This window comes from Nitrosovibrio sp. Nv17 (assembly GCF_900119085.1).
Lineage (GTDB): Bacteria > Pseudomonadota > Gammaproteobacteria > Burkholderiales > Nitrosomonadaceae > Nitrosospira.
Genome location: NZ_FPIQ01000008.1, coordinates 1 through 109,898, shown reverse-complemented (window position 1 = coordinate 109,898; position 109,898 = coordinate 1). Strand labels below are relative to the sequence as shown.

94 protein-coding genes and 3 pseudogenes are annotated in these 109,898 nt (G+C 62.9%); 54 read left to right on the top strand and 43 right to left on the bottom strand.

Annotated features, from left to right (window positions below):
• Positions 1 to 231: pseudogene (locus BT108_RS06695) on the bottom strand (hypothetical protein); the annotation flags it as partial.
• Between the two features lie 138 nt (positions 232 to 369).
• Between BT108_RS06695 and BT108_RS06690 the strand changes: the two are divergent.
• Both BT108_RS06690 and BT108_RS06685 read left to right on the top strand, forming a co-directional pair.
• On the top strand, positions 370 to 1,071 hold the full coding sequence (locus BT108_RS06690; protein WP_072293761.1) for a ComF family protein: 702 nt from the start codon (positions 370 to 372) through the stop codon (positions 1,069 to 1,071).
• A 5-nt stretch (positions 1,072 to 1,076) separates the two neighbouring features.
• Positions 1,077 to 1,541: pseudogene (locus BT108_RS06685) on the top strand (tRNA (cytidine(34)-2'-O)-methyltransferase).
• A gap of 6 nt (positions 1,542 to 1,547) precedes the next feature.
• Here BT108_RS06685 and BT108_RS06680 read toward each other — a convergent pair.
• From BT108_RS06680 to BT108_RS06660, 5 genes are all read right to left on the bottom strand, one after another.
• Positions 1,548 to 2,546 carry an NAD(P)H-dependent glycerol-3-phosphate dehydrogenase gene (locus tag BT108_RS06680; protein ID WP_072293760.1) on the bottom strand — a complete coding sequence of 333 codons (999 nt, stop codon included), beginning with the start codon at positions 2,544 to 2,546 and terminating at the stop codon, positions 1,548 to 1,550.
• Positions 2,543 to 2,974: an SH3 domain-containing protein gene (locus BT108_RS06675; protein ID WP_072293771.1), complete on the bottom strand. Its 432-nt coding sequence runs from the start codon at positions 2,972 to 2,974 to the stop codon at positions 2,543 to 2,545. Before BT108_RS06675 ends, BT108_RS06680 begins: the two co-directional genes overlap by 4 nt.
• Before the next feature lie 61 nt (positions 2,975 to 3,035).
• Positions 3,036 to 3,521, bottom strand: coding sequence for a protein-export chaperone SecB (secB, locus tag BT108_RS06670; protein WP_072293759.1), 486 nt, complete (start codon positions 3,519 to 3,521; stop codon positions 3,036 to 3,038).
• A gap of 178 nt (positions 3,522 to 3,699) precedes the next feature.
• Complete coding sequence (grxC, locus tag BT108_RS06665) at positions 3,700 to 3,978, bottom strand: glutaredoxin 3 (RefSeq protein WP_143142420.1); 279 nt, start codon at positions 3,976 to 3,978, stop codon at positions 3,700 to 3,702.
• Positions 3,975 to 4,337 carry a rhodanese-like domain-containing protein gene (locus tag BT108_RS06660; RefSeq protein WP_072293770.1) on the bottom strand — a complete coding sequence of 121 codons (363 nt, stop codon included), beginning with the start codon at positions 4,335 to 4,337 and terminating at the stop codon, positions 3,975 to 3,977. The genes grxC and BT108_RS06660 overlap by 4 nt, the downstream gene beginning before the upstream one ends.
• A gap of 299 nt (positions 4,338 to 4,636) precedes the next feature.
• On the opposite strand from BT108_RS06660, the gene BT108_RS06655 reads away from it, so the two are divergent.
• Complete coding sequence (locus tag BT108_RS06655; RefSeq protein WP_072293758.1) at positions 4,637 to 5,323, top strand: SDR family oxidoreductase; 687 nt, start codon at positions 4,637 to 4,639, stop codon at positions 5,321 to 5,323.
• Between the two features lie 15 nt (positions 5,324 to 5,338).
• Here the strand turns inward: BT108_RS06655 and BT108_RS06650 are convergent, their stop codons facing one another.
• Positions 5,339 to 5,620: a hypothetical protein gene (locus BT108_RS06650; protein ID WP_072293757.1), complete on the bottom strand. Its 282-nt coding sequence runs from the start codon at positions 5,618 to 5,620 to the stop codon at positions 5,339 to 5,341.
• A gap of 92 nt (positions 5,621 to 5,712) precedes the next feature.
• Here BT108_RS06650 and BT108_RS06645 point away from each other — a divergent pair, with 92 nt between their 5' ends.
• From BT108_RS06645 to BT108_RS06620, 6 genes are all read left to right on the top strand, one after another.
• Positions 5,713 to 6,726 (top strand): extracellular solute-binding protein, encoded by a 1,014-nt coding sequence (locus tag BT108_RS06645; RefSeq protein WP_072293756.1) that lies wholly within the window; start codon positions 5,713 to 5,715, stop codon positions 6,724 to 6,726.
• 154 nt (positions 6,727 to 6,880) lie between these two features.
• Positions 6,881 to 8,452 (top strand): ABC transporter permease, encoded by a 1,572-nt coding sequence (locus BT108_RS06640; RefSeq protein WP_072293755.1) that lies wholly within the window; start codon positions 6,881 to 6,883, stop codon positions 8,450 to 8,452.
• Between the two features lie 6 nt (positions 8,453 to 8,458).
• Positions 8,459 to 9,529 carry an ABC transporter ATP-binding protein gene (locus BT108_RS06635; RefSeq protein ID WP_072293754.1) on the top strand — a complete coding sequence of 357 codons (1,071 nt, stop codon included), beginning with the start codon at positions 8,459 to 8,461 and terminating at the stop codon, positions 9,527 to 9,529.
• Positions 9,530 to 9,738: 209 nt separating this feature from the next.
• Complete coding sequence (locus BT108_RS06630; protein WP_072293753.1) at positions 9,739 to 10,449, top strand: Npun_F0296 family exosortase-dependent surface protein; 711 nt, start codon at positions 9,739 to 9,741, stop codon at positions 10,447 to 10,449.
• A gap of 287 nt (positions 10,450 to 10,736) precedes the next feature.
• Positions 10,737 to 12,935 (top strand): TonB-dependent receptor, encoded by a 2,199-nt coding sequence (locus tag BT108_RS06625; protein WP_072293752.1) that lies wholly within the window; start codon positions 10,737 to 10,739, stop codon positions 12,933 to 12,935.
• A gap of 139 nt (positions 12,936 to 13,074) precedes the next feature.
• Positions 13,075 to 13,758 carry a Fe2+-dependent dioxygenase gene (locus BT108_RS06620; protein ID WP_072293751.1) on the top strand — a complete coding sequence of 228 codons (684 nt, stop codon included), beginning with the start codon at positions 13,075 to 13,077 and terminating at the stop codon, positions 13,756 to 13,758.
• 17 nt (positions 13,759 to 13,775) lie between these two features.
• Here BT108_RS06620 and mltB read toward each other — a convergent pair whose 3' ends face one another.
• The 6 genes from mltB to glgC form a co-directional block, all read right to left on the bottom strand.
• A complete protein-coding gene (gene mltB / locus BT108_RS06615; protein WP_143142419.1) occupies positions 13,776 to 14,813 on the bottom strand; it encodes a lytic murein transglycosylase B in 1,038 nt (345 codons plus the stop codon).
• A 9-nt stretch (positions 14,814 to 14,822) separates the two neighbouring features.
• Entirely contained in the window at positions 14,823 to 18,305 is a 3,483-nt protein-coding gene (locus tag BT108_RS06610) for a UvrD-helicase domain-containing protein (protein WP_255369646.1), read from the bottom strand.
• An 8-nt stretch (positions 18,306 to 18,313) separates the two neighbouring features.
• A complete protein-coding gene (locus tag BT108_RS06605) occupies positions 18,314 to 21,076 on the bottom strand; it encodes a PD-(D/E)XK nuclease family protein (protein WP_072293748.1) in 2,763 nt (920 codons plus the stop codon).
• Positions 21,077 to 21,099: 23 nt separating this feature from the next.
• A complete protein-coding gene (gene fdxA, locus BT108_RS06600; protein ID WP_072293747.1) occupies positions 21,100 to 21,423 on the bottom strand; it encodes a ferredoxin FdxA in 324 nt (107 codons plus the stop codon).
• Positions 21,424 to 21,849: 426 nt separating this feature from the next.
• A complete protein-coding gene (locus tag BT108_RS06595; RefSeq protein ID WP_083566270.1) occupies positions 21,850 to 23,550 on the bottom strand; it encodes a glycoside hydrolase family 57 protein in 1,701 nt (566 codons plus the stop codon).
• Positions 23,551 to 23,590: 40 nt separating this feature from the next.
• The gene (glgC, locus tag BT108_RS06590; protein WP_072293745.1) at positions 23,591 to 24,868 is read right to left on the bottom strand and encodes a glucose-1-phosphate adenylyltransferase; all 1,278 of its coding nucleotides are present in this window, start codon (positions 24,866 to 24,868) and stop codon (positions 23,591 to 23,593) included.
• 273 nt (positions 24,869 to 25,141) lie between these two features.
• Between glgC and glgB the strand changes: the two genes are divergently transcribed.
• Together glgB and glgA are read left to right on the top strand one after the other, a co-directional pair.
• Complete coding sequence (glgB, locus tag BT108_RS06585; protein ID WP_369816955.1) at positions 25,142 to 27,373, top strand: 1,4-alpha-glucan branching protein GlgB; 2,232 nt, start codon at positions 25,142 to 25,144, stop codon at positions 27,371 to 27,373.
• 21 nt (positions 27,374 to 27,394) lie between these two features.
• Entirely contained in the window at positions 27,395 to 28,894 is a 1,500-nt protein-coding gene (glgA, locus tag BT108_RS06580) for a glycogen synthase GlgA (RefSeq protein WP_072293743.1), read from the top strand.
• Between the two features lie 44 nt (positions 28,895 to 28,938).
• Here the strand turns inward: glgA and glgP are convergent, their stop codons facing one another.
• Both glgP and orn read right to left on the bottom strand, forming a co-directional pair.
• Positions 28,939 to 31,503, bottom strand: a complete 2,565-nt coding sequence (gene glgP, locus BT108_RS06575; RefSeq protein ID WP_072293742.1) for an alpha-glucan family phosphorylase — start codon at positions 31,501 to 31,503, stop codon at positions 28,939 to 28,941.
• A gap of 68 nt (positions 31,504 to 31,571) precedes the next feature.
• On the bottom strand, positions 31,572 to 32,117 hold the full coding sequence (orn, locus tag BT108_RS06570; RefSeq protein WP_072293741.1) for an oligoribonuclease: 546 nt from the start codon (positions 32,115 to 32,117) through the stop codon (positions 31,572 to 31,574).
• A gap of 116 nt (positions 32,118 to 32,233) precedes the next feature.
• Between orn and BT108_RS06565 the strand changes: the two genes are divergently transcribed.
• Genes BT108_RS06565 through rsgA form a run of 3 tightly spaced genes read left to right on the top strand, consistent with a single transcriptional unit; the run spans position 32,234 to position 34,842 of the window.
• The gene (locus BT108_RS06565) at positions 32,234 to 33,490 is read left to right on the top strand and encodes a M48 family metallopeptidase (protein ID WP_072293740.1); all 1,257 of its coding nucleotides are present in this window, start codon (positions 32,234 to 32,236) and stop codon (positions 33,488 to 33,490) included.
• A gap of 33 nt (positions 33,491 to 33,523) precedes the next feature.
• Positions 33,524 to 33,865 (top strand): 4a-hydroxytetrahydrobiopterin dehydratase, encoded by a 342-nt coding sequence (locus tag BT108_RS06560; protein WP_072293739.1) that lies wholly within the window; start codon positions 33,524 to 33,526, stop codon positions 33,863 to 33,865.
• Complete coding sequence (gene rsgA, locus BT108_RS06555; protein WP_255369645.1) at positions 33,862 to 34,842, top strand: ribosome small subunit-dependent GTPase A; 981 nt, start codon at positions 33,862 to 33,864, stop codon at positions 34,840 to 34,842. The genes BT108_RS06560 and rsgA overlap by 4 nt, the downstream gene beginning before the upstream one ends.
• A 76-nt stretch (positions 34,843 to 34,918) precedes the next feature.
• Here the strand turns inward: rsgA and BT108_RS06550 are convergent, their stop codons facing one another.
• From BT108_RS06550 to BT108_RS06540, 3 genes are all read right to left on the bottom strand, one after another.
• Complete coding sequence (locus tag BT108_RS06550) at positions 34,919 to 36,550, bottom strand: SulP family inorganic anion transporter (RefSeq protein WP_072293738.1); 1,632 nt, start codon at positions 36,548 to 36,550, stop codon at positions 34,919 to 34,921.
• A 563-nt stretch (positions 36,551 to 37,113) separates the two neighbouring features.
• A complete protein-coding gene (locus tag BT108_RS06545; protein WP_072293737.1) occupies positions 37,114 to 38,997 on the bottom strand; it encodes a proton-conducting transporter transmembrane domain-containing protein in 1,884 nt (627 codons plus the stop codon).
• Positions 38,994 to 41,708, bottom strand: coding sequence for a YbcC family protein (locus tag BT108_RS06540; RefSeq protein WP_072293736.1), 2,715 nt, complete (start codon positions 41,706 to 41,708; stop codon positions 38,994 to 38,996). The genes BT108_RS06545 and BT108_RS06540 overlap by 4 nt, the downstream gene beginning before the upstream one ends.
• Before the next feature lie 297 nt (positions 41,709 to 42,005).
• Here BT108_RS06540 and BT108_RS14150 point away from each other — a divergent pair, with 297 nt between their 5' ends.
• Positions 42,006 to 42,131 (top strand): hypothetical protein, encoded by a 126-nt coding sequence (locus tag BT108_RS14150; RefSeq protein ID WP_255369644.1) that lies wholly within the window; start codon positions 42,006 to 42,008, stop codon positions 42,129 to 42,131.
• Positions 42,132 to 42,442: 311 nt separating this feature from the next.
• Here the strand turns inward: BT108_RS14150 and BT108_RS06530 are convergent, their stop codons facing one another.
• From BT108_RS06530 to hemJ, 6 genes are all read right to left on the bottom strand, one after another.
• Positions 42,443 to 43,771, bottom strand: coding sequence for a sensor histidine kinase (locus BT108_RS06530; protein ID WP_255369643.1), 1,329 nt, complete (start codon positions 43,769 to 43,771; stop codon positions 42,443 to 42,445).
• Positions 43,719 to 44,402, bottom strand: a complete 684-nt coding sequence (locus BT108_RS06525; RefSeq protein WP_072293733.1) for a response regulator transcription factor — start codon at positions 44,400 to 44,402, stop codon at positions 43,719 to 43,721. The genes BT108_RS06530 and BT108_RS06525 overlap by 53 nt, the downstream gene beginning before the upstream one ends.
• Positions 44,403 to 44,602: 200 nt before the next feature.
• The gene (gene hemE / locus BT108_RS06520) at positions 44,603 to 45,670 is read right to left on the bottom strand and encodes a uroporphyrinogen decarboxylase (protein ID WP_072293768.1); all 1,068 of its coding nucleotides are present in this window, start codon (positions 45,668 to 45,670) and stop codon (positions 44,603 to 44,605) included.
• 140 nt (positions 45,671 to 45,810) lie between these two features.
• Positions 45,811 to 46,932, bottom strand: a complete 1,122-nt coding sequence (locus tag BT108_RS06515) for a deoxyguanosinetriphosphate triphosphohydrolase (protein ID WP_072293732.1) — start codon at positions 46,930 to 46,932, stop codon at positions 45,811 to 45,813.
• Positions 46,925 to 48,025 carry a 3-dehydroquinate synthase gene (gene aroB, locus BT108_RS06510; RefSeq protein WP_072293731.1) on the bottom strand — a complete coding sequence of 367 codons (1,101 nt, stop codon included), beginning with the start codon at positions 48,023 to 48,025 and terminating at the stop codon, positions 46,925 to 46,927. Before aroB ends, BT108_RS06515 begins: the two co-directional genes overlap by 8 nt.
• 95 nt (positions 48,026 to 48,120) lie before the next feature.
• Positions 48,121 to 48,534, bottom strand: a complete 414-nt coding sequence (hemJ, locus tag BT108_RS06505; RefSeq protein WP_072293730.1) for a protoporphyrinogen oxidase HemJ — start codon at positions 48,532 to 48,534, stop codon at positions 48,121 to 48,123.
• Between the two features lie 146 nt (positions 48,535 to 48,680).
• Between hemJ and BT108_RS06500 the strand changes: the two genes are divergently transcribed.
• Positions 48,681 to 49,088, top strand: a complete 408-nt coding sequence (locus tag BT108_RS06500; RefSeq protein ID WP_255369642.1) for a DUF488 domain-containing protein — start codon at positions 48,681 to 48,683, stop codon at positions 49,086 to 49,088.
• 26 nt (positions 49,089 to 49,114) lie between these two features.
• Here the strand turns inward: BT108_RS06500 and BT108_RS06495 are convergent, their stop codons facing one another.
• From BT108_RS06495 to BT108_RS06455, 9 genes are all read right to left on the bottom strand, one after another.
• The gene (locus BT108_RS06495) at positions 49,115 to 49,675 is read right to left on the bottom strand and encodes a NifU family protein (protein WP_072293728.1); all 561 of its coding nucleotides are present in this window, start codon (positions 49,673 to 49,675) and stop codon (positions 49,115 to 49,117) included.
• A 27-nt stretch (positions 49,676 to 49,702) separates the two neighbouring features.
• On the bottom strand, positions 49,703 to 50,185 hold the full coding sequence (gene sufU, locus BT108_RS06490; protein ID WP_072293727.1) for a Fe-S cluster assembly sulfur transfer protein SufU: 483 nt from the start codon (positions 50,183 to 50,185) through the stop codon (positions 49,703 to 49,705).
• On the bottom strand, positions 50,182 to 51,444 hold the full coding sequence (locus tag BT108_RS06485) for a cysteine desulfurase (protein ID WP_072293726.1): 1,263 nt from the start codon (positions 51,442 to 51,444) through the stop codon (positions 50,182 to 50,184). Before BT108_RS06485 ends, sufU begins: the two co-directional genes overlap by 4 nt.
• Positions 51,445 to 51,447: 3 nt before the next feature.
• Entirely contained in the window at positions 51,448 to 52,758 is a 1,311-nt protein-coding gene (gene sufD / locus BT108_RS06480; RefSeq protein ID WP_072293725.1) for a Fe-S cluster assembly protein SufD, read from the bottom strand.
• Positions 52,759 to 52,760: 2 nt separating this feature from the next.
• Positions 52,761 to 53,549 carry a Fe-S cluster assembly ATPase SufC gene (gene sufC / locus BT108_RS06475; protein ID WP_072293724.1) on the bottom strand — a complete coding sequence of 263 codons (789 nt, stop codon included), beginning with the start codon at positions 53,547 to 53,549 and terminating at the stop codon, positions 52,761 to 52,763.
• The gene (sufB, locus tag BT108_RS06470) at positions 53,546 to 54,982 is read right to left on the bottom strand and encodes a Fe-S cluster assembly protein SufB (RefSeq protein ID WP_072293723.1); all 1,437 of its coding nucleotides are present in this window, start codon (positions 54,980 to 54,982) and stop codon (positions 53,546 to 53,548) included. Before sufB ends, sufC begins: the two co-directional genes overlap by 4 nt.
• 88 nt (positions 54,983 to 55,070) lie before the next feature.
• A complete protein-coding gene (locus BT108_RS06465) occupies positions 55,071 to 55,412 on the bottom strand; it encodes a HesB/IscA family protein (protein ID WP_072293722.1) in 342 nt (113 codons plus the stop codon).
• Positions 55,413 to 55,481: 69 nt separating this feature from the next.
• Entirely contained in the window at positions 55,482 to 55,994 is a 513-nt protein-coding gene (locus BT108_RS06460; protein WP_072293721.1) for an Rrf2 family transcriptional regulator, read from the bottom strand.
• A gap of 235 nt (positions 55,995 to 56,229) precedes the next feature.
• Complete coding sequence (locus BT108_RS06455) at positions 56,230 to 56,850, bottom strand: TetR family transcriptional regulator (RefSeq protein ID WP_072293720.1); 621 nt, start codon at positions 56,848 to 56,850, stop codon at positions 56,230 to 56,232.
• A 223-nt stretch (positions 56,851 to 57,073) separates the two neighbouring features.
• On the opposite strand from BT108_RS06455, the gene BT108_RS06450 reads away from it, so the two are divergent.
• From BT108_RS06450 to BT108_RS06430, 5 genes are all read left to right on the top strand, one after another.
• The gene (locus BT108_RS06450; RefSeq protein WP_369816957.1) at positions 57,074 to 58,198 is read left to right on the top strand and encodes an efflux RND transporter periplasmic adaptor subunit; all 1,125 of its coding nucleotides are present in this window, start codon (positions 57,074 to 57,076) and stop codon (positions 58,196 to 58,198) included.
• Positions 58,199 to 58,208: 10 nt separating this feature from the next.
• A complete protein-coding gene (locus tag BT108_RS06445; RefSeq protein ID WP_072293718.1) occupies positions 58,209 to 61,325 on the top strand; it encodes an efflux RND transporter permease subunit in 3,117 nt (1,038 codons plus the stop codon).
• Entirely contained in the window at positions 61,322 to 62,785 is a 1,464-nt protein-coding gene (locus BT108_RS06440) for an efflux transporter outer membrane subunit (RefSeq protein WP_083566263.1), read from the top strand. The genes BT108_RS06445 and BT108_RS06440 overlap by 4 nt, the downstream gene beginning before the upstream one ends.
• Before the next feature lie 213 nt (positions 62,786 to 62,998).
• A complete protein-coding gene (locus BT108_RS06435) occupies positions 62,999 to 64,183 on the top strand; it encodes an efflux RND transporter periplasmic adaptor subunit (protein WP_072293717.1) in 1,185 nt (394 codons plus the stop codon).
• 20 nt (positions 64,184 to 64,203) lie between these two features.
• Complete coding sequence (locus BT108_RS06430) at positions 64,204 to 67,353, top strand: multidrug efflux RND transporter permease subunit (protein WP_072293716.1); 3,150 nt, start codon at positions 64,204 to 64,206, stop codon at positions 67,351 to 67,353.
• Positions 67,354 to 67,574: 221 nt separating this feature from the next.
• On the opposite strand, the gene BT108_RS06425 is transcribed toward BT108_RS06430, so the two are convergent.
• On the bottom strand, positions 67,575 to 68,516 hold the full coding sequence (locus tag BT108_RS06425; protein ID WP_072293715.1) for a LysR family transcriptional regulator: 942 nt from the start codon (positions 68,514 to 68,516) through the stop codon (positions 67,575 to 67,577).
• Between the two features lie 230 nt (positions 68,517 to 68,746).
• Between BT108_RS06425 and BT108_RS06420 the strand changes: the two genes are divergently transcribed.
• The 5 genes from BT108_RS06420 (at position 68,747) to BT108_RS06400 (ending at position 74,199) form a co-directional block, all read left to right on the top strand.
• Positions 68,747 to 70,168 carry a form I ribulose bisphosphate carboxylase large subunit gene (locus BT108_RS06420; protein ID WP_072293714.1) on the top strand — a complete coding sequence of 474 codons (1,422 nt, stop codon included), beginning with the start codon at positions 68,747 to 68,749 and terminating at the stop codon, positions 70,166 to 70,168.
• A gap of 70 nt (positions 70,169 to 70,238) precedes the next feature.
• On the top strand, positions 70,239 to 70,595 hold the full coding sequence (locus tag BT108_RS06415; RefSeq protein ID WP_072293713.1) for a ribulose bisphosphate carboxylase small subunit: 357 nt from the start codon (positions 70,239 to 70,241) through the stop codon (positions 70,593 to 70,595).
• A gap of 134 nt (positions 70,596 to 70,729) precedes the next feature.
• Positions 70,730 to 71,533 (top strand): CbbQ/NirQ/NorQ/GpvN family protein, encoded by an 804-nt coding sequence (locus BT108_RS06410; protein WP_072293712.1) that lies wholly within the window; start codon positions 70,730 to 70,732, stop codon positions 71,531 to 71,533.
• Positions 71,534 to 71,572: 39 nt separating this feature from the next.
• Complete coding sequence (locus BT108_RS06405; protein WP_072293711.1) at positions 71,573 to 73,900, top strand: nitric oxide reductase activation protein NorD; 2,328 nt, start codon at positions 71,573 to 71,575, stop codon at positions 73,898 to 73,900.
• Positions 73,897 to 74,199, top strand: coding sequence for a hypothetical protein (locus BT108_RS06400; protein ID WP_072293710.1), 303 nt, complete (start codon positions 73,897 to 73,899; stop codon positions 74,197 to 74,199). Before BT108_RS06405 ends, BT108_RS06400 begins: the two co-directional genes overlap by 4 nt.
• A gap of 13 nt (positions 74,200 to 74,212) precedes the next feature.
• On the opposite strand, the gene BT108_RS06395 is transcribed toward BT108_RS06400, so the two are convergent.
• Positions 74,213 to 74,626 (bottom strand): hypothetical protein, encoded by a 414-nt coding sequence (locus tag BT108_RS06395; RefSeq protein ID WP_072293709.1) that lies wholly within the window; start codon positions 74,624 to 74,626, stop codon positions 74,213 to 74,215.
• Positions 74,627 to 74,982: 356 nt separating this feature from the next.
• Between BT108_RS06395 and BT108_RS06390 the strand changes: the two genes are divergently transcribed.
• The gene (locus BT108_RS06390) at positions 74,983 to 76,845 is read left to right on the top strand and encodes an ABCB family ABC transporter ATP-binding protein/permease (protein ID WP_072293767.1); all 1,863 of its coding nucleotides are present in this window, start codon (positions 74,983 to 74,985) and stop codon (positions 76,843 to 76,845) included.
• Between the two features lie 53 nt (positions 76,846 to 76,898).
• Entirely contained in the window at positions 76,899 to 77,780 is an 882-nt protein-coding gene (gene asd, locus BT108_RS06385; protein WP_072293708.1) for an archaetidylserine decarboxylase, read from the top strand.
• A gap of 151 nt (positions 77,781 to 77,931) precedes the next feature.
• Here the strand turns inward: asd and BT108_RS14145 are convergent, their stop codons facing one another.
• The 5 genes from BT108_RS14145 to BT108_RS06360 all read right to left on the bottom strand — a co-directional run bounded on the left by BT108_RS14145 (position 77,932) and on the right by BT108_RS06360 (position 81,829).
• Positions 77,932 to 78,432 (bottom strand): KGG domain-containing protein, encoded by a 501-nt coding sequence (locus BT108_RS14145; RefSeq protein WP_255369640.1) that lies wholly within the window; start codon positions 78,430 to 78,432, stop codon positions 77,932 to 77,934.
• A gap of 92 nt (positions 78,433 to 78,524) precedes the next feature.
• The gene (locus tag BT108_RS06375; RefSeq protein ID WP_072293766.1) at positions 78,525 to 78,914 is read right to left on the bottom strand and encodes a DUF4870 family protein; all 390 of its coding nucleotides are present in this window, start codon (positions 78,912 to 78,914) and stop codon (positions 78,525 to 78,527) included.
• A gap of 253 nt (positions 78,915 to 79,167) precedes the next feature.
• Complete coding sequence (locus BT108_RS06370; protein ID WP_143142418.1) at positions 79,168 to 80,334, bottom strand: cysteine desulfurase family protein; 1,167 nt, start codon at positions 80,332 to 80,334, stop codon at positions 79,168 to 79,170.
• Between the two features lie 62 nt (positions 80,335 to 80,396).
• Entirely contained in the window at positions 80,397 to 80,867 is a 471-nt protein-coding gene (locus BT108_RS06365) for a Fe-S cluster assembly transcription factor (protein ID WP_072293705.1), read from the bottom strand.
• Between the two features lie 200 nt (positions 80,868 to 81,067).
• Entirely contained in the window at positions 81,068 to 81,829 is a 762-nt protein-coding gene (locus tag BT108_RS06360; RefSeq protein ID WP_072293704.1) for an RNA methyltransferase, read from the bottom strand.
• Between the two features lie 89 nt (positions 81,830 to 81,918).
• Here BT108_RS06360 and BT108_RS06355 point away from each other — a divergent pair, with 89 nt between their 5' ends.
• The 3 genes from BT108_RS06355 to BT108_RS06350 are packed head-to-tail and all read left to right on the top strand — an operon-like array spanning position 81,919 to position 85,573.
• Positions 81,919 to 82,734 carry an inositol monophosphatase family protein gene (locus tag BT108_RS06355; protein ID WP_072293703.1) on the top strand — a complete coding sequence of 272 codons (816 nt, stop codon included), beginning with the start codon at positions 81,919 to 81,921 and terminating at the stop codon, positions 82,732 to 82,734.
• 5 nt (positions 82,735 to 82,739) lie between these two features.
• On the top strand, positions 82,740 to 82,865 hold the full coding sequence (locus BT108_RS14140; protein WP_255369639.1) for a hypothetical protein: 126 nt from the start codon (positions 82,740 to 82,742) through the stop codon (positions 82,863 to 82,865).
• Positions 82,850 to 85,573 carry an MGH1-like glycoside hydrolase domain-containing protein gene (locus BT108_RS06350; protein ID WP_072293702.1) on the top strand — a complete coding sequence of 908 codons (2,724 nt, stop codon included), beginning with the start codon at positions 82,850 to 82,852 and terminating at the stop codon, positions 85,571 to 85,573. Before BT108_RS14140 ends, BT108_RS06350 begins: the two co-directional genes overlap by 16 nt.
• 46 nt (positions 85,574 to 85,619) lie before the next feature.
• On the opposite strand, the gene BT108_RS06345 is transcribed toward BT108_RS06350, so the two are convergent.
• Positions 85,620 to 86,603: a malate dehydrogenase gene (locus BT108_RS06345; RefSeq protein ID WP_072293701.1), complete on the bottom strand. Its 984-nt coding sequence runs from the start codon at positions 86,601 to 86,603 to the stop codon at positions 85,620 to 85,622.
• Positions 86,604 to 86,842: 239 nt separating this feature from the next.
• On the opposite strand from BT108_RS06345, the gene sdhC reads away from it, so the two are divergent.
• The 9 genes from sdhC to odhB all read left to right on the top strand — a co-directional run bounded on the left by sdhC (position 86,843) and on the right by odhB (position 97,379).
• Positions 86,843 to 87,232: a succinate dehydrogenase, cytochrome b556 subunit gene (gene sdhC / locus BT108_RS06340; protein ID WP_072293765.1), complete on the top strand. Its 390-nt coding sequence runs from the start codon at positions 86,843 to 86,845 to the stop codon at positions 87,230 to 87,232.
• Positions 87,229 to 87,582, top strand: a complete 354-nt coding sequence (sdhD, locus tag BT108_RS06335; protein WP_072293700.1) for a succinate dehydrogenase, hydrophobic membrane anchor protein — start codon at positions 87,229 to 87,231, stop codon at positions 87,580 to 87,582. The genes sdhC and sdhD overlap by 4 nt, the downstream gene beginning before the upstream one ends.
• Positions 87,579 to 89,342, top strand: coding sequence for a succinate dehydrogenase flavoprotein subunit (gene sdhA, locus BT108_RS06330; protein ID WP_072293764.1), 1,764 nt, complete (start codon positions 87,579 to 87,581; stop codon positions 89,340 to 89,342). Before sdhD ends, sdhA begins: the two co-directional genes overlap by 4 nt.
• An 82-nt stretch (positions 89,343 to 89,424) precedes the next feature.
• Positions 89,425 to 90,930 carry a glucose-6-phosphate dehydrogenase gene (zwf, locus tag BT108_RS06325; protein ID WP_177257263.1) on the top strand — a complete coding sequence of 502 codons (1,506 nt, stop codon included), beginning with the start codon at positions 89,425 to 89,427 and terminating at the stop codon, positions 90,928 to 90,930.
• Positions 90,931 to 90,946: 16 nt separating this feature from the next.
• Positions 90,947 to 91,642, top strand: a complete 696-nt coding sequence (locus BT108_RS06320) for a succinate dehydrogenase iron-sulfur subunit (protein WP_072293699.1) — start codon at positions 90,947 to 90,949, stop codon at positions 91,640 to 91,642.
• Positions 91,639 to 91,926, top strand: coding sequence for an FAD assembly factor SdhE (locus tag BT108_RS06315; protein ID WP_369816952.1), 288 nt, complete (start codon positions 91,639 to 91,641; stop codon positions 91,924 to 91,926). The genes BT108_RS06320 and BT108_RS06315 overlap by 4 nt, the downstream gene beginning before the upstream one ends.
• 34 nt (positions 91,927 to 91,960) lie before the next feature.
• Entirely contained in the window at positions 91,961 to 93,262 is a 1,302-nt protein-coding gene (gltA, locus tag BT108_RS06310; protein WP_072293698.1) for a citrate synthase, read from the top strand.
• Positions 93,263 to 93,303: 41 nt separating this feature from the next.
• On the top strand, positions 93,304 to 96,123 hold the full coding sequence (locus BT108_RS06305; RefSeq protein WP_072293697.1) for a 2-oxoglutarate dehydrogenase E1 component: 2,820 nt from the start codon (positions 93,304 to 93,306) through the stop codon (positions 96,121 to 96,123).
• Positions 96,117 to 97,379 (top strand): 2-oxoglutarate dehydrogenase complex dihydrolipoyllysine-residue succinyltransferase, encoded by a 1,263-nt coding sequence (gene odhB, locus BT108_RS06300; protein WP_072293696.1) that lies wholly within the window; start codon positions 96,117 to 96,119, stop codon positions 97,377 to 97,379. The genes BT108_RS06305 and odhB overlap by 7 nt, the downstream gene beginning before the upstream one ends.
• 130 nt (positions 97,380 to 97,509) lie before the next feature.
• Here the strand turns inward: odhB and BT108_RS06295 are convergent, their stop codons facing one another.
• On the bottom strand, positions 97,510 to 98,658 hold the full coding sequence (locus BT108_RS06295; RefSeq protein ID WP_072293695.1) for a hypothetical protein: 1,149 nt from the start codon (positions 98,656 to 98,658) through the stop codon (positions 97,510 to 97,512).
• Positions 98,659 to 98,953: 295 nt separating this feature from the next.
• Between BT108_RS06295 and hisG the strand changes: the two genes are divergently transcribed.
• The 13 genes and pseudogenes from hisG to tatC all read left to right on the top strand — a co-directional run bounded on the left by hisG (position 98,954) and on the right by tatC (position 107,624).
• A complete protein-coding gene (hisG, locus tag BT108_RS06290; protein WP_072293694.1) occupies positions 98,954 to 99,640 on the top strand; it encodes an ATP phosphoribosyltransferase in 687 nt (228 codons plus the stop codon).
• A complete protein-coding gene (gene hisD / locus BT108_RS06285; RefSeq protein ID WP_072293693.1) occupies positions 99,637 to 100,962 on the top strand; it encodes a histidinol dehydrogenase in 1,326 nt (441 codons plus the stop codon). Before hisG ends, hisD begins: the two co-directional genes overlap by 4 nt.
• 4 nt (positions 100,963 to 100,966) lie before the next feature.
• Positions 100,967 to 102,043, top strand: a complete 1,077-nt coding sequence (gene hisC / locus BT108_RS06280; RefSeq protein ID WP_072293692.1) for a histidinol-phosphate transaminase — start codon at positions 100,967 to 100,969, stop codon at positions 102,041 to 102,043.
• Positions 102,044 to 102,072: 29 nt separating this feature from the next.
• Complete coding sequence (gene hisB / locus BT108_RS06275) at positions 102,073 to 102,660, top strand: imidazoleglycerol-phosphate dehydratase HisB (protein WP_072293691.1); 588 nt, start codon at positions 102,073 to 102,075, stop codon at positions 102,658 to 102,660.
• Between the two features lie 28 nt (positions 102,661 to 102,688).
• Positions 102,689 to 103,324: pseudogene (gene hisH, locus BT108_RS06270) on the top strand (imidazole glycerol phosphate synthase subunit HisH); the annotation flags it as partial.
• A gap of 83 nt (positions 103,325 to 103,407) precedes the next feature.
• Complete coding sequence (gene hisA / locus BT108_RS06265) at positions 103,408 to 104,175, top strand: 1-(5-phosphoribosyl)-5-[(5-phosphoribosylamino)methylideneamino]imidazole-4-carboxamide isomerase (RefSeq protein ID WP_072293690.1); 768 nt, start codon at positions 103,408 to 103,410, stop codon at positions 104,173 to 104,175.
• Between the two features lie 77 nt (positions 104,176 to 104,252).
• Complete coding sequence (hisF, locus tag BT108_RS06260) at positions 104,253 to 105,029, top strand: imidazole glycerol phosphate synthase subunit HisF (protein WP_072293689.1); 777 nt, start codon at positions 104,253 to 104,255, stop codon at positions 105,027 to 105,029.
• A gap of 65 nt (positions 105,030 to 105,094) precedes the next feature.
• Positions 105,095 to 105,484 carry a phosphoribosyl-AMP cyclohydrolase gene (hisI, locus tag BT108_RS06255; protein ID WP_072293688.1) on the top strand — a complete coding sequence of 130 codons (390 nt, stop codon included), beginning with the start codon at positions 105,095 to 105,097 and terminating at the stop codon, positions 105,482 to 105,484.
• On the top strand, positions 105,481 to 105,807 hold the full coding sequence (locus BT108_RS06250; protein WP_072293687.1) for a phosphoribosyl-ATP diphosphatase: 327 nt from the start codon (positions 105,481 to 105,483) through the stop codon (positions 105,805 to 105,807). Before hisI ends, BT108_RS06250 begins: the two co-directional genes overlap by 4 nt.
• Positions 105,808 to 105,809: 2 nt before the next feature.
• Positions 105,810 to 106,160 (top strand): histidine triad nucleotide-binding protein, encoded by a 351-nt coding sequence (locus BT108_RS06245; protein WP_072293686.1) that lies wholly within the window; start codon positions 105,810 to 105,812, stop codon positions 106,158 to 106,160.
• 12 nt (positions 106,161 to 106,172) lie between these two features.
• Positions 106,173 to 106,400 carry a Sec-independent protein translocase subunit TatA gene (gene tatA, locus BT108_RS06240; protein WP_072293685.1) on the top strand — a complete coding sequence of 76 codons (228 nt, stop codon included), beginning with the start codon at positions 106,173 to 106,175 and terminating at the stop codon, positions 106,398 to 106,400.
• An 87-nt stretch (positions 106,401 to 106,487) separates the two neighbouring features.
• A complete protein-coding gene (gene tatB, locus BT108_RS06235; protein ID WP_072293684.1) occupies positions 106,488 to 106,850 on the top strand; it encodes a Sec-independent protein translocase protein TatB in 363 nt (120 codons plus the stop codon).
• A 9-nt stretch (positions 106,851 to 106,859) separates the two neighbouring features.
• The gene (gene tatC, locus BT108_RS06230; protein WP_072293683.1) at positions 106,860 to 107,624 is read left to right on the top strand and encodes a twin-arginine translocase subunit TatC; all 765 of its coding nucleotides are present in this window, start codon (positions 106,860 to 106,862) and stop codon (positions 107,622 to 107,624) included.
• A gap of 16 nt (positions 107,625 to 107,640) precedes the next feature.
• Here tatC and BT108_RS06225 read toward each other — a convergent pair whose 3' ends face one another.
• A complete protein-coding gene (locus BT108_RS06225; protein WP_072293682.1) occupies positions 107,641 to 108,846 on the bottom strand; it encodes a Do family serine endopeptidase in 1,206 nt (401 codons plus the stop codon).
• Between the two features lie 52 nt (positions 108,847 to 108,898).
• Here BT108_RS06225 and BT108_RS06220 point away from each other — a divergent pair, with 52 nt between their 5' ends.
• Positions 108,899 to 109,648, top strand: coding sequence for a Nif3-like dinuclear metal center hexameric protein (locus tag BT108_RS06220; RefSeq protein ID WP_072293681.1), 750 nt, complete (start codon positions 108,899 to 108,901; stop codon positions 109,646 to 109,648).
• The last annotated feature ends 250 nt before the right edge of the window (positions 109,649 to 109,898 follow it).

The following is a 109,898-nucleotide window of genomic DNA, read 5'->3' as shown; positions in this document are numbered from 1 at the left end:
AATCAGCGTCGACAGTTGCACCGCATTGGCCTCATGGTATTGACGGTGCGTCTCCTGCGCACGGTACATCAAATCCCCGAACGGAAGATCCAGCAACCGCTCTATGTCCTCCACACGCCAGCGGACGGATCCGCCCGGCGCATCCGCCCGGCGCCTCGCCGTACACCCCGCCGCCGGGGATAGCGCATCCCGGTCGATATCGATGGCCGCATCCGAAACAAACTGACTCATGGTCGCCCTCCAGTTGCTATGATCCCGTATGGGCAGCCATCATTCGTGGCAGCCTCCTCACACGAGCATGAATCATCAGAGATTTCCTCGTCATTGTCAATTTCATGAATCTGAAAATTGAACGACAGATTAAATTTAATGCAATCACTCCTTGGGCAGCGCTGTCTGCTGTGCGGTGCTCGCAGCCGCCACGGCCTGTGCGCCGCCTGTGGCGACAGCCTGCCTTACCTGCCGCCCCACCGCTGCGAAGCATGCGCGCTCCCGATCGCCGGAGCCCGCCTTTGCGGTGCTTGTCTGGCGCAACCGCCCGCCTTCGACCGCACCTTCGCGGTACTGCGCTATGCATTTCCCGCAGACGCGCTGGTGCACGCGCTCAAGTACCAAGCCCATCTTCACGTGGCGCCCATTCTGGCCGAGTTGCTGCTGACACGCCTCGATGCCTGCCCGCCCCCCGATCTCATCCTGCCCATGCCGCTGCACCCGGAAAAGCTGCGGGAACGCGGATTCAACCACGCCCAGGAAATAGCTCGCTGGATCGCCGGGCGACGCGGCGTTCCACTGCAGCCCGGCCTCTGCAGACGCATCCGCGACACACCGCCGCAGGCAGGTCTCCCGTGGAAGGCGCGTACGCGCAACGTGCGCGGAGCATTCGCCTGCGAAGGCGATCTGGCGGGACGGCACATCGCGATCGTGGATGACGTCATGACCACCGGTGCAACGCTGAACGAACTGGCGAAAATCCTGCGGCGGCAGGGGGCCGCGCGTGTCGATGGCTGGATCGTCGTCAGGACGCTGCCGCAGGCAGGCGACAGGCATACCCCCGTGAGCGGTTCCCGATAGACGCCGTGCACGACGTCATCCTGCTTCAACCCCGGATCCCGTCCAATACCGGCAACATCATACGTCTGTGCGCCAATACCGGCGCCCGGCTCCATCTCGTCGAGCCGCTCGGCTTCACGCTGGAGGACAGACTGCTGCGACGTGCCGGACTGGACTACCACGAATACGCCAGCGTGACCCTGCACGCCAGCTAGGCGCAGTGCGCCCGGCAGTTCTCAGGAAACCGACTGCTGGCCGTATCGACCCGGGGCACGCGACGCTACGACTCCATCACGTACGCCAGGGGAGACGTATTTCTCTTCGGCTCCGAAACCTGCGGCCTGCCCCCGGAGGTGCTGGCGGAAATCCCCGAGCAGCACCGGCTCCGCCTGCCCATGATGCCCGGCAACCGCAGCCTCAACCTTTCCAACTCGGTAGCCGTGGTGATCTATGAAGCGTGGCGCCGGACGGGCTTCGCAGGCGGCGAGTGAGCCGATTCAACACGCCTCTCGCTTCGGTTCCCGGCTGAGCAGCGCCTCGACCGCCAATCGTGCCGGCACGCCGTCATGGAGCACGCCGCTTACCGCACGCGTGATCGGCATGTCGACGTCGAGCTCGCGGCTCAGGCGCGCCACCGCACGTGCCGTGTAGACGCCTTCGGCGATGTGGCCCAGCTCCCGCAGAATATCCGGCAGCGGCCGGCCGGCCGCCAGGGCGAGGCCTACCTGCCGGTTGCGCGACAGGTCGCCGGTGCAGGTCAGTATCAGATCCCCTGCGCCGGCCAACCCCAGGAAAGTCTCCATGCTGCCGCCAAGGCGGAGCCCCAGGCGGGTGATCTCCGCCAATCCCCGTGTGATGAGCGCCGCACGCGCATTGTGACCGAAGCCCATGCCGTCGGAGATGCCCGCCGCGATCGAGATCACGTTCTTCACCGCACCGCCGGTTTCCACGCCCACCACGTCCCTGCTGGAGTACACGCGCAGTCTGGCGCCATGCAGCTGAGCTGCGATATTCTGCGAGAACCCCTCGTCGAATGATGCTAATGTCATAGCTGTGGGCAGCCCTGACGCCACTTCCTGGGCGAAGCTGGGACCGGACAATACGCCGCACGCGGGCGTCGCCGGATACGCCTCCCGCACCACCTGATGCGGCAGTCTGGCCGACTCCATCTCGAAGCCCTTGCATGCCCATATCAGGGGCGGCTTGCGCCCGCCGGCTGCAACGGCATGCAGCGTGCCGCGCAATCCGGCAACCGGCACCGCAATGACGACGAGATCGGCATGCTCGACGGCAGCATCGAGCGCCGAAGTCAGTCGCAGTGAATCGGGGAAGGGATGATCCGGCAGATAGCGCCGGTTGGTGCGCTCGGCGGCGAGTTCGTCGAGATGCGCCGCGTCACGTCCCCACAGGACCACCCGGCACGGAGCATGGCGCGTGCACAGGCGAATGGCCAGCGCCGTGCCCCACGCACCCGCGCCGAGGACGGCGATTCTCATGAGCCCCAGACTTGCTGGGTCCTGACGTACCCCGTTTGCCCGTCGCGGTGACGCACCCTGACCCAGCCCTGTCCAGCAGGCTCCAACTGCTCCAGCACGACCTGTCGCTGCGCCTGGAACACCACGCGTGAACCCGGATCCGCCGCCTGATGCACCTCGGCCAGCGGTACTATGATAATGACATGTCGCTGGCTGCTGAGGGCCTTCTCCTCCACCCAGGCGAGGCTCCCCTCGCTGTCACGCACCTTGATCCAGCCTTCAACCCTCACGACCGCCTCGACAGGAAGATGACGGCTCGCCACATATACCTTGTCCGCCTTGAGGGATGGCGCGTCGTACATTACGACAGCATTCTCGGCGATGGAAAAGAACTCGAATGCGGCGCCGCCTCGGCCCGGAAGCAACAGCAGGCCGGCCGTCGCCATCATCCACAGGCCGCGGCAACAGCGGCAGGATCGCGGCTTCAGCGCACGCCGGCCATGCGTCATTTCAGTGGGTGATCTTCTTTTCCTGGTCCGGCGCGCCATTCGCCGCCACCGCCGCATTCTTCTCGGCCTGCTGCTTTCCCTGGTGGTAGAGCGCCTCGAAATTCACCGGATTCAGAATGACCGCGGGAAACCCGCCGCGGGTGACGACATCGGATACGACTTCGCGCAGGTAGGGAAACAGGATATTGGGACAGGCGATCCCCAGCACGGGATCCATGTCCGTCTCAGGGATATTGCGGATCTGAAAAATGCCCGCTTCGCGCACTTCTACCAGAAACAGGGTTTTTTCCTTGACCTTGGCCGTCACCGTTACCGTCAGCAGGACCTCGTACATGCCCTCCTCAATGCGCTCCCCCTTGGTGTGCAGTTGCACATTGACCTCCGGCGCTTCGCGCTCGAGAAAAATCCGGGGTGCGTTCGGAAGCTCCAGGGACAAATCCTTGACATAGATCTTTTCGATGTTGAAAACCGGTTGGGGGTCGCTCATGTTGGATTCCATAGGGAAGATAGTCGAAAGTGGTGGGGTATTGTACAGAATCAGGGCTACCGGAAGCATGGGTATTTTCGGACCTACCCCGCCCCATCCGTCGGCATGCGGCACATGCAGTCCGGACCGACACGGCTTCCGCCCATATGCGCCGGACCCGGGGCACCGGCCTGGCCGGTCAGACCTCGGCTGCCGCCAGGAGCCGCGCCAGTCGGCCGCCGCGATCGAGCTGCGCCAGATCGTCGTAGCCGCCGACGTGGACGTCGCCGATGTAGATCTGGGGAACCGTGCGGCGCCCGGTGCGTTCCAGCATCTCGGCGCGGCGAGCCGGATCCAGGTCGACGCGTATCTTCTCGATGTCCTCCGCTCCGCGGGCGCGCAGCAAATCCTCGGCCCGCAGGCAGTAGGGACAGAAACCGGTGGCGTACATCACCACTCTCGCCACGGCACCCGTCATTTCTTCACGATGGGCAGGTTTGCCTGGCGCCATGCGTCGATGCCGCCCTGCAGGTCATGCACGTGCGCGAATGCCTGCTTGCGCAGGATCGCACCCGCCTTGCCGGTGGTGTTCACACCGCTGCGGTGTATCAGGATGATGGGCTTGTCCTTGAATTTTTCCAGCTCGTGCAGGCGTTCCTCCAGCTTGTCCGCCGGAATGTGCCGGGAATTGGGTACATGGCCGGCGGCATATTCGCTCCCCTCGCGCACGTCGAGCACCACGGCATCCTTGTAGTTGATCATCTGGACCGCCACCAGGGTATCGACTTCGCCGCCGGACCGGCGCAGCAGCGGCCACAGCAGCATGCCGCCACTCATCAGGGCAGCGACCACCAGGGCGATATTGTCCTGCAGGAAAGCTGGCACGTCCCGTCTCCCGGAACTTTCGATGCGCGAATTCTACCAGAGATGGAAACCCGATGGCAGCCCATGTCCGATGCCCGCGAACCATCCGGCGGGCGCGCGGCGCCGCCGGGATAATGACAAAAACATATTATCTGACCGTCCGCCCTGCGGAGATCCGCCGGAACTCCCCCGCGCCGGATGACCTGATCCTGTGATACGATCGGAGCATCGGCCAGGTACGCACATCCCTCTTCGGAAGAACACGAGCTCACATGAAGACCGTACTGGTCACGGGTGCCAACCGTGGCATAGGACTGGAGTTCTGCAGGCAGTACGCCGCCGACGGCTGGCGCGTACTGGCGTGCGCCCGCCAGCCCGGCACATCCGGGGCGCTGCACGCCCTGGCGGCCGGACACCCGGGGCAGGTGACGGTGCATGGCCTCGACGTCGGAGTCTCCGACCACATCGATGCGCTGGCACGTTCGCTGGACTCACATCCAATCGACCTGCTTCTGAACAATGCCGGCGTCTATCCTCCTGACGACCCTGCCCTCGACGAGGCGGTCTGGGCCGGGGCATTCCTCATCAACGCCATCGCACCGCTGCACATGGCCCGCGCCTTCGCCCCCCACCTCGCCCGCGGCACCGGCAAGATCATCGCCACGCTCAGCAGCAAGATGGGGAGCATTTCGGACAACAGCAGCGGCGGCAGCTACCTGTACCGGTCGAGCAAGGCGGCGGCAAACATGCTGATGAAAACCCTGGCAGTCGATCTCGCACCGGCCGGCATCCTCACCGTGGCGCTGCACCCGGGTTGGGTCAGAACCGACATGGGCGGGCCGAATGCCCTGATCTCGGCGGAGCAGAGCGTATCGGGCATGCGCGCTGTCATTGCGCGGCTCACACCGGCGGACAGCGGAACCTTCATCGCCTATGACGGCAGGCCCGTCCCGTGGTAGAAGTGACAGGCACCGCTAGTACGAGCCGTTGCGCGACTCGCCTCCTTTCGCCGCACGCTTGCGGAGCTTCCTCACCGGCCGCTTGCCCGGCACGCCACTGCGAGTCCTGGACGGATCGGATGGGGCGGTCACCACGCGCCGGCTGCCCGGCTCCGGCGATCCGGCACGATTCACGGGCGTCAAGGTGATCTCGAGTTCGTTGAGTTCATCCCACTGCGCTTCCGTCCGCTGCCGCTCCGGGATGGCGAGAAGCTCCTGCAGGCGGTGGGACGAAGGGTTTGACCGCGGTTTATCCATGGTATATTAATGTGAAGTTACGGGTTGTTGCGACTGGCAAGAAATGACCACGGGTCGACTCGACCTGCCTACCATTCATTCGGGATACAAAAATGACGACGTTCCGCCTTACTCGCGTTCTCATCGCAATACTCTGCTGCACCTCCCTGCTTGCCGCCACCTCCGCCCGCGCGGAACAGGTCGTCGTCTACTCCGCCCGAATCGAGCAGCTCATCAAGCCGATGTTCGATGCCTTCACCCGGGAAACCGGAATCGAGGTGAAATTCGTCACCGACAAGGAAGGCGCCCTGCTGGCGCGCCTCAAGGCGGAGGGAAGGAATACGCCCGCCGACATGCTGATCACCTCGGACGCGGGCAATCTGTGGGAAGCGGCACGGGAAGGATTATTGAGGCCCGTGGAGTCGGAGGTACTGGAGTCCAATATCCCCGCCCATCTGCGAGATCCCGGCAAGCAGTGGTTCGGCCTGTCGGTGCGTGCCCGCACCCTCGTCTACAATACGCAAAAAGTCAAGCCGGACGAGCTCTCCACTTACGAGGCGCTGGCCGATCCGCGCTGGAAAGGGCGGCTATGCCTGCGCACGTCCAAGAAAGTATACAACCAATCGCTGGTGGCGGTCATGATAGACGAACTCGGCGAGGCGAAAACCGAGCAGATCGTGAAAGGCTGGGTTGCCAACCTGGCCACCGACCCCCTGTCCGACGACACCCGCGCGCTGGAGTTCGTTGCCGCCGGGAAGTGTGACGTCACCGTGGTCAACACATACTACTACGGACGGCTGATGGAGAAAACCCCCTCGTTGCCGCTGGCGATCTTCTGGCCGAACCAGGCCGGCAGCGGGGTCCACGTCAACATCTCGGGCGCGGGGATCACCCGCCATGCCCATGCCGCGCCCGCGGCAATCAGGCTGCTGGAATTCCTGTCGTCGGAACAGGCGCAGAACCTGTTCGCCGACGTCAACATGGAATACCCAGCCAACCCCAGGGTGGCGTCCGCGCCCGCCGTCGCGGCCTGGGGCGGGTTCAAGCAGAATCCGATCAACCTGGTCCGGGCGGGCGAACTCCAGACGGAAGCGGTGAAGCTGATGGACCGGGCGGGCTACCGCTAGCCTTCCACCGCCGCCGGATTCGGAACAGCGGGTGAGACATGCGGCGCCTCGTCCAGCGGCTGACACGGTTGCCCCGCGTCCGGGACGCGGTCTTCACGGACGCTCCGGCAACGCCCCCGACATCCCTTCCGGCTGGCGCCTGATTCCCCTGCTGATGGCGCTGCTGGTGCTGATCCCCGTCGGCACCGTGGCCTCGTCGTTCCTCGTGCCGGCGGACGACGTCTGGCGGCATCTGGCCGAGACCACCCTCCCCGGCCTGCTGGCGAACACATTCTGGCTTGCCCTGGGCGTGGCCGGGGGAACCGTGTCGCTGGGCGTCGGTCTGGCCTGGCTGACCGCGGTATGCGAATTCCCGGGCCGGAGATTCTTCTCCTGGGCGCTGCTGCTGCCGCTGGCGATTCCCGCCTACGTCACCGCATTCGTCGCGCTGGGCCTGCTCGATTACACCGGACCGGTGCAGACCGCCCTGCGCGCCTGGCTGGGCACGGATCCGGGCTGGTTTCCCGACGTGCGCAGCCGGGGAGGCGTCATCACCGTCATGGTGCTCGCCTTCTATCCCTACGTCTACCTGCTGGCGCGCAATGCGTTCCTCACGCAGGGCCGGCGCTCGCTGGAAGCCGCCCAGTCGCTCGGCCTCACACCCCGCCAGGGATTCCTGCGGGTGGCCCTGCCCATGGCGCGTCCCTGGATCGCGGGGGGAACGATGCTGGCGCTGATGGAAACCCTGTCGGACTTCGGCACGGTCGCGGTATTCAATTACGACACTTTCACGACCGCCATCTACAAGGCCTGGTTCGGGATGTTCTCGCTGACTGCAGCCTCGCAGCTGGCCACCCTGCTGGTGGTGATCGTGCTGGCGACGATGCTCGTGGAGCAGCGCTTCCGTTCGCGCATGCGCTATGCGGAAGCGCGCCAGGGCCAGCACATGCGCCGCATCGCGCTGAGCGGCGGGCATGCGTGGCTGGCTGCGGCGCTGGCCTCGGCCACGCTGTTCCTCTCCTTCCTGCTGCCGGTCACGCAGCTCGCCATATGGGCCGGCGGTGTCTTCAGCCAGGATTTCGATCGGCGCTACCTGGAATTCTTCGGACACTCGCTCCTGCTGTCCCTGCTGGCCACCCTGCTGGTCTGCGGGTTCGCGCTGCTCGTCACCTATGCGGCACGCCGCCACGGCGACGCCCTCACTCGGGTCGCCGTACGCGTCGCCACGATCGGCTATGCCTTGCCCGGGGCCGTGCTGGCGGTGGGCGTCTTCATCCCGGTCGCATGGCTGGACAACAGGCTCGCAGACCTGGCCGCGGCGTTCCTGGACAGCGGAAGCGGATTGTTGCTCCAGGGCACGCTCCTGGCCGTACTGGCCGCGTATACGACGCGCTTTCTTGCCGTGGGCCATAGCCCGATAGACAGTGCCATGCAGCGCATCACCGGCAGCATCGACGAGGCCGCGCGCGGGCTCGGGCTGAGTGGATGGGCGATGCTGCGCCGTGTGCACTTGCCGATGCTGAGAGGCGGGATCTTCACCGCCGCAGCGCTGGTGTTCGTGGACGTGATGAAGGAAATGCCCATCACCCTGATGACCCGGCCCTTCGGCTGGGACACGCTGGCGGTGCGCATCTTCGAGATGACGTCCGAAGGTGCGTGGGAACAGGCGGCGCTGCCGGCGGTCGCACTGGTGCTGGCGGGACTGCTGCCCATCATGCTGCTCGTGCGCCAGACGGAACGGCACTGAAGCGCCATGCCGCCGCTCCTCGAGATCCGGGGCATCCATCACCGCTACGGTGAACAGAAGGCTGTCAGGCAGCTGTCGCTCACGCTGGACATGGGCCAGATCGGCTGTCTGCTGGGACCGAGCGGATGCGGCAAGACGACGGTACTGCGCTGCATCGCCGGGTTCGAGCCGGTTTCGGATGGCACGATCCTGCTCAACGGGACGGAGGTCAGCACAAAGGATTTTTGCGTGCCGCCGGAGCGTCGGCACGTCGGCATGGTCTTCCAGGACTATGCGCTGTTCCCGCACCTGACGGTCGCTGCCAACATCGGCTTCGGCCTGCACCGCATGGAGAAGTCGGCCCGTGCGGCGCGGGTCGCCGAACTCCTGCAGACCGTCGGACTCACCGACACCGCGACCCGTTACCCGCACGAACTCTCCGGCGGCCAGCAGCAACGCGTGGCGCTGGCGCGCGCGCTGGCCCCGAGGCCGGACCTGCTGCTGCTCGACGAACCCTTCTCCAACCTCGACGTCACCCTGCGTGAGCGCCTGAGCCTCGAGGTACGCGACATCCTGAGACAGCAGAACGCGACGGCGATGCTGGTCACACACGACCAGGATGAAGCGTTCGCCATGGCCGACCGCATCGGCGTCATGCAGGCGGGGGAAATCCGCCAGTGGGACACGGCCTACAATCTCTACCACCGGCCCGCGAATCGCTTCGTCGCCGAGTTCATCGGCCAGGGGGTGTTCCTGGCGGGCCGCATCCTCGATGCGGACCACGTGGAAATCGACCTGGGCACCCTCAAGGGGCGGGTGCAGCACGCATGTGCCCCAGACTGCACGCCGTGCACGGATCACCCGGTCGACGTCCTGATACGTCCGGACGACATCGTGCACGACGACGCCAGTCCCCTGCAGGCGGAAGTGCTGCACAAGGCCTTCCGTGGAGCCGACATCCTCTACACGCTGCGCCTGCCCGGCGGCGCAGTGGCGCTGTCGCTGATCCCCAGCCACCACGACCACGCCATCGGCGGGACGATCGGCATCCGGCTCGAGGTGGACCACGTGGTGGCGTTCAACCGCACCGCGCCATAGCGTATCCGCTTCCGGCGCTCTTTTTCCCTTCCTGTGGGTGTCGGGAAATTTTGCAGCCTCTCCCCCGTTCGCCCGTCTTCCCTCGTAATTACTTGATGAATCTAACTTATCAAACATGGCACGCTATTTGCTTTATACCGGGTAAGGTACTCGGAACCGCGAAATCGGGACGATACCGCACTCATACCAACAAGAAACAGGAGATCGACATGTCACAAAAAACAAAAACGGCACACGGCATCATGGGCGCGCTCGCCCTGGGGCTGGGGCTGGCCTCGACCGGTTCCATGGCCGCCCTGCTCAACGCCTCGGTCGGGGGCGTGCCCGTGGGGGCGAACATCTACGAGAGCTTCGATACGCTCTCGAGCCTCGGCGGCGCCACCGGCAATGGCATCACCGTGCTGTTCAGCGGCGATGGCGCCGGGGTGGCGACGCTGCCCAACGTCGAGGGCCAGTACGCCGCGCCCTATCTCTCCAATGGCAACGGCACCCTGTTCGGCAACCCGCAGCCCGACGGCCAGGACGCCACCCAGTACCTGACGGCCGGCATCGGCGACGTCACGCTGCTGCTGGACGAGCACCACCAGTACTTCGGCCTGCTGTGGGGCTCGGTCGACGATTACAACACGCTGTCCTTCTACGACGGCAACACGTTCCTCTTCAGCTATACCGGCTCCGACGTCGATACGCTCGCGAACGGCCGGCAGGGCGCGGACGGTACCTACTATGTGAACATCAACTCCGACACACCCTTCAACAAGGTGGTCGCGTCGAGTTCGTCGTACGCATTCGAGTTCGACAACGTGGCGCTGGCCTACACCCCGGTCGAACTGCCCCAGACCAGCGTGCCCGAGCCGGGCACGCTGGCGCTGCTGGGCATCGGCCTGCTGGCGAGCGCCATCCGTCGTCGCACGCGATGACGTAGCCATGCCGCGATCGATCCCGATCGCGGCATGCGGATCACCGAGCAGACGGAAGGCTGCCTCTTCATCAGAGGCGGCCTTTTTAATTTCCGCTCCTTCTGCTCTCCCCCCGCCCAGACATACCGACCTCCGGCCTTCCCCCTCCCGTCTTGAGCGGAGGGCGTGGCAGGAAAGGACGCAATCAAGAATTATTCACATTTGTGTTATTATTGTGAACAAAATCTAAGGAAGCGACGTAGATCGACAACCAAAACCAATTCCAATCAATTCACAAGGAGGAGAGAATGGCGAAAACAACACGGCCGTGGGAGGTCTTCCCCATCAAACCCGTCGTATCCGCGATAGCGCTGGTCTGTAGCGGCGTGGCGGGCGCGGAGGAAAAGGTGCCGTCACTGCCCGAGGTCAAGGTCGAGGCGCAGAAGGAAACCGAATACAAGGTTGAGCGCTCCGCCAACCAGAAATTCACCGCCCCCCTGCTCGACACCCCCAAGTCGATCACCGTCATCACCCAGCAATTGATGAAGGACAGCGGCTCCCAGACCCTGCAGGAGGCCCTGCGCATGACGCCGGGCATCACCTTCGGCGGCGGCGAAGGCGGCATCGCCATCGGCGACCGGCCCTTCATCCGCGGCTTCGACACCTTCAGCTCGTTCTACGTCGATGGCCTGCGCGACCTCGGCACCCAGGCGCGCGAAGTCTTCGCCATCGAGCAGATGGAGGTGGTGAAGGGTCCGAGCGGCGCCATCGACGGACGCGGCTCGGCCGGCGGCAGCATCAACATCGTCACCAAGCAGGCCCGGGCCGGCAACTTCGTCGCCGGCACCGCGGGGCTGGGCACCAACGATTACAAGCGCGGCACCCTCGACGTCAACCGCATGATCCACGACAACATCGCGGTGCGCCTGGTGGGCATGGCGCACAAGTCGGACACGCCGGGGCGCGACTTCGTCGGCGTGCAGCGCTGGGGCCTGATGCCCTCCATCACCCTCGGCCTGAACACGGCCACCACCGCGGCCTTCAGCTACTATCACCACGAGACCGACGACATTTCCGACTGGGGCAACCCCTTCCTCCAGAACGCCGCGAACGGCAGCGTGCCCGAAGGCAAGCCGATCGGCTCGCGCAGCGCCTGGTACGGCGTGCGCGGCCGCGACTTCCACCGCACCTCGGCGGACATCGGCACCGCCAAGCTGCAACACGTGGTCAACGACAACTTCGTGGTGCGCAACACCACCCGCTACGGCGTCACCACCAACGAGTTCTTCGTGACGCGCCCGGGCATCAACGACGCCCAGCTGCTGGCGGGCACCATCAACCGGACCAACTCGAGGAATCGCGGCACCACGACCGACACCATCGCTAACCTGACGGATATCTCGCTGAGCTTCGACACCTGGTTCGTGAAACACAACGTCAACGCCGGCTTCGAGTTCAGCTGGGAGGAAACGCAGAACCGCGCCTTCACGGGTGGCGGCCTCGGCACGGGCGACCAGAACGTACCCATCGGCGTATCCGATCCCTTCGTGGCCTTCAACCCCGTCACCCGCAACACACACCCCAGCTACGTCGCCAAGGCGTTCAACAAGTCGGCCTACGTCTTCGACAGCATGTACCTGACGGAGCAGCTGATCTTCAACGGCGGCATCCGCTTCGACAACTACACCGCCGAGATACAAAACCGCAATACGACGACGGGCGCAAACACCACCCACTTCAAGAACGACAAGAGCTTCGTCAACTACCAGGCGGGCCTGGTCTACAAGGTGCAGCCCAACACCAGCGTCTACGCCACCTACGCCACCTCGTCCTCGCCCGTGGGGCTTTCCATGGGTGACTTCAACTATGCGGGTGGCGGCCTGGACGCGCAGACGCAGCACCTCAAGCCGGAAAGCACCCGCACCTTCGAGGGCGGCATCAAGTGGAACACGCTGCAGGACCTGTCGGTGACCCTGGCGGGCTTCCACACCGTGAAGACCAACGCGCGCGTCAACGTCGGCCCCGCGATCGAGAACGCGGGCGAGGCCGAGGTCAACGGCTTCGAGCTCGGGCTGGCGGGCAAGATCACCGAGAAATGGAACGTGTTCGGCGGCTACACCTTCCTCGACGCCAGGCAGACCAAGGCAGGTACCAACCCCGATCCCAACCAGGTCGGTGCGGCCGACACCAAGGGCAAGCAGCTGCACGGCATCGCCGCCCACAGCGCCAGCCTGTGGTCGACCTACCGCGTGTTCCCGCGTCTCACGGTGGGCGGCGGCACCTTCTACATGAGCCGGGTATACTCCGACCCCAGCAACAACGGCCACGTGCCGGGCTGGGTGCGCTTCGACATCATGGCGAAGTACAACATCAACCAGCGCCTGGACCTGCAGCTGAACGTGCAGAACCTGACGGACCGGCGCTACTACAACACCACGTACTTCCGCCACTACGCCGTGCCGGCGGCGGGGCGCTTCGCGTTCATGACCCTGAACTTCAAGTTCTAGGCCGCCGTCCGGTCGAGACCGAAGCCCGCGCGGTTGGATTATCGCGGCTTCAGCCAATATAATAGGCCTGCGTGGACCCTTCCACGCAGGCCTGTTTTTTGGCCTTACCCGACCTGCGCCCGGCCGCGCAAGGACAGCCATGCTCCTGACCATTCCGGATCTCCTCACCAAAACTCAGGTCGCTGAGTGCCGCGCGCTGCTGGATCAGGCGGAGTGGGTGGACGGCAACGTCACCTCCGGGCACCAGTCGGCGCTCGCCAAGAACAACATGCAGATCCCGGAAGACTCGCCCATCGCCCGCAAGGTCGGCGACTTCATCCAGGATGCACTGGGGCAGAGCCCGCTGTTCATCTCGGCAGCCCTGCCGTTCAAGGTATTCCCGCCCTTGTTCAACCGCTACGCCGGCGGCCAGGCCTTCGGCACGCACGTGGACAACGCCATCCGCCAGCTGCGCGGCACTAACTTTCGCATCCGCAGCGACCTGTCGGCCACGCTGTTCCTTTCCGAACCGGAGGACTACGACGGCGGCGTGCTGACCATAGAGGATACCTTCGGCACGCAGGCGGTGAAGCTGCCCGCCGGCTCCATGGTGCTGTACCCGTCGAGCAGCCTGCACCACGTCACGCCGGTGATGCGCGGTGCGCGTGTCTCCTCGTTCTTCTGGATGCAGAGCATGGTGCGCGACGACGCGCACCGCACCCTGCTGTTCCAGCTGGACCGGGCCGTACAGGCCCTCACCACGGATCGTGGCGGACGGGACGCCGAGGTGATCAGCCTCACCGGGGTCTACCACAACCTGCTACGGATGTGGGCCGACAGCTGAGGCAGCGGTGAGGGGCGCTATGGAGGGGAAGCGCCGGCCGCGCGCGCGGCACGGATCGCCTCTGCCAGGCGCCATACCGCCATGGCGTAGTGCACGCTGCGGTTGTAGCGCGTGATGACGTAGAAATTGTTCAGGCCCAGCCAGTATTCGAAGCCAGCGCCCGTGTCCAGCTCCACCACGGTGGCGGCACGATCACGCGGCAGCGCGGCCCTGGCCACCACCCCGTAGCGCCGCATCTCGTCCAGCGTGTGCGAGGGCTTCCTGCCCGCATACAGGACGTCGCGATAGCGCTCGCCGTTCACCAGGGCGGGCACCGCCACCGCTTCCCCCGCCTCCCAGCCGTGCTGGAACAGATAGTGCGCAACGCTGCCGATGGCATCCGCCACGTTGCCGATCAGGTCCACCCTGCCGTCGCCGTCGAAGTCCACCGCGTGGCGCCGGTAGCTGCCCGGCATGAACTGCGGAATGCCCATGGCGCCCGCGTACGAACCTCGCGCGTCCAGGAGGATGCCGCCTTGCTCCCGATCCAGCAGCAGGTACTGTTCCAGCTCCTCCCGGAAAAATGCGGCGCGGCGCGGATAGCCGAAGGCCAGCGTGGCCAGTGCGTCCAGCACACGATGGCGCCCGGCGCGTGCGCCATAGTCGGTTTCCACGCCGATGATGGCGACCACGATCTCCTCCGGTACGCCGAACTCGCGGTGCGCGCGCGCCAGCGTGGCGGCGTGCCGGCTCCAGAACTCGACGCCGCCCGCGATGCGCCGGGGATTGAGGAAGGCCGGATGGAACTGGTGCCAGGGCCGGGCGGTCGCCGGCCGGCTCATCGCCTCGATGATGTCGGGCTGGAACTGCGCGGCATCGAAGACACGTTCGAGCGTCTCTCGTGCGAATCCATGCCGTCCCGCCATCTCATCGACGAAGACGGCGACCTCCGATGCCGGCAGCGGCGCCGCGATCGATCCGCCCGTCCACAGCGCGACGGCCAGCCATCCGCCCATCCACGGCCCCGGCCTCAGCATCGGCCGCCACGCAAGCCTGTTTTTCCGGACGCCCTTCATGCGCCCATCTTACCCTTCATCACCCCATTCGCGCCACCCGGCCAGCAGCGGAAAATACAGGCCGCATCGCACCGGCCCGCCACGCAGCGCCCGTATCAACCCGGCATAGCGGTCGAGCTGGGGCTGATAGCGTACCTGTTCCCGGTCGAGAAATTCCGCCACCTCTGCGCCCTCGTGGCCGCCGGTCTTGTAGTCCACCACCCAGCGCCGGCCCTGGGCATCGCGAAAGGCGCGGTCGATGATGAACTCCCGGTAGCCCCCCTCCACGAACGCGGTGATGCGCCACTCGTTGCGGGCGTCTTCCTGCGGCCCGAGCAGCCACCGGCCACGCTCATCCGTCAGCGTCCGTGCGAGCGCCGCCGTCACGCGCCCCGCATCGCGGCCGTCCAGGCCGCACCCGCGCAACTGACGCTCGAACACGCCTTCCAGCGAGCGGATGCGCGCGGTGCTCCAGGTCGCCACGCCGTCCGCCGCGATGCGCCGCAGCCAGCGGTGCACGATGATCCCGACATGGCGCGCCGCCTCGCCCGCCCAAGCGTATTCCACTGCGCCTCCATTCCCGTCCCGCTGCGCCGCGGCCGCCCGCTCCACCCCGGCCGGAGCAGCCGGCAGTACCCAGCCCGAGACGAGACGGCACACCGAGGAATCGATGACGGGAATCGCCACCTCATCCGGCAGGACGGCAGAATCGGGATCGGGCACTGCCCGCGCCGCGGCGGCAAACTCCGCCTGCAGCACGGGCCAGATTCTCGCCAGCAGGGTACCCTCCGCCGGCGGCCTGGGCACGCTCCCCCCTGTTGCATCTTGGGCAAGACCGGTGGCGCCCAGCAGATACAGGCGGCGGCGGGCGCGGGTGGCCGCGACGTAGAGCAGGCGTTCGTCCTCATGACGCGCCTTTCTGCGGTCGAACGCCTCCAGCCAAGCGTAAATGGGATCGGCCTGCGCGCCGGTTTCCTGGATGGGCGCCAGCAACAGGTCGCTGTCCCCTCCCGCGCGCGCCCTGGCGGGTTCGGCCCGCGGGGATTCCAGCCACAGAAACAGCTTTCTGCCGTTCTTCCCCGACGCCCGGCCGAGGCCCGGGACGATCACGTGATCGAACTCCAGTCCCTTGGCCTTGTGGATGGTCATGACCTGCAAGGCATTGCCGGCCTCCAGGTCGGGGGACGCGTAGAGCCTTGCCAGCCCCTCCTCGAACCCCGCAAGCGAGGCAAGGCCGCCTGCCTGCTCGTGGGCCGAGAGGTGGTCGAGATAGGCGGCGGCGTCATCCAGATCCGCCACCCGTCCGATACAGCCGGGCCCGCCCAGGGCCTGCCACGCTGCCTCCACGGTGGTGCGCAGCGACTGACGGCAGCGGTGCTGCAGGCAGCCCCCGAGCACCTCGCGCACCCGCGCCAGTCTGGCGCGACCGTCCGGAGAAACGGTCTCCATCCGCGCAGGATCGTCGAGCAATTCCCAGACCGTTTGCTCCATTGCCGGAATCGCCGCCTTCACCGCGTCTGTACCGTCATCGCCATGCGCCCCGCGCGGTGCCGCAGTCAGCGCATGCAGGTCGCACAGCAGGAGACCGCACCAGGGCGCGCGCAGCACGGCAAGCCAGGCAAGCCGATCCGCCGGGTGCAGCAGGGCGCGTGTCAGCGCCAGCAGATCCTGCACCACGGGGCGGCGTCCCAGTCCCTCGATTTCTATCGCCTGGAAGCGAAGGCCCGCCTCGCGCAGGCGGGGAATGATGCGGTCGAGATGACGACGGTTGCGCACCAGGATGGCAACGTCGGCCGCAGGATCGTCGCGCCGTACCCTGGCCACGATCTCCGCCACCCGTGCGGCTTCGCCTGCATGGTCATCCTCGAGCAACGGATGCACGTCGACCGCCGGCCCGGGCAGAGGATCGCGCACCGCGTCCGACCGTGTATAGGCGATCGCGCCGAGCGCGACGTCCTCCTGCGGCGGCATCACGCGCGCGAACGTCGCGTTGACCCAGTCGACGATGCCACGCTGCGAGCGGAAATTGCTGGAGAGTGCCAGCGGGGTCAGCGCCACGCCGCCTACTCCATCCACCCGGGCACGCAGGAACAGGCCCACCTCCGCCTCGCGAAAGCGATAGATGGACTGCATCGGATCCCCCACCAGGAACAGGGTGCGCCCCTCGTCCGCTCCCCAGCCGGCGGTGAGGCGGGTGATGAACTCATACTGGCTGATCGACGTATCCTGGAATTCGTCGATCAGCAGGTGGCGGATACGGTAGTCGAGCGCCAGGGCCAGATCGGTGGGAGCATCGGCCTCGCCCAGGGCGCGCAGCGCTCCTTGCGCAATTTCCGTGAAATCGACTCTGCGATGCGCCTGGAAAACCAGCTTGAGCTGTGCGGCAGCGTAGGGCAGCAGGCGGGTGATGGCTCCGAGCACAGCCCACTGCCGGTCGGTGTAGCGGGAGGGCGGCAGGTTGCGCAGTGCGTGCAGCGCGCCGCGCAACGCCTCGCCATCCGGCCGCCCTGCGAGCGTCTCCGTCGATGTCCGGGCGCGCTCCTTCCACGCACTGGCGACAGCCTTCCCGGCCTTGCCGGCGCCCGCAGGAAAACCCTCACGGGCGGTATGCTGCCTGCGCCAGCCGCCATCGCGCGTAAGCAGCAGGTGGGCGATGGCGAGCCAGCCGGCAACGTCGTCCTCCCCCTCGCCCGGCAGCGCATCCCCCCCGGCGGATGCTACCGACTGGCCGTCCCGCTCGTCCAGATGGGCGGCCGCGTAACGCGCCAGTGCGGCAACCTCGCGCTGCAGCGCGGCACCGTGGCGCCCGAACAGCCCGCATACCCGTTGCAGTGCTTCCCGTCGCACCCGTCCCAGCGCCGCCTCCAACGCATCCCGATCCCTGCCGTGATGGACATGGCGCAGCCAGTGGTCGCGCTGCCTCAGCATATCGGCGAGCAGGGACTCGATACGCGCCATGTCGTTGTCGAGGTGCTCCAGCAGGAACCCGATATCCTGTGCCACGGCATCATCGCCCGCCACCCGTTCCAGCGTCGCGCGCACCGCCTCAAGGTACAGCGCGGATGCGTCCTCGGCCGTTTCCGGCTGCGCACCGAATTCCGACAATGTGGGCATCTGGCGCACCAGCGAGGCGCACAGCGCGTCCAGCGTCTGGATACGCAGCCGCGATGGATTGTCGGCAAGGTCCCATCCCGCCTGGCGATCGCGCTGCAGCGCCTCTTGCGCCAGTCGACAGGTCAGCGTCGCGTGGGCGGAGGGCTTCGGATCCACGGGATTGAAGTCGTCCCTGCAGGTTCCCAGGGCTGCCAGCACCCGCTCGCGCATCTCCGCGGCGGCCTTGCGGGTAAAGGTGATGGCGACGATCTCCTCGGGTTCGTCGGCGTGCGCGAGCAGGGCCAGGTAGCGCTGGATCAGCAGCCCGGTCTTTCCCGATCCGGCCGGCGCCTGCACGATGAACGAGCTCGAGGGATCGAGCGCGCGGCGGCGCGCGGCGGCATCCGGAACCTCTGCCATCCCGGGATTCATGTCTCCCCGTATTGCGGATGGAGCACCCGCTGCAGCCGCTCGTCGATACGGCACAGGGGCTGCAGGTCGCAGGTGCGGCAGGTATGGGAAGGCACCTTCGGATCGACCCGGGCATCGCCGTCGCGAAAGCCGGCAGCGATCCTGGCCAGGTCGCTGCGCCACGCATCCACCAGTGTCTCCCATGAACCATGGCGCTCATCCAGGCGCGGTCCGGACCATACTCCGGTACCCGGCAGCAGATCGGCATCGCGTGCCAGGGCGATCCATCGCATGTCGCCCGGCCGTACCTGCGCAAAGGCGAGCGCGACCGCGGCTGCCTCGCCGGCAACGAGGTACAGCGGCAATTGCGGCTCATCCGGACGCTCGCCGAGCATGACCTGCACCGACGACATGCGGGTCTTGTAGTCGATCACGATGCGCCGCCCGTCATCGAGCTCATCCACCCGATCGAGCCGCGCCGAAAGCCGCAGGCCACCGATCTCGATATCACGGCTGTCCTCGACGGCCACTACCGTGAAGGCGGCGCGCGCACGCTCCACGTCCAGCCATGCGCGCACCAGCCGCACCAGGCGGCGATGCTCGATCTCGCCGGCGCGCCCCGACAATGCAGCCGGACGATCCCGCCGCAGATGCGCAATGGCCGCCCCCGCCACGCGTGCCAGGAGAAAATCGAGAGCGGCACCGGCGATGCCGTCCAGGGCGTGCCGGGCGCCGAGATCTTGCCACACTCCGGCCAGCGCATGATGCATCAGTATGCCCCGCTCCCTCGCGTCCAGTCCGGCATGGGGGATCTCCAGGCTTCTGGCACCGAACCGGTGCCGCGCCAGCGCCCGGAATGGGCAGGCGGCCTGCTCCCGTATCACTGCCGCCCCGCCGCCGACGGCGATGCATCCGCCGTGGGCGGTACTCGTCAGCGGCGGTGCCGTATCATCGCCGATGCGCTCCAAGCGCCCGGCGGCCTGAATTCGTGCCAGGTGGCTCGCATACAGCGGCAGTGCTGCCTCCTCCGGCGCGAGATGCGCGATCAAGGGGCTGGGAGCCAGTTCGCCGACGTCGCCCTCGCCGGTGCGGCGTGGATGACTGAAAACGACCTCGGGCGCAGCCGACAGCCAGGTGTTCGTCAGACGCCGCGCGCGCGCCAGCGAAGCAGCCGCGGAACCCAGCGGTAACTGGGCCATGCGCTGCATTGCGGCCGGCAGGAAGGGATTGGGAGTGGAATGAGGCGGCCATGCATCCGCGGACAGCCCCATGACCCAGAGCGCGTCGAATTCCATGCCGGTTGCCTCGAGCGCACCGAGTATCTGGATCGGGGCATCGGGCGTACGCGGCTGGAATACCGTTGCTGCGGCCATGCGGCGCAGGCGCGCCACTGCGTCGCTAGGGTACATGTGCGGAACGACGTACCCGAGCGCCGCGAATTCGGCCAGCAGTTCGTGCCATTTCTGCAACACCTGATATTCCCGGGAATCGGGCGTACGCTCGCCCGGGAATCCGGCGAGCCGCAGGAACTCGGAAAAGCGCCGGGCCAGTCCCGCCGGAGACCGTGATCGTGAAAGCCGCGAATGCGACCTGGCAAGCGCCGACAACCCGCGCACCAGTGCCGGGCAATGGGCGCGGCCACCACTGCGCAGAGTCAGGGCGAGCAGTCGATCGAGCGTCACGGCAGGCTCGGCCCATCGGCGCAATCGCGCGTCGAGCCGGGCGCGCGCCGCCATCTCCGTGTCGGCACCGCCGATGAAGGGCGAGCGCAGCAACAGGCTGGCACGCTCGAAGTCGATGTTCCCTGCGCACAACTCGAGTATCGACAGAGCCGTATCCACGAGGGGATAGGCCTCCAGCGCGTCGCCCAGGGAGATGTTGAAGGCGCGTACCGCGCGGGCAGTGCCCGGCAGCCGCTGCCGGACGTCCGGCGCCATCATGGTGTCGAAGGCGCGCACCAGTCCATCGCGATACGCCGGCAGATCCGGCACCACCACGGCAATGCGCGCCTTCGGATTCGCTTCGTGACGCGCCCGCGCCCAGGCCGCTGCGCACCCGCTTTCATCCCGGCCGTCGCGGCAGGGGATACGCCGCACGCCGACGCTGCGAGGGCGTGGCGGCATGCATGCCTGCACCACCTCGCAACCGGCCTGCCGCAGCCGGGCGAGCAGCGCCGCCTGCTGCGGAGTCACGATATCGAAGCCGTGGAGAATGAGACGCCCGGGCCTGCCTGACGCGGCGCGCCCGCACAGGTCGCCTGCCAAATCACACAGGCGGGCGCTATCGGTCTGATGTGCCCGCCGGGTCGCTTGCTCGTAATGTCGCGCCCAGTCGCGAAAGGCCGCGCCATCCTCGTCAAGGGGAAAATCGTCGAGCAGTGGACGCAGGCGCCATGCGTGGAGGAGTTGCCACGCTTCGCGTGCGAGGTGGGCGGCAGCCTCGATCGACATCAGGGCGGAACCCCGGCCGGAACGAGCGACGATCGCTTCCCACAGCGCCTGCTCCTGGAAGTCGGTCAGGGGCACCGGCAGTTCCGGCTCCGTCCCGGCGTACAGCGCGTCTTCGTAGAAACGTTCGATCAGCGCGGAGAACGGCAGGATGTCGGCCGATTGCCAGGCGACCCTGCCCATGTCGGCCTGCCGCCGGTCAAGCATGTGCTTGAGCGTCGCCGACAGGCGCAGATTGGGGGTGACGATCGTGACACCCGCCGGGAGATCGGGGCCGGAGCCGGAGAGGATGTCGTCGAGAGCAGTGTGCGGAATATGCGGAACGCCAACCATGCGGCAGGGCTACCGCGTCTGGCTCAGCGTTCCAGCTGATCCAGCTTGCCGGTCACGTTGGCCCATTCATCGGCATCCGGCAGCGCGTCCTTCTTCTCGATGATGGGCTCCCAGAGCTTGGACAGCTCGGAATTGAGGGCGATGAAATGCTGCTGATCCGCCGGCACGTCGTCTTCTGCGACGATCGCTTCCACAGGGCACTCTGCAACACACAGGGTGCAGTCGATGCATTCGTCGGGATCGATCACCAGGAAATTGGGGCCTTCCCGGAAACAATCCACCGGGCAGACATCCACGCAATCGGTGTACTTGCACTTGATGCAATTCTCTGTGACCACATAGCTCATGACGAATCCTTGCTCCGCTTCTTCGGTAATCCATAATTTTACCAGAAATCGTACGGGCCACGCCAAGCCCGCTTACCTGGCAAACGCCGCATAGCCACGCCCAGACTAGGGATTAAGCGCGGCAGCCGCACGCATTCGGCATCCTGCGTACGGTTGCTGGAATGCGGGCCCGGAAGGAAACGGTGCGGCGGCATGCATTGTAAAACATACCTTTCACTTTACCGATAAAATGCCGCAGTACAAACGACCACTTATTTGTAAGTCCAAAACTTCCGGTTATATGGATGCGGGACGGGCGACCCGGCCCCGTGGCCGCTTGGGCATCGTCCCGCCTCGCCGGGAGGAACGGAGCAACCGAAAGGGCGCGCGCATGCGCAGCCGGAGAATCCGCGCCGAGAGGCTGGAGAGGCTGGCGAAGTCATCCCCTCAGGAAGCGCGCCGCATCGTGCCACCCGATTCGGGCGCACCGCCTCCACGACCGATGGGCTCGAAGACATTTTCCGGTACCGGCAACCGCAACAACCCATAGAGATTGATCAGGTTGTCGCGGAACAGCTGGTCGAAACTCGACACCACGTGAGGGGGATTGTAGTCCCCCAGCCACCAGAACCAGTCGGAACTCTCGCAGGAGACGAGCTGCCGCTCCGCCTCAAGGATCTCCTCGGCGCTCAGCCGTCCACTGCGTACCGCTTCATCGTAGCCGCGCTTGGCAGCGCACAGCAGATCCCAGGCCCGATTCTTGTCGTGGTCACCGATCCAGGTGGAGAACGTGCCGTACACCCAACTGCCCGCCGTCAGTACCGGCAGGATCGCCGTTTCCGCGGGGGCCGCGGAGTCGAGATAATCCCGGTAGGTGGTGGTGCGTATCGAGGGGTGATGCTCGAGCATTTCATACAGGTCGTTGAGGAAGTAGTAGCCATTGTACGGATAGTATTCCCAGGCATTCTCGCCATCCAGGATCACGCTCACCACCGGCTGCTCGCCGGGCAGGGCATTGCGCCCGATCTCCTCGAGTGAGCGCACCAGGTGTTCGGCAGCGTCGCGTCCGAACCATTTTGCATACTCGAAACCGATCATGTCCGACAGCCGCTCGTCACGGAAGAAGCAGGTGACGCCGCCCGCTGCACCCTCCAGCCGATAGGGCCGATAAAGGTAGCGGTCCCGCTCCGGCAGCGGCTGCCCCGCATGGGCGTGGCGCAGACTGTTGGCCAGCACGGTCTCGCCGCTCGCACTCCAGCGGCATCCCTGCTCCGCCAGAATTTCCAGAAAGGGAGCAGAGATGGCACCTTCCGCCGGCCACACGCCCTCGGGGCGGCCGCCGAAACGTCGCGCATGGCTTTCGATGGCCGACGCCAGATGCAGCGCGACGCGCTCCCTGCCACCGGGATAGGCCGGCTCCGATGGCAGGCTCTCGTGCGGCAGGCTGTCGCGGGCGGAAGAAAAATCGATCAGCAGCGGAGCAAGCGGATGCGAATGCGGCGTGGTCGACAGCTCGATCTGGCCCGATTCGGCGAGTGCGCGGTAGCGCGGGATCAGCCCCCGTACCAGGATGCCGATGAGATCGAACAGCTCCCTGCGGTCGGTGGAACTGAAATTACCACCCTGCTGCATCAGCCGCACCACACCCTCGTGGCTGCGGCGCACGCTCTCCCCGGTCCATGCCAGGTGGTACCATACCAGCAGATCCGCCAGATACTGGGCAGACAGGTAGTCCAGGTCGCTTTCGCCGTACCCCCGCAGCGTCTCGTGGATATCGTAGAGCCGCTTGTAGGCCGGATAGGGCTGCATCATCGTCACGTGATTGCTACGGAAACAGCTGTCGAACACGCGCAGCCGGTCCTGGGCGGACACCTGATCCAGGTCGGGCGTTGCCAGCAGGCGCAGCAGTGGATCGCGTATCTCCCCCGTGGCGAACTGCACGGCGTAGTCCTCGATCTGATCCAGCAGCACAGGCACGAAATTCACCACGCCCCGCATCGCGGGATGCGACTCGAAGTGGGCAGCCATGTCGGTGTAGTCCTTGATGGCGTGCAGATACACCCAGGGCAGGGTGAACTCGCCCGTATCGTAGTTGCGGTAGTCAGGCTGGTGCATGTGCCACAGCAGAACGAAGCGTATCGGTTGCATGTCCATTGGAATCAATCCGGCGGTGGGCGCATCGCAGGCCCTATCTGACAAAATGCGTCTTCTGATCCAGCATTTCGGGAGTGATCAGGGTGATGCCATTCTCGGTCACATGAAAGCGCCTCGCATCCTCCACCGGATCGAACCCCGCCGTCAAGTCCGACGGCAGGATGCAATCCTTGTCCACCACCACCCGCCTCAGCCGCACGTTCCGGCCGATGCTGACGTTGGGCAGGATCACCGAGTCCTCTATGCTGCTGTAGTTGCGCACCTGCACGTTGGAGAACAACAGCGAGCGGCGTACCGTGGAACCGCTGATGATGCACCCGCCGGACACCATGGAATCGAGTGCCTGGCCCCTGCGGTCGTCGTCGTCGAACACGAATTTGGCCGGGGGAAGCTGTTCCTGGTGGGTCCAGATCGGCCAATCCTCGTCGTACAGGTTGAGACTCGGTGTCACGTGGGTCAGATCCAGGTTGGCCTCCCAGTAGGCGTCTATCGTACCCACATCGCGCCAGTAGGGCACACCGGATGCCATGTTGACGCAACTGTCCCGGAAGCGGTGCGCGTACACCCGGCGGCGCGGCACCAGATGGGGGATCAGGTCCTTGCCGAAGTCGTGGGAGGAGTTGCGGTCATCATGGTCGAGGATCAGCTGTTCGAAAAGAAAATGGGCGTTGAAAACGTAAATTCCCATGCTCGCCAGCGCCTGCCCCGGCTGTCCCGGAATGGGCGCGGGATTCTTGGGTTTTTCCATGAAGCGGGTAATGCGGCCGTCATGGTCGATGCTCATGATGCCGAATGCGCCGGCCTCGGCCAGCGGGACGCCGATGCACGCCACGGTCATGTCTGCGGACCTCCTCACGTGATCCGCAAGCAGCTTGCTGTAATCCATCTTGTAGACGTGGTCGCCGCCCAGGATCAGCACGTACTGGGGATCATGGCGGCGGAGGATGTCGATGTTCTGATAGACGGCATCGGCCGTTCCCTGGTACCAGGTTTCCTCGATACGCTGTTGGGCCGGCAGCAGCTCGACGAATTCCTTGAAGCGTCCATCGAGGAATCCCCAGCCATGCTGGATATGGCTGATGAGACTCTGCGCCTTGTACTGAGTGGCGACGCCAATGCGCCGGATACCCGAATTGACGCAATTCGACAGAGGGAAATCGATGATGCGGAACTTGCCCCCAAAGGGGACCGCGGGCTTGGCACGCCAATCGGTCAGCTGTCGCAGCCGGCTGCCACGGCCACCCGCCAGGATCAGCGCGATCGAGTTGCGCGTGATCTGGGCATGAAAATGCAGGTCTGCTTCCTGTGTCATCGTAGCGTCCTTTGCCGGTCTGCGTGTTATACCACTTCTTGCGCACGCGGCGCACGCATGATCCCGTTCAGGTCATCGATCGCGCCAGGCAACCTTTGCCATGGGGTGGGAATCCCGCTTCATGGGATCGCGCAAACCGCTATAATCCCGACTCCAGCGATCCTGCCCGCTGGGCCACGGCGGCGTACCCTCCCTCCCTGGGGCCAGGAACGGACGATCCGCGCCAGGCCGCAGTGGGGCGGGCAGGCATGGCGTCTTCGAACACAGGACGGGATGAGTCATTCTATTCAACTCATGGATGAACGGTCAATCTCCGGGTGCAGATCCGATCCGCTGCTGGCGGCGCTGCTGGCGGCACGACTGCACGACCCGTTCAGCTACCTGGGCGCCCGCACGGAACAGGGCCACGGCCTCGTGCGCGTGTTCCGTCCACGGGCAACGTGCGTATGGATAGACGTTTCAGGCGTGTTCACGCCCATGGTACGCATCCACCCCGGCGGCGTCTTCGAATGGCGCGGCGGCATCCTCCCCCGCCGACCCTACAGGCTGCGCATCCAGGAAGACACGGCCGGCGCCGATATTTACGAGGCCTACGACGCCTACGCATTCCCGCCCTCGCTCTCGGCGCACGACCTGTACCTGTTCAACCAGGGGCGCCTGCGTCAGGCCTACCGCATGCTGGGCTCCCATGTCATCGAGATCGGGGGAATCAGCGGCGTACTGTTCGCCGTCTGGGCACCCAACGCGGAACGCGTCAGCGTGGTAGGGGACTTCAACCACTGGGACGGGCGCGTGCATCCGATGGCGGTGCAGGGTTCGAGCGGGGTCTGGGCGCTGTTCGTACCGGAACTGCCGACCGGATCGCTCTACAAGTACGAGATACGCAATCGCAATGGTGGCGAGGTCCTCCTCAAGACGGATCCCTACGCCCAGGCCTGCGAACTGCGGCCTCATACCGCCGCATGCACACCGCAGCCCCGTACGATCGCCTGGCAGGATGCCGACTGGCTGGCCCGGCGGGCAACATGGGACTGGCTGCATGCCCCCCTGAACATCTACGAGGTCCACGCCGGATCGTGGAAGCGGCATCCGGACGGGCGCTTCTATTCCTATCGGGAACTCGCCCTGCATCTCATTCCCTACGTGAGTGAAATGGGGTATACCCACGTGGAGCTGCTGCCCATTTCCGAACATCCGCTGGATGAATCGTGGGGATATCAGACGACCGGGTACTTTGCTCCGACCAGCCGCCATGGATCGCCGGATGATCTGAGATTCCTGGTCGATGCCTGCCATCGTGCCGGCATCGGCGTCCTGCTCGACTGGGTACCGGCGCATTTTCCGCAGGATGCCTTCGCCCTAGCGCGGTTCGACGGCACCGCCCTCTACGAGCACGAGGATCCGCGCGTAGGTCTGCACCAGGACTGGGGCACCTGCATCTTCAATTTCGGGCGCAACGAGGTGCGATCGTTCCTCCTGTCCAGCGCCCACTACTGGCTGTCGGAATTCCATTTCGACGGATTGCGCGTGGATGCCGTGGCCTCCATGCTCTACCTGGACTATTCCCGCCGGCCCGGCGAGTGGCTGCCCAACCGTCACGGCGGCAGGGAAAATCTGGAAGCCATCGATTTCCTGCGCGAACTGAATATCATGGTGCACGAAGAATTCCCGGGTGCGCTGACGCTGGCCGAAGAATCCACCGCCTGGCCGGCCGTCTCGCACCCCACCTACGTGGGCGGCCTGGGATTCTCGATGAAATGGAACATGGGCTGGATGAACGATACGCTGTCCTACATGCGAAAGGATCCGGTGCACCGGCATTTCCACCATGATCAGCTGACGTTCGCCCAGATCTATGCCTATACCGAAAACTTCGTTCTGCCGCTCTCGCATGACGAAGTGGTGCATGGAAAGGGCTCGCTGCTGGGCAAGATGCCGGGAGACGCCTGGCAGCAGTTTGCCAACCTGCGCCTGCTGTTCATCTATCAGATGACCTATCCGGGCAAGAAGCTCGGCTTCATGGGCAACGAGTTCGCGCAGGGGCGCGAATGGAATTCGGCCTGGGAGCTCGACTGGTTCCAGCTGGCACACACCCGGCACGCCGGCGTGCAAGCGACATTGCGCGACCTGAACCGCCTGTATCGCAACACGCCCGCACTGCACCAACTCGATTTCGCGCAGGAGGGATTTTCCTGGATCGACTGCCACGATGCCGGCAATTCCGTCATCAGCTACGTGCGGCGCGGAACCGACGGCTCGTTCGTGCTGGTCATCCTCAATTTCACGCCGGTGCCGCGCACCGGCTACCGCATCGGCATTCCCGCCCCCTGTGCCTTTCGCGAAGCATTCAACAGCGACTCCGCCCACTACGGCGGCGCGAACATGGGCAACCTCGGAACGATCCTCCCCACGGGCCAGCCGTGGATGGGGCTGCCGGACTCGGCTGTCGTCACGCTGCCGCCGCTTGCGGGGATCGTCTTCGCGCCCGTCGATACCGATGGATGAGGCAAGCCAGCCGTCGCATCCATGAACCAGGCTCCGCCCCACCCCCGTCCACGCGCGCCGCGCGTCCTGTTCATCACCCCGGAGGTTCATCCGCTGGCCAAGACCGGCGGCCTGGGCGACGTCAGTGCCGCCCTGCCGGCCGCCCTGCGGGAAATGGGGGTTGATGTCCGGCTGCTGATCCCGGGATATCCTTCGGTACTGGACGGCATCGGCCATACCCGCCGCGTCGCCGCCTTCGACACCCTGCCGCCATTCCCTCCCTCCATCCTGCGATCAGCGAGGCTGTCCACGGGACGGCGGCCGATGGAAACTCCAGCATACGTCATCGACTGCCCCGTCCTCTACCAGCGGGCAGGCGATCCCTATGTCGATGCGGAGGGACGCGACTGGCCGGACAATGCCCTCCGTTTCGGACTGCTTTCGCGGATCGGGGCAATATTGTCGAGTGATGCCAGTCCGCTCGCCTGGCGCCCGCGCGTGACGCACTGCAACGACTGGCAAAGCGGCCTCGCGCCGGCATATCTCGACTTTCATGCGGGCAGGAAAGCGGCAACACTGATGGTGATCCACAATCTGGCCTTCCAGGGCATCTTTCCAGCGGACACGGTCGCCGCGACCGGGCTGCCCCCCGCCAGCTTCCGCATGGACGGCGTCGAGTACCACGGCGGCATGTCCTTTCTCAAGGCCGGACTCTACTACGCCGATCACATCGCCACCGTGAGCCCGACGTACGCCAGGGAAATCCAGACGCCGGCGCTGGGCTTCGGCTTGCATGGCCTGCTGGCGGCACGCCGCGACCGTATCATCGGCATCGTCAATGGGATCGACACCAATGAATGGAATCCCGCCACCGATCCCGCCCTCCCGCAGCGCTATACTGCCGCTACGCCGGAGGGCAAGGCCGCCAGCAAGCAGGCGCTGCAGCGGACGATGGGACTGCACGCGGACCCCGGTATCCCGCTGTTCGGCGCTGTCAGCCGCATCACGCCCCAGAAGGGCTACGATCTGATCCTCGAAATCGCCCCACAATTGATCGACTTGCCCGCGCAACTGGTCATTCTGGGCAGCGGCGCGACGCCGCTGGAGCAGGCACTGACGCAACTGGCCCGGAATCATCCGGGGCGCATCGCGGTACGGATAGGCTTCGACGAACGGCTCTCGCACCTGATCGAGGCCGGTGCCGACAGCTTTCTCATGCCCTCCCGCTTTGAGCCCTGCGGCCTGAATCAGATGTACAGCCAGCGCTACGGCACGCCGCCCATCGTGCGCGCGACCGGCGGCCTGGTGGATACGGTAACCGACTACTCGACGCCCGCCGCGCTGTTCGCGAACGGCGCCAGCGGCTTCATGTTCACCGAGATGACGGCTGCAAGTCTGCTTGACGCCATCCGGCGTGCGGTCGCCGCCTACCACGACCGTCCGGTCTGGCGCCGTCTGATGGCGAATGGCATGAGCCGGGATTTCGGCTGGCACGGCAGCGCCCGCGCCTACAGGGAACTCTACCTGTCGCTGCAGTCCTGAAAGGCCCGCAAACCGTCACTCCCGGGACACCGCCCCGCCGCACCTCATACCCAGGCCATCATGCCCATTTCGAAAGGATGTGTGAGCAGCACATGGAATGGGTAGATCCGTATGTGATATTCCAGCTTTCCGCATACGTCCGGGGTCAGCCTGAGGGTGAAACGATGCTCGCCGGACGACTCCACCAGCCCGGCCGGCTCGAACCTGAAGTGCTTGAAGTCGCACAACGTGGTTTTTTTCAGCTGGCGGCAGATCAGCAGCTCGACCACGACGTCCTCCGGCCGCAGGCCGTTGAGCCTCACCGCGACCTCGAATGAGAGATTTTCGCCGAAGCTGATGTTCCTTTCCGGCACATCCAGCCGACGAATGGAAACATCCCACCATGCCTGCCGCACGTATGCCTTCCAGGCGGCGATCTTCTTCGCACCGCTGAAGTCCTGGTAGGCGTACACGCTGCCCTGCCTGCTGGCGGGCACGTAGAAATTCTTGATGTATTCGCCCACCATGCGCATGGCGTTGTATCGCGGCAGCAGCGAGATCATCGAATTCTTGGCCATTCGCACCCACTCCGGCGAGTAGCCGAACTTGTCCCGGTTATAGTAGAGCGGTATCACCTGGTCCTGCAGCGTCTCATAGAAGTCCCTGCTTTCCTCCTGGTCACGCCGCTGCGGCGGCATGTTCTCCGGAGCAGGCTTGATGGCCCAGCCGTTCCTGCCGTTGTAGCCCTCTCCCCACCAGCCGTCCAGGACGCTCAGATTGACGGTGCCGTTGATGCCCGCCTTCATGCCCGAGGTGCCGCTGGCTTCCAGCGGATACACCGGACTGTTGAGCCAGACGTCCACGCCCGACACCAGTCGGCGCGCCAACCGCAGGTCGTAGCCTTCGACCAGCAGGATCTGCCCCTCGAACTCGGGTCGCCTGGCGATTTCGCTGACACGCCGGATCAGGTCCTGCCCCGGCACATCGGCGGGGTGCGCCTTGCCCGCAAAAATCATCAGCACCGGCCGCTCCTGATTGACCACGATACGCCTCAGCCAGTCCAGATCCTCGAACAGCAGGGTGGCTCGCTTGTAGGTGGCGAAACGGCGTGCAAAACCCAGCGTCAGGATATTGGGATTGATGGGATCGATGAATCTGAGCAGCCGGTCCAGATGGGCCTCGGAACCGTGGTTGCGCGAGTTCTGCAGGGCAAGACGGGCGCGTACGCCGTAGAGCATCTGCGATTTCAGCGTCTGCCGCACACTCCAGAAGAGATGGTCCGGGATCGCCTCGATACGCGACCAGTATTCGGGGTCGGTGAGATTGGAGCGCCACTCGTATCCCAGATAGCGATCGAACAGATCGCTCCACTCCTGAGCCAAGAAGGTGGAGACGTGGACCCCGTTGGTGATGTACGCCATCGGATTCTCTTCGGGCTCGATCTGGGGCCACAGATCCTTGCAGATGCGCGCCGATACATTGCCGTGTATCTTGCTTACGCCATTGTGAAAGCGTGACGCATGGATGGCCAGGGCGGTCATGTTGAAATCGTTGTTGCCCGGCACATGGCCCAACGCGAGAAGCTTTTCGTGGGTGATGCCGAGTTGCCGGCAGAATCCCTCGAAATAGGTCGATACGGTGTCGGCCCCGAAATAGTCGTGGCCTGCCGGTACCGCGGTGTGGGTGGTGAACACCGTGTTCGCCGCCACCGCCTCCAGCGCGCTGGCAAAATCCAGGCCACGCTGCGTGACCAGCTGGCGCATGCGCTCCAGCATCATGAATGCCGCGTGCCCTTCGTTGATATGCCACACCGTCGGTACCACGCCCATCTCGTGCAACGCACGCGCGCCTCCCACGCCCAATATGATTTCCTGCTCGATACGCATGGTGCGGTCGCCTCCGTAGAGCTGGTGGGTGATGTCGCGATCGTCCACCGAATTCTCGGGCAGATCCGTATCCAGCAGATACAGCACGACATGGCCGATCTTGGCCTGCCACACCTTGACCGTCACCTTGCGATGCGGCAGCTCCACCCCGACGCGCACCTCGGAGCCATCCTCGTGCAGGACGGATTCCACCGGCAAATCCTCGAAATCCGAATCCGCGTGGGTCACTTCCTGGTTTCCCTGATTGTCGATGGTCTGAAAAAAATATCCCTGCCGGTAGAGCAGCCCGACCCCCACCAGAGGAAGGCGCAGGTCGCTCGCCACCTTGCAATGGTCGCCCGCCAGAATGCCAAGTCCGCCGGAATAGATGGGGAAGCTCTCGTGGAAGCCGAATTCGAAGCAGAAGTACGCCACCAGATCGTCCGGCTGCAAGTCCTTGCCGTTGCGGCAATACATGGGGCCGGACTGATAGGAGTCGTAAGCGGAGATGATGCTGTTGTACTGGGCCATGAACACCGGATCCTCGGCCGCCTTCAGGAGTATCGACTCGTCCACACGTTTCAGGAATGCCTTGGGATTGTGTCCCACCGCGCCCCAGAGCCCGGGATGCAGGCGGGAGAACAGCGACCGGGTGGAACGGTCCCAGCTGTACCAGAGATCGTTGGCAAGCTCTTCGAGACGAGCCAGGCTGGTGGGGATCTTGGGATTCACGGCAATGGTGAAAACAGTACCAGAGGGCGGCATGCGTATTTTCCTCGAAGGTGGTTGAAAGAAGGCGGCCAATCCGCTTTGCCGGGCCGATCCGCCAACGGCTACAGCCTGATTAAGTGCTCGCGGTAGTATCTCATTTCGGAGATGGAGTCATAGATGTCCGCCAGCGCCTCATGCCGACCCTGTTTGACGAGGCCGGAAAGGATCCCCGGTTTCCAGCGTTTCGCCAGTTCCTTCAGGGTGCTGACGTCCAGGTTGCGGTAATGGAAGTAGGCTTCCAGCCGAGGCATCCAGCGAGCCAGGAAGCGACGATCCTGGCAGATCGAATTGCCGCACATGGGCGAGCTCCCGGCCGGGACATGCGCCTGCAGGAACGCGAGCATGCGCGCTTCCACCTCGGCCTCGTCCAGCCTGGAATCCCTGACCCTGTCGATCAGGCCCGACTTGGAGTGGGTGGACTTATTCCAGTCATCCATGCCGTCGATCACCGCCTGCGGTTGCGACACCACCAGCACCGGCGCTTCGGCCAGCACCTCCAGCCGGGGGTCGGTGATGACCAGCGCAACCTCAATGATGCGGTCGTTCTCCGGACTCAACCCGCTCATCTCCATGTCGATCCAGATCAGATTGCCGCTGTCTTGTGCCATAGTCGAAGAGACCTTGTTCATTCTGTTTATGGAATCCCAGGCTCCCAATTGTGTCATACCAAGGGGTGACACGTCACCCTTGAGATGGATCGGTTTCTCTGGCACAGTCATCTTCCATGCAAACCTTCACTCTTACGTTCATGGCCGCGCTGCTGCTCACTTTCGGCACACGCACCTGGCTGGCTGCGCGGCATATCCGGCATGTGCGCGCGCATCGCAACCGGGTGCCGGCAGACTTCGCGTCGCACATCGATCTCGACGCACACCGGAAAGCGGCAGACTATACCTGCGCGAAAACCCGCCTGGGCTGCGTCGGCATCCTGCTCGAGGCGATGCTCCTGCTGGCGCTCACCCTCGGCGGAGGTTTGAATGCCTTGAACGGTTTCTGGACGGGACGGTTCGACGCTCCGTTGCTGCAGGGCATGGCACTCATCGTCAGCACCCTGCTGCTGATGAGCCTGGCACAGCTTCCGATCGCCTACTACCGGACGTTCGTGATCGAGCAACGATTCGGTTTCAACAAGATGACGCCGGCGATGTTTCTGAGGGATCTCGCCCGCCGCGTCCTGCTGGCCGCGCTGCTTGGCGTGCCGCTGCTATGGGCGGTGCTGTGGCTGATGGAGCGGATGGACGATGCCTGGTGGATTTACGTCTGGTTGACCTGGGCAGGGTTCAACCTGCTCATTCTGTCCGTGTATCCCACCTGGATCGCTCCGCTGTTCAACAGCTTCACGCCCCTGGGGGACGCCTCGCTGCGGCAGCGCATCGAGCGACTGCTGCAGAAGTGCGGCTTCCAGTCCAGCGGACTGTTCGTGATGGACGGATCGCGCCGCAGCAGCCACGGCAATGCCTACTTCACCGGCTTCGGCAGAACCAAGCGTATCGTGTTCTTCGATACCCTGCTCACCCGGTTGAGCGAAGCCGAGGTCGAGGCGGTGTTGGCGCACGAACTGGGACACTTCTCCCACAGCCACGTCATCAAGCGCATCGCCTGGTCGTTCCTCATGAGCCTGATCTTCCTGTGGCTGCTGGGATATCTGATGCAGCAGGGCTGGTTCTATGAAGGCCTGGGCATCCACGTGGCCGCCGTCCCCTCGACCGCGATGGCGCTGTTGCTGTTCTTTCTGACCATACCCGTCTTCACCTTTCCATTTCAGCCGCTCGCCAGCCTGTACTCGCGCCGCCATGAATTCGAGGCGGACCAATACGCGGCCCGCCATGCCTCCGCGGGCGATCTCGTCAGGGCGCTGGTCAAGCTCTACCAGGACAATGCCGCCACCCTGACGCCCGATCCGCTGCATTCGGCATTCTATGATTCCCACCCGCCCGCGACGATACGCATCGCACGACTGCAGAACCTGGCGCATAATTGACTTGCGCCGCGACCATTCATTTCGGAGAAACCCATGAATACAATCGTCAACGACCTTGCCTCCAAACAATGCCGGCCCTGTGAGGGCGGCGTGCCTCCCCTTTCCCCGGCGCAGGCCGCTGCCCTGGCGGAACGGCTCGACGGATGGGAGCTTGCCGACAGGCAGATTGCCAAGACCTTCCGTTTTTCCAATTACTATCAGACGATGGCGTTCGTCAATGCGATCGCGTGGATATCGCATCGGGAGGATCACCATCCGGATCTCTCCGTCGGCTACAGTGCCTGCAGGGTCGAGTACACGACCCATGCCATCGGAGGGCTGTCGGAGAACGACTTCATCTGTGCCGCGAAGATCGACGCACTGTCCAGGATTTGAAGCTGCAGCACCCCCTTCCGGCCGCATCGCTCGTCTCCGGCGAGGTTGTGGCGGCGTTCGGCAGACGGGTGCTCGCAAACACGGACACGCATCCCGCCGTGGCGTGCGTGTTGCGCGGGCGCAAGGGCGGAGCGGTGTGCGGCGACCAGGTGGAAATTCAACTCACGGGCACGCAGGAGGGCGTCATCGAGACCATCCTGCCCCGTCGTACGCTGCTGTACCGCAGCGATGCCTGGCGAGAAAAACTCATCGCGGCAAATGTCACCCAGGCGATCATCGTCGTGGCCGCGATTCCCAGCTTCAGCGAAGAATGGATCAATCGATGCATCGTGGCAGCCGAAAGCCAGGGTATCAGGGTGCTGATCGTACTCAACAAGGCGGATCTCGCCGAATCGACCCGGACGGCATTCGAGACGCTTTCTCTCTACCGCAGGCTGGGCTACGCCCTGATCCCGCTCAGCGCCAGAAACAGTGCCGCACCGCTCCTGCCCTATCTGCATGGGCACCTCAGCGTGCTGGTAGGCCAATCCGGCATGGGCAAATCCACACTCATCAACGCCCTGGTACCCGATGCCGAACGCGCGACCGCGGACATCTCGGTGTCGCTCGATGCCGGGCGCCATACCACGACTCATGCGCGACTCTATTTCCTGGATGACTGCAGCCGTGTCATCGATTCTCCCGGCATGCAACAATTCGGCCTGCAGCACCTGGACCATGAGAATCTGGTGCGGGGATTCATGGAATTCCATCCCTATCTCGGCCGATGCAGATTCAACGATTGCCGACACGTGGAAGAACCGGGCTGCATGCTGGTCGAGGCGATGCGCGAAAAAAAAATCGAGGCGAAACGCCTCGATATCTATCGCAAGCTGGCCGCCTCGCTGAGCGCTGGCAGGTCCGCACGACGAACGGCTCCGCCGGTTCGATCGCCGATCCGCTGCAAGCGTCAGCAGGCGGAAGATGAGCAGCACTGAAAGGTGCCGAGGGGTTCGAACTGCCGCATCTCCCCTCGGCGCTTGTGCCAGAACAACGCACCCTTGACCGCGGCCTTTACCCTGTGAGGGTATTGGTCGTTCCAACCTTCTGATTGCGGACTTTTCTTCCCGCCAGAGGATGATCGGAAAAAGGCTCGAAGCGATCGAAGCCCGTGATCGTCACCTCTCCTCCTTTCTCGACGTACTGCTCCTCGAAGTGCTCCAGGAATTCCATGAAGGTATGATCCACCAGCGTGGCCTGATGGAAGTCGAGTGTGATCTTCTTTCCCGGCTGGAAAGTCGCCAGCGCCTTCTTGAAACCGATCAGATTGGAGAATATCGCCGCGTCCTGCACATCCATGAAGTATTGGCCGCCGCTCTCCCGCAGTTGATAGCGTGCCTTGAAGAGATTGGCCGGAGAGGCGCCATTTATCATGTGAAAGACGAACTTCACCAGGATGCCGGCTCCGATGCCCATGAGCAGATCACTCGCAACCGTCACGCCTATGGTGACCAGGAATATCGTCAGTTGATCGCTTCCTATCTTGTACGTCTTGAAAAACTCGTGCGGCGACGCCAGCCGGTACCCCACATAGATGAGCATGGCGGCCAGTGCGGCGTTCGGAATCAGCTCGATCGCCGGTATCAGAAACAGCATCGATATGAAAAGACAGGCGCCATGGAAAAAATTCGCCCAACGGGTACGTGCACCGAAGTTGATGTTGGCCGAACTGCGGGCGACTTCCGAAATCATGGGAGATCCTCCCACCACCGCGGCAAGGGTGTTGCCCGCCCCCACGGCAATCAGATCCTTGTTGAAATTGGACTGGCGCCTCCATGGATCCAGGCTGTCCATCGCCTTGACGGTCAGGCATGACTCAAGGCTGCCCACCAGAAGAAACATGATCACGTATTTCCAGAAAGCCCCCGTCCCTATCGCCGAGAAGTCGGCATTGAAGCCCATTTCCGACCAGAATTCCCCTATATGCACGAGAATATGGGCCGGCTGGGTCGACTTGAAATCCAGGAATATGGCGCCCGGAATCGAAATCAGCAGAACGACCATCGGGGCCGGGATCTTTTTCAGCAGGGGGAACTTGAGCATCGGCATGCCGAACAGGACGATCAGACCCAATATTCCGATGATCGCAACCGGCCCGTTCGGATTCATGAGCGAATGCGGCAAGTGCGCATACAACGCCACCGGACCCATTCCTGCCAGACTCGCAGGATCGATTCCCAGGAGGATATGCGCCTGCTTGGAGATGATGATCAGCCCGATGGCGGCCAGCATCCCGTGGACGGCGGACAGCGGGAAAAAGTCGCTGAGCGAGCCTGCCTTCATGAGCCCTATGGTGACCTGCAGCACACCCGCCACCACCATGACCCCCAGCGCGAGCTTCCATCCCTCCGGCCCTCCCCCGACTTCCGCCACGCATCCAGCGACGATGGTGATCAGACCCGCCGCGGGACCTTTGATGGTCAGCTGGGAGCCAGCGAAAAACGTCACCAGGAGACCGCCTATCATGGCGGTCAGGACGCCCATCGCCGGCGGAAAGTCGCCTGCCTTGGCGATGCCCAGACTGAGCGGCAGCGCCAGCAGAAAAACGAAGAACCCGGCCATGAAATCATAGCGGAGATTTTCCAGCATGCCGGACAGGCCGTCTTTGGGCACCGCCAGCTTGGTACTATTGATCGTAGCGCTCATCGGAGAAAGCTTCCCTTGAATTGAATTTGAAATCCCCTGGTTGTGGGTCCCGGACACCTGGATTCATGGAACTCATGCTCATTATCCGCACATGATGACCGGATTCATCCGGAAGGAATGTAGCATGCGGCACGGGGCGGATATTCCCACATGAAACAGGCTGGCAGGCGTGTACCCGTCCACATGCGGCATGGGGCTTCATGCGCCACGATACTGATATGTGTGATAGCATTCATTTTCTGCAGGATCCCCTCGATAACGTATAGCCTTCCATGTTTTGCGTTCGCGGCGCCGTCTCTCTGCATCGGTCGTTTCCCGGCGCTCTGCCGTCGGGCCGAATCTCTTCGTCTTTCGGTAGACCCGGGGCCGCTGGCCGCGTTTCCTGAAATTCGGCGCGAACTGCCCCCTTTGTGCCATCCCTCCATTGGAGGGAAAGCACATGCTCTTCATCCTCTACAGGATCGGCCTCGTTCTCCGGATCGGATCATCGGGGCCACGAAGCGGCGTTACTGTCCGCGCATCACTATGTCATCCTTGCTCCTCCATTCTTGCTCCTCCATTCGTCAGGAATTCTTCAGCGGAATCGCATGATAGGTCTTGACATGGGGACCAAGATAGACGCGCGAATAGATCCTCACCAGCGAAAGCCCGACGATGATCAGGCTCAGGGTAAGAATGAACGCGAAGACGATCTGGTCCGTATGGATATGGGTGAAGATCAGGTCTATCCCCAGGAACGATGGCGTAATGGGAAAACCCATCAGCCCGAGGCAGGCGATCAGAAAGATGAAGGCCTGCCCGGGATATTCGTGGATATGGCCCTGGCATTCCTTCAGATCGACGTTGTGCTCGGCCGATCTCAGCTGGTTGAGACATATATAGCCGACGATTCCGGAAACGATCACGCCGCTCACATAGATGATGATTTCATGGATCGCCACCTGATCGGAGAATCCGATCGCGAGAGCCATCCACAGGTGGTTCTGGATCACATACAGCCAGGCAATCTGCGGATTCATCCTCTCCGAAAAGGATTTGAGCACGACTATCAGGCCGATGATCGCGAACAGGGAAGGCAGGATCGACAGCAATGTCTGCGGCAATGATTGCTTGTAGGCCAGGCAGGCGAATCCGATGAAAAGGGCCGATGTGACGATGGCAAGCCCTGTGCTGCCCGACAGCACGAAGTTGAGCTTCCGGCCGATCCATTTGACCGGATCCCAGAAGAAGACGTACATGAATGAATCAAGGTTGAATTCCTTCACTCCCAGCATGTAGACGGAGTACTCGATCTGCTTGGAGGTCGAATCCTTGTCGATATACTGGCGCGGAACGAAGTTGTAGAACTGGTCGCGTATCAGATACGTCACCACCGATGGCGACACCAGCAGTTGATAGGTTCTCAGGAATGCGTTTCCGACGGTATGGATCAGGGCCAGATCATAGAAGCCCAGCGCCACCTCGACGAAGATGATGCCAATCTGCGCCACGGAGGAATAGGCGATCTGCGTCTTGATGGAAGACTGGACACGCGAGATCAGGGTGGCGATGATGCTGGTCAGTATCCCCATGACGACCACCAGCGCCACGACAGCGGTCTGATTCTCCCAGAACGGATAGCTCCTCAGCAGCAGGAATATTCCGAGATGCACCGAAAGCGAGCCATAAAAGATGGCGCTGGAGGGGGTGGGGCCTTCCATCGCCCTGGGAACCCAGGACGAAAATGGAAGCTGGCCTGATTTCACTGCGGCGGCCAGTCCCAGCATCAGGGCGATGAGAATGCTGAGCTCTGGATGGCCCAGCGTGACCTGGTCGATCAGATCTGGATGCATCAGTTTGGAAAATGTGATGTTCTCGCCCCAGAGATGATGACTCATCCAGATCACCAGTATCAGCCCCAGGTCGGCGACGCGGAAGACCGTGAAAACCTTCAGAGCATTCTTCACCGGCAGATAGCGTATCCGATAGAAACCGATCAGCAGGAACGAGGTGATGCCCAATATCTCCCAACCGATGAACAGGGTCTCGAAGTTACCCGAGAAAATGATGATGTTGTATCCGATGTAGAAGAACAGTATGGTGTTGAAGAACCGCTTGTAGCCACTCTCCCGATGCAAATACCATCTGGAATAGACTGTCACCAGGAAGGTCAGGAAGGTACCGACGAACAGGTAGGTCGCGGTGATCTTGTCGAAATAGAACGAAATGAAGAAGGTGTACCGTTCCGTATGATAGAGGATGAGATCGACCGTCTGGAACGTTGGATGGCCCTCTATCAGCCACAGGACGAGGAACACCCAGGCAAGCACCATGTGGGCGCCCGTCGTGAGATAGGCAGTCCATGAAATCGCTTCCTCATACCTCTTCGGAATGAGCAGGCTGACGATGAACCCGATGATCGGAATGAAGATGAACAGCTGTAACAGGGAAGTGAGCAGGACATTCATTCTTTTGCCTTGTCAAGAAAATAGACGGGTAGATTCTCTTGTGTGGCTTCCACGATATCCATGAATTCCGCCTTCTTGGCGGACTCCATCAACTTCGAGATGTCCGAGATGGTCTCGAGTTCCTGCAGCAGGGGCTTGTACTTGGTGGAGAAATTTCCATCCTTGAACAGGTGCAGTTCCCCCGTGTCCGGATGGACCACCACGGTATGCACCCAGCTGTTCTCGTAAAAGGAGTAGTTCGCCGCAGCCGCCTTGATCACCTTCAACGCCACTTCGGGATAGTGCTCGATAATGACCAGCAGGCGCACCGGGTCGTGCACCTCTATCATCTGACTCGGCAGGCCGGTCCTGAGGTCGCCATCGCTGCCGTTCGCCACGCCGAACAACCCCATGACATTGTGCGGCAGCTTCGTTCCGGCGCCCATCTTGTGATTGTCCGTCCGCGAGAAGAAGTACTCGAGGTCGATACCGCCCATGACCGGCGCGATGGGACCCATGGAAATCGTGAGGAACTTGCCTTCGGGGTCGGTCCGATAATCGTAGGAACTCGAGGAGGCTCGCCGATCGAGAAACAGGTTCTCGGACAGGCTGCGCCTGCCGACGATGCAGACCGCATTGGTCGCATGGTTGAGTTCCGGCCGGGGCTCGAACAGCGAGACGGATCTCCTGCGGATTTCCTCATGGATTTCCTTGGCGCTCATCTTGGTGTCGATGGACACCATCCTTCTCGATCTTTCCTTTGCGTGCAGATCCAGCGCCTCGTTGAAAACGAGGTGATTCCTCGTGTGCCGCGCCAGATTCTCGGGTGATAGCGTATCCTCGTCGAAGAAAGCGACCTCATCCCGGGTGGTGTCATGCAGGCCGGGCAGGAACTGCGTGTCAGCCGGAATCCGGATGCCCCTTTCGGCCAATCCTTCCCTGACCTTGGGGTGGTTCGCCATGTAGCAGAAGCTCCTGGCGTTGACCGAGCCCGGCCTGCCGCCACAGGCTCCGCAATCGTAGGCTGCGTAGTGCGGATTGTTCACGCTGGATGCGCCATGGCCGACGATGTAGACGATGGGAGCAAAGGTCTTGGCAACGCCGTTGAGGCCGGTGCTGTTGAGCACACCCTCGACCCGCTGAATCATTTCCGGAATGGTGAACCCGATCTGCAATCCATTCTCTGTATCGCTTGGGTCCTTGTTCTCGATGGTAAGGCTCGACACCTTGTCCATGTGGGAGAACGACGAGGCCATGGCCGGCATCGCGGAGGGCTTGAAGACGTTGAGTGCCAACCGGAGGGCGGACACGAACCCCACCGTCTGAGAAATGAGCCATCCCTGGAACAGGGAATGAGAAACCTTGGAAAAGTGCACCTCCTTCTTGCGCTTCTGCCTGTTGCCGGTTTCCTTCACCAGATACTTCGGGAATACGGGTGCAGGGCAGCATTTCGTATAGAATCTTCCATCTTCCGGCTGGTAGTACAACTCGACATTGAAGAATCCGGCGGTGGTGAAGGTCTCGCAATCCGGATCGAGTTGCTCGAGATAGCGACGGAACGAGGTGAGGCGGTCATCGATGCAGAAGAATGTCTGAAAGCTCCTGTTCTCGATTTTTCTCTCCCACTTCTTGTCCTGCAACGCGATGCCGGTAAGCACCTGGTCGTAATACGACCACTCGAAGGCTTCGTGCCAAAGTGAAATGACCTCGTCGACCTCCGTTTCCGGCACATCCGCGAAGAGCGCGACCGGCCGTTCTTCCAGAATGCTGCCAAGCGGAAGCCAGTCCTCCCCGAAATAGGAATCGAGCGCATCGATCTCCAGCAGCAGTTCGAAAATCACCAGATCGCGGACCGACACGATCTTCTGATTCAACAGCGAGTCCGGCTGATCCTCCACGGCCGACACCATGCCCGACCAGCCTGGATGGGAGAACTGCTGATCGTACAGGTATTGCTCGTACAGTGATTCGTCCCCTACCAGCAGTCCCAACAGGTCCCTCATTTCGCAATTGCCGGTAACGAGAAGTTTCTTGGCACGCTTGGTTTTGAAGAAACTCGTAAAGCTTTTCTCCTCCATCTCCTTGATGGCGGCCAGAAATCCCTTGTGTCCGATGGGGAAACCCCATATCGAGATACCCTGATCCAGATAACTGCACAGTATGCGAAAGAGCAGCGGATGCACCATCAGGTCCAGATCGATGGGATACCGATTCTTCCATTGCTGCCTGAGCTTTCCTATACGTGGCGAGATGGAGTCGTCATATTTCTGCTCCAGCACCTTCTTCATCCACGCGTCGCGATGATCCACTCCCTTGCGCTCGACGATGACTCTTTCCAGAATGTCCTTGCGGATGCGGTTGGATTCGTAGAGCGCTCTGTACTCGCCCAGTTCGAGCGTTGCGAAGTAACCGAATATCTTTCGTGCGTGGCGGATGCCGTCGTGGAAGCTGAGGTTCTGGAATGCATGCAGCGTATTGTGATGGATGAAGTTCTTCAGCGGAGCCTGGCAGGGCAGATAGTGCTTCAGGTCGTGGACGACCTTATGCTCGTCGAAGAGCGGGGCCGCCCCTTCCCTCGTCGAGTGGGCGACTTCCTGCGATACCCGGTCTTTCTCGGGGATAGCCACCTCCTCCGCGACGGCGCCCGCAAGCTTCCTCGAGGCATCCTTGATCAATTCGATCCTCGCCCCCTCTTTCTGTAGACTTCCGCCCTTCCCGATCACCGCTGGCATAATCTGCTCCTCTTCATGAGTCTTCTGGATCGATGTCATCAAAAGACCAGAATCCCCGGCGTGAAACATTCCACCCAGCAGGCCCGATCGTCCTCATTGCTTGCATCTCTGCTGGACCGACAAACCGTGAAGCGCACCTGTGGACGGAATCAGGATACACTGCGGCATCCAGGATCGACTGCCTTGCTCCATCCAGTTTCTTCACCATGTAGCTATGAACTTAACATAGCCTCTGTGAAGAATTCGTGAAGGGAATCCTATTACAAACATAGGGTTTTTGTAAGGGTGGAGCCGGTCTTGCGCGCACCGGCCGCTGGCAGCACCGACCCGAAAAAGGGGAAGAAGAAGGAAGGGACGGACGGTGTGGAAGAGATGGGAAGCGTTGAGGTCGGCTCGAGCATTGTCTCGGGAAAGATGATGTGAAAGGTTGCACCGCAACCGGGCGTACTTTCCACCTCGATGCGCCAATCGTAGTAGTCGCAGATGCGCTTGACGATCGCAAGCCCTAACCCCGGTCCTTCCCCCTTGTCCGATCCGCGGAAAAAACGCCCATACGTGTAGCTATGAATCTAACATAGCCTCTGTGAAGAATTAATGAGGGAATCCTATTACAAACATAGGGTTTTTGTAGGGATGGAGCCGGTCCTGCACGCTTCGGCCGCGAGCAGTGCCGACCTCGAAAAAGGGGAAGAAGAGAAGGAAGGGACGGACGGTGTGGACGAGACGGGCAGCGTTCAGGTCGGCTCGAGCATTGTCTCGGGAAAGATGATGTGGAAGGTTGCACCGCAACCGGGCGTACTTTCCACTTCGATGCGCCAATCGTAGTAGTCGCAAATGCGCTTGACGATCGCAAGCCCTATCCCCAGTCCTTCACCCTTGTCCGATCCGCGGAAAAAACGCTCATACAGGAGAGGAATGTAAAAAGGTTCGATGCCGATGCCGGAGTCAATGATCGAAAGGCGGTTCCGGTTGAAGTTCACTCGGATAAAGCCGTGCTCGGTGTATTGCACAGCGTTGCGCAAGAGATTCACCAGCGCAGTGTGAAGCGCTTGCCGGTTCAACGTGAGCACCGTCTTCGGTGCCACGTCCACCTCGAATGTCAGGCGCTTGCGGTAGATCTCCGTGCATACAGGTTCCACCGCATCATAGACGCAGTCGATGATGATGACCGACTCCATGATGCCCAGAGCCTGTTCGCGCGCCAGGAACAGCAACGCCTGCAACTGCTCGCCCATGCGCGTGGCCGCGGCCTCGATCATGCCCACGCGTGCCCGCGCCCGCTCGGAAAGATTGGGTTCCGTGGCCAGCAGCTCGCAGCTCGTCAGAATCGTGGTGATCGGCGTGCGCAGTTCGTGGCTCACGTTCGCCGTGAATTCCTGCTCGCGCTGCAGCATGCGGTTGATGCGGTTCTGATAGTCGTCCAGCGCCTGGGCGAGCTGGGCCACCTCTTCGTCCTGTCCCGACTGCACGAGCGTCGCGCTCTGTATGTCCCCCGGCGCCAGGTGCCTGACCTGCTCGGCAAGATCGGTCACCTGTTTGACCAGCAGCCCGGCAAGCAGGTATCCCACCACGAGCGCGACGCCGACCACTGAAAGCAGACTGAGCGCAATCAACAGCCGCAGTTCCCGCTGCCGCTGGTCATGAAGACGGATCCCATAGGCCACCACGAACTTCACTCCATCGAGATGGCGCACGGAGACGCGCATCTCCTCCGGCCCGCGGAAAACCCGGTGATGCCTGTAGTTGAGCCCCTGCAGATAGGATGGCAGCCTGGCTTCCTCGGCGGGGCTGCGAACGATGTATTTTTCGAGGCTGGAACCGACCTGCGGCACGAAGTCGCTGCGCTCGTGATAGCGCTGGAGCAGATAGATCATCTCGGTCTCGACGATCTGCTCGATGTGCGCCTCCTCAATGTCGTCTGAGGCGATATACAGGCTGATTCCGAGCGTTCCGACCACCACAATACAGAAAACCGCAAACGCCAGCGCGACGCGCAGGCGCAAACCACGCTTAAGTCCGAGCACGCGTAGCCAGGCGATATCCAAGGCCGTGGACGGTTTCAATGGGATCGTATCCCCCGGCCCGGGTCAGCGCGCGACGCAACTCGTGCACATGGCTGCGCAACGTATCACTGGTTTCCTGGACGTCCCCCCAGACTTCAGATTCCAGTTCCTTGCGGCTGAAGACGCGGCCGGGCTCACCCATCATCACCGCCAGCAGACCGATGCACTTGGGCGGCAGCTTGACGCCTATGCCGGCAAAACGTATCGATAGCGTCTTCGGATCGAAGACGAGATCATCGGTCTCCAGCACCCGGCTGGTCACCTTTCCTTTCCTGCGCTTGTGCATGGCAACCAACCGCGCCTCGACTTCCTTCAGCGCAAACGGTTTGACCAGGTAGTCGTCGGCCCCGCAATCGAAGCCCTTCAGCTTGTCCGCCAGGGTATCGCGTGCCGTCAGCATCAGCACGGGCGTATCGAGATCCGCCTCCTGACGAAGCTTCCGGCACAACGTGATGCCGTCGATGCCGGGGAGGCGAATATCGAGCAGGATGCCATCGAACTGCTGCGTGACCGCAAGATGGAGACCGGTGATGCCATCCGCCGCAGCATCGACACTGTGTCCGCGTGCCTCCAGAAAATCGTAGAGATTGGTGGCAATTGCGGGGTCATCTTCAATAATCAGTATATGCACAACGAATCCTAGTCAGAAAATGGAAGCCTAGGCCGAAATGACCTGACGGGCCGCGTTCGCGGACGGAAGCATGCCAGCGCATGCTCCTCTGAAGCGCAGAAATGGCGACCCGTTTCAACACCTGCATCACAGCAATCTGTCGAACTATCGTTTTCCCGAAACTCGCTGTAGCTAGTGTATACTTATTGCACCGGGAAAGACTAGTGCTCCTGCCGTTTACGGCTAAGATCGTGAACGGATTCCACCAGTATCCGCGCATGTTCCGGCGGGGTGAACTGCGAGATGCCGTGCCCGAGGTTGAACACATGCCCGCTGCCGTCGCCATAGGCGGCAAGTATCCTTTTCACCTCGGCGACGATGACCTCCGGCGTGGAGAACAGTACCGCGGGATCGAGATTGCCCTGCAGCGCCACCTTGCCGCCGGCGCGCCGGCGCGCCTCGCCGATATCCACGGTCCAGTCCAGCCCCACCGCATCGCAGCCGCTGTCAGCGATGTGCTCCAGCCATAGCCCGCCACCCTTGGTGAATACCACGCTGGGAATACGTTCCTTCCCCCGCTCGCGCTCGAGCCCGGCAAGAATCTGGCTGATGTAGTGCAGGGAAAATTCGCGGTAGGCGGCATGCGACAGCACCCCCCCCCATGTGTCGAATATCATGACCACCTGGGCGCCGGATGCGATCTGGGCATTCAGATAGGCGGTCACAGCCCGGGCGTTGACATCGAGGATGCGATGCAACAGATCCGGTCGACGGTACAGCAGGGTCTTGATCTGGCGAAAATCGGTGCCGCCGCATCCCTCCACCATGTAGCAGGCCAGCGTGAACGGGCTGCCGGAGAACCCGATCAGCGGAACGCGGTTGTCCAGCGCCTGCCGGATCTGCGTCACGGCATCCATCACGTATCGCAGATGCACCGCCGGATCCGGTACCGCGAGAGCCAGAATGTCACGCTCCTCGCGTAATGGCCGTTCGAATTTCGGTCCCTCCCCATCGGAGAAATACAGCCCCAGTCCCATCGCATCAGGTATGGTCAGGATGTCGGAAAACAGGATCGCCGCATCCAGTGGGAACCGCTCCAGGGGCTGGAGCGTCACCTCGGTTGCAAAGGCGGGGTTCTTGCACAATGCCAGAAAATTCCCGGCGCGCGCCCGGGTCTGATTGTATTCTGGCAGGTAGCGACCCGCCTGACGCATGAGCCATACGGGAGTATACTCGACGGGCTGCCGCAGCAGGGCTCGCAACAAGGTATCATTCTTCGGTCGTGTCATGGGCGATGGTGTGACAGTGCAGCCGTGCTCCACGGAAATCTCCCGCAGCGGCTGCAACCGCGTTATTTTTCATGGAAGCGCGATCTTACCAGCGATCGCCGGCGGGGTACATCGGAGGAACGGAATCAGGGGAGCGGACGTCAGACTTCATCTATGGAGAACAGTCTCCGATATTCCCGGATGGCATACCTATCGGTCATGCCCGCCACATAGTCGGCGATGACCTGCGGGCCGTCTTGTGAATGCTTTTCCTGGTACACGGGAGGCAGCAAGCGGATATCGTCGTGAAAGGCATCGAACAGTCTGGCGACGACATGGCGCGCCTTGGCACTCATGCGGGCGACACGGTAGTGCCGGTAGAGATTGTTGCGCAGAAATGTCTTCAACTCCTGCTGCTCGCGTCGCACCGCCTCGCTGAAATCGATCAGAGGCTTTGCCTTCCTCACCTCCGACACATCGTGCGGACGCGCCGCCTCAATGTTGGCCGTGCTCTGCCGGATCAGGTCGGTCACCAGCGTATCGATCATGCGCCGTACCGTTTCATGTATCAGGCGCCGGCCCGCGATACCGGGATACTCCTTTCTGGCCATGGCCAGATGTCGCGAGAACAGGCCGATCTGCTCCAGTTGCGCCTGCGTGATCAGCCCTTCGCGCAGGCCGTCGTCGACGTCGTGATTGTTATAGGCGATCTCGTCGGCGAGGTTGGCGAGCTGCGCTTCCAGGGAAGGCTGACGATTCGCCAGGAAGCGCTCGCCGACATCACCCAGCCTGCGGGCGTGCTTCCGGGCACAGTGCTTGAGGATGCCTTCACGCGTCTCGAAGCACAGGTTCAAGCCATCGAACGCTCCGTAGCGTTCTTCCAGCACGTCCACAACCCGCAGCGACTGAAGGTTGTGCTCGAAGCCACCATGCGCCTTCATGCGGCTGTTCAGCGCATCCTGCCCCGCATGGCCGAACGGGGTATGCCCCAGGTCGTGCGCCAGGGCGATGGCCTCGACCAGATCCTCGTTCAGACGCAGGTTCCGGGCGATGGAACGACCGATCTGCGCAACTTCCAGGCTATGCGTGAGGCGGGTGCGGAACAGATCCCCCTCGTGGTTGACGAAGACCTGGGTCTTGTACTCGAGCCGGCGGAAGGCGGTGGAGTGAATGATGCGATCGCGGTCACGCTGGAACTCGGTACGGCTGGCGGGCGGCCGCTCGGGAATGCGGCGCCCGCGCGAATTTTCCGGAGAGATCGCATAGGGCGCAAGTTCATGCATGCGACGTGCACTCCCGCAGCATCCCGGAAAGCACGTCGGCAGGCACGTCGGCATGCACCCTCGCCTCGCCGATCCGGCGCAGCAGCACGAAACGCACCCTTCCGTCCGCCACTTTCTTGTCCAGTCCCATCAGGTCCAGATATTTCTCGACTCCCACATCCGGCGCAGCTACCGGCAGGCCGGCGCGCGCATAGAGAGCGCGAATACGGGCCACGCCGGCCTGATCGAGCATGCCCAGGCGCCGCGACAGCTCTGCTGCCAGCACCGTGCCCGCCGCCACTGCTTCGCCGTGCAGCCACGTCCCATAGCCCAGCGCGTGCTCGATGGCGTGGCCGAAGGTGTGCCCCAGATTCAGCAAGGCGCGCACGCCGCTCTCGCGTTCGTCCGCCGCCACCACTGCCGCCTTGTTCTCGCAACTGCGACGTATCGCCTCGGTCAGCGCATCGGGATCGCGTGCCAGCAGCCCGTCCACGTTGCGCTCGATCCAGTCGAGGAAGCCGGGATCCCGGATCAGGCCATATTTGATGACCTCCGCCAGTCCCGCGCGCAGTTCCCGGTCGGGCAGTGTATCCAGCGTCGCACTGTCGGCGACGACCACTCTAGGCTGGTAGAAGGCGCCGATCATGTTTTTGCCGAGTGCATGGTTGATGCCGGTCTTGCCGCCTACCGAGGAGTCGACCTGCGCCAGCAGCGTGGTCGGAAGCTGAATGAAGGGAACGCCCCTCAGGAACGAGGCTGCAGCAAATCCGGCCAGATCGCCGACCACCCCGCCACCGAGTGCGATGACCGAAGTATGGCGTTCGCAGCGATTATGCAGCAGCGCATCGAAGATGAGGTTGAGCGTTTCCCAGCTCTTGTAGACTTCGCCGTCTGGCAGGATGATGGGCACGGTCGTCACACCATGGTGCGACAGTGCCTGACGCAGCGCATCCAGATAGAGCGGCGCTACCGTGGTGTTGGTCACGATCGCCGCCCGCATCTGCGGCAAGTGCTGCAGCACCAGTTCCGCCCGCGCCAGGATGCCGCTGCCGATGTGAATCGGATAGCCGCGCGCGTCGGTGGAGCAGGCCAAGTCGACCCTGAGGGTTTGCATGTCTCTCATGCGGATTTCACCGGACAATGGAAATCGTCATGGGTGCCGGTACCGGGCGGAAAGATGGATGAGATGCATACTGCGCCCACGCATCGTCAGAAAGGCTTGACCACGACCAGGATCACAATCGCGATCAGGATGGCCACGGGAATCTCGTTGAACCAGCGATAGTACACGTGAGTGTGGCGATTGCGGTCATGCCTGAAATCCGCCAGCAGCCTGCCGCAGTGAACGTGATACGCGATCAGCACGACAACCAGCGCAAGCTTGGCATGCAGCCATCCTCCGGAAATGCCATGACCGAGCCACAGCCACAGGCCGAACACTATCGTCAGCACTGCACCCGGCGTCATGATGCCATAATACAGCTTGCGCTCCATCACCTTGAAGCGCTCGAGGCTGGGCGCATCCTCGCTCATCGCGTGGTAGACGAACAGCCTTGGCAGGTAGAACAGACCGGCGAACCAGGTCACCATGAAAATGATGTGCAGCGACTTTACCCAGAGCATGGAGCCATCCTGAATTGGACCGGAGAGGGCAGGTTGCCATGATACTACAGCGATACGTGCGTATCTCACCGGACAGCGGCGGCTCCAGTCGCTGCTTCCGGGAACGGGTGCACGCGGCGATGGTCTGACTCTGCAGGGATGGATGAATGCACCCGCATCCTGATGAAACCGGACGGCGTCCAGTGATGAAGCTCGAACTCAAACGCGCCTACGATTCGCCTGCCGCATCCGACGGGATGCGCGTACTTGTCGATCGCCTGTGGCCCCGCGGCCTGTCGAAGGCCACCGGCCGGATCGATGTCTGGGCCAAGGATATTGCGCCTTCCGCCGATCTGCGTCGCTGGTACGGGCACGAACCGGAAAAATGGCCTGAATTCCGGCGCCGCTACCAGGAGGAACTCAAGGCCAATGCGAGCGCGCTAACGGAGCTCGCCGCCCGGGTGGCGGATTCCGGAGCCGATACCATCACTCTGCTCTTCGGCGCAAAGGATGCCACCCGCAACAATGCCGTGGTACTGAAGGAGTATCTGCACACGCAGTTGCGGAGCCGGTAGCAGGCAAGGGCTGACGCATCTCTCTGTCAGACGGCAACGACCTCCAGATCGGGCTCTATGGAGCGCAACATGTTCTGGATACCTCGCAGCGTACCGGAAATGGAACTTGGACAGGTGCCACAGGCGCCCTGGTAGTGTACGCTGAGGCGGTTGCCCTCGAGTCCCAGCACGTGCAGATCGCCGCCGTCGTTCTGCAGGTAGGGACGAATCTCCTCGTCGAGCAGCGCATTGATCGTCTCGAGGCGCTGCTGATCCTCCAAACTCAGACCGGCGATGGCCTCTGCGGCAGCCGCCACCCTGGTCGCGGACTGCGAGACCGCCGCCGGCGCGGCGCGGATCGGATCGGCCACCTCGCGTGCCAGATCCTGCCAGTCGGCGCCCCCGTCCTGGGTGATCGTGATCCACCGGTCGACATAGAATACGTTGATCACGTGATCGATGTCGAACAGCGCCGCCGCCAGCGGATCATCCCTGGCCTGCTCGGGATTGTCGTAGGAGCGCGTCACGCCCCAGGTCAGGGGCTCCTTTAGAATGAACTTCAGTGCGTTGCGGTTTGGTGTGCTTTCTATTTCGGCGATCCTGGGCATGTCGTCCTCCGTTCTTGCTTCGCGATCCTAGGCGTCCCCAATGGTGACGTGCATCGGATCCTCCTCGGCCTCCGTCGATGCGGTGGCCACCGAATCGAGTGCCGCCTGCAGCGTATGCCACGGCAGAATGGCGCATTTGACGCGCGTGGGCAGGTCGCGTACCCCGGCGAACACCGTCAGCCGGCCCAGGTGATGCGGGCCTCCGGGATTCAGCGTACCGACGGCCATCTCGCGAAATTCGCGAATCAGCGTCTCCGCATCGCTGCACGCCTTGCCCTTTACCGCGGTGGTCATCATCGAGGCCGATGCCTTGCAGATCGCGCAGGATTCGCCCTGGAAGGCAATCTCGTGGATATGCCCCGCCTCGATCCTGAGACCGATGTCGAGATGGTCGCCGCACAGCGGATTATGGCCGACGGCCTGGTGCGTGGCGTTGCCGAGCGTGCCGTAGTTGCGTGGCTTCCTGTTGTGGTCGAGGATGACTTCCTGGTAGAGCGACTTGGTGATCATGGGACAAAGATCTCCCTGACCGCGCGCAGGCTTTCGATGAACGAATCCACCTCTGCGATCGTGTTGTAGAACGCGAACGAGGCGCGCGTCGTCGCCGGTACCCGGAAGCGCGCCATCACCGGCTGCACGCAATGATGGCCGGTGCGTACCGCCACCCCTTCCTGGTTCAGCAGGGTACCGATGTCGTGCGGGTGCACGCCTTCGACTTCGAATGACAGTACCGCGGTCTTGGCTGCAGCGGTGCCAATGATGCGCACGCCCGGCACGTGCCCGATCCGCGCCGTCGCATGCGCCAGCAGGCTGGATTCGTGGGTGGCGATTGACTCCATGCCGACTCCCAGCAGATAGTCCACCGCAGCGCCGAGCCCGATCGCGGCCGCGATCGGGGGGGTTCCCGCCTCGAACTTGTGCGGCAGGGTATTGTAGGTGGTCTTCTCGAACGTCACCGACAGGATCATGTCCCCCCCGCCCCGGTACGGCTGCATGCGCTCCAGCAACTCGGCCTTCCCGTAGAGGATGCCGATGCCGGTCGGGCCGCACATCTTGTGTCCCGAAAAGGTGTAGAAGTCGCAGTCCAGATCCTGCACGTCGACGTTCATGTGCGGCGCGCCCTGCGCGCCATCCACCAGCACCGGTACGCCATGCGCATGCGCGTACGCAACCATCGACTTGATCGGATTGATGGTGCCGAGCGCATTCGACACGTGCAGCACGCCGACGAGACGAGTGCGTTCGCTGAACAACGCCTCGTACTGGTCGACCAGCAGCTCTCCCGCATCGTTGACAGGCACTACCCGAATGCGGGCGCCCTTTTCCTCCGCCAGCATCTGCCAGGGAACGATGTTCGAATGATGCTCGAGCGTGGTCAGGATGATCTCGTCGCCCGCTCCGATGAACCTGCGACCGTAACCGTGCATCACCAGATTGATGGCGTCGGTGGTACCGCTCGTGAAGATGATCTCGCGCGCCTCGCGCGCATGGATGAAGCGCTGCAGCTTGCAGCGCGCCTCCTCGTATTCCGCCGTCGCCGTTTCCGACAGATAATGTACGCCGCGATTGACATTGGCATGCTGAGTAGTCTGGTAGCGCACCAGGCGGTCGATGACGGGCTGCGGCATCTGGCTGGATGCGGCATTGTCGAAATAGATCAGGGGTCTGCCATTGACCTTCAGATCGAGGATCGGGAAATCGCCACGGATTCTCGCGACGTCGAATTCCCGTGTGAGGGGCGATTCCAGACCGGGTTCCATGAGCTGCATGATTCAGCTTCTCTGCGTGTGATCGAGCACCGTGCGTTCGAGCCGATGCTTCAGCGAGGCAACCGGGATGCGGTCGATGATCTCGGCACCAAATGCATAGGTCAGCAGGTTGCGCGCCGCCGTTTCGGTCAGTCCACGGCTCTTCAGGTAGAACACTTCCTCACTGTCCAGCTGCCCTACCGTGGCCCCGTGCGCGCACTTGACGTCGTCTGCAAAGATCTCCAGTTGGGGCTTGGTATCGACGCGCGCCCTGGCGCCCAGCAGCAGATTCCGGCTCGACTGCGAGGAATCGGTGTGCTGCGCGCCCGTACGAACCATGATCTTGCCGTTGAATACCGCATGCGCGGTATCATCGACGATGCACTTGTGCGACTGCCTGCTCGTCCCATGCGGCATGGCATGGTCGATGCACGTGTGCGTATCGGCCAGCTGCCGGCCCGTGATCAGCGCCAGTCCGTCGAGGGTGCATTCCGCACCTTCCGCCGCAAGCAACGTATCCAGATTGTAGCGCGAAATGCGTGCGCCCAGCGCGATGGCCACCGATCGGTAACGGCTCTCGCGGGCAAGCGACACCGCGCACCTGCCGAGATGGAACGCTTCGATCCCATCGCGCTGGATGCGGACGTGGTCGATCCGGGCATGATCGGCCAACACGATTTCGGTGACCGCGTTGTTGACATAGGCTTCCTGCTGCAGGGTGACGTAGTCCTCGATGACCATTGCCTCGCTGCCCGCTTCGGCGATCACCAGGCAGCGCGGGTGGCTGGCCGCTGCCTTCTGCGAGGCAATGAACAGGAGATGGATCGGCGAGCGGATGGCTGCGCCCCGCGGCAGGAAAACCAGCGCCCCATCATGCATGAATGCAGTATTGACGGCAGTGAACACGTCGTCCTGGAATCGCGCATGACGCGCCAGGTGCGGTTTGACCATCGTGGCGTGTGCAACGACCGCTTCCGACAGATTCGCGACCACCGGGCCGGTCCCGACTTTCTCCGGCCGGCGGGACAGTGCGGGCGCGTAGACGCCGTCGACAAACACGAGCCGTATCGCCGCCTCCTTCAGGTGGAAGCGCCCGACGTCTGCAGCATCCAGGGCAGATCCTGCGGATACCGGCTGGAACGACAGTCCGAGCAGCGGCGAAATATCGGTGAAACGCCATTCCTCATCACGCGTGGTCGGCACCTTCAGCGCGCTTGCACGCTCGACCGCATCGGCCCGCAACTGATTGAACCACGCGAGCGGACTCGACGGCGGTCGCGGCTGGCCCTGCAACAGACTTTCCAGGTAACCGCCGGCAACTGTCACGGTACCCATGCTCAAACCCCGGCCGCGGCGCGGCGTTCGCCACTGACCCAGTCGTAGCCCCGTGTCTCGAGTTCCAATGCCAGGCTCTTTTCACCCGTCTTGACGATGCGCCCGGATTCCATGACATGAACATAATCAGGGACGATGTGGTTGAGCATCCTCTGGTAGTGCGTCACCAGAATGATCGCGTTATCCCGGTTTGCCAGCCGGTTCACCCCCTGGGTGACGATCCTGAGCGCGTCGATATCCAGGCCGGAATCGGTCTCGTCCAGGATGGCCAGTCGCGGCTCGAGCAACGCCATCTGCAGGATTTCATTGCGCTTCTTCTCTCCGCCGGAGAATCCTTCATTGACGCCCCGATCGAGAAAATCGGGATTCATTTCGAGCAGCTTCATCTTGTCGCGCACGAAATCCTCGAATTCGAGCGGATCGAGTTCCTCCTCGCCGCGCTGCGCCCGCAGGGTATTGTAGGCCAGGCGCAGGAAATGGCTGTTGGCCACGCCGGGTATCTCGATCGGATACTGGAATGCGAGAAACACACCCGCGCGAGCACGCGCTTCGGGCTCGAGATCGAGCAGATTGCCTCCTTCGAACACCACCGACCCCCCCGTGACCCGGTAGGCCTCGTGACCGGCGAGAACCTTCGCCAGGGTGCTCTTGCCCGAGCCGTTGGTCCCCATGATGGCATGGATTTCACCGCGCCTGACCGTCAGGTCGATGCCCTTGAGGATCTCGATGTCATTGACGGTCGCCCGCAGTCCGTGCACCTCGAGCACTATGTCGCTGTCCGCACGGATCATCCTACGCTCCCCTCGAGCTTGAAGCCGAGCAGCTTGGTCGCCTCGACCGCAAACTCCATCGGCAGCTGCTGGAACACATCCTTGCAGAAGCCGTTGATGATCATCGATACTGCCTCTTCATTGCCGATGCCGCGCTGCGCGAAATAGAACAGCTGATCCTCGCCGATCTTGGAGGTCGACGCCTCATGCTCGACCTTGGCAGTGTGGTTGCGCACCTGGATGTAGGGAAAGGTATTGGCGCTGCACGCATCCCCCACCAGCATCGAATCGCACTGCGAATAGTTGCGCGCCCCGGCAGCGGTCGGTGCGACCCGGACGAGCCCACGATAGCTGTTGTGCGAATGGCCGGCGGAAATGCCCTTGCTGACGATGGTACTGCGCGTGTTGCGTCCCAGATGCACCATCTTGGTACCCGTGTCCGCCTGCTGGTGGTGATTGGTGACCGCCACGGAATAGAATTCTCCGACCGAGTTCTCTCCCAGCAACACGCAGGAGGGATATTTCCAGGTGATCGCCGAGCCCGTTTCCACCTGAGTCCAGGAAATGCGCGAATTGACGCCCTTGGCAAGGCCGCGCTTGGTCACAAAATTGTAGATGCCGCCGACGCCGTTCTCGTCACCCGCATACCAGTTCTGCACCGTCGAGTACTTGATGTCGGCATCATTCAAGGCCACCAGTTCGACGACTGCCGCGTGCAGCTGGTTGGTATCGAAGCGGGGAGCGGTGCAACCTTCCAGATAGGAGACCGATGCTCCCTCCTCGGCAATGATGAGCGTACGCTCGAACTGCCCGGATTCCTCGGTGTTGATGCGGAAATAGGTCGACAGATCCATCGGGCACCTGACCCCCTTGGGAATGAAGCAGAACGTGCCGTCGGTGAATACCGCGGAATTGAGCGCCGCGTAATAGTTGTCGCCCACCGGCACCACGGTGCCGAGATACTGCCGCACCAGATCCGGATGCATGTGGACTGCCTCAGAAATCGAGCAGAAGATGATGCCCACCTCGGCCAGTTTCTGCTTGTATGTCGTCGCCACCGACACGCTGTCGAAGATCACGTCCACGGCGACGCCGGCAAGTGCGGCGCGCTCGTGCATGGGCACGCCGAGCTTCTCGAAGGTGCGCAGCAGCTCGGGATCAACCTCATCCATGCTGTTCAGCTTTTTCCTGGGCTTGGGCGCAGAGTAATAGCTGATCGCCTGGAAATCGATCTCGGGATATCTGACGGTCGACCACTTCGGTTCCTCCATCCCGAGCCACTTGCGGTAAGCCCCGAGGCGGAATGCCAGCAGCCATTCCGGCTCGTTCTTCTTGGCCGAAATCAGCCTGATGGTTTCCTCGTTCAGCCCCTTGGGCGCGATGTCCGACTCGATGTCGGTGACGAACCCATGCTTGTAGGGCTGGTTGACCAAATTCTGTAGCACTGCACTCATTCGGTTGCTCCGCTGTGATTCATGCAACTTACTTTCAAGAAAGGCATCTCGTCCCGCCACGGCATGCGACGTAATCGCCGCCCGTCGACTAGGTGCCCGCAGACGCCTTCAGGCTGAAACTCTCGCCACAACCGCAGGTGCTGTCGACATTGGGATTCTCGAATCTGAAAGAATCGCTGAGTCCTTCCCTGACGAAATCGATACGCGACCCATCCAGCAATGGAAGGCTGGCGGAATCGACCACCACGCTGGCGTGATGGCATTCGAACACCCTGTCGTCCGCTCCTGGTTCGTCCGCATAGTCGAAGGTGTAGGCAAAGCCGGAACAGCCGACCTTTTTCACCCCCACGCGCAGGCCCACGCCCCTGCCGCGCCGGGCAAGCTGCTTCCGAATCTGCTTCGCTGCATTCTCCGTCAATGTTATCGCCATGGCCTCATCCCCATCATCGCGTCCGTCATATAGGAATGATGGAACTGTATCGGGCACATCCCCTCGCCGTCAGGCCGGGAGCGACCTGTGCTCCACCGACATGCCCCCCCGCTCGCGCCCGGGCATCGCTCCACGCATGTCGAGGATCGGCACCACACCGCCCTGCCGCGCCAGCCGCGCGCTCTGCTCGTCCACCAACTGCTTGAGCGTGATGGCGCCCAGGTGATCGAAGATCAGCTCATTGAGCTTGACCCACAGATCGTGCGTCATGCACTTCTTGTCGTTGAGGCAGTTCTCCTTGCCGTTGCACTGGGTGGAATCCATGGGCTCGTCGACCGCGAGGATGATCTCGGCGATCGATACCTGCGCCATGTCCCTGGCGAGACGATAGCCGCCGCCCGGCCCTCGCACGCTGTCAACCAGCGCGCGCTGCCGCAGCTTGGCGAACAGCTGTTCGAGATACGACAGCGAGATCTTCTGCCGCTCGCTGATCTCGGCGAGCGTCACGGGTACCGCCCCCTGCTGCAGCGCCAGATCCAGAAGAGCCGTCACCGCGAACCGTCCTTTGGTTGTCAGTCTCATGACAGATTCCTCTCTCGTGAATTCCATCAAAACAAAAATGCCTGGCAGTCAGGCAGGGTATTTTTCCCAATACATGACTGATTTAGTCAACTATAAGATACTTGATCGATTTGGTCAACTATATTTTACCCGGACTTTCATTCATGCGAAAAGCGGGAATACGGCGCAACCGGTTTGACAGCGAGGTCCAACCTGCAAACGCGGCATGACAATGCAGGGAGGCGGCGGATCTCTCTTATGCGCGTCGCCGAAGGCGCATGTGGGATCGGATCAGGTCGGTCGCCCGATGGCGAAACCAGACATTTTCGGTATCCTTCACCCACATGTGCAGCAGGCCGATGAAGAACAGGTGGGTGTCGGTTGCCAACTGCGAAGGATCATAGCCGGGCTGAAGCTGCCCGTGGCTCCTGGCCCGCTCGTAGGCCAGGGTCAGCTTGCCCTCAATGCCCGAGCAGGTGGACAGGATCTGCTGCAGCACCACGGCGAACTCGTCCACGTATTCGCACTTCATCATCATGATCTCGTACGTCTCGCGCGTCTCGACGCTGTCGACCAGGGTACGGACGATGTCGTACAGAAAGCTTTCGATGGACGCCAGCGGATCCCCGGCGCGCTCCACCAGCAGGGTATCGTCCATGCGATCGATCAGCGGCAGGAGCACCTGTTCGCGCATCGCCTGGAACAGCGCGATCTTGCTGCCGAAATGCCAATAGATCGCACCGCGCGTGACGCCTGCCTCGGAGGCGATGTGTTCCATCGTCGTCCGGCTGACCCCGCGCCTGAGAAAAGCCTCGCGTGCCGCCCGGATCAGATGCTGCCGGGTGAGTTCGGTATCTTCCTTGGTTTTTCTAGCCATTGATCAAATGACCATTTGCTCCGCAAAATCATGTGATATATAATTACATACAAACATGAATGTATGCAATCATATTCTGAGCAGCCCCCTGCGTTTCCCTTAATACTACCATGCTACCTTGTCGCCCTCAGGCCGGAAAAATGGAGCAACGATGCAAACCTTGAATTGTAATGGAAAAATCCCGGCGCTACGAGCCTCATGGGGACAACTGGCGGGCATGCTGATGGTGACTACGGCGCTGGGAGCCTGCAACAACAGCGGAGGAGCAGGCGATCAAGCCGCTCCTCCGGCCCTGCCCGTCAGCGTGATCGAGGTTCAGCCCACCCGTGTGCCGATCAGCGTGGAAGCCGTTGCCCAGACGGAGGGCGCCAAGGAGGTCGAGATCCGTCCCCGGGTCGGCGGCATCCTGCTCAAACGGCTTTACGAAGAAGGCACCGAAGTCAGGGCAGGGCAGCCCATGTTCAGGATCGATCCCGTTCCCTACGAGATCGCCCTGACCCAGGCGCGGGCACAGCTGGTGGAGCAAAAAGCCCGCATCGAACAAGCCAGGCGTGAGGAAAAGCGGCTGCACGACCTGCTCGGTACCCAGGCGATCAGCCAGCGCGAACACGATAACGCCGTCTCGGACCGCGCCATCATGGAAGCTGCCCTGCAGCAGGCCGAGGCGCGCGTGCGCGACGCCGAGCGCAACCTGTCCTATACCACCGTCACCGCTCCCGTGGATGGTGTCTCCGGCCGCTTCCAGTTTTCCGAAGGCGCCCTGGTGGAAGCCAACGAAAGCCTGCTGACGACCCTGGCACAGCTGTCACCCATCTGGGTGCGCTTCAGCCTTTCCGATCACGAGCTCGCGCAATTGGGCGGGCCGCTCACCGAGAAAGGGGTGCGGCAGGTCGTCCTGATCCTGCCGGACGGTACCGAATACGACAGGACAGGGGTGCTGAATTTCGCGGCCAGCCAGATCGATCCCACCCTGGGTACCCAGCAGCTGCGCGCCACCTTCGAGAATCCCGATCGCCGGCTCCTGCCGGGACAGTTCGTCCGTGCCCGGGTCGTCACCGGCGAGCGCGAGGGTGTCTTCCTCGTCCCCCAGGTGGCGGTGCAGACATCCGACCTGGGAAAGAGCGTCTACGTGGTCGGGGAAAACAATGAAGCCGCAGTGCGCCCGGTGGAAGCCGGCCATTGGATCGGCAAGGACTGGGTGATACTGGGCGGCCTGCGGCCCGGCGACAGGGTCATCGTCGACAATCTCATCAAGCTGCGTCCGGGGATGGCCGTATCGCCGCAGCCACACGCGGACCCATCCGCCGCACCCCCTCCGTCCGCACAGATCAGCGGCGATCGCGGCTGAGAATGACCCCATGACCCAGTTTTTCATCACACGGCCGATCTTTGCCTCGGTGCTGTCCATCGTCATCGTGCTGGCCGGTCTGGCCGCCGCGATGCAGTTGCCCATCGCCCAGTATCCGCAGATCGCGCCGCCCACCGTGCTCATCACCGCGACCTTCCCCGGTGCCAGCGCCGAGACCCTGGCGAAGACCGTCGCCGCGCCCATCGAGGAGCAGCTGAGCGGTGTCGACAATCTTCTGTATTTCAGTTCGAGCGCCGACTCCAGCGGCACGCTCACCATCACCGCCACCTTTGAAGTCGGCACCGACATCGATCAGGCCACCTTCAATACCAGCAACCGGGTCAACATCGCCCTGCCGCGCCTGCCGGACGAAGTCCGCCGCACCGGCCTGAAGATCGAGAAGCGCTCGAACGACATCCTCCTGGTATTCATGCTGATTTCGAAGGAAGCGGGAAAATACGATCCGCTGTTCCTGAGCAATTACGCCACGCTCAACATCGTGGATGAACTCAAGCGTACCAAGGGGGTCGGGGACGCCCTGGTCTTCGGCGGCCAGGACTATTCCATGCGCATCTGGCTGCGCCCCGACCGCATGGCGCAGCTGGGCGTGACCACGACCGAGATCGCCGCCGCCATCCGCGCTCAGAATGCCCAGTACGCCGCCGGCAAGATCGGCCAGGAACCCGCGCTCCCCGGCCAGCAGCTGACCTACACCGTCAACGCCAAGGGCAGGCTTCTCGAACCCGAACAGTTCGGCAACATCATCCTGCGCGCCGATGGTCCTCGCGGCGTCCTCCACCTCAAGGACGTCGCCCGCATCGAACTCGGCGCCCTGAGCTACGACGTGCGCACCACCCTGAACGGGCAGCCGGGCGCGGGCATTCCCATATTCCTGCAGCCCGGCGCGAATGCGCTCGATACCGCAAATGCTCTGATGGAAAAAATGGACGAGCTGAAGCAGTATTTTCCGGAGGGCATGGACTACGTCGTGCCCTACGACACCAGCAAGTTCGTGAAGGCCTCCATGTGGGAGGTCGTCAAGACCCTGGGCGAGGCCATGGTGCTCGTCATTCTCGTCGTCTACCTCTTCCTCCAGAGCTGGCGCGCCACCCTCATCCCCCTCATCGCCGTCCCCATCTCCCTCGTCGGGACCTTTGCCGGCCTGTGGCTCTTCGGCTTCTCCATCAATACCCTCACCCTTTTCGCCATGGTGCTCTCCATCGGCATCGTGGTCGACGACGCCATTGTCGTCCTCGAAAACATCGAGCGCCTCATGAGCGAGGAAAAACTCTCCCCCATGAAGGCCGCCATCAAATCCATGGACCAGGTCGCCAGCGCCGTCGTCGCCATCGTCCTGGTGCTGTGCGCCGTGTTCGTCCCCGTCGCCTTCATGGGCGGCATCGCCGGCGAACTCTACCGCCAGTTTGCCGTCACCGTCGCGGTCGCCGTCACCATCTCCGGCGTCGTCGCCCTTACCCTCACCCCGGCACTGTGTGCCATCCTGCTGCGCCACACCCACGGCGATTCCGCTTTCTTCCGCCGTTTCAACCACGCCTTCGCACGCCTCACCCGCTTTTATCTCCGCATGGTCGACACCACCCTGCACCACCGCATCATCGGCACCTGCGTCTTCGCCGGCATCATCCTCCTCGCCGCCTATCTCATCAGAACTGTTCCCGACAGCTTCGTCCCGGCAGAGGACCAAGGGTACGTGGTCGTTGCGACGATACTTCCGGATGGCGCCACCCTGGCCAGAACGACCGCAACGGCCGAAGCGGTACGTGCCGCGATCGCGGACGACCCGGCCGTCTCCTTCGAATTCGTGGTGAACGGCTTCGATCTCATCGGCGGCGGCAACAAGACCAGTTCGGCCACCACCTTCGTCGCCTTCAAGGACTGGTCGGAGCGCACCACCACGGCGGAGGACATCGTCAACAAGCTCTTCGGCATCGGCATGCAGCAGCCGGATGGCATCGCGCTCGCCTTCAACCCGCCCGCCATACGCGGGCTGGGCACGGCGGGCGGCTTCGAGGTCTACGTGCAGAGCCGCGGCAGCGCCGATCCTCACCAGCTGTCGGAGGTGGTGAACCACTTCATCGACGCACTCAACCGGGAACCCCGCCTCACCGGCATCGCCACCTTCTTCCGCCCCACCGTGCCACAGCTCTTCATCGAGGTCGACGAGGCCAAGGCGATCTCGCAGGGCGTGCCGATCACCGACCTCTACGCCACCCTGCAGAGCACCATGGGCTCCCTCTACGTCAACGATTTCAACAAGTCCGGCCGCACCTACCGCGTGCAACTGCAGGCGGAGCCCGAGTACCGCATGAAGCCCGAGGATCTTGGCAGAGTGTACGTACGCTCGGAATCGGGCAAAATGGTGCCCATGTCCGCACTGAGCAAGATCAGCACCGTCGTGGGTGCGGAGCAGCTGGAGCGGTACAATGGCCTGTTTGCCGCCAAGGTGATGGGAAACGGCGCGCCCGGCGTGAGTTCGGGGGAGGCGATCCAATTGGTGGAGGAAATCGCGGCGCAGAATCTGCCCGACAACTATCAGATCACCTGGACCGCCCAGGCCTTCCAGGAAAAACGTACCGGCTCCGCCGCCATCGTCGCCTTCAGCTTCGCCATCGTCATGGTATTCCTCATCCTCGCCGCGCAGTTCGAAACCTGGGCGCTCCCCCTCGCCGTCATCATGGCCGTCCCCTTCGCCCTTGCCGGTGCCCTGCTCGCCGTCCTCATCCGCGGCATGCCCAACGACATCTACTTCCAGGTCGGCCTCATCACCCTCATTGGCCTGGCCGCCAAGAACGCCATCCTCATCGTCGAGTTCGCCAGCCAGAAGATGAGGGAAGGCATGCCCGTGGCCCAGGCCGCCGCCGAGGCCGCCCGCCTGCGGTTCCGCCCCATCGTCATGACTTCCATGGCCTTCGTCCTGGGCATCGTCCCTCTGGTCATCGCCACCGGCGCCGGTGCCGCCGCGCGCCAGTCCATGGGAACCGGCGTCTTCGGCGGCATGCTGCTGGCAACCTTCGTCGCCACCGTCTTCATCCCGCTCTTCTTTACTTGGCTCAGCCGGGAACCTGCGCACCAACCCGTGACGCACGCCCCACAGGAGACAGCATGATGCATCCCCGTGTGAAGTGCCTCAAAAGGTCCGCCCTCTCGCTGTTGGGCGCCTGCCTGCTGGCCTCCTGCGCCATGGGACCGGACTACGTCAGGCCGCGCATCGAGACTGCCGACCGGTTCCGCATGGCGCAGTCGGAAGGCCGCTCCCTCGCGAATCTCTCCTGGTGGGAGCTGCTGCAGGATGAGACGCTGCAGCACCTCATCGACCAGGCCCTGCTGGAGAACCGCGACCTTCGGCAGGCGGTGGCCAGCGTCGAAGAACTGCAGGCGCGCCTCAACATCGCCCGCATGGACTTCGTGCCGAAGCTGGAAGCCAGCGTCAATGCACCCGTCGCCGGCTCTCTCGGCGGATTCGGCATCCGTGGCTTCCCCACTCCCTACAGCTACTACGGGCAGGCGACCCTGAACTGGGAACTGGATCTCTGGGGCCGGATCCGCCGCTCCAACGAAGCCGCCCGCGCCGACCTGATGGCGCGCGAGGAAAACCGCAGGGCGGTCGTGCTCACCCTGGTCAGCTCGGTGGCGCAATCCTACTTCGATCTCCTGCAGTTCGACATGCAAACGGATATCGCCCGCCGTGCCCTGGCCTCGTGGGAGGAGTCGGTCGCCATTTCCAGGGCGCAATTGCGCGGCGGCCTCATTTCCCGTCTGGATCTCGACCAGTTCGAGGCGGAACGCGCCAATGCCGCCACCCGGGTGGCGGAACTGGAACGGCTGCGGGTGCAGAAGGAAAACGAATTGAGCATGCTGCTCGGCAAGCAGCCGGTACCGATCATGCGTGTGACTTCACTGACGCAGCAGCGGGTACCCCTGGAGGTACCCGCCGGCCTGCCTGCCGAACTGCTGCAGCGTCGCCCCGACATCCTCCAGGCGGAGCAGGCGCTGGCAGCTGCCACCGCCAGGATCGGGGTGGCCCAGGCTGCGCGCTTTCCCAGGCTGACCCTCACCGGCTTCCTTGGCGCGGCCAGTCCGGCCCTGTCCAAGATACTGCTTTCCGGCAGCGAATTCGGAGTGGGCGGACTGGGACTGGCAGGCCCGCTGCTGAACGCGCAGAGCCTCGGCTTCGACCAGCGCGCCGCCGAGGCTCAGGCGCGCCAGGCGCTGGCACAGTACGAACAATCCATCCTGGTGGCATTCAGGGAAGTCGAGGATGCCCTCGTGGCCATCCGCACCGCCAACGACCAGGCGCAGGCACAGCAGACGCAGGTCGAGGCGCTGCGCTCGGCGCTCCATGTCGCCGATCTGCGCTACAAAGGGGGCATCACCAGTTATGTCGATGTACTTCTCGCCAAGCGCACCCTCTTCGATGCGGAATCCGCCCTCACCGCCACCCAGCGTCTCCATCTCGTCTCCGTGGTCCAGCTCTACAGGGCCCTCGGCGGTGGATGGGAAAACAATCCCTCGCCGCATCCTCCGGAATCCATGGTTGACCGTCCGACGGCAAACCCCGTACCATGACCCGTCACGGCATTCCGCTTGTCGCATGGGTTGTGCAGGACGAGCCGGGCAGAACTTCAGGGAGACTCGTGGCCTCTGCAATCCGCTTCCCCCGACGCAGGAACGACTCCCTCTCGCGGCACCGTGTATAACCGGTCATCCTGAATAAATCGCTGCATCGACGCCATGACCGTACCGCCTCCCCTCGAATCGGCTATGAACCGGGAATCACGGATGACATTCTCCGATAGGTGGGCGATGGGCGGAAACGCCGGGCTGCTCCTGATCCTGATCCTGCTGGCCGGATGCACCGAGCAGAAATCCCCGGATACGGCACCTGCACCACAGGTTGAGGTCGTTGCCGTGAACGTCCGCACCATTCCTGACGAGCCCGAATTCATCGGCCAGACGGAAGCCTTCCGTCCCGTGGAGATCCGCCCGCAGGTCACCGGCATCATCAAGAAGATCTTCTTCACCGAGGGACGCAACATCCGGGAAGGCGACCGCCTCTACCTCATCGACCCCGTGCCGTTCGAGGCTGCCTATCTCAGCGGCAAGGCCAGGGTGGCGCAGGCGCAGGCCCGGGTATTCCAGGCGGAACGGGATCTGGCCAGGGTGAAGCCGCTGCTCGAGCAGCAGGCTGTCAGCCAGAAGAACGTGGACGACGCCATGGCCGCCGTTCTCGAATCCAAGGCGGCGCTCGAGGCGGCGCAGAGCGATCTGGTCAAGGCGAAATTCGATCGCGACAACACGCTGATCACCGCACCCGTAAGCGGCCGTGTCGGTCGCAGCCAGTTCTACGAGGGACGGCTGGTCTCGGCCCAGACGACGCTTTTGACGACCATCGACCAGTTGGACCCTATGTACGTCAATGTGAGCGTCCCGGAAAGCTACCTCCTGCGGCGGCGGCGCGAACTGGCCGAGCACAGGGTGCAGAGGCCGGACATCTTCCAGCTGCGCGGGACGATGATTTTTTCGGACGGCAGCGTCTATGCGGAAGAAGGCATCCTGGATTTCGCCGACGCCACCCTGCGCTCCGAGACGGGCATGCTCAAGGCGCGCTTCACGTTCCCCAATCCCGAGGGCCGCTCTTCCCCAGGGCATTCCTATTTCTACCCGGGGCAGTTCGTCCGGATACGCCTGCACGGCTACATCCGCACCGATGCCGTCCTGATTCCGCAGCGCGCCGTCCAGCACGGCCCCAAGGGCGCGTTCGTGTATGTGATCGACGCGGAAGAGAAGGCCGAACTGCGCCCGATCCATGCCAGCAGCTGGCATGGCGGCGACTGGCTGGTCGAGGACGGGCTGCACCCGGGCGAGCGTATCGTGGTGGAAGGCTTCCACCGGCTGCGCCCGGGCACCCAGGTCGACGCCATTCCTTACTCGGCTGACAAGATCTCCCCTGACGAGCCGGCGTAACGGGGAATCCGGACACCTCCATGAATTCCCATTTCTTCATCGATCGGCCGATCTTCGCATCGGTCCTGTCCATCATCATCGTCGTGGTGGGCCTGGTGGCGATCAACATCCTGCCGGTGGCGCAGTTTCCCCAGATCACGCCGCCCATGGTACAGATCGAAGCAGACTACCCGGGCGCCAGCGCGGAAGTCGTCGCAGAGGCAGTGGCGCGTCCCATCGAAGTCCAGCTTCCCGGCATCGACAACCTGCTGTACTACGACTCCACCAGCACGAACGATGGGCACATGACCATGAGGCTCACCTTCGAGATCGGTACCAACGTTGACATCGCGCAGGTGCAGGCGCAAAACCGCCAGCGTCTGGCGGAGCCCCAGCTCCCGGAGGAAGTCGTGCGCCAGGGAGTGACCGTCAAGAAAACCTCGCCGGATCTGCTGGCGGTCATCGCACTGAGCTCCACCGATCCCCGCCACGATACCGTGTTCCTCTCGAACTATGCCCTGCTGCGGCTGCTGGATAACGTCAAGCGCCTCCCGGGGGTGGGAGATGCCATCATCTTCGGTGGCCAGAACTACTCCATGCGGCTGATCCTCGATCCGGTGCGGATGGCCCAGCTCGACCTTACGCCTACCGAGGTGGCAGCGGTGGTGCGCGAACAGAATCGCGATTTCCCTGCCGGCAGGATCGGCCGCGAACCCATGCCTCACGCCACGGAGCTCACGATTCCCGTCATCACCCGCGGGCGCATGAGCGAAGTCAAGGAATTCGAGGACATGATCGTGCGCGCCTATCCGGATGGCTCGATGGTACGGATGCAGGACATCGCACGCGTGGAACTGGGCGCGCAATCCTACGATCTGGAGGGCCGCTGGAACGGAAAGCCCAATACCTTTCTTCTGACATTTCTTGCTCCCGGCGCCAACGCCCTCGATACCGTCCACCGGATACGCCAGGAAATGGATGCGCTCGCCCAGGCCTTTCCAGCGGGCGTCTCCTATGATATTCCCTACGACACCACCACCTTCATCGAGGCCTCCATTCGCGAAGTGGTCAAGACGCTCGCCGAGGCCACGCTGCTGGTCATCCTGGTCGTCTTCGTGTTCCTGCAAAGCTGGCGCGCCACCCTCATTCCTGCGATCGCCGTTCCGATCTCCCTCATCGGCACCCTGGCAGGCATGGCAGCGCTGGGATTCTCGATCAATACCCTGACCCTGTTCGGCATGGTGCTCGCCATCGGCATCGTGGTGGACGATGCCATCGTCGTGGTGGAGAACGTCGAGCGGCACATGGCCAGGGGGGGTCTCTCGCCCCGCGATGCGGCCAAGCGGGCCATGGACGAGGTGACCGGACCGGTCGTCGCCATCGTCCTGGTGCTGGCGGCGGTGTTCATCCCGGTCGCCTTCCTGGGGGGCATCACCGGCCAGTTGTACAAGCAGTTCGCCATCACCATCGCCCTGTCCGTGGCGATTTCGGGATTCGTCGCGCTGACGCTGAGTCCCGCGCTGTGCGCGCTGGTGCTCAAGCCGGGTCATGGCAGGCCCAGGGGAGTGTGGAAATTGTTCAACCGCTCGTTCGACTGGACGCAGACGCGCTACGTCGGCGCCGTCAGGGCCATCCTGGGAAGATCGATCCTCGCGCTGGGCGTCTTTGCAGTGCTGATAGCCGTCATCCTGGGATTGTTCAGGACCATTCCCGGCAGTTTCCTCCCCGAGGAGGACCAGGGCTACTTCATCACCATCGTGCAGTTGCCGGACGGCGCGTCCAAGGCGCGCACGATCGAGGTGCTGAACCGGGTGGAGAACTATTTCCAGTCGATCTCCGCGGTCCATTCGACCGATACCCTGGCCGGGCAGAATTTTGTCTTCGGCACTCGCGGCCCGAACCAGGCGACGATGTTCGTACCGCTGCACCACTGGGACACGCGGCGCCAGCCCGCCGAGCAGGCGCCCGGCCTGATCGCCGCCGCCTTCGAGGAATTCGCCAAGATTCCCGAGGCGTTGATCCTGGCATTCAATGCGCCTTCCATCAGGGGGCTGGGCTCCACCGGAGGCTTCTCCCTGCAGCTGCAGGATCCCAGCGGCGGCGACTTTGCCCAGTTCGCCGACGTCGCCCAGGAGTTCGTCACCCGGGCGCAGGAGCATCCGGCCATCGCGGCAGCGGGCACCAGTTTCCGCGTGAGCGCTCCCCGCCTCTACGCTCAGGTGGATCGGGAGCGGGCCAAGGCGCTGGGCGTGCCCATCTCGGAGATCTTCGACACCATGCAGGCGTACTTCGGCAACCTCTACATCAACGACTTCGTGAAATTCGGCCGTATCTACCGCGTACAGACCGAAGCACAGCCGGAGTATCGTTCCAGTCCGGACGACATCAGCAGGATATACGTACGGGCGCGCAATCAGGCAGGCGGCGCCATGATCCCGCTGGACTCCGTGGTCACTACCGAATTCACCAGCGGGCCCGATCCCGTCACCCACTTCAATGGCTACAACACCGCGCTGGTGCTGGGCAGCGCGGCACCGGGATACAGTTCGGGCCAGGCGCTCGAGGCACTGCAGCAGGTGGCGGACGAGATTCTCGTTCCCCGTGGCTATGCCGCCGACTGGAGCGGAATATCGTTCCAGGAACGCAAGGCCGGCGGACAATCCATCCTGATATTCGCCTTCGCCCTGCTGATGGTGTTCCTGGTGCTGGCCGCACTGTATGAGAGCTGGTCGATCCCGCTGGCGGTCATCCTCGCCATTCCCTTCGGGGTGCTGGGGGCGCTGCTGGCGATATGGGCGCGGGGACTGACCAATGACGTCTACTTTCAGATCGGCCTCGTGACGCTGATCGGACTGGCGGCAAAGAATGCGATCCTGATCGTGGAATTCGCCAATCAGCGGTACGCGTCCGGGATGTCGCTGGCGGAAGCCGCGATAGAAGCGGCCCACCTGCGCTTTCGTCCCATCATCATGACCTCCCTGGCATTCATCCTGGGAGTGCTTCCCCTGGTGATCGCTTCAGGTGCGGGCGCGGCAAGCCGCAACTCCATCGGAACGGGAGTATTCGGAGGCATGCTGGCCGCCACCTTCCTGGCCATCTTCTTCGTTCCGCTCTTTTTCGTGATCATCGGAAAAATCGCGCATCGCGGAAAGAATCCGCCAACGGCCACGCCTGCACCGGAAAGTCCATAGTCGATGCATCGCGCGCCGCTCGATGCCATCGCGCCATCTTCAGGCGCCTGCGCCGCGATCGGTGAGAAAAACCGGCGTCTTCCGCGGCATGCCGCTGGCGACCTTGGCCGCCACCATCCACATCCCCTATTCCTTCCCTGGTTCGGCCGCAATCCCGGACACCCGCCCGTGGCGCAGCCTCCGCCCCGGACCACCTGGCGACGCACCTCGCTCCTCGATCATCATGGAGCGGCGGGCGGCAGCTGTCCCATGTCGCTGGCCTGCCGCATCAACGTCGGCGCCTCCTCCAGCAGGAAGGCCCTGAACGCCTGCGCCACGCTCGAGAGGCGCTTGTTGCGGCGGTGCGCCACGTGCCATTGGCGCATGATGGGAAAATCCTGTACGTCCAGCATCCGCAATCGCCCCGTCTCCAGCTCCAGCTCGGCGGTATGCAGCGAGACGATGCCCAGCCCCATCCCCGCCTGCACCGCCTGCTTGATCGCCTCGCTGGTATCCGTCTCCATGCCCCGGTTGAGGGAAATGCGGTGCGCCGCGAAGAACCGCTCCATCGCGCTCCGGGTGCCGGAGCCGGGCTCCCGCACCAGGAAAGTTTCCCGCCCCAATTGCCCCACCGGGATACGGCGCGATCCGCAGAGCGGATGATGCGGCGGCGCGATGACCACCAGCGGATTCTCCATGAATGACTCCGTGCGGATGTCCAGGCCATCCGGCGGCTGGCCCATGATGGCGAGATCGACCAGATTGTCCGAAAGTTGCTTCAGCACGGTTTCCCGGTTGGAGACGTTGAGGTTGACGGTGATGCCGCGATAGCGCTGGCAGAATCTGGCCAGAAGGTGCGGAGCAAAGTATTTGGCGGTGCTCACCACCGCGATGTGCAGCTTCCCCCGCTCCAGGCCCTTCAGTTCATCGAGCGCCAGTTCCATGTCCGTCAACTGCTGCGAAATGGCTTTGCTGTAGTGATAGAGCTCGCGCCCGGCATCGGTCAGATAGATCTTCTTGCCCAACTGTTCGAACAGCGGCAATTCGACGTTGTTCTCCAGTTGGCGGATCTGCATGGATACCGCCGGCTGGCTCAGAAAAAGCTCCTCCGCAGCCCGGGAAAAACTCAGGTGGCGTGCGACAGATTCAAAGACCTTAAGTTGCCTGAGCGTGAGGTGCATCATGGATGGGATCAGGATCGGGGTTGGAAGCGAGAACCGACATCATAAGTAATATCTTATCATGATTATTAAAATTATTAATTTTATCTTATGATGAATTACCGCTATAGTAGGACCAGGACCTCGATGCACATCATTGAATTTCATGTAGATGTCACACCCGTAACATGCTCCCCGCATCGTCCCCCTCGACTGACCGTCGAAACGCGAGGAGCTTCACAGGAGGAACCACCATGGCAGGAAAGACCTACAACGCCGGCGTGAAGGAGTACCGGCAAACCTACTGGATGCCGGAGTACACGCCGCTCGATACCGACATTCTGGCATGTTTCAAGATCACCCCCCAGCCCGGCGTCGATCGCGAAGAAGCTGCGGCCGCGGTGGCTGCGGAGTCGTCCACGGGCACCTGGACCACCGTCTGGACCGACCTGCTGACCGACCTGGACTACTACAAGGGACGCGCCTACCGTATCGAGGACGTTCCCGGCGACGATACCTGCTTCTACGCCTTCATCGCCTACCCGATCGATCTGTTCGAGGAAGGCTCCGTGGTGAACGTGTTCACCTCCCTGGTCGGCAACGTGTTCGGCTTCAAGGCCATACGCGGCCTGCGGCTGGAGGATGTGCGCTTCCCCATCGCCTACGTGAAGACCTGCGGCGGCCCCCCCCACGGCATCCAGGTCGAGCGCGACATCCTCAACAAGTATGGCCGCGCACTGCTGGGCTGCACCATCAAGCCCAAGCTGGGGCTCTCGGCCAAGAACTACGGACGGGCGGTGTACGAATGCCTGCGCGGCGGCCTGGATCTGACGAAGGATGACGAGAACGTCAACAGCCAGCCCTTCATGCGCTGGCGCCAGCGCTTCGACTTCGTCATGGAAGCGATCCACAAGGCCGAACGCGAAACCGGCGAACGCAAGGGACACTATCTGAACGTGACGGCGCCGACGCCGGAGGAGATGTACAAGCGCGCCGAATACGCCAAGGAAATCGGCGCGCCCATCATCATGCACGACTACATCACCGGCGGCTTCTGCGCCAATACGGGCCTGGCCAACTGGTGCCGCAACAACGGCATCCTGCTGCACATCCATCGCGCCATGCACGCCGTCATCGACCGCAATCCGCACCACGGCATCCACTTCCGCGTCCTGGCAAAAATACTGCGCCTGTCGGGCGGAGACCACCTCCACTCCGGCACGGTGGTCGGCAAGCTGGAAGGGGATCGCGGCGCGACCCTGGGCTGGATCGACCTGATGCGCGACAGCTTCATCAAGGAGGACCGCAGCCGCGGCATCATGTTCGACCAGGACTGGGGCTCCATGCCCGGCGTGTTCCCGGTCGCCTCCGGCGGCATCCACGTCTGGCACATGCCGGCGCTGGTGGCCATCTTCGGGGACGACGCCTGCCTGCAGTTCGGCGGCGGCACGCTGGGCCACCCGTGGGGCAACGCCGCCGGCGCGGCCGCCAATCGCGTCGCGCTCGAGGCCTGCGTGGAAGCCCGCAACCAGGGTGTGGAAATCGAAAAGGAGGGCAAGGCCATCCTGACCCGGGCGGCAGCCTCCAGCCCCGAACTGAAGATCGCCATGGAAACCTGGAAGGAGATCAAGTTCGAATTCGATACCGTGGACAAGCTGGACGTCGTCCACAAGTAGCCTCATGACATGCCGCCGGCCCTGCCGGGCCGGCGGCCACGATCCGGAACCAAGAACCCAGGAGTGCACCATGCCCGAAATGATTGATTACAGCAGCCGGCTGAGCGATCCGGCCAGCCGGAAATTCGAAACCTTCTCGTACCTGCCCGCGATGGACGATCCCGGCATCCGCAAGCAGGTCGAATACATTGTGAAAAAAGGATGGAACCCCGCCATCGAGCATACCGAGCCGGAGTACCTGATGGATAACTACTGGTACATGTGGAAATTACCCATGTTCGGCGAAACCGACGTCGACCGCATCCTGGCGGAAGCCGATGCGTGCCACAAGGCGAATCCCAACAACCACGTGCGCCTGGTGGGCTATGACAACTTCGCCCAATCCCAGGGTACCGCCATGGTGATCTATCGCGGAAAGACCGTCTGAACCCGACGGGAAGCATGCCGCCCCCGTCGCCAGGGCCTGTCAACAGGCCCTGGAAGGGCGGGGATTTTTTTCGCCCATCGGGCAGGCGAGCGCCTTCTTCACTTATCGCCCCGTTGCCGGAAAATGGAGCAAACATGTCCAACGTCATCGATCAATACCGTATCGCCCATGAACCCTACTACCGCGCGGTCGCCGATGAGATCGAGCTGTACGAGGCGGCCTACTCCGTGCGCATGCCCATGATGCTGAAGGGTCCCACCGGCTGCGGCAAGACGCGGTTCGTCGAGCATATGGCCTGGAAGCTGGGGAAACCCCTGATCACCGTAGCCTGCAACGAGGACATGACCGCTTCCGATCTGGTCGGCCGCTTCCTGCTCGACGCCCAGGGGACGCGCTGGCAGGACGGGCCGCTGGCGATCGCCGCGCGCCATGGCGCCATCTGCTACCTCGACGAGATCGTGGAAGCGCGCCAGGACACCACCGTGGTGATCCATCCGCTGACCGACAATCGGCGCGTACTGCCCCTGGAAAAGAAAGGGGAATTGGTGCACGCCCATCCCGACTTCCAGATCGTGATCTCCTACAATCCGGGCTACCAGAGCCTGATGAAGGATCTGAAGCAGTCCACCAAGCAGCGTTTCGGCGGGCTGGATTTCAACTATCCGGAACATGCGATCGAGGTGGAAATCGTCGCGCACGAGACGGGCGTGGCATCGGGGATCGCGGAAAAACTGGTCTCGATCGCGGAACGGGCCCGCAATCTCAAGGGACATGGCCTGGATGAGGGCATCTCGACCCGCATGCTGATTTATGCCGGCAGCCTGATCGCCAGGGGTGTGGATGCGCATGCCGCATGTCGCGTGGCGCTGGTGCGCCCGATCACCGACGATCCGGACATGCGCGATGCCCTGGACGCCGCCGTGACCACCTTCTTCTGACCGGATTCGACATCCCGGCACGCGCGAGATATCCGGCACATGAGCGTCCATCTCGACGACTGCTCGGAGCTCCTGGAGAACCTGGAGCCGGAGTCCGCTGCGCTGCTGCGGACCATCTGGCCGGATGTGGTCAAGATCTTCTCTCCCCGCGGGATTGACAATTACCTCAAGGGCATCGTCGCGCTGAAGAGCCTGGGACGCGGGCGCGGACCAGTGGACGCATGGATCGGTGAAACACCGCAGGTGGCCAAGGAGGTGGGCGAGGACGTGGTGGCGGATCTGGCGACCTCGACGCTGGTGCTGGCCTCGAAGACCTCGGGCGCGGTGATCGAGCTCATCCTCGCAACCGCGCCGACGGCAGCGAAACGGCTGGGAGACGCCCATCTGTTCCAGAATTACCTCCAGTTCCTTGGCATCCTCGTGGCCCAGGCGCCACGTGGCGTGCGCCCCATGCTGGACAAGCTGGACGTGCTGCTCGGCCAGCTGACCCTGGGTGGCCTGCGCCGCTGGGCCCTGTGGGGCGCACACGCCTACCGTACCAGCTACGAGGAACAGGTACGGTACTTCGGACTCGACTCCAAGGAGTCGCAGGCGATGATGCAGAAGGAGCGCAAGGGCACTCTCTTCGTCGACGTGCAGCGCCGCATCAACCTGTATCTGCGGGCATTGTGGGGCCGGGATTTCTTCATGAGGCCCACGTCCGGCGATTTCGAGACGCGCGAGGGCTACCGGCCCTACATCGAGCAGTACCAGATCCACCTGCCGGATGCCTACGACGCATTCGGGGACATCGCCGCCGCCGAGATCTACCGGGCCGCGGCCGCCCATGCGGCCGCCCACCTGGTGGAGACGAAGCACCCCATCTCCGCGGAGGCGCTGAATCCCCTGCAGATGGCGGTCATCTCGGTGATCGAGGATGCGCGCGTCGAGGCCCTTGCGATCCGGCGCTTCCCGGGCCTGCGCCCGCTCTGGTCGGCGCTGCACACCGCGACGCCGGAGATGAATGCCAGCGTCGGACACCATCTCGACCGCCTGGCGCGCGCGCTGCTGGATCCGGGCTATCGGGACGATGACCCATGGGTGGCCGCCGGCCGCCTGCACTTCGCCCAGGCACAGGACCGGCTCGGCAGCCACCAGCTCTCATGGGACATCGGGGTACAGCTCGCCCACTCCCTCAGGCACAAGGGGATTCCCTTCAATCCCCGCACCGACCAGCTGAGCGCGCCCTATCGCGACGACAACCGGTATTTCTGGGAATTCGAGGAATTCGATCTCGAGCAGTCGCTCGCAGCCGGGTACGAGAAGGACAGGCAGGTACGCAAGTACGTCAGCCCCATGGAGCTCGCCAACGAGGTGGAAGTCGAAGGCGCAGGGGACGACGCCCAGGAAATCTGGGTCATGGGAACGGAATTCTTCCCGTATGAGGACAACGGCGTGTCCTACAACGCGTCCGAGGGCAGGGAACCGCCGATCCAGCCGTGCCACTACTCGGAGTGGGACTACCAGATCCAGCTCGAACGCCCGGCCTGGGCCACCGTGCAGGAAAAACGGGCCAAGCTGGGCGACATGGCGCTCATCGACGACATCGCCGCGCGCTACCGGCGCGAGATCTCGCGCATGAAATTCCTGCTCGACGCGATGCAGCCGCAAGGCGTGCGCCGTATCCGCAAGCTGGAAGACGGCGACGAGATCGACATCAACGCCGCCATCGCCTCGATCGTGGACATGCGCATGGGATTGCAGCCGGATCCGCGCATCATGATGCGTTCGGTCAGGAAGGTCCGCGACATCTCGGTGCTGGTGTTGCTGGATCTGTCCGAATCCACCAACGAGAAAGTAGCCGGGCAGGAACACACCGTGCTCGAGTTGACCCGCCAGGCCACGGTACTCCTGGCGGACGCCATCGCCAGGATCGGCGACCCCTTCGCCATACACGGCTTCTGCTCGGATGGACGGCACCACGTCGAGTACTATCGCTACAAGGACTTCGATCAGGCCTACGACGAGAGGCCCAAGGCCCGGCTGGCCGGCATGACCGGACAGCTCTCCACGCGCATGGGGGCGGCGATCCGCCATGCCAGCCATGCCCTCGGGCTGCAGAAGTCATCCAGGAAGCTGCTGCTGGTGATCACCGATGGCGAACCTGCGGACGTGGACGTGCGCGATCCCCAGTATCTGCGCTACGATACCCGCAAGGCCGTGGAGGAGGCAGGCCGCCACGGCATCGTCACCTATTGCATGAGCCTGGACCCGCGTGCGGACCAGTACGTGTCGCGCATCTTCGGTGCCCGAAACTACATGGTCGTCGACCATGTGGAACGATTACCGGAGAAACTCCCGGTACTTTATGCAGGATTGACACGATGATGAAACAGCACTATGCGGGGCTAGACCAGGACGAGAATGGCGGCCTGACGCACATCGGACGCATGATCCTCGATGCCCGGGTATTCGGCATCCTGCCCGAATCGGAGACCTGCGCCGGATGGGACGCCGCGCAGATACAGAATCTGTACGAGAAGGTGTACGCCGCGTGGGAGCCTTACGCACATCTTCCCAGCCGCCTGTCCGATGCCCTGCGGCAGCGGCACGCGCGGATCTATTCCGAGGCCATCGACAACGCCAGGCGGTGCGGCTGGAACGCGGAACTGAAAGACGAGGATTGACCCACGGATCAAGTCACCCTTTCGTTGCAACCGTGGGAAACGTCAGCACCTTCCCCGGTCCCTCGAATTTGGCTCTCCCCGCCAGGGTTTGCAGCGCGCGAGGAAATTCCGTCTGCAGGCGCCGCATGATCTCCGCCGCATCGGGACGATAGTACACCGCATCGTAGCGTACCGGCTGATCGAGGGCGCTGCGACTGCGCGCTTGAAACTTTCGCCACGCGATGTCGATCCAGCACTTGCGCGCACTGCCCAGAAACACGAACTCCTCCGCGTCCAGTATCGCCAGGTATTGCATGGCACGGATCGGGACGAACAGATTGCCGGTGGCGCAACGAGCCAGCAGCGTGACGGCAAGATTGTAGGTCTCCGCCGGCAGGTGGCGGGCCTCATGCCCCACTTCATCATCGCGGTAGCAGGTGATTTCCATGTTCGACCCTCCCGGAGATCCTGAAACTGCCCGAAAATGCCAGAAACGCCCGATCCGATTCGAGTGGATGCGAGCATTCACCCTCCATTTTTCACGCACTGCGGCATGAATGCAAGATCCCTGCATCCCTGCCGCAGAGGCGTCGGAATGAAATCGGAAAATCACGCTATACTTTGCGGTTTTGGGTCGTGCGGAAGCGTGAATCCACCGATCCTGGCGGAGCGGAACGGGAGAAGCGGCCTCGGGAACGGGGTTCGATCCCCTTGAAAGCAGCGCTCCATCCCCCCGGAAAGACGCGCGTCCCCCGTAGCCGCATTCGAGTGGATGGCGTCGATCTCCCCGTACCTTTAAGCATGATGCACTCCATCCATCCACAAAGACCGCCGGTCAGGCGGGCCGACTGGCAGACCCTGCGCACCCTGCTGCCCTATCTGTGGGAATTCAAGCTCAGGGTTGCCGCTGCCCTGCTGCTTCTGACGCTGGCCAAGCTGGCCAGCGTCGCGGTACCGATGATCCTCAAGGAGATCGTCGATGCGCTGGACCAGCCGAAGGACATGCTCGCCCTGCCGCTCCTGCTGCTGATCGGCTATGGGGCCCTGCGCCTGTGCAGCACGCTGTTCGGAGAACTGCGCGACGCCATATTCGCCAAGGTGACGCAGCGCGCGATCCGCCGCGTGGCGATCCAGGTATTCGAGCACTTGCACATGCTTTCGCTGCGCTTCCATCTGGCACGGCAGACAGGCGGCGTGTCGCGCGATATCGAGCGCGGCACCCGGGGCATCTCGTTCCTGCTCAATTTCATGCTGTTCAACATCCTGCCGACCCTGCTGGAGATCGGGCTGGTGGCGGCCATCCTCCTGTCCCGATACGATGCCTGGTTCTCGGTGATCGTCTTCTCGACGCTTGCCGCCTATATCGCACTCACCCTGATCGTCACCGAGTGGCGCATGATCTTTCGCCGCACCATGAACGACATGGATTCCAAGGCCAACACCCAGGCCGTCGACAGCCTGCTGAACTACGAAACGGTCAAGTACTTCGCCAACGAAGCCTGGGAAACGCAACGCTACGATACCCACCTGCAGCAATGGGAAATCGCCGCGGTGCGCAACCAGACGTCGCTCGCCGCACTCAATTCGGCACAAAGCGCCATCATCGCGGTGGGGGTGACCCTGCTGCTGTGGCTGGCAGCCGATGGGGTGGTCCAGGGCAGCATGACCCTGGGTGACCTGGTGCTGATCAATGCATTCATGCTGCAACTGTATATGCCGCTGCACTTTCTTGGGTTCGTCTACCGTGAAATCAAGCATTCCCTGGCGGATATGGAAAAGATGTTCGGCTTGCTGGCCGAGCACGCGGAAGTCAGCGATCGGCCGGGAGCGGTCGATCTCGTCCCGGGCGATGCGGCGGTTCGCTTCGAAAACGTGAGTTTCGGCTACGAGTCCGATCGCCAGATCCTGTTCGATATCAGCTTCGCCATCCCCGCGGGAGGCAACGTGGCCGTGGTGGGTCACAGCGGTTCCGGCAAATCGACCCTGGCGCGGCTGATGTTCCGCTTCTACGACGTCACCCGGGGGCGCATTCTGATCAACGGACAGGACATCAGCAACGTGACTCAGCGAAGCCTGCGCAACGCCGTAGGCATCGTTCCACAGGATACCGTCCTGTTCAACGACAGCATCTATTACAACATCGCCTACGGACGACCCCATGCCAGCCACGACGAAGTGATCGAAGCCGCGCGCGCCGCGCACATCCACGATTTCATCGAAAGCCTGCCGGATGGCTATCTGACCCCGGTCGGCGAGCGCGGGCTCAAACTGTCCGGAGGAGAGAAGCAGCGTGTGGCGATCGCGCGCGCACTGTTGAAAAGCCCTGCCCTGCTGATCTTCGACGAGGCTACCTCGGCGCTGGATTCCAGTTCGGAAAGGGCCATCCAGACGGAATTGAAGCGCATCGCCACCGATCGCACCACCCTGACCATCGCCCATCGTCTGTCCACCATCGCGGATGCCGACCAGATTCTGGTGATGAGCCAGGGCCGCATCGTCGAGCGCGGCACTCATCACGGGCTGCTTGCCGCCCAGGGTGCCTATGCCCGCATGTGGGAACTGCAGTGGCAGGAGGAGCAAACGCGACGGCGGGAGATTCCCCTGACGCACCGCCTTGCGGTGGACGGAGGTCGTGGGACAGGTGGGAACGGCCAAGCCGAGACTTAATTCGCGCCAACCTTTATAATTCCTTTCTATCGCTTCGTCCCGAGGTATCCCGCGTGCTGAACGCCCTTTCCGTATTCCCCCAGTATCTGCTGCCCAAGCAGGCCCTGACCGAGTTGGCAGGCAGATTCGCCAAGGCGAATGCCGGCAGGCTCACCACCTTCGCCATCCGGCGGTTCATCGAGCACTACGACGTGGACATGCGTGAAGCGATCAATGGCGATATCCACAGCTATCGGACCTTCAACGATTTCTTTGCCCGGGCGCTGCGACCGGAAACCCGCCCTATCGCCCAAACCAGCCACGTCTGCCCGGTCGACGGCACCATCAGCCAGCTGGGCGTCATTTGCAGGGACCGCATCATCCAGGCCAAGGGACGGAACTACTCGGTGACAGCGCTGGTGGGGGGCGACCACAACCTGGCCGAGAAATTTCATGACGGCCATTTCACCACCCTCTATCTCAGCCCGAGGGACTACCACCGGGTGCACATGCCGTGCAGTGGACAGCTGACCCGCATGATCTACATTCCCGGGGCGCTGTTCTCGGTCAACCCCGGGACGGTGCGAGGCGTACCCCGTCTGTTCGCACGCAACGAGCGCGTCGTCTGTGTATTCGATACCGGGCACGGGCCGTTTGCGCTGGTACTGGTAGGAGCTACCATCGTGGGCAGCATCGCCACGACATGGCATGGCGTCGTGAACGCCCCGCGCTCCGGGCAGACCCGCGAATGGCGCTACGAGACACGAGGGCTGGTATTCGACAAGGGGGAGGAAATGGGCCGGTTCCTGCTGGGCTCGACGGTCGTGACGCTGTTCCCCCGGAACGGAATGACGCTCAATCCGTTATGGATGCGCGGTCAGGCCGTCCGCTTTGGCGAAGCCATGGGGAACTGGTCCGGGAACGAGCCTTCCTTCGATCTCCGGCATCCGGATTGACGGCCGCTTCTTGCCTCCATGGAGCCCCAGACTCCATGGAGGCAAGAAGCGCACCTACGGGGCGTATCGCGAGGCGGCAGGAGAAGATCCTCTTCCATCAGGATTTCCCGGTCGCCCCACCACCACCCATACTGCGCACGGAGAGGGCTGTTTACTGCTTCCTGGCCCGAGGGCTCTTCTCAGCCTGGATGGACGCTTCCACCGCCTGCTTCTTCTTTCTCTGAGCGATCCCTCCCTTATAACCTGCCAGGCTGGCTTCCTCAGGGGTGAAGCGATGGGCGGTTCCTTTCGCATGTGCGGCCTTTCCACCCTTGCTGGCGATCGCCCGCTGCTTTTCCTTGTCCATGGAAGCGAAACCACGTTTGCTGTACTTTCCCTTATTGTTCTTATCTTGATCTGCACTCATGTCTATCTCCTGAAATTCGAACCCATATCTCCATTTTTCACTCATACGTCGCCGCGACCGGTCCGTCCTACCCCACAAATTACACGGCGTCTGGCGGAACCCCGAAAATGCAGCGACATCGCTATCATAAACCAAGTTGATCATCTCGACTGTACGGCGACGCACATAAGAGCTATTGTTGGAGAACTGCGAAATGTGTTGAATCCAGCCCAGCACATTTCCCTGCACCACGGCAGGCAAAAACACTGATGTTCATATGGGTAAAGCACATTTTGACCAGCTTCCGACGGAAAATGTTCCGCAACGAAACCGAATTGTTGAAATAAACGGAAAAAAGATCAGCCCGCAAGGGGCCTGCCTTCGTTGAGAGCCACCCAGCCGCGAACAATGCGATAGAGCACCCAGACACCCGCGCCCACTGCCACGATGTAGGCAGGCACGATACCGATCACGGTGACGAACAGCGCTGCCGCAACCACCACCCAGAGCAGGGTATACCAGAACGTGCGCACCTGCCAGCTGAAATGCGAATCCAGATAGGTCCCGCGCACATCGGCACGCTTTGCATAATTGATGAGCACCGCGATGATGGAAGGCCAACCGGTCAGGAAGGCCGTGACGATGAACGCCGGGCCCAACATGCCCATGACGATGCTGAAGGCATGCAGCAGGTAGATGATGTAGGTCAGCCTGACGAGCCCACGCCGGGGGGTCGCGGAGATGATCATGCTCTCGGTACGCTGCAGGTCGTGGCCCGCGCCTCGGAATCGCGCCGGACTCGACACCGCCCTCAGGTGTCTTGGGGAGCTCCTGGAACCTGCCCGTCCGGATCCGGATTCGGGGATTCGATGGGCTGCGGCTTGTCCCTGTCCAGCTTGCGCTGTCTTTTTTCTTCCTGCTTCTTCTTTTTGAGAAGGTCCCTCTGACGCTTCTCATACTGGAAATTGGGTCGTGCCAACTTGAATGACTCCTCTGTCCGGGTTAGAGCGCAACCTTGCCCACATGCTCGAGCTCCCTGACCACACTTTCCAGTGTCGTCAGGAATGCCTCCACCTGAACCAGCGTATTGTCGCTACCCAGGCTGATGCGCACCGCGCAGCGGGCCAGCATCGGATCCACGCCCATGGCCTCGAGCACATGGCTCTGGCCGGGGGTCACGCTCGAACATGCGGCACCGCTTGCCACTGCAAACCCGGCCTTGTCGAGACGGACCACCAGAGTATCGCCCTCGACACCCGGTATCGCAAAATAGCAGGTATTGGGCAGGCGTGGCGCGCCCAGCCCGAAGATCGTGGCCCCTCTCCCGATCAGTCCCTGCTCCAGCCGGGCCCGCAGGGACGCGATGCGTGAGCCCTCCTGCATCAATCGGCCCCTTGCCAACTCGCAGGCCACTCCGAATCCGACGATGGCAGGCACGTTCTCCGTCCCCGAGCGCAACCCGTTCTCATGCCCTCCTCCGAAGATGAGGGGCCTGAGCAGCAGTCGCTTGTCCATGACCAATGCGGCGGCACCCTTGGGACCTTGGATCTTGTGAGCCGAGAGCGTCATGGCGTGGACGTTGAGCGCGGAGAAATCCACGGCGATCTTGCCGAATGCCTGTACCGCATCGGTATGCATCCATGCGCCGCATGCCCTTGCTCTTTCCCCGATCGCCGCCACATCCTGGATGACACCGGTCTCGTTGTTCGCCAGCATCACGGATACCAGACCGGGACGACGCTGCGCCACCGCAGCGTCGAAATCCACTGCATCGACCTGACCCAGGGCATCCACCCGCAGGCGATGTACCTCCCACTTTTCGCCCGTTCCGCGACCCAGTTCCTGGGCCGCCCGCATCACGCACGGGTGCTCGATCGCGCTGACGACGATACGGGAAGGCTTCAGATAACCGGCCGCACCCCTGATGAACAGGTTGTTGGCTTCCGATCCGCCGCTGGTGAAAATCACCTGCGCGGGTTGCACGCCCACGGCCTCCGCCACCTGTTCACGCGCCAGGTTGACGGCCTTGCGCGCCTCCATGCCATATGCATGGCGGCTGGAGGGATTGCCGAATTTCGTCTGGAAATAGGGCAGCATCGCGCCCCAGACCCTGCCATCCACCGCCGTGGTGGCATTATGATCGAAATAGACGTCCAAGGCGTCATTCATACCCATGGCAGCGCCTTCTCATGGCGCGATCCCCCTGCGTACCGAACCGCCATGTCGCCGGGTCACGCCGCGACGATCTCAACGGATTCGCTGCGCACCCTCATGTCCTGCAATACCGCGATATCCTTCACCTTCGGATTCGCTGCCAGTTCTTCCAGAGTGACCATGGCAAGATAATCTCGTATCCGGATGTTCAGGCTGACCCACAGATCGTGGGTCATGCAGCGCTGGTCATTGTAGCAGTTTTCCTTCCCCCCGCACTGCGTTGCGTCGATGGGCTCATCCACCGCCAGAATGATATCCACCACGGATATCTCGCCCATCGGCCTCGCCAGGCGATACCCTCCCCCGGGTCCGCGCACGCTGACCACCAGTCTGTTGCGCCGCAATTTCCCGAACAATTGCTCCAGATAGGAGAGGGAAATCTTCTGGCGCTCGCTGATGCCCGCCAGCGTGACAGGCCCTTGCTCGCCATGCAGGGCGAGATCGATCATCGCCGTCACCGCGAAGCGCCCCTTGGTCGTCAATCGCATGTTGTACTCCTTGATTCTCGTGTCTATCGACGAAAGTCGATGTGAAATGAACGGGAACTCCGCTCGGAATGGCCGCCCGAATACCCGACAATGTTTGTCAAGTATATAAAGTCCCCTCATTTCAGTCAACTATTTTGCTGCCCGAATACGCAAGAATTGACATGGATCAACTCCATGGCGGCGGGAGAGGGATCCGCGTCTCATCCCCTTCGTTGTCCGGATGGCTTGCGGTTCGCCTCCATTCGTTTCTCGACGGCATTCAGCATGCCGCGCAGGATATTCACCTCATCCTTGTCCAGGCGCGCACGCGCGAACAGTCGGCGCATCCGCTGCATGAGTCGTCTGGGCTCCCCGGGATCCAGAAAATCACTGGCGATCGCAACCCGCTCCAGATGATGCAGAAGCCGCTCGACCTCGTCGAAATCCGCTGCCGCACCAGTCGGCGGCAGCGGCAGCAGCGGCGACGACAAGGCCATGCGCACTTCGTAGGCCATGACCTGGACGGCACTGGCGAGATTGAGCGAGGAATAGCCCGGGTTTGCCGGAATGTGCACCACGATCTGGCAGCGGCTGACCTCCGCCGTGGTCAGGCCGGACATTTCGGTGCCGAAGACCAGCGCGACCGGCCCCTGACCTGCATACCGGCATAACTCATGGACACCCGAGCGGGCGTCGAAAGCCTCATGGGAAAGGTCCCGGATGCGCGCGGTAACCGCCGCCGCCAGCACCGTGCCGCCCAGTGCCTCATCCAGCTCCTCGCACACCCTGGCATGGTTCAGTATGTCCCACGCGCCGGCAGCGCGGACCTCGGCCTCCTTGTCGGGAAAGATCCGGGGATTGACGAGATAGAGCGATTCCAGGCCCATCGTTTTCATGGCGCGTGCCACGGCCCCGATATTGCCCGGATGGCTGGGGTGACTCAATACGATGCGGACATTGTCGAGCGGATCCGAGCGATTCATACTAAAATCCGGACAATCGCCCGGACCTGCCGCCTTCTTCCAAGGCCAGATGGCCCGATCGAATCATTCAATTTCCGGATCCACACGCCATGCATCCCATGCTCACCACCGCGGTCAAGGCCGCACGCCGTGCCGGCAGCATCATCAACCGCGCCGCACAGAATCTCGATCTGCTGCAGGTATCGCGCAAGGCGCACAACGACTTCGTCAGCGAGGTCGACGGCGCCGCGGAGGAAGCCATCATCAAGGTGCTGCTGGGCGCCTACCCTGATCACTCGATTCTAGCAGAGGAGAGCGGGGCACGAGGCACATCGGAGTATCAGTGGATCATCGACCCGCTCGACGGTACCACCAATTTCCTCCACGGCTTTCCGCACTACTCGGTCTCCATCGCGCTGATGCACCGCGGTGTGCCGACCCAGGGGGTGGTATACAATCCCTCGGCCAACGAATTGTTCACCGCCAGCCGTGGCCAGGGCGCCTACCTCAACGATCGCCGCCTGCGTGTGAGCAAGCGCGCGCAGCTGGGTGACTGCCTGATCGGCACCGGCTTCCCTTTCCGGGAATTCTCGCACGCGCCGGCCTATCTTGCCATATTCCAGGACATCATGCCCAAGGTCGCAGGAATTCGCCGCCCCGGCTCCGCTGCGCTGGACCTCGCCTATCTGGCTGCCGGGCGTTATGATGGCTTCTGGGAAATGGGGCTGTCCCCATGGGACATCGCCGCGGGCTGCCTGCTCATCACGGAAGCGGGAGGGCTGCTGGGCGACCTCGAAGGAAATGCGACGCACATGCAGACCGGCAACCTGCTGGCCGGCAACCCCAGAATCTTCGCCCAGCTGCTGCAGATGATCGCACCCCATCTGGAAAAGATGCCGGCGCCCCGCAGACCCGCGGATGGATGACACCCATGAGCATCGGACAGCCGCCGAGTTTCCTGCCGCACCGCAAGGTCGTCCGCCCGCTGGACGGGAGCGGGGCGGACCAGGCCAGTTGCACACCCCGTGCGAGGAATCCGGCGTGCGCGCTCCATTGAACGCGGAGCAGCAGCGCCTCGAGCACCAGAGGACAGGCTACGAGAACTGGCGCCTGTGGGGACCCTACCTGGCGGAGCGCGCCTGGGGGACCGTGCGCGAGGACTACAGCCCGAACGGGGCCGCCTGGGAGTACTTCGATCACGAGCAATCCCGCTCCCGCGCCTATCGCTGGAATGAAGACGGCCTGGGCGGCATCTCGGACGAGGCACAGAGGCTCTGCTTCGCCCTGGCGCTGTGGAACGGCAGGGATACCCTGCTGAAGGAACGCGCGTTCGGCCTGACCAACCGGCAGGGCAACCGCGGCGAGGACGTGAAGGAATGCTACTTCTATCTCGACGCCACGCCTTCGCATGCCTGGCTGCGCTATCTCTACAAGTACCCGCAGCGCGCCTTCCCCTATGCACAGCTGATCGAGGAAAACGCGCGGCGCCTCCGCACCGACCCGCCCTTCGGCCTGATCGACAGCGGCGCATTCGCCGATGATCGCTACTGGGATGTGGAAATCAGTTACGCCAAGGCATCGCCCGAGACGCTGCATATCCGCATCGTCGCTGCCAACCGGGGAGAGGACGAGGCCGTGCTGTGGCTGGTGCCGCAGCTGTGGTTCCGCAATGACTGGTCATGGTCGCAGCGACCCGGCCGGAAACCGGAGCTGCGCGACCTGCCGGCCGCCGGCGGCGCCGCCTGGGCGGTGGAGGCGGAACACCCGCTGCTGGGAACGTATCGCCTCTGGGGACGGCAGCAGGCTGAGGTCGTCTACACCGGGAACGACTCCCATCACCAGCGTCTGTGGGGCACACCCGACGCCTCGCCCTATGTCAAGGACGCATTCCACCGCTATCTGGTCGAGAACGAACACACGGCCGTCGATCCGGAGCGGAAGGGTACGAAATGCGGTGCGATTCATGTGCTGCGGCTCGCGCCGGGCGCGAGCGGGGTCCTGGACCTCGTGCTCTCGAATGGCCACCTTGCGCAACCGTTCGAGAGACACGACACGACGCTTTCGCTGCGCCGCGGGGAAGCCGACATCTTCTACGCGGACCTGCTGCCCGGCACCAGTCCGCAGGATCACCGCATTCTGCGCCAGGCCCTGGCAGGCACGATATGGAACAAACAATTCTATCACTACGACGTCTCCGCCTGGCTGAAGGGGGACGACGTGCCGTCCCCGCCCTCCAGGGCGCGGGGACGCAACCATGAGTGGCCGCACTTCAGCCTCCATCACGTGATATCCATGCCGGACACCTGGGAATACCCCTGGTTCGCCGCGTGGGATCTGGCCTTTCACTGCGCGGTGCTGGCGCTCATCGACGTGGATTTCGCCAAGGATCAGGTCGAACTGCTGCTGCGCGAAACCTCCCTGCACCCGAACGGACAGATTCCCGCCTACGAGTGGTCGTTCGGGAACGTCAACCCCCCCTTGCACGCCATGGCGGCCCTCAAGGCGTTCCGCGCCGAACGAGTGCAGCGCGGCGCGGGCGACACCGCCTTCCTCAAGCGCGTTCTGCACAAGCTGCTGCTCAACCACACCTGGTGGGTCAACCGCAAGGATGCCGACGGCACCAACATCTTCGAGGGTGGATTCCTCGGACTGGACAATATCTCCGTCTACGACCGGTCACGGCCTCTGCCCCCGGGCTATACCCTGAAGCAGTCCGACGCCACGGGATGGATGGCGATGTTCTCCTTGCAGCTGACCGTGATCGCGCTGGAAATCGCGGTGGACGATCCGGCCTACGAAGACATCGCCGTCCAGTGCTATTGCCAGTTTCTGGCGATCGGTCATGCCATCGCCGGTCACGGCGGCTCCCACGTGTCGCTCTGGGATGAAGCGGATGGCTTCTTCAAGGACCTCATGATCCAGCCGGATGGCTCGGTCAGCCGCATCGACGTGTTCTCGTGGGTGGGGATCATCCCCCTGTTCGCATGCGAGGTCGTGGACGCGCGGCTGATCGAGAACCGGCCTCGCTTCAAATCCCTGTTGTGGCGGCATAAAGGCGGCATGTTCAACGGCAGCATCGTATGTGCCTGCCCGGTACACACCAACGAGCGTGGCGAGCATCTGCTGTCCCTGGTCACCGCACCCATGCTCGTGAAGATGCTTCCCCGCATCTTCGACGAGGCGGAGTTCCTCTCCCCGCATGGCGTACGCAGCGTCTCCAAGCGCCATGCCACGCACCACGACCCTGCGCACATCCCCGGTGTCGGCGAGGCATTCATCCACTACGTGCCCGGCGAATCCGATTCCCCGATGTTCGGCGGCAATTCGAACTGGCGCGGCCCGGTATGGATGCCCACCAATTACCTCCTGGTGCAGTCCATCGAAAAGATGCACCGCTTCCTCGGCGACGGATTCACCTTTCCTGCACCCTGCCTGAACGGCTACGAGATCACGCTCAGGTATGCCGCCACCATGTTGGCCGAGCGGCTGGCGGACCTCTTCCGCCGCGACGACTCGGGATTGATCCCCGCCTTTGCCGCGGACAGCCCGTACCAGAACGATCCGCACTGGCGCGAACTGCTGCTGTTCCACGAGTACTTCCACGGAGAGACAGGCCAGGGACTGGGCGCATCGCACCAGACGGGATGGAGCGCGCTGATCGCAAATCTCGTCATGCGCCGCTACCATCCCGACATACCGGCGTATTGGAGGCAACGGGCAGGCATGCAACCGCGCGATGGGGATTCCCCGCCGCCCGCATCCTGAGAAGCATCCACCGGGGGGCGGAACAGGCGTCCACCTTCTCCCCCGGCTATCTCAGCAGGTAGTCGACGGCGTCGCGCTCCTCCACCAGTTCGAGATAGGCCTTGCGCATTTTCAAGCGGCTGGCGTCGCCGATCTCCAGGCCGGGGACGATCGCGTAGGCGCCGTTCCGGCAGGTCACCGGGTAGCCATAGACGACTCCCTCCGGAACGCCGTAGCTGCCGTCGGAGGGTACGCCCATGGAGACCCAGTCGTTTTCCGGCGTGCCGAAGATCCAGTCGCGCATATGCTCGATCGCGGCGTTCGCCGCGCTGGCGGCACTCGACAGGCCGCGCCTCTCGATCACCCTCGTGCCGCGTTGCTGCACGGTGGGAATGAAACAATTGTCCACCCAGGCGGGGTCGTCGACCGCGAGAAAGACCTTCCTGCCATCGATCTCCAGATGATGCAGGTCGGGATACTGGGTCGCGGAATGGTTCCCCCACACGATCATCCGGCGGATGCTGGAAACCGGCCGTCCTACCCGGTGCGCCACCTGCCACAGAGCACGGTTGTGATCCAGCCGCATCATGGAAGAAAAATTCTCCGGCTTCAGACCCGGAGCGTTTCGCATCGCGATGCAGGCGTTGGTATTCGCGGGATTGCCCACCACCAGCACCTTGACGTCGCGACTCGCCGCCTTGTCCAGGGCCTTGCCCTGGATACCGAAAATGGCACCGTTCGCGCCCAGCAGATCCTTGCGCTCCATGTCCTTGTCGCGTGGACGCGCGCCCACCAGCATGGCGATGTCGACATCGCGAAAGGCGATCTCCGGATCGGCAGTGGCGACGACGCCCGCCAGCAGCGGAAACGCGCAGTCCTCCAGTTCCATGATCACCCCTTCCAGGGTCGGCAGCGACCGGGGTATATCGAGCAGCTGCAGAAACAAGGGCTGGTCCCGGCCCAGCATGTCGCCCGCGGCGATACGGAACAGCAGGCTGTAGCCGATCTGGCCAGCGGCCCCCGTGATGGCAATGCGAACGGGAGGCTTCATGGTTTCCCGAGCCGCCGCAGGCACCACGGATCCGTATCCGTCACCGTCGATTCCATGTTTTTATCGGAGCATTCACCCAAGCCGATGTCTCTCCCGCCCCGGACTATAAGAATATTGCAGCCCGCTGTCAATTTGATCGGCGATCAGCGCCCTTGCCGCCGCCGCGGCCGGATGTACGCAATATTGTGCCGCCCTGGATAACCGTCTACACTAAGCCGTTGCCGGTCCCGCCCAGAGGGGTGCAGAAATTGCAAACGAACCGCCCCACATTCCTCAATCTCCTCAAGATCAGGCAACCGCTCCCGGCTGTGGTCTCGATCCTGCACCGTATCAGCGGCGTGCTGCTTTTTTTCCCGGGGATACCCCTGCTTCTCTATGGTCTCGAGATGACCCTGCGCTCGCCGGAGGACTACGCACGGTTCCAGTCCCTCGCAGGGAGCCTGCCCTTCCGGCTCGTCGCCCTGCTGCTGCTGTGGTGCTTCCTGCACCATCTGTGCGCCGGCACCCGATTCCTGGCGCTGGATCTGCATCTCGGCGGAGCGCTGCCGCAGGCCCGGCTGACCAGCAGAGTGGTGCTGGCGGCCGGCATCACGCTGACCCTGCTGATTTCCTCCTGGATCCTGCAGTGAAGCGGATCGTCACGGGCGCGCACTATGGACTGCGGGACTGGCTGGCACAGCGCGTGACGGCCGTGATCATGACGATCTTCGTCCTCTGCCTGGCAGGCACCCTGCTGGTGTCCCCGCTTCCCGACTATCCCGCGTGGAAATCCCTGCTCGGCAACCAGTGGATGCGCATCGCCTTCTTCCTGTTCCTGATCGGGCTGTTCTGGCATGCCTGGATCGGAATTCGCAACATACTGATGGACTATGTGCATGCCACAGGCATCCGCCTGGCGCTGCAGATCGGCGTGATCGTCTCCCTCTTGTTCTACACCGTGTGGTCCGCGGAAATCCTGTGGGCGCTGGGATCGGCGTGACCATCGCCAGCCGGAAATTCGACGCGGTGATCGTGGGTGCGGGCGGCGCGGGCATGCGCGCTGCGCTGCAGCTGTCCGAAGCCGGCCTCAAGGTGGCCGTGCTGACCAAAGTGTTCCCCACCCGCTCCCACACCGTGGCCGCTCAGGGCGGCATCGCTGCCGCCCTGGGCAATGTCACCGAGGACAACTGGCACTGGCACATGTACGACACGGTGAAGGGGTCCGACTATCTCGGTGACCAGGATGCCATCGAGTTCATGTGCCGCCAGGCCAGCGAAGTGGTCTACGAGCTGGAACACTACGGCATGCCGTTCGATCGCCTGGAGAACGGCAAGATCTACCAGCGTCCCTTCGGCGGCCAGTCACAGAACTTCGGCGGCGCGCAGGCCACGCGCTCCTGCGCAGCGGCGGATCGCACCGGCCACGCCATGCTGCATACGCTGTACCAACGCAACGTGCGCGCCAACACTCAGTTTTTTGTCGAGTGGATGGGTCTCGATCTGATCCGCGACGAGGAGGGCGAGGTCTGCGGCATCACTGCCCTGGACATGGAAACCGGCGACGTCATGATCCTCCAGGCGCGGGCCACCCTGTTCGCCACCGGTGGCGGGGCACGCATCTTCCAGGCCAGCACCAACGCCTTCATCAACACCGGCGACGGCCTGGGCATGGCGGCACGCGCCGGCATCCCGCTGGAAGACATGGAATTCTGGCAATTCCATCCCACCGGAGTGTACGGCGTCGGCGTGCTGATCAGCGAGGCAGTGCGCGGCGAAGGTGGCTACCTGCTCAACCGCGAGGGCGAGCGCTTCATGGAGCGCTACGCGCCCCATGCCAAGGATCTCGCCAGCCGCGACGTGGTATCGCGTGCGCTGACGATGGAGATCAAGGAAGGCCGCGGCTGCGGCAGGGACGCCGACCACCTGCTGCTGAAACTGGATCACCTGGGCGCCGACGTCATCCAGGCGCGGCTGCCAGGCATACGGGAGATCGCCATGAAGTTCGCCCATGCCGATCCGATCCGCGATCCGATTCCGGTCGTGCCCACTGCGCACTACATGATGGGGGGCATTCCGACCAATTACCATGGACAAGTGGTGGCGCCCTACAAGACCGGCCCCGAAGAGGTGGTGCAAGGCTTTTACGCGGTGGGAGAATGCGCCTGCGTATCGGTGCACGGTGGCAATCGCCTCGGCACCAATTCGCTGCTCGACATCGTGGTGTTCGGGCGCGCGGCGGGCAACCGCATCATCCAGGACCTGAAGAAGAACCCACACCACAAGCCGCTGCCGATGGACGCAGCCGATCGGTCGCTGGTGCGGCTGGCACGGCTGGACGGACAGAAGGACGGTGAAAGCGTGGCACAGGTGGGGGATGCGTTGCGCCGCACCATGCAGGCGCACTGCGGCGTGTTCCGCTTCGCGGACACGCTGCGGGAAGGCGTTTCGAAGATAGGCGAAGTGGCGGAACGCGCCCGCCGCACCGAGATCCGGGACAAGAGCCGGGTCTTCAATACTGCCCGGGTCGAAGCGCTGGAGCTCGACAACCTGGTGGAGATCGCGGTCGCCACCATGATTTCGGCCGAGGCCCGCACCGAGAGCCGGGGGGCACACGCACGGGATGACTTCCCCGCGCGCGATGACGACAAGTGGCTCAAGCACACCCTGTTCTTCAGCGAGGATCGCCGGCTGGACTACAAGCCGGTGCGCCTGAAGCCGTTGACGGTGGACTCCTTCCCGCCGAAAGCGAGGACTTATTGATGTATAGTGTCCGGAATTCCTTCCGTGCCTGCGCAGGCACCCTGCTCCGCCCGGAGCAGGCCAAGGCCCTCGGAGAATACGCATGAAGATCGTCGAACCCTGCATCACCGTGATTTTCGGGGTGAACGGCAATCTGGCGCGCCGCAAGCTGATTCCGGCGCTGTTCCGGCTGGATGCGGCGGGCCGGCTGCCGGAAGCCATGGCAATCGTCGGATGCAGCCTGGAGCGCTGGAGCAAAGAATGCTGGATCGCGGAGGTCGCCGATCTGCTTAGGGCGAGATTCTCCAATGAATTCGACGAGCAGGTGTTCGAGCGCTTTCGTGCGCGCCTGCACTACCACGCCACACCGCCGGACGACAACGACGCCTATGGAGCGCTCAGGCGGGTATTGGAGGAGACTCCTGGATTTCCATCCCACGCCATGTTCTACATGGCGGTCCGGCCTTCGGCATTTCCCGCCATCATCGGCAGCCTGGGCGCCGCCGGTCTGCTGGAGGAAAGCAGGGGCTGGCGCCGGGTGGTCATCGAGAAACCCTTCGGCCACGACCTCCTGAGCGCACAAACGCTGCAGGGTGGCCTGCACCGCCACCTGGACGAGTCACAGATCTTCCGGATCGACCATTACCTGGGCAAGGGCACCGTGCAGAACATCATCGTGTTCCGCTTCGCCAATATCCTGCTTGAGCCGTTGTGGAACAACCACTATATCGACCACGTCCAGATCACCCACTCCGAGACGCTGGGCATCGACGGGCGGGCCGACTACTACGAGGGCGCAGGGGCCCTGCGCGACATGATCCAGAGCCATCTGCTGCAACTGCTTGCCCTGGTGGCGATGGAGCCACCGGTATCGCTGTCCGCGGAGCATCTGCGGGACGAAAAGGTCAAGGCCCTGAAGGCGATACGGCCGATCACCCAGAATTCGGTGCACGCACATGCCTTCCGCGGGCAATATACCAGCGGCGTCGTGGACGGCCAGCCGGTTCCGGGATACCTGGACGAGCCCGGCGTGGCGCCGGACAGTTCCACCGAAACCTACGCGGCGCTCAAGCTGTTCATCGACAACTGGCGCTGGGCGGGCGTGCCCTTCTACCTGCGCACCGGCAAGCGCATGGCCGAGAACAGCTCGGCGATCTGCATCCGCTTCAAGAATCCACCCCAGGATCTGCTGCGCACCGCGCACCGCGAATCTCCGCATCCGAACTGGATCATGCTGGGCATCCAGCCGGACGACTGTCTGAAGATGGAAGTGCAGGTCAAGGTGCCGGGACTTGACCTGCACACCCGCCGCATCAGCCTCGACGCGACCTACCGCAAGGCGAGCGAGGAGGACTACGATGCCTATGAGGGGCTGCTGCTGGACGTGATGCGGGGCGACCACTCGCTGTTCCTGCGCATCGACGAGATCGAATGGGCCTGGCGTGCGGTGGACCCCATCATCAAGGTATGGGCGATGGAGCGCGACTTCATCAACGGCTACGCGGCAGGAACCTGGGGTCCGCGCGGCACCTATCGCCTGTTCGACGGCGACAGCCAGTTCTGGCGCCACTCGCTGAACCCGGACGGGGCGGACCCGCAGGCATACTGACGACGGAGCAATGGCCATGAGATTCTCGATCTATCGCTTCGATCCCGACAAGGACGACAGGCCTTACATGCAGGACTACGACATCGTCCCGGAGCCTGCGGACAGGATGCTGCTGGACGCGCTGATACGCATCAAATCGGTGGACGACAGCCTGAGCCTGCGCCGCTCCTGCCGGGAGGGCGTCTGCGGCTCCGATGGCATGAACATCAACGGACGCAACGGGCTGGCGTGCATCACGCCGCTCGTGGGGCTGCGGGAACCGGTGGAGCTGCGGCCGCTGCCGGGGCTGCCGGTGATACGCGACCTGATCGTCGACATGACGCAGTTCTTCAGGCAATACCATTCCATCAAGCCCTATCTCATCAACAACGATCCGCCGCCGGAGACCGAGCGCCTGCAGTCGCCCGCGGACCGGGCGGCGCTGGACGGCCTGTACGAATGCATTCTGTGCGCCTGCTGCTCCACCGCCTGCCCGTCGTTCTGGTGGAACCCGGACAAGTTCGTGGGACCGGCCGGCTTGCTGCAGGCATACCGCTTCCTCGCCGACAGCCGCGACCAGGCGACCGCCGAGCGCCTCGACAACCTGGAGGATCCTTACCGCCTGTTCCGCTGCCATTCCATCATGAATTGCGTGGATGCCTGCCCCAAGGGATTGAATCCTACCGGCGCAATCGGCAAAATCAAGGATATGATGGTCAGGAGGACGGTATGACTCCGCGTCGGCCCTGCCCTGCGCTGCCGGATGCAACCCCGCGCTGCGACGTGAAGGAGCTGGAGCGCGCGCGCTGGCGCTGCCGCCGGGGCCTCCTGGAACTGGACATCGTCCTGCAGCGCTTCATGGAGCGGCACTACCCCCGGCTGGACGCGACAAGCCTGCAGCGGTTCGAGACGCTGCTGGACCTGCCCGACCACGATCTGTGGGAAACGATCATCCGCGCGGACATGGCGACGGACCCGGAACTGGGCCCGGTGCTGACGCTGCTGCGGGCAGCCTGACCCCGCGGCGAAGACAATACGGCTGGAGGACGACATGGAACAGAAACGCACGGCGACGCTGGCTCTGGGCGACGGCTCCCAGCCGGTCGAACTTCCCATCATTTCCGGTACCCTGGGACCGGATGTGGTGGATATCCGCACCCTGCACGCCAAGTGCGGCATGTTCACCTACGATCCGGGTTTTCTCTCCACCGCCAGCAGCAGCTCCGCGATCACTTTCATCGACGGCGACGAAGGCGTCCTTCTGTACCGCGGCTACCCCATCGAGCAACTCGCCAAGCGCTGCGACTTCATGGAGGCATGCTACCTCCTGCTGAACGGCGAACTGCCGACCCGCAGCCAGAAAGCGGCGTTCGACCGCACCATCAAGGAGCACACGATGGTGCACGAGCAGTTGGCGCGCTTCTACACCGGGTTCCGCCGCGACGCACATCCCATGGCCATCATGGTGGGCGTGGTGGGTGCACTGTCGGCGTTCTATCATGATGCGATGGACATTTCCGATGCCACCCACCGCGAATTGTCCGCGTTCCGCCTGGTTGCGAAGCTCCCGACGATCACCGCCATGACCTACAAGTACAGCATCGGGCAGCCCTTCGTCTATCCGCGCAACGATCTCAACTACGCGGAAAATTTCATGCACATGATGTTCGCGACGCCTGCCGAGACTTACAAGCCCAATCCGGTGCTGGCCCGCGCCCTGGACCGTATCCTGATCCTGCATGCGGACCACGAGCAGAATGCCTCGACCTCCACCGTGCGGCTCGCCGGCTCCAGCGGCGCCAATCCCTTCGCCTGCATCTCCGCCGGCATCGCCTGCCTCTGGGGCCCTGCGCACGGGGGGGCGAACGAGGCCTGCCTCACCATGCTCGAGGAAATCGGCGACGATTCGCGCATCGGCGAGTTCATCGATCGCGCCAAGGACAAGAACGATCCCTTCCGGCTGGTCGGCTTCGGCCACCGGGTATACAAGAACTTCGATCCCCGCGCCACGCTGATGCGTGAAACCTGCCACGAGGTGCTGAGCGAACTGGGACTGCAAGACGACCGCCTGTTCAAGTTGGCACTGAAACTGGAAAAGATCGCCCTGGAAGACGACTATTTCATCTCCCGGAAACTCTATCCCAACGTCGATTTCTACTCGGGCATCGTGCAGCGCGCCCTCGGCATCCCCGTCTCCATGTTCACCGCCATCTTCACCATGGCGCGCACGGTGGGATGGATCGCCCAGTGGAACGAGATGATCTCCGATCCCGACTACCGCATTGGGCGCCCGCGCCAGCTCTATACCGGCGCCGCCACCCGGGACGTGGTACCGCTCGCGCTGCGCAGGTAGCGCGGCCTTTCCGCACCCCGTCCAGCGATGGAGCCCAGGCCATGAGCAAACGGACACTCGACGAATCCCTCCTGTCCGGGGCAAACGCATCCTTCATCGATGGCCTCTACGGCAGCTACCGCCACGACCCCGAATCGGTCTCCCAGGAGTGGCGGGACTATTTTGAAGGACTGTATCCCGCGACGGCGGAAAACCGCCCGGATAACCATTCCGGCCAGGCCATCGCCGGCGGCACATCCGGACCGCTCATCCCGTCCATCGCTTCGGATCGCAAGCAGGTATCGGTGCTGCAGCTCATCAATGCCTATCGTTTCCTGGGCGTGCGCCACGCCGATACCGACCCGCTCAGACGCCAGGAGAAGCCATACATTGCGGAACTCAACCCGGGGCACTACGGGCTGACCGAATCGGACATGAACACCGTCTTCGATACCGGCTCGCTGAACGGACCCACCCGCGCGTCGCTCCGGGAAATACTCGACATCCTGCGGCAGACCTACTGCGGCAGCATCGGCGTCGAGTACATGTACATCACCGACACCGAGCAGAAGCGCTGGATCCAGGATCGCATCGAGGGTACGCGGGCGCAACCCGACTACCCCGCTGAATACAAACGCCACATCCTGGAACGCCTGAATGCGGCGGAAGGGCTGGAGAAATACCTGCATGCCCGCTACGTCGGCCAGAAACGCTTCTCCGGACAGGGAGGAGAAAGCCTGATCCCGCTGCTGGACAATCTGCTGCAGCGTGCCGGCCGAATGGGCGTGCAGCAGATGGTCATCGGCATGGCGCACCGCGCGCGCCTCAACGTGCTGGTCAACACGCTGGGCAAGCTGCCCGCCGATCTGTTCCAGGAGTTCGAAGGCAAGCAGCCGCAGGAACTGACCGAAGGCGACGTCAAGTACCATCAAGGCTTTTCCTCGGCCGTCTCCACGCAGGGGGGGATCATGCACCTGACGCTGGCGTTCAATCCCTCGCACCTGGAAATCGTCAATCCCGTGGTGGAAGGTTCGGTGCGCGCACGCCAGCATCGCCTCCAGGACCGGGAAGGCGACCTGGTGCTGCCGGTGCTGCTGCACGGCGACGCCGCCTACTCCGCCCAGGGGGTGGTGATGGAAACCCTCAATCTTTCCCAGACGCGCGGCTACGGCACCGGCGGCACCGTGCACATCATCATCAACAACCAGATCGGCTTCACCACCTCCGATCCGCGGGATGCCCGCTCCACGCTCTACTGCACCGACGTGTCGAAAATGATCGAGGCGCCCATCTTCCACGTCAACGGCGACGACCCCGAGGCGGTGATCATGGTGACCGAAATCGCCCTGGATTTCCGCATGAGATTCCACAAGGACGTGGTTGTCGACCTGGTCTGCTTCCGCGCGCTGGGCCACAACGAGCAGGATGAACCCATGGTCACCCAGCCGCTGATGTACAAGATCATCCACCGTCACCCCGGCGTACGCAAGCGCTATGCCGACAGGCTGGAAACGGAAGGCGTCATCGAGGCGGGCGAGGCCGATCGGATGGTGCAGGCCTATCGCGACGACATGGATGCGGGGCGCAATCCCAACCGCACCATCCTGTATGGCTACAAGCCCCCCAAGGCGGTGGACTGGACACCCTATGTGGGCAGCAGGCACTGGCATGAACCCGTGAAAACCGGACTGGAAGTGGACGCGTTGCGCTCCCTGGCACTGCGGCTCACAGACATTCCGCCCCAGTTCCAGCTGCACCCGCGGGTGGAAAAAGTCATCGCCGACCGACGTCTGATGGGCGAGGGAAAGCTGCCGCTGGACTGGGGCATGGCCGAAACTCTGGCTTACGCGGCGCTCCTCCTGGACGGCTTTCCCATCCGCATCTCCGGCCAGGACTCGGGGCGCGGCACGTTCTTTCACCGCCACGCGGTACTGCATGACCAGAACAAGGAGCGATGGAACGAAGGCGTCTACATACCGCTGCGCCATGTCGCCGCCGGCCAGCCGGATTTCGTCATCATCGACTCGGTGCTGTCGGAAGAGGCGGTGCTCGGATTCGAATATGGTTACGCCACCGCGGCACCCGACGAACTGGTCGTGTGGGAAGCCCAGTTCGGCGACTTCGCAAACGGTGCGCAGGTGGTCATCGACCAGTTCATCGCCTCCGGCGAGGCCAAATGGGGGCGGTTGTGCGGGCTGGTGCTGATGCTGCCCCACGGCTACGAGGGCCAGGGGCCGGAGCATTCCTCCGCGCGCCTGGAACGCTACCTGCAGCTTTGCGCACAGTACAACATTCAAGTGTGCGTACCTTCCACGTCCGCGCAGATGTTCCATCTGCTGCGGCGCCAGATGCTGCGCCCGCTGCGCCGGCCGCTCATCATCATGAGCCCCAAGAGCCTACTGCGCCACAAGGAATCGACGTCGAGCCTGGAGGAATTCGTGGACGGGAGTTTCCACGCCGTCATTCCGGAACGCCAGGATCTGGATCCCGCACGGGTGCGCCGAATGATCGCCTGCTGCGGCAAGGTCTACTACGACCTGCTGGCATATCGCAAGGAACACGGCATCGACGACGTGGCGATCGTGCGCATCGAGCAACTGTATCCCTTTCCCCACGACGACTTCCAGTCCGAAGTGGACCGCTATCCGCATGCCGGAGAGATGCTCTGGTGCCAGGAGGAGCCCGGCAACCAGGGCGCATGGCACCGCATCCAGCACTACCTGCTGCGGCACAAGCGGCCCGGCCAAATCCTCAGCTATGCGCTGCGCGCCTCCTCTGCATCCCCCGCGGCGGGATACCTGGCCAAGCACACCTTCCAGCAGCAGGAACTGGTAGCCGCCGCGTTTCGAGAAACGATCCTGCAAGGAGAGAGACTATGCTAGTCGACGTCAAGGTTCCGGTACTGTCCGAATCGGTCACGGAGGCCACACTGCTGACATGGCACAGGAAAACGGGGGAACGGGTCGGCCGCAACGAGAATCTGGTCGACGTCGAAACCGACAAGGTGATACTGGAACTGCCCGCACCTGCCACGGGCACGCTCGCCCGAATCCTCAAGCAGGATGGCGCAACGGTGGCGGGCGGCGAGGTGATCGCCACCATCGAGACCGAGATCGAGGCCAAGGCCCAAACCGAAGCGGGGATGGAGGCGGGGGCCGCGCCCGCGCCGGATTCGCCGCCTTCCGGCTCCTCCCCGGATGCGCTGGCCCCCGCCCCGGTGGTGATGCCCGCCGCCCGCCATCTGGCAGCCGAGGCGGGCCTGGGGGAAGATGACATGGGGGCGATCCAGGGCAGCGGGCGCGGCGGGCGCATCGTCAAGGGTGACGTGGCGGCCTACATCAAGGACAGGTCCGTGCAACCCGCCGCGCCCGCTGCCACGCCGGACGACGCTCCTGGCGCCACCCCGCCGACAGCCCGGCCCGCCGTCGCTGGGGGAAATCGCAGCGATCGACGCGTCCCCATGTCGCGACTGCGTGCGCGCATCGCTCAACGCCTGGTACAGTCACAGTCGACCGCTGCCATTCTCACCACCTTCAACGAGGTCAACATGCAGGCCATCATGGATCTGCGCGCCCGCCACCGCGACAGATTCGAGAAGATGCACGGCGTCAAGCTGGGCCTTACATCCTTTTTCGTCAAGGCAGCGGTTGCGGCACTGAAGCAGTTCCCCATCGTCAACGCCTCGGTGGAAGGCGACGACATCCTCTACCATGACTACTTCGACATCGGCATCGCCGTCAGCAGCCCGCGCGGCCTGGTGGTGCCGGTGATCCGCGACGCCGATGCCCTGACACAGGCGCAGATCGAGAAGCAGGTTGCCGATTTCGGCAGGCGGGCCACGGAAGGCAAGCTGACCCTGGAGGATCTGACGGGCGGCACCTTCTCCATCACCAACGGCGGCGTCTTCGGCTCCCTGCTCTCGACGCCCATCATCAACCCGCCGCAAAGCGCCATACTCGGCATCCATGCGACCCGGGAGCGTCCGGTCGCCGAAAATGGACAGGTGGTGATCCGCCCCATGACCTACCTCGCCCTGTCCTACGACCACCGGATCATAGACGGACGCGAAGCGGTACTTTCCCTGGTGGCGATGAAGGAGGCACTGGAGTATCCGGGCAGCCCTCTCCTGGAAGCCTGACATGGAGGCGCGGCCCCCCTGTCCAGAGAGTCCGGGGATCATGCGGCTCACGGCGTACTGCACCGGTCTCTAACCCCTCTCTCCTTTCCGCCCGGGGATCCATCGCCGCTTCTCGTTTCCTGGTCGCCTGTCAGCTCAAGAACCGCTTGATAATGCTCAGGGGTCCGCGGCCGGATCGCGGCGAGACCCGCCCGGCAAGGCCCTCCTCTCGTTTGGCCTGCTCGATGCTCACCGGACTGAGCGTATCCATCATGACGGCATAATGCCTGCTGATCGGGGAGCTTTCGTCTAGATAGGGGAGGGCAGGATCCAGCTCGATCCGCCGGGTATCGATTCCCAGACGACGGCCATATTCCGCCAGTCGGCGGCACTTGCTGCAGGCACCGCACCAGCGGCCCGAAGTATTGTTGAGGCAGGAATAGATATAATCGAAGTAAGGAGTACGCGACAACTCCTCGAACATCTGCATCTTCGAATAAGCATTCAGCAGCGGCAGGAACAACGGGCCATCGGCAATCTTGCTGATGAAGCGAGGATTGAGGGATAAATCGAAATCGGTGAAGTTGGCGGCCTCCTCGTATTCGGAAACCTTGAAAAGCATATCGATGCCGAAATCGCGCAGCAGTGGCCGCAAGAAGAAATAGAACCAGGCGCCGGTGACGAATTTATTCAGGATCGAGTCATCGCCGGTCGGAAACAGGCTGCGGGCGTTGGTCGATATTCTGTGGATGGGCAAACCGAATCGGGCTTCGAACCGATCCTCCAAAGCCCTCTTGACACTGCTGCGGCCGTGATCGTTATTCATGAAGGATGGCCCGACCAGCGCGAACAAACGGGGCCTCAGCGCCTCGAGCATGGATACGCCGAACATGCTCTCCACTCCCCCGCCAAAAAGTATTCCAATCCTGCTTTCGTTAGGATAGGAAGGAATTTCCATCTCATTCCGCTCAAGGATGCCGCCTTGCTTCCACGTCATCTTCTGGTGAAGCTGGTCGAATCTTGCAAGATATTGCCGCCAGTAATCCTTGCGCCTCGCTTCGAAAGGAAAGGAGATGGTTACCGGTCCGGAAAGCGCGGCCATCGGCAAAAACGTGGCGAGCAGAATCTGCTCGATATCGTCATCGGTGACTTGCGTTACGCCAGGGTATTCAATGTACAGCTCACCACTGGGTAGAAAGATGGGTGCATCGGTACGGTAAACCGCCCTCAAGGAGGAGCTGTCTACCGTGACACTCGCTATTTCGACATATACGGGACGATCTATCCGATAGCTTTCCATCGTCATCTCCTACCCTTAAACTCGCGAATGGATTGTCCTCGGCAGGAGGGGTAAGCCGCAGCTTCCTGAACCGGGTGCTTATCCTACCAGAGAAAATCCAGATACCCAATTTGCTGGACGGGACACCGGGCAATCTATTTTCTTGACGACGAGAACTCACGAATATCCGAGCAGCCCTGCTGGAGACATGATTCAACCTGCCCCGCTGGCGGTCGCCTGCGTGCATGCCGGCGCATCGCGCCGCCATCGCCGCCATCCGCGCGCCGCATGGCCTGTTTGGGGTAGAATGGACTCTATGGATGATTCCCCCGCTCCTCTCACCATCGCGCTTTCCAAGGGCCGCATATTCGACGACACGGCGCCGCTGCTGCATGCGGCCGGCGTGGTCGCGCAGGACGATCCGGAGCATTCGCGCAAGCTGATCCTTGGCACCGATCGCAGCCACGTGCGGCTGATCATCGTACGGGCCTCGGACGTACCGACCTACGTGCAGTATGGCGCAGCGGACATCGGTATCGCAGGCAAGGACGTGCTGCTGGAGCACGGCGGCGCCGGCCTCTACCAGCCGCTCGATCTCCAGATCGCCCGCTGTCGCTTGATGGTGGCGGTGCGCAACGACTTCGACTACGAGTCCGCTGTGCGCCAGGGGGCCAGGCTCAGGGTGGCGACCAAGTACCTGCGAACGGCACGCGAGCACTTCGCGGAAAAAGGCATGCACGTGGATCTCATCAAGCTGTATGGCTCCATGGAGCTGGCACCGTTGGTCGGACTGGCGGACGCGATCGTCGATCTGGTTTCCAGCGGCAATACGCTGAAGGCGAATCACCTCAGGGCGGTGGAGGAGATCCTGCCGATATCGGCCCGGCTGATCGTCAACCAGGCGGCGCTCAAACTGAAGCGCAAGACCATCCAGCCCATGCTGGATGCATTCTCTGCGGCGATCGCCGGCTCCCGTCGACGGCAGGTTCCCGCGCAGGCATGATCTCCCCTCCTCTCGGCATCCGCCGCCTGTCATCGGTCGAGCCCGGCTTTCACACGGCGCTCGAAGAACTGCTGGCGCCGGAGGAGAGACATGACGCCGAGATAGACCTGGCAGTGGCAGACATCCTTTCCGATGTCCGACGGCGCGGCGATGCCGCGCTGCTGGACTGCACGCGCCGCTTCGACCGCCGGGACGCCGGGTCCGTGGCGCAACTCGAAGTCCCGCGCAACCGCCTGCAGCAGAGCCTGCAGAGCCTGCCCGTGGCACAGCGTGACGCCCTGGAACAGGCCGCCACGCGCATACGCAGCTACCACGAGAAGCAGCGGGCACACTCCTGGCACTACCTGGAATCCGATGGCACCCTGCTGGGACAGAAGGTCACGCCGCTCGCCCGCGTCGGCCTGTACGTACCGGGCGGCAAGGCATCCTATCCCTCATCCGTGCTGATGAACGCGATACCCGCCAAGGTGGCGGGGGTCGGCGAACTCATCGTGGCGACACCGGCGCCGGGAGGGAAGATGAACGACCTGGTGCTGGCGGCGGCGGCGATCTGCGAAGTGGATCGCCTGTTCGCCATCGGCGGCGCCCAGGCGATCGGAGCGCTCGCCTATGGCACCGAGACCGTGCCGCGCGTGGACAAGATCGTCGGTCCCGGCAACGCCTATGTGGCGGCGGCCAAGCGCCGCGTGTTCGGTGCGGTGGGCATCGACATGGTGGCCGGCCCCTCCGAGATCCTGGTGATCTGCGACGGCCTGACCGATCCCGACTGGATCGCCATGGACCTGTTTTCCCAGGCCGAGCACGACGAGCTGGCCCAGGCCATCCTGCTCTCCCCCGACGCCGCATTCATCGACGCGGTCGCGGCCAGCCTCGAACGGCAGCTGGGGACCATGCCGCGCGCCTCCATCATCCGCGCCTCCCTCGAGAATCGCGGCGCCCTGATCCACGTGCGCGACCTGGACGAAGCGTGCGCCATCGCCAACCACGTCGCTCCCGAGCACCTGGAACTGTCGGTCGAGGAGCCCGACAGGTGGGCCGACAGGATCGACCACGCCGGGGCGATCTTCCTGGGCCGCTACACCTCCGAGGCGCTCGGGGACTACTGTGCCGGCCCCAACCACGTACTGCCCACGTCGCGCACGGCACGTTTCTCATCGCCGCTGGGTGTGTATGACTTCCAGAAGCGTACCAGCCTCATCGGCGTATCGGCGCGAGGCGCGGCGACGCTGGGCACGATCGCCTCCGCCATCGCCCACGGAGAAGGCCTGCAGGCGCATGCCCTGTCCGCCGGGTACCGGATCGGGCGCGAGGAAAGCGACTGACGACATGCCCGCTTTGCCCGATCAGATCATCCGTCCGGAGATTCTGGCGCTTTCCGCCTATCATGTGCAGCCTGCGACCGGCATGGTCAAGCTGGACGCCATGGAAAACCCCTACCCGCTGCCGCAACCGCTGCGCGACGAAATCGCCGGCCTGGCGGCGGATGCGCCCCTCAACCGCTATCCCGACGGCAGCGCTGCCGCGCTCAAGACAAGGCTACGGGAAGCGCTGGCAATACCCAGCGACATGGAGGTCATGCTCGGCAACGGCTCGGACGAGATCATCCAGACGTTGGCGCTGGCCGTGGCCAGGCCCGGGGCAACCGTCATGAGCGTGGAACCCGCCTTCGTCATGTTCCGCATGATCGCCACGTTCGCGGGAATGGGCTATGCGGGCGTACCGTTGAGGGCCGATTTTTCGCTCGACGTCGAGGCCGCGCTGGCCGCGATCGCACGCCATCGGCCGGCGATCGTCTTCATCGCCTATCCCAACAACCCCACCGGCAACCTGTTTGACGCCGATGGCGTCTCGCGTATCATTGAATCCGTTCCCGGAGTGGTGGTGGTGGATGAAGCCTATCATGCCTTTGCCGATGCGAGCTTCATCGACAGGCTGGCGCGGCATCCCAACCTGCTGCTGATGCGCACGCTCTCCAAGCTGGGGCTCGCAGGATTGAGGCTGGGATTGCTGATCGGCAGGCCGGAGTGGCTGAATCAGCTCGAAAAGTTGCGTTTGCCGTATAATGTGGGCATCCTTACCCAACTGATCGTGGAAAAGGTACTGCAGCACCCGGATGTCCTCCAGGAGCAGGCCCGACTGATCAAGCAGGAACGCACCCTCCTGTACGGACACCTGGCAGCACTGCATGGAATCGAAGTATTTCCGACGAACGCGAATTTCATCCTGTTCCGCACGGGGCGGGAATATGAGGCCGGTACGGTGTTCGAACAACTGAAGCGGCGCGGCATACTCGTCAAGAACCTGGACGGCTCCCATCCCTTGCTGAAAAACTGCCTGCGCGTAACCGTGGGAACCCCTGCCGAGAACGCACGGTTCCTGGACGCGCTGCGTGCCTCACTCTAGCCCAAAGGGGTATCAAGCCCTCCATCCCCATGCGTCAAGCCCACGTTACCCGCAATACTTTGGAAACCCGGATCAGCATCAAGATCGATCTGGACGGTACCGGCAAGGCAACCCTGGATACCGGGGTACCTTTTCTCGACCACATGCTCGACCAGGTGGCGCGCCACGGCATGCTGGACCTGGAAGTGACCGCCCAGGGCGACCTGCACATCGATGCCCACCACACGGTGGAGGACGTCGGCATCACGCTGGGGCAGGCGTTCACGCAGGCCATCGAGGACAAGAAGGGCCTGCGCCGTTACGGCCATGCCTACGTCCCGCTGGATGAGGCCTTGTCGCGCGTGGTGGTGGATTTTTCGGGGCGACCTGGCCTGGAACTCAAGGTCGATTTCACGCGCGCGCGCATCGGCGAATTTGACGTCGATCTGATCAACGAGTTCTTTCAGGGCTTCGTCAACCACGCCATGGTGACGCTCCATATCGACAACCTGTCGGGGCGCAACGCCCACCATCAGGCGGAAACCATTTTCAAGGCGTTCGGCCGCGCCCTGCGCATGGCGGTGGAATCCGATCCCCGTGCCGCAGGCATCATTCCATCCACCAAGGGGGCGTTGTAGGCGCCCCAGACCCCTCCGCTTGCACGGCATGACTGATATCGCGATCGTCGACTACGGCATGGGCAACCTGCGTTCGGTATCCAAGGCGCTGGAGCATGTTGCTCCCCAAGCTTCCATCGTCGTCACCAGCGATCCGGACATCCTGCGCGGAGCCGGACGGGTGGTGGTTCCCGGTCAAGGTGCCATGCCGGACTGCCTGCGCGAACTGGACGCGCGCGGCCTGCGCGGGGCGGTCCTGGAAGCTGCCGCAGGCAAACCCTTCCTCGGCATCTGCATCGGCCTGCAAATGCTGTTCGAACGCAGCGAGGAAGGAGACATCCCCGGACTCGGCATCCTGCCCGGGCGGGTGCGGCGCTTCGCCGCCCCTGCGAAGACGGATGCCGACGGGTACAGGCTCAAGGTGCCCCACATGGGATGGAATCAAGTGCGACAGACACTCGACCACCCTCTGTGGCAGGGGATTCCCGGCGATGCGCGCTTCTACTTCGTGCACAGCTATTACGTGGAGACGGCCGATACCGAATCGGTGGCGGCCTGCAGCGCGTATCCTCTTGCATTTACATGCGCCGTGGCAAGGGATAATATTTTTGCCGTACAGTTTCATCCGGAGAAAAGCCATGAGGCGGGGCTCACCCTGTTGCGCAACTTCGTATGCTGGGCACCCCGCTCGTATACGAACGGCCGGATCCGGAACCTTTCCGCTCAGGATGCCGCTTCCGATTCCATACTTCTGAATTCCGATCCAACATGCTCATCATTCCCGCAATCGACCTCAAAGATGGCCAGTGCGTACGCCTGAAGCAGGGCCTGATGGAACACGCCACGGTATTCTCGGAAAATCCGGGGAACGTTGCCCGCCACTGGCTGGACCAGGGGGCACGGCGGCTGCACCTGGTGGATCTCAACGGCGCATTTGCCGGAAAACCCCGCAACGAACCTGCCATCCGCGAAATCGTGCAAGCCCTCGGGGACGAGATTCCGACCCAGCTCGGCGGCGGCATACGGGATCTGGAGACGATTGAACGCTACCTCGACGACGGCATCACCTACATCATCATCGGTACCGCCGCGGTCAAGACGCCGGGATTCCTGCACGATGCCTGCAATGCCTTTCCAGGCCACATCATGGTGGGCCTGGATGCGCGCGAAGGCAAGGTGGCAGTCAACGGCTGGTCCAAGGTCACCGGTCATGACGTCGTGGATCTCGCCAAGAAATTCGAGCAGTACGGCGTCGAGGCGATCATCTATACGGATATCGGGCGGGATGGCATGCTGAGCGGGCCCAATCTCGAAGCCACGGTGGAGCTCGCCCGGGCATTGACCATCCCGGTCATCGCCAGCGGCGGCATCACCGGCCTGGATGACATCCGGGCGCTCTGCGAAATCGAATCCGAGGGCATCATGGGCGCGATCACGGGTCGCGCCATCTATGAGGGTACGCTGGACTTCAAGGCCGCGCAGGCGCTGGCGGACGATTCAGGCGGCGAAGCGAAGTCTGCGGGCTCAGCTCCCTGACAGATCCGTCATCTATCCCACGTTCAGCGAGCCCGTTTTCGCCCCACCTCTTCATTCTCACCTTCTTCCCAGCCTTCATGGGCCTTGCCAAGCGCATCATTCCCTGCCTGGACGTAACCAACGGACGTGTCGTCAAAGGGGTCAATTTCACCGAACTCAGGGATGCGGGAGATCCGGTCGAGATATCGCGCCGCTACGATGAGCAGGGCGCGGACGAACTGACCTTCCTCGACATCACCGCAAGCTCCGACGATCGCGATCTGATCCTGCACATCGTGGAAGAGGTCGCAGCCCAGGTATTCATTCCCCTCACCGTGGGCGGCGGCGTCCGCCAGGTTGCGGATGTGCGCAGGCTGCTGAATGCGGGTGCCGACAAGGTCAGCATCAATACTTCTGCCGTACAGAACCCGCAGCTGGTGGCCGATGCGGCTGAACGCTACGGCGCCCAGTGCATCGTCGTGGCGATAGATGCGAAACGGGTGGGCGATATCGGCGGAGCGCCTCCCCGATGGGAGGTGTTCACGCATGGCGGCCGCAAGGCTACCGGCCTGGACGTCATCGCATGGGCAAGAAAAATGCAGTCACTGGGAGCAGGCGAGATACTGCTCACCAGCATGGACAGCGACGGCACCCGCCTCGGCTTCGATCTGGCGCTCACCCGCGCGGTGGCGGATGCGGTGGACGTTCCGGTCATCGCCAGCGGCGGTGTGGGAAATCTGCAGCATCTGGCGGAGGGCGTGCTGCAAGGGCGCGCCGACGCGGTGCTGGCGGCAAGCATCTTTCACTATGGCGAATACACGATACAGCAGGCCAAGGCATATATGGCGCAACAGGGCATTGAGGTACGGCTGTAAGTCGAAACTCGGATACCGCCCGCGACGGGTGGTAGAATGACACCTCACACATTGCTGTAATATCCATGTCCGACAATTGGCTCAACAAGGTCAACTGGTCCGAGGATGGGCTGGTACCGGTGATCGCTCAGGATGCGCATAGCCACGCGGTGCTGATGATGGCCTGGATGAATCGCGAGGCCCTGAAGCTGACTACCCAGACCCTCGAGGCGCACTATTGGTCGCGCTCCCGCAAGAAGCTCTGGCGCAAGGGAGAAGAATCGGGGCACATTCAGAAGGTACGGGAAATCCATTTGGACTGCGATGAGGACGTTCTACTGCTGATGGTGGAACAAGTGGGCGGCATCGCCTGTCATACGGGCAGGCAAAGCTGTTTTTTCAGGAAATTGAAGGACGGGCAGTGGATCGTCACGGCGCCGGTGCTCAAGAGCGCGGAGGAAATCTACAGGAAATGACCCACTCCACCCTTCTCGATCGCCTGGCAGCCACCATCGATGCCCGCAGGCATGCGGATCCGGCGGCGTCCTACGTGGCCAGTCTGTTGCACGCGGGTGAAGACAAGATACTCAGGAAGCTGTTGGAGGAAGCAACCGAGGTACTGCTTGCCTCGAAGGGCGGGAACTCGCATCAGGTCGTGCGCGAGATGGCGGATCTTTGGTTTCACTGCCTGGTATTGCTGGCTCACCACCGCACGGGGCCGAGCGACGTGCTGGAGGAGTTGCTGCGCCGGGAGGGAGTCTCCGGAGTGGATGAAAAGGCATCACGAACGACGGAGTGAGGATGGACTGTCTATTCTGCAGGATCGCGCAGGGAGAGCTTCCCAGCCGGAAGATATACGAAGATGCCTGCATCCTCGGTTTTCACGACATTCATCCCGTGGCGCCGGTGCATTTCATGCTGATTCCCAAGCTGCACATCGATTCTCTCGCCGACGCCGGGCCCGGACACCGAGATCTGCTCGGGGACATCATGGTGCTGGCGCCCCGGCTTGCAAGGGAACAGGGCTGCACCGACGGTTTTCGGACCATCATCAACACAGGGCGTGTGGGTGGGCAGGAAGTCCGGCATCTGCATATTCACATCATCGGCGGCGCGCATCCCCTGCCCGCCATGATCGCCCGCCCCGGCTAAGGAGCATGCGTCATGGGATCATTCAGCATCTGGCACTGGCTGGTCGTTCTGGTCATCGTGGTTCTGGTGTTCGGCACCCGCAAACTGCGCAATCTCGGCAGCGACCTGGGCGGCGCCGTGAAAGGCTTCAAGGAAGGCATGAAAAGCGCGGAGGAGGAAATATCCTCCCCCTCCTCCCATCACGCCGGAGGCCATACGATAGAAGGCGAGATCAAGGGCAAGACGCGCGCCGAACCGTGATGACGACCGATTCGCGGCAGATCGGCCATCCCGTGGGGCACACGGTCGCCACCCGTCCGGCACCCGTCTCATGCCCCTATCCGGAAAATGCTTGATATCAGTTTCACGGAAATTCTCGTCATCGCCACCGTGGCCCTGGTGGTTCTCGGGCCGGAGAAACTGCCGGGCGTGGCCCGTACGCTGGGGCATCTGCTCGGACGCGCCCAGCGCTACGCCAACAGCGTCAAGCAGGATATCCGGCGCGAAATGGAACTCGATGAATTGAGGAAGCTCGATGGGTCGCTGCGCGAAACCGCACGCGCCATCGAGGACGGCGTACGCACCGAGATCCATTCGCTGCAGGATACCGTCACCGGAACCCGATCTACCCCCCCCGCGCCTCCTCCCAGCACCCATGAGGAAATCCCCGGCCGATCGCGAGCGGATCCGCGTAGCGCTGACGAACCCTGATCACGGGCCATGAGCGCTGACGAAACCTTCATCTCGCATCTCGTGGAGTTGCGCGCCCGATTGCTGCGCGTGTTCGGCGGACTGGCGCTCGGATTCCTGCCGTGCGCCTATTATGCACGCGAACTCTACTCGCTGCTGGCGCAACCCCTGCTGGAAAAACTTCCCCAGGGAGGGCAGATGATCGCCACCGAGGTCGTCACGCCCTTTTTCGTACCCATGAAGGTTGCCATGATGACGGCATTCCTCCTCACTCTTCCACATACGCTCTACCAGGTATGGGCGTTCGTCGCCCCGGGACTGTACGCGCATGAGAGGCGACTGGTGCTTCCCCTGGTATTCGTGAGCAGCTTTCTGTTCGCCGGTGGCATGGCATTCGCCTATTTTGCGGCGCTGCCGGTGGTGTTCGAGTTCATTACCCACTTCGCGCCGCAGGGTGTGGCGGTCATGACCGACATCGGCAGGTACCTCGATTTCATCCTGACGATGTTCATCGCCTTCGGCATCACTTTCGAGGTTCCCGTGTTCGTGGTGATCCTGGTCCACACGGGGATCGTTCCTCTCGAGAAACTGAAAGAGATACGTCGCTATGTACTCGTCGGGGCGTTCGTGGTAGGCGCCATCTTCACGCCGCCCGACATCATTTCCCAGTTCATGCTGGCCATCCCGCTTTATCTGTTATATGAAGCCGGCATGCTTGTGGCGGCTTTCGCCTGCAAGTCCGTATCAGCGGAAACATCCGCCATCATCCGCCCGGATCGCCCGGACGCGAAGTAGGTGCCGGCACGCGTCTTCATTCGATTTCATCCGAATCCTGATATACGTCCTGGCGGGTCGGCTTGGGGCGCTTGCCCACCTTGATCTCTATCGACTTTTCCGCCTGATTGCGCACCACGGTAATATTGGCGACCTCTCCCGGCCGCAGGGCGGCGACCAGATCCAGCATCCCGGCCGAATCCGTCACCGCCTTGCCCTCCACTGCCACCAGAATGTCCCCCGGCTTCACGCCCGCACGATCGGCTGGACCACTCTTGAGAACGCCGGCAATCAATGCCCCCTGGGTAGTGGAGCGCTTGAACGACTCCGCCAGTTCAGGGGTCAGATCCTGGACTTCCACGCCGACCCAGCCCCGCGTCACGCCGCCGGTCTGAATGATCTGCTCCATGATCTGCCGCGCCACGCCGGTAGTGATGGCAAAGCCTATCCCCAACGACCCGCCGCTGCGCGAAACGATGGCGGTATTGATGCCGATCAGGTTGCCATCAGTATCCACCAGCGCACCGCCGGAATTCCCCGGATTGATCGCCGCATCGGTCTGGATGAAATTTTCGAAGGTATTGATGCCCAGATGCGACCGTCCCAGCGCGCTGACGATGCCCATGGTCACCGTTTGCCCCACGCCGAAGGGGTTGCCGATCGCCAGTACGATATCCCCCACTCTGACATGGTCGGAGTGGCCGAACGTCATTGTGGGAAGGGCTTCAATATCCACTTTCACCACCGCGAGATCGGTTTCCGGATCCGAACCGATGACGTGCGCTTTCGCCTTGCGGCCATCCGCCAGTGCGACCTCGATCTCGTCTGCCGCCTCGATCACATGATGGTTGGTCAGGATGTATCCCTCCGGACTGACGATGACGCCCGAGCCCAGGCTGGACGCGCGCCGGCTCTGGGATTCGAAGCGATCGCCGAAGAAGCGCCGGAATCGGGGATCCTCCAGGAACGGATGGGGAACGGCCTTGATCTCCTTGCTCGTGAAGACGTTCACCACCGCAGGCATGGCAGCCTGGGCAGCGCTGCTGAAGCTGTTGGGTCCGCGATTAACTGACGAGGCCGCATCGTTCGAAGGCTGCTTCCTGTCGATCGCAACCTCCTTGATGGTGATCGTGGCGCCACGCTGGCTGGATGGCAGCAATTCCGGCCGCAGAGTCGAAACCACGAACAGTATCGCAAGGAAGATCGTGGCCGTTTGTGCGAAAATTATCCAGAGTTTGTACATTACATTATTGATGATTGGAAATGGGCAGGAAATGGAACGGACGGAAATGCCAATGCAATTAAGCGAACTTGAAGCCTATCTGAACCAGCTCCTGGATATCACCCGTTTCCGCGATTATTGCCCAAACGGGTTACAAGTGGAAGGACGAAATGAGGTGCACAGGCTGGTCAGCGGCGTCACCGCCTCGCTCGATTTCCTGCATGCCGCCGTGGCGGATGGCGCCGATACGGTATTGGTGCACCACGGTTATTTCTGGCGGGGAGAAGACCCCCGCTTGGTTGGCATGAAGCAACGCCGTATCGCATTCCTGGTGGAGCACCGCATCAATCTTCTGGCATACCACCTGCCGCTGGATGCCCACCCTGAGCTGGGCAACAACGCACAACTGGCACGCAGGATGGGTCTGGTCGAGACGGGTCGCTTCGGCGAGCAAGACCTCGTCGCCCATGGCAGGCCGGGATCGCCGGCGACGACGCTGAGAACGTTGCGGTTAGACATCGAGCGCATCTTGGCCAGGAAGCCGCTGGTCATCGGGGAGGATACGCAGCCGATACGGCGCATCGCCTGGTGCACCGGAGGCGCCCAGGACTACTTCGACGAAGCCGTTCGACGGGGTGTGGATGCCTTCCTCACCGGCGAAATCTCCGAACGGAACGTGCATGCCGCCCGTGAATCCGGCGTGGCATTCATCGCAGCAGGGCACCACGCGACCGAGCGCTATGGCGTCCAAGCACTGGGAGAGCTTGTTTCACGTGAATTCGGCGTTTCCCACCGGTTCCTCGACATCGACAGTCCGGTGTGAACGCAGAGCAAATGGTTCGCGAGGGGTGTTTTCTCGAAATTCCTGGATTATAATGGCGGGCGCTGTTTGCCATAAAAACCGGGAGGGGTTTCCTCGATGCGCAATGGAGGGCATGCGCCGCAGTAAGGCCGCATGCATGCACGGGGAACGGTGTCGAACAACAACGAACGGAAAGGAGAGAAGAGATGTCTGTGGGATTGTGCAGGCTATTGGGGGTGGTGCTGTGTTTGTTGTTGCCGGCATCGTCGTG

What these genes read in the sequence shown, in the direction of transcription:
- BT108_RS06245 (WP_072293686.1), top strand. Translation starts at nt 105,810, where the DNA reads ATGGACTGTCTATTCTGCAGGATCGCGCAGGGAGAGCTTCCCAGCCGG.
- BT108_RS06605 (WP_072293748.1), bottom strand. Translation starts at nt 21,076, where the DNA reads ATGGTTGGCGTTCCGCATATTCCGCACACTGCTCTCGACGACATCCTC.
- grxC (WP_143142420.1), bottom strand. Translation starts at nt 3,978, where the DNA reads ATGACGGGTGCCGTGGCGAGAGTGGTGATGTACGCCACCGGTTTCTGT.
- BT108_RS06680 (WP_072293760.1), bottom strand. Translation starts at nt 2,546, where the DNA reads ATGAGAATCGCCGTCCTCGGCGCGGGTGCGTGGGGCACGGCGCTGGCC.
- fdxA (WP_072293747.1), bottom strand. Translation starts at nt 21,423, where the DNA reads ATGAGCTATGTGGTCACAGAGAATTGCATCAAGTGCAAGTACACCGAT.
- secB (WP_072293759.1), bottom strand. Translation starts at nt 3,521, where the DNA reads ATGAGCGACCCCCAACCGGTTTTCAACATCGAAAAGATCTATGTCAAG.
- BT108_RS06355 (WP_072293703.1), top strand. Translation starts at nt 81,919, where the DNA reads ATGCATCCCATGCTCACCACCGCGGTCAAGGCCGCACGCCGTGCCGGC.
- hisA (WP_072293690.1), top strand. Translation starts at nt 103,408, where the DNA reads ATGCTCATCATTCCCGCAATCGACCTCAAAGATGGCCAGTGCGTACGC.
- hisD (WP_072293693.1), top strand. Translation starts at nt 99,637, where the DNA reads ATGATCTCCCCTCCTCTCGGCATCCGCCGCCTGTCATCGGTCGAGCCC.
- BT108_RS06455 (WP_072293720.1), bottom strand. Translation starts at nt 56,850, where the DNA reads ATGGCTAGAAAAACCAAGGAAGATACCGAACTCACCCGGCAGCATCTG.
- BT108_RS06465 (WP_072293722.1), bottom strand. Translation starts at nt 55,412, where the DNA reads ATGGCGATAACATTGACGGAGAATGCAGCGAAGCAGATTCGGAAGCAG.
- hemE (WP_072293768.1), bottom strand. Translation starts at nt 45,670, where the DNA reads ATGACACGACCGAAGAATGATACCTTGTTGCGAGCCCTGCTGCGGCAG.
- BT108_RS06610 (WP_255369646.1), bottom strand. Translation starts at nt 18,305, where the DNA reads ATGGCAGAGGTTCCGGATGCCGCCGCGCGCCGCCGCGCGCTCGATCCC.
- BT108_RS06630 (WP_072293753.1), top strand. Translation starts at nt 9,739, where the DNA reads ATGTCACAAAAAACAAAAACGGCACACGGCATCATGGGCGCGCTCGCC.
- glgB (WP_369816955.1), top strand. Translation starts at nt 25,142, where the DNA reads ATGAGTCATTCTATTCAACTCATGGATGAACGGTCAATCTCCGGGTGC.
- BT108_RS06420 (WP_072293714.1), top strand. Translation starts at nt 68,747, where the DNA reads ATGGCAGGAAAGACCTACAACGCCGGCGTGAAGGAGTACCGGCAAACC.
- BT108_RS06395 (WP_072293709.1), bottom strand. Translation starts at nt 74,626, where the DNA reads ATGGAAATCACCTGCTACCGCGATGATGAAGTGGGGCATGAGGCCCGC.
- BT108_RS06345 (WP_072293701.1), bottom strand. Translation starts at nt 86,603, where the DNA reads ATGAAGCCTCCCGTTCGCATTGCCATCACGGGGGCCGCTGGCCAGATC.
- BT108_RS06360 (WP_072293704.1), bottom strand. Translation starts at nt 81,829, where the DNA reads ATGAATCGCTCGGATCCGCTCGACAATGTCCGCATCGTATTGAGTCAC.
- BT108_RS06675 (WP_072293771.1), bottom strand. Translation starts at nt 2,974, where the DNA reads ATGATGGCGACGGCCGGCCTGCTGTTGCTTCCGGGCCGAGGCGGCGCC.
- BT108_RS06390 (WP_072293767.1), top strand. Translation starts at nt 74,983, where the DNA reads ATGCACTCCATCCATCCACAAAGACCGCCGGTCAGGCGGGCCGACTGG.
- BT108_RS06595 (WP_083566270.1), bottom strand. Translation starts at nt 23,550, where the DNA reads ATGCAACCGATACGCTTCGTTCTGCTGTGGCACATGCACCAGCCTGAC.
- BT108_RS06430 (WP_072293716.1), top strand. Translation starts at nt 64,204, where the DNA reads ATGAATTCCCATTTCTTCATCGATCGGCCGATCTTCGCATCGGTCCTG.
- glgA (WP_072293743.1), top strand. Translation starts at nt 27,395, where the DNA reads ATGAACCAGGCTCCGCCCCACCCCCGTCCACGCGCGCCGCGCGTCCTG.
- BT108_RS06650 (WP_072293757.1), bottom strand. Translation starts at nt 5,620, where the DNA reads ATGGATAAACCGCGGTCAAACCCTTCGTCCCACCGCCTGCAGGAGCTT.
- BT108_RS06445 (WP_072293718.1), top strand. Translation starts at nt 58,209, where the DNA reads ATGACCCAGTTTTTCATCACACGGCCGATCTTTGCCTCGGTGCTGTCC.
- BT108_RS06405 (WP_072293711.1), top strand. Translation starts at nt 71,573, where the DNA reads ATGAGCGTCCATCTCGACGACTGCTCGGAGCTCCTGGAGAACCTGGAG.
- hisI (WP_072293688.1), top strand. Translation starts at nt 105,095, where the DNA reads ATGTCCGACAATTGGCTCAACAAGGTCAACTGGTCCGAGGATGGGCTG.
- BT108_RS06540 (WP_072293736.1), bottom strand. Translation starts at nt 41,708, where the DNA reads ATGCCAGCGGTGATCGGGAAGGGCGGAAGTCTACAGAAAGAGGGGGCG.
- BT108_RS06400 (WP_072293710.1), top strand. Translation starts at nt 73,897, where the DNA reads ATGATGAAACAGCACTATGCGGGGCTAGACCAGGACGAGAATGGCGGC.
- BT108_RS14140 (WP_255369639.1), top strand. Translation starts at nt 82,740, where the DNA reads ATGAGCATCGGACAGCCGCCGAGTTTCCTGCCGCACCGCAAGGTCGTC.
- gltA (WP_072293698.1), top strand. Translation starts at nt 91,961, where the DNA reads ATGGAACAGAAACGCACGGCGACGCTGGCTCTGGGCGACGGCTCCCAG.
- BT108_RS06635 (WP_072293754.1), top strand. Translation starts at nt 8,459, where the DNA reads ATGCCGCCGCTCCTCGAGATCCGGGGCATCCATCACCGCTACGGTGAA.
- tatC (WP_072293683.1), top strand. Translation starts at nt 106,860, where the DNA reads ATGAGCGCTGACGAAACCTTCATCTCGCATCTCGTGGAGTTGCGCGCC.
- BT108_RS06690 (WP_072293761.1), top strand. Translation starts at nt 370, where the DNA reads ATGCAATCACTCCTTGGGCAGCGCTGTCTGCTGTGCGGTGCTCGCAGC.
- BT108_RS06500 (WP_255369642.1), top strand. Translation starts at nt 48,681, where the DNA reads ATGCACCCGCATCCTGATGAAACCGGACGGCGTCCAGTGATGAAGCTC.
- BT108_RS06315 (WP_369816952.1), top strand. Translation starts at nt 91,639, where the DNA reads ATGACTCCGCGTCGGCCCTGCCCTGCGCTGCCGGATGCAACCCCGCGC.
- BT108_RS06370 (WP_143142418.1), bottom strand. Translation starts at nt 80,334, where the DNA reads ATGAATGACGCCTTGGACGTCTATTTCGATCATAATGCCACCACGGCG.
- BT108_RS06375 (WP_072293766.1), bottom strand. Translation starts at nt 78,914, where the DNA reads ATGATCATCTCCGCGACCCCCCGGCGTGGGCTCGTCAGGCTGACCTAC.
- BT108_RS06365 (WP_072293705.1), bottom strand. Translation starts at nt 80,867, where the DNA reads ATGCGATTGACGACCAAGGGGCGCTTCGCGGTGACGGCGATGATCGAT.
- hisB (WP_072293691.1), top strand. Translation starts at nt 102,073, where the DNA reads ATGCGTCAAGCCCACGTTACCCGCAATACTTTGGAAACCCGGATCAGC.
- BT108_RS06435 (WP_072293717.1), top strand. Translation starts at nt 62,999, where the DNA reads ATGACATTCTCCGATAGGTGGGCGATGGGCGGAAACGCCGGGCTGCTC.
- BT108_RS06295 (WP_072293695.1), bottom strand. Translation starts at nt 98,658, where the DNA reads ATGGAAAGCTATCGGATAGATCGTCCCGTATATGTCGAAATAGCGAGT.
- BT108_RS06485 (WP_072293726.1), bottom strand. Translation starts at nt 51,444, where the DNA reads ATGCAGCTCATGGAACCCGGTCTGGAATCGCCCCTCACACGGGAATTC.
- tatA (WP_072293685.1), top strand. Translation starts at nt 106,173, where the DNA reads ATGGGATCATTCAGCATCTGGCACTGGCTGGTCGTTCTGGTCATCGTG.
- BT108_RS06305 (WP_072293697.1), top strand. Translation starts at nt 93,304, where the DNA reads ATGAGCAAACGGACACTCGACGAATCCCTCCTGTCCGGGGCAAACGCA.
- BT108_RS06415 (WP_072293713.1), top strand. Translation starts at nt 70,239, where the DNA reads ATGCCCGAAATGATTGATTACAGCAGCCGGCTGAGCGATCCGGCCAGC.
- sufC (WP_072293724.1), bottom strand. Translation starts at nt 53,549, where the DNA reads ATGATCCGTGCGGACAGCGACATAGTGCTCGAGGTGCACGGACTGCGG.
- hisG (WP_072293694.1), top strand. Translation starts at nt 98,954, where the DNA reads ATGGATGATTCCCCCGCTCCTCTCACCATCGCGCTTTCCAAGGGCCGC.
- BT108_RS06550 (WP_072293738.1), bottom strand. Translation starts at nt 36,550, where the DNA reads ATGAGCGCTACGATCAATAGTACCAAGCTGGCGGTGCCCAAAGACGGC.
- BT108_RS06495 (WP_072293728.1), bottom strand. Translation starts at nt 49,675, where the DNA reads ATGCCCAGGATCGCCGAAATAGAAAGCACACCAAACCGCAACGCACTG.
- BT108_RS06640 (WP_072293755.1), top strand. Translation starts at nt 6,881, where the DNA reads ATGGCGCTGCTGGTGCTGATCCCCGTCGGCACCGTGGCCTCGTCGTTC.
- sufB (WP_072293723.1), bottom strand. Translation starts at nt 54,982, where the DNA reads ATGAGTGCAGTGCTACAGAATTTGGTCAACCAGCCCTACAAGCATGGG.
- orn (WP_072293741.1), bottom strand. Translation starts at nt 32,117, where the DNA reads ATGGCACAAGACAGCGGCAATCTGATCTGGATCGACATGGAGATGAGC.
- BT108_RS06660 (WP_072293770.1), bottom strand. Translation starts at nt 4,337, where the DNA reads ATGAGTGGCGGCATGCTGCTGTGGCCGCTGCTGCGCCGGTCCGGCGGC.
- BT108_RS06410 (WP_072293712.1), top strand. Translation starts at nt 70,730, where the DNA reads ATGTCCAACGTCATCGATCAATACCGTATCGCCCATGAACCCTACTAC.
- BT108_RS06655 (WP_072293758.1), top strand. Translation starts at nt 4,637, where the DNA reads ATGAAGACCGTACTGGTCACGGGTGCCAACCGTGGCATAGGACTGGAG.
- sufD (WP_072293725.1), bottom strand. Translation starts at nt 52,758, where the DNA reads ATGGGTACCGTGACAGTTGCCGGCGGTTACCTGGAAAGTCTGTTGCAG.
- BT108_RS06450 (WP_369816957.1), top strand. Translation starts at nt 57,074, where the DNA reads ATGGTGACTACGGCGCTGGGAGCCTGCAACAACAGCGGAGGAGCAGGC.
- BT108_RS06565 (WP_072293740.1), top strand. Translation starts at nt 32,234, where the DNA reads ATGCAAACCTTCACTCTTACGTTCATGGCCGCGCTGCTGCTCACTTTC.
- hisF (WP_072293689.1), top strand. Translation starts at nt 104,253, where the DNA reads ATGGGCCTTGCCAAGCGCATCATTCCCTGCCTGGACGTAACCAACGGA.
- glgC (WP_072293745.1), bottom strand. Translation starts at nt 24,868, where the DNA reads ATGACACAGGAAGCAGACCTGCATTTTCATGCCCAGATCACGCGCAAC.
- zwf (WP_177257263.1), top strand. Translation starts at nt 89,425, where the DNA reads ATGAAGATCGTCGAACCCTGCATCACCGTGATTTTCGGGGTGAACGGC.
- BT108_RS06440 (WP_083566263.1), top strand. Translation starts at nt 61,322, where the DNA reads ATGATGCATCCCCGTGTGAAGTGCCTCAAAAGGTCCGCCCTCTCGCTG.
- BT108_RS06250 (WP_072293687.1), top strand. Translation starts at nt 105,481, where the DNA reads ATGACCCACTCCACCCTTCTCGATCGCCTGGCAGCCACCATCGATGCC.
- BT108_RS06645 (WP_072293756.1), top strand. Translation starts at nt 5,713, where the DNA reads ATGACGACGTTCCGCCTTACTCGCGTTCTCATCGCAATACTCTGCTGC.
- glgP (WP_072293742.1), bottom strand. Translation starts at nt 31,503, where the DNA reads ATGCCGCCCTCTGGTACTGTTTTCACCATTGCCGTGAATCCCAAGATC.
- BT108_RS06625 (WP_072293752.1), top strand. Translation starts at nt 10,737, where the DNA reads ATGGCGAAAACAACACGGCCGTGGGAGGTCTTCCCCATCAAACCCGTC.
- hisC (WP_072293692.1), top strand. Translation starts at nt 100,967, where the DNA reads ATGCCCGCTTTGCCCGATCAGATCATCCGTCCGGAGATTCTGGCGCTT.
- mltB (WP_143142419.1), bottom strand. Translation starts at nt 14,813, where the DNA reads ATGAAGGGCGTCCGGAAAAACAGGCTTGCGTGGCGGCCGATGCTGAGG.
- BT108_RS06320 (WP_072293699.1), top strand. Translation starts at nt 90,947, where the DNA reads ATGAGATTCTCGATCTATCGCTTCGATCCCGACAAGGACGACAGGCCT.
- hemJ (WP_072293730.1), bottom strand. Translation starts at nt 48,534, where the DNA reads ATGCTCTGGGTAAAGTCGCTGCACATCATTTTCATGGTGACCTGGTTC.
- BT108_RS06560 (WP_072293739.1), top strand. Translation starts at nt 33,524, where the DNA reads ATGAATACAATCGTCAACGACCTTGCCTCCAAACAATGCCGGCCCTGT.
- BT108_RS06515 (WP_072293732.1), bottom strand. Translation starts at nt 46,932, where the DNA reads ATGCATGAACTTGCGCCCTATGCGATCTCTCCGGAAAATTCGCGCGGG.
- BT108_RS06460 (WP_072293721.1), bottom strand. Translation starts at nt 55,994, where the DNA reads ATGAGACTGACAACCAAAGGACGGTTCGCGGTGACGGCTCTTCTGGAT.
- BT108_RS06545 (WP_072293737.1), bottom strand. Translation starts at nt 38,997, where the DNA reads ATGAATGTCCTGCTCACTTCCCTGTTACAGCTGTTCATCTTCATTCCG.
- BT108_RS06425 (WP_072293715.1), bottom strand. Translation starts at nt 68,516, where the DNA reads ATGATGCACCTCACGCTCAGGCAACTTAAGGTCTTTGAATCTGTCGCA.
- sufU (WP_072293727.1), bottom strand. Translation starts at nt 50,185, where the DNA reads ATGATCACCAAGTCGCTCTACCAGGAAGTCATCCTCGACCACAACAGG.
- BT108_RS06225 (WP_072293682.1), bottom strand. Translation starts at nt 108,846, where the DNA reads ATGTACAAACTCTGGATAATTTTCGCACAAACGGCCACGATCTTCCTT.
- tatB (WP_072293684.1), top strand. Translation starts at nt 106,488, where the DNA reads ATGCTTGATATCAGTTTCACGGAAATTCTCGTCATCGCCACCGTGGCC.
- aroB (WP_072293731.1), bottom strand. Translation starts at nt 48,025, where the DNA reads ATGCAAACCCTCAGGGTCGACTTGGCCTGCTCCACCGACGCGCGCGGC.
- odhB (WP_072293696.1), top strand. Translation starts at nt 96,117, where the DNA reads ATGCTAGTCGACGTCAAGGTTCCGGTACTGTCCGAATCGGTCACGGAG.
- BT108_RS06620 (WP_072293751.1), top strand. Translation starts at nt 13,075, where the DNA reads ATGCTCCTGACCATTCCGGATCTCCTCACCAAAACTCAGGTCGCTGAG.
- BT108_RS06220 (WP_072293681.1), top strand. Translation starts at nt 108,899, where the DNA reads ATGCAATTAAGCGAACTTGAAGCCTATCTGAACCAGCTCCTGGATATC.